The organism is Ramlibacter sp. G4-7 (assembly GCF_057784995.1).
The window spans coordinates 1-111,622 of record NZ_JBYNTT010000009.1 but is presented as its reverse complement, the minus strand read 5'-3'; the positions used below and the strand labels follow the sequence as shown (position 1 = coordinate 111,622).

Below are 111,622 nucleotides of genomic sequence, written 5' to 3'. Positions count from 1 at the left end.
GCACTGGACAAGCCCAATGCCATCCTGGAATTCTGCCGCCGGCAGAAGGCGCGCCTGGACCCGTCCTGTGGCGATGCGCAGCGTGCGCTCCTGGATCGGATCGCCGCGCGAACCGAACTCTCCATCCTCAAGAGCCTGCTGCAGCACCGGGAATTCGCCCGCCTCAAGGCGTTCAGCCGCCGGCAGGTGGGCGAGTCCCGCAGCCTGCGGGTACGCGCCTGGGCACTTCTTGGCTTGCTGCTCTCCTTCGTGCGCGTCTCTGCCGGAGACAGGCGATGAAGATCACCTTCGTCACCAAGAGTCTCCTCAACGGCGGGGCGGAAACGAACGTGTGCGATCTCTCCGAATGGTTCGCCAGGCGCGGCGCGGCCGTGGAGGTGGTCGTTCTGTCGTCCTCCTGCGAAGCCAACGTCGCGCGCGTGAAGGCACTGGGCATCCGCGTGGTGGAGCTGCAGGAGACCACACCGCTGCGCATGCTGCTGAAGTTGTGCCGGCACTTGCGGTCTTGCTCCGCCGACGTGGTGCACGCCCACATGCCCCTGGCCATCCAGGCCTGCAGGCTGCTGCGGCCCCTGCTGCGGGCGCCACTGGTGACGACGGAGCACAACGTCTGGGAGCGTGTTCACTTCCTTCATCGGCTGGTCGCGCCCGTGCTCCACCATGCCGACGCCCTCTCCCTGGCCTGCTCCACGCACGTTGCGGCAAGCTTCCCTTATGCGCTGGCGGCGAACGAGAACGGAAGGCACTTCGGCCAGTTCGACGAGGACGCCGAGGCACCCTGGCCACTCGGCGCGCATCTCCCCAAGGTCGGCAGCCTCATCTACCTCAATGTCGCGAACGTCAACGCGAAGAAGGACCACATCCACCTGCTGCGGTCCTTCCAGCTGGTGCCTCCGGTCGTCGCGGGACGCAAGACCTTCCTGCTCATCGCGGGCGCGCGGGGTGACAGCTGGGACGAGGTGCGCCGGCACATCGTCGAAAACCGCATGGAAGGGCGAGCCTTTCTGCTCGGCCCGCGCTCCGACGTCGCCGTGCTGATGCGCCATGCGGACGCCTTCGTCCTGAGTTCCCGCCATGAAGGACTGCCGCTGGCGGTCCTGGAGGCCATGTACCTCGGCTTGCCGATCGTCTGCACCGCCGTCGGAGAACTGCCGCGGCTGCTCGCGCACACCAACTGGGTCGTCCCCGACCGCTCGCCGGCCAGTTTCGCCAGCGCCATGGTGTCCATCGTGACGGATGCTTCGACCGCAGGACTGGTCGAGATGAACAAGCGCCTGGCCCGCGATGGCTACTCCATCGATCGCCAGGCCGACGAACTGGAAGGACTGTACCGCAGGCTCATTCGGTCCCGTGCGCGGGGCGCCTCCACCTTGCGTGCTGAAACGTCCCGCGACCCATCCGCATCGGTGATCGTCGTCAGCAAGCCGTACCAGGCCCTCATGGCGCTGTCCGTCCTGGAGGTCACGGGCGAACGGGCCGCTTTTTTCGTCGTGAAGCGCAGCTTCGCCTTCGCCGAGTCCTTCTTCCGCTTCATGAAGGCCATGGACGCCGGGCAAAGGATCGACAGCGTCTCGTTCGTCGATGGGTATGACGACCTGATGGCCGAAAAAGGATACATCCGCGGCCGGAAACTCTACGTCGAAGACGACCGCGTGAGCCTGTACCTGTTCTTCCGGCGCCTCGAGCCGGCGAGTCTCTGGCTGTTCGAGGAAGGTTTCGGCACCTACCATGGGAACTACGCCGACCTGCGGCCCGGCTGGAGGAACAAGGCCAGGTACCTGAAGTGGTGGTGCTACTCGCTCGTGACCGGTTGCGGGCTGCACTTCGGCGGCGGCCGGGAGACCCGTGGCATCTTCTGCACCAACCCGGCGCTCTATCGGCGGATGAATCCCTCCTGCCGGAAGCCGCTGATCCAGATCCGGAAACTGGATGCGTACAGCCAGTTCTTTCGCGGGATCGTGGAGGGCGAGCTTGGCGCCATCGGGGGGACCGGAAAAGCGGTGGTGTTCCTCGGCCCCTGGGGCGGTGGCTACGACACCCTGCAAGCGCTGCCCCGGGACGATGGCAGCGCGTTCTTCTACAAGGCGCACCCGCACAGCCCGGTACGGGAGCCGGGAAAGCTCTGCGGCTTCCAGGAGCTGAACATCCAGATTCCGGCCGAGTACCAGATCGATTACCTCGCGGAGCGCTTCGCGTCCACCCACGTCTACCATTTCAGTTCGACGGCCGCCCTGCACGAGTACGGGAAGGACAACATCGTCTTCCACGACCTCGCACGGGACAAGCGCTACGTTGCACTGGAAAACGCATTGCGGGAGTGCAAATGACCAGGATCGTGCTTGCCTTGCTGGAAACCGTGCACTCGGAGGCGTATGCCGACCAGCGCCGCGAGGTCGAGAGCGAGGGTGACGTGCAGCTGTACTCCTTGTCGCAGCACATGCCCGAATTCGACAGCCACCACCGGACCCGGTCCCTGTCGGGGCTTCAGAGGATCGACCTCGTCGAGCGGATCCCGGTCGAGGATTTCCTGGCAATGGAACGGCTGCTGGAGCGGCATCAGGTGTTTCCTCTGACCGGCGAGGACAAGCGCGGGGAGATCGTCGGCGCGATCTCCTTCTGGTGCACGAAGCTGGAGGCGGCTGGGGTCGATGCGGTGTTCCTCGCCACCTCGTCGCCGCACTGGCCGTTCAACTACGCGATCCATACGGCCGCGGGCCTGCTCGGGATTCCGGTCTTTTCGGCGTCCACGGAGTTCCTGACGAAGCGCCTCCATCTCTATGCGGGCCTGAAGTCCCGCGTGCTCCCGCGCCGTGCCGCAGGCTCGGCGGAGGCGATCGACGCATTCCTCGAAGATGCAGCCAAAAGCGTGGAGAACCCCGCGTACATCAACGCCTACCTGCAGTCCGGCACCTCCCTGGTCCGCTTTTACTGGCAGGCGGCCAAGAACATCCGGCGGGTGCTGAGGCGACTCGCGACAGGGGACGTCTGGTGCATGTTCGACGCCCGCCAGGGGGCCTGGCCGCGTCTCGGTTATGCCTGGTTCTACCTGCGCAAGGCAACGAGGTCGCTGGCGGCGATCGGGCGGTTGCGCCGTTCATATCGTCGCAACACCGGCACGGCCACGCTTGACCAGGTTCCCGAGGACGCGGTGATCTTCTACGCGAGCTACCAGCCGGAAGCGACCACTTGCCCGGACGCGGCCTTCTTCCATGACTTCCGCCTGGCGCTTAGGACGCTGGTGGACCTGGGCTACAAGGTGTACTACCGGGAACACCCGACCGTATTCCTTTACACGATCGGCCAGATGCTGAACTTCGTTGGCGTCTACAGGGATGCCGGCTTCTACGATGACCTCACGCGCATGGGCGTGAAGGTGGTCGACGTTTCGGTCAGCCACGACTTCCTTCTGTCGCGGTTCAACATCTTCGCGACCTGCACCGGGACCGTGGCGCTGCAGGCGGCCGCGCAGGGCAAGCGCGTCATCGTGCTCGGCAAGCCCTGGTACCTGACACCGCCGGCGATCCACTCCTACTTCACCGGGACCGTGCCGCCGCCCGCCGACTGCCTGGCTGGCCGCGCGCCCGATCTCCCATCGCTGCGCGCCTATTTCGCCCGGCACTTCGGTGACGGCTTCCAGAACGTCTATGGCCTGCAGGGTTACCCCCCAGAGCCCTCCGCAAGCGAGTACAAGGCCTTTCTCCTCCACCTCGTCGATGCGGCGCGGCGGGCGCGGGGAGCCCGTCGCGCCGCCGCGACGACGTCCGTCCAACAGGCATTCGCATAGCCATGTGGCCTTACTGGCTCATGTTCCTGGTGCCCGCCGCGACCGCGTTCATGCAGCCGACGCGGGGCTCGCCGACGCGCACGTCCGGCACCTTGGCGGACCTGAGGGGGTCGTGGCTGCTGGTGTTCGTGCTCATGAGCGCGTTCGTCGGCGGGCGGCACGAGGTCGGCGGAGACTGGAGCGCGTACATCCGGCACTGGGAGGCCATCAGCTTCATGTCCCTCGACGAGGCCATGGACCGGGGGGATCCCGGCTACTGGTTCCTCAACTGGCTCTCGAGCGAACTGAACGGCAGCATCTACTGGGTCAACGCGGTCTGCGGCGCCCTCTTTAGCGGCGGCGTCATCCTGTTCTGCCGGCAGCAGCCACGGCCATGGCTCTCCTTCGCGGTCGCGGTTCCGTACCTGATCATCGTGGTCGGGATGGGCTATACCCGCCAGTCCGTGGCGCTGGGCCTCTGCATGATCGGGTTGGTCGCGCTTGGCAGAAATCGCCTTCTGAGCTTCCTGCTGTGGGTATCGATCGCGGCCTTGTTCCACAAGTCCGCCGTGCTCGTGATCGGTCTCGGCATGCTTGCCGCGCCGCGTCGGCGGCGCGCGTGGAACATCTTGTGGGCGGGGGTGGCGGCCGCGGCTCTCTACGATGCCGTGCTCAGCGAGTCGGTCGACAAGATGGTCACGACCTACATCCAGGCGGAGTACCAGTCCGAAGGAGCGCTCGTGCGGGTGCTCATGAACCTCATGCCGGCCGCCCTGCTGCTGGCGCTGCGCAAGCGTTTCCGCTGGAGCGAAGCAGAACGGAACCTGTGGGTGATCATGGCCCTCCTGGCCGTCGCCAGCCTGGGCTGGCTGCTGGTCTCTCCCTCGTCCACGGCGGTCGATCGCGTGGCCCTTTACCTGATTCCGCTGCAGTTGTACGTCTTTCCACGGCTTCCCGATCTCATGGCCAGACAGCCGAGCGGCAAGCGCGCTTGGGTCGGGCTCATCCTGGCTTACTACGCATCCGTGCAGTTCGTCTGGCTGCTGTTCTCCAACAACGCCAGATCCTGGTTGCCGTACCAGGCGTACTTCTTCGGGACGGTCTCGTGAGGGTGCTGCTGTTCGCCAACACAGCCTGGTACCTGCTCAACTTTCGCCGGTCGCTGGCGATCGCACTACGGGACGCCGGTCACGAAGTCATCCTCGTTTCGCCGCCGGACACGTACGGCCAGCGATTGCAGGAAATGGGCTTCCGGTGGATCGCCGCCCCCATGTACCGTCGCAGCCTCAATCCGCTGCGCGAACTGGCCCTGGTCTGGTGGCTCACGCGTCTCATCGCGCGTGAAAGGATCGAGCTGGTGCACAGTTTCACGATCAAGTGCGCCGTCTATGGCTCGCTGGCGGCGCGTGTGGCAAGCCGGGGCACGGGCCGCCCCGGACGCATCAATGCCGTGGCCGGCATGGGCTACGTGTTCACCAGCAACGACCTGCGGGCCAGATTGCTGCGGCCCCTGGTCAGCGGCTTGATGCGGCTGGCTCTGGGCGGCGACAACGGCCGCCTCGTCCTGCAGAACCCGGACGATGTCGCATTGTTCGCGGGCAGCGGGCTCATCGACGCCACGCACGTGCGGCTGATCAGGGGTTCCGGCGTCGACTGCAGCCGGTTTCGCGCGAACGAGACCGCGGGTGCGGACACTGGCCGCATGCGTGTCTTGCTGCCCGCAAGGCTCCTGTGGGACAAGGGCTTGGCGGAGTTCGCAGAGGCCGCCCGCCTGGCACGCTCGGGCGGCCACCCGATCGATTTCCTGATCGCCGGCTCGCCCGATCCCGGAAACCCTGCCGCGGTGCCAGAGGAAAGGGTGCGGGCGTGGGTCCGGGACGGCTTGGTGGAGTGGCTCGGGCACGTCGAAGACATGCCGGCCCTCTTCCGGAGTGTGGACGTGGCCGCGCTCCCGAGTTATCGGGAAGGCTTGCCGAAGGGGCTCATCGAGGCAGCCGCATGCGGTTGTGCGCTCGTGACGACGGACGCGCCGGGGTGCCGCGAAGTCGTGCGCGATGGCATCGACGGCTTGCTGGTCCCCATCAGGGATGCCGCCGCCCTCGCGTCCGCCGTGATCAGGTTGCAGCAGGACCGCCCCATGCGGCAACGCCTTGCGCAGGCCGCGCGCGCGCGGGCGCTTGCGGAGTTCGATGAACGCATCATCGTGCAGCGCACCCTCGACGTCTACGGTGAACTGCTGGCTGCCGCTCCGCGCGAACGGCAGCGGCTTCACGAGCCTGCATCGGTGGCGAGTACATCCCTGGGCAACAGCAGTTGCGAGGGGGTCGGCGAGAAATAAGGCGGCACATTCAGCAGTGTGACTGCGCCTTCCGCGTGCCGGACCTGCCAGACCTTTCCGTCCTGTCCTTCCCCCACACCGACGGAATACGTTGCCGGCGGCCGCCCGTTCAACCAGAACAGAGGGCGCCCGACCTGGTCGAACAGTTCGCCGTGCCCGCCGGCCATGAAGCGGACCTCCTTCGTTCCTCTCGGAACGTAGAAGTACGCGCTCCAGTCGCGGTACGTCCCGTTCATGGGACGCGCTTCCGCACAGGGGACCACCACCGGCAAGTCGTCGGGAAACACCACCGCCACACGGTCGCCGCTCGAGACGGTGATGCGGTACAGGCCAGGCCGCGACGCGCGCATGGTTGCGACGAGCGTGTTTTCTTCGCGGCGAAATGCGCAGGCCTGGGCGGCACCTTCGGCGGGCTTCATGTCCGCAGGCACCAGGGACATTGCCACGCGATCCTGCCATCCGGGCAGGGCGTCGTCGGCGGGGACCAGGCGCACAGACAAGTCTGTACTTTCACGAACAAACTGCACGAGGAATAGTTGCTCACCCCTGGCCGCATCCCAGGCCAGTCGCTCGGCGGCGATCGCGCGCAGCCAGGGAGCAGGAAGCAGGACGTCGCTGAAACGCCGCGCCGGGGCGACTCCAGGGGTTCGCGTCCCGCGCTGCTCGCGCAGGAACGATTCGATCTCACCCGCGCCGAAGGGCTGCGACGACTTCCAGGCGTTCCGCCCTTCGGGCACGTTCCACTCCGCCCCCGGCGGAATCCGGACCGTGCGGTCCCGCGCGGGCAAGTCGCGGTACAGGGCCTTCGTGTGAACCATCATCGTGGTCCGCATGCGGTAGGCATGGCGTATCAGCGCCTCGAAAGCGGCCTGCCTGCGCTCGCCGCCCGCAAGCGCGTACGTGCGGTACAACGCGCAGTAGTGCGCGTACAGCGTCAGGTCGTCGAGGCGGCCGGAGACCGCCGTGTCCGTCCGCGCTGCGTCGCGCGCGGCGCGAAGCGCCTCGAACATCCGGGGCAGCGGATCCCCTCCGGCCAGGAACGGCCCCGAGGCATCGAGCACGGCATAGAAGTCGCGCATGGGCGCCTTCGCCGATGCGAAGGCGCGCGAGAGGAAATCCTCGACGATGTCGCCGACGGACGCCCTCACATCCCAGAGCAGGCGTGATGCAACGTAGTAGCCGAGGCCGTTCGGTCCCCAGTTGTCGCTGGCTTCGGAGGAGAGAAACCGCGCGCCGTAGCCGTGGAACTCGGGGATGGAATGGGCGAGATACTTCAGGTTGCCCGCGCGCGACTGCCCTGGCAGATCCCGGTCCCAGGTGTTCACCGAGTAGTACTCGCGCACTCCCAGGGTCGCGCCCTGCGCCGCCCACCCGCGCATGATGCCGTCAACGGTCAGGCCGCCACGCGTGAACGCGGTAGCCACGCTGACGATCACGGCGGGGTGCACGCGAACCGTGGGCGGCGGCGAATGAAAGTTGTACGCATAGATGCCGACCCGCTTGCCAGGGAATGCCTGATCCACGGCGGACGCGACCTGGTTTGCAAGCACCACGACACGATCGCTGATCGTGCCGAGCACCGCGCAGTCCTGGCACTCGCACCAGCCGCCGCCGTCGCTGGGGTCCATCGACACGCTGTCGATGGCCGGATCCTTGCGGAACTGGTTCACTGCGTACTGCACGACCAGGTCCCGCAAGCCCGCGTTGCCGATGCATAACTTGGCGTGCTTCGAAGGCCTGCGCTCGCCGCCAATCAGGGGGTAGTACTCAGGATGGGCGTCGAAATCCTTTTGCAACGCAGCGATGATGGCGCCGTACGCATGGCCGGTGCGCAGGCCGAACGCGCCGGGCATGCGGTTGCGTCGGCGCCAGCGCAGGTAGGGCTCGGCGGCATAGTCCCACGGACCATAGCCGTACCAGATGTGGCGCGAGGCGTAGCTCGGCGACTCATGCACGTCGAGTTCCACCGCAAGATCGGCAGCGCGGGGCACGACCTCCCAGCGCTCCCCCGGGAAGTATTGCCTGTGCCCGAGCCGATGGAGGAAGTCCCACACGGCGTTCTCGACGCCCGCTTCACCCGCCCCGATGAGGAACAGTCCGTCGGCACGGGAGGAGATCCAGTAGTCGTCCGCCCCGTCCTTTGCCGGGTCGCTGTCGCGGCGACCGGAGAACGCGGAATCGGCGGGCAATCCCACGGCGATTCCGGGGCCCGCAACACTCGTGACCGCTGGGGTCTGTCCCGTGATCCTGCCCAGGTAGCTCGCAAGCTCGGCAGCGGCCTGGCGGACACGCGGAGAGGCTGCCGGACTGACGACTATGGGGAGAACAAGCCGGCCGCCGCGAACCAGTTCGGCACGGGCAGCAAGGGAACCACCAGCGACAAGCGTCAGGAACGAGCGGCGGCGCATTTGTGCGCAATGATGACGCACCTTGCACAGCAATTGGTGGAGCTGGCGGGAATTGAACCCGCGTCCGCAAGCCTTCTCCGAGCAGTTCTACATGTTTAGCGGTCTGATTTGTTTCTCGCCGAGTCTGTCGCGCAGTCGCACGCTACCGACCCAGCCAGTGCCCTTGAGTCTCGCTCCTGCCCAAGGCACCCGGACAGAAGCCAGCCAATGTAATTACCCTTGCAGCTAGGACCTTGCGACCCTAACCCAGCCCATCGGCCAACTGTTGCAAGGCTCACCGGCAATTAAGCGGCGAGGGCGAAACGTTCGTCGTTCGCAGTTAGTTTGTTTCAGCTGGATTAACGAGGGAACTGAGCCTCGACATGCCCTGCTGCGTGTCCGAACCCACGTCGAAACCAGTGCAGCCCCAGGAGTGCGTATCTTAAGCCATCCAAAGCGTTTTCAAGACCGGACGCACGCGATCCCACGTCGTGCGGAGGCTATAGTCGGGCAATGCCCTCGTCCCCCCTTCCGATCCTGCTCACTGGCGGCGCCGGCTACATCGGCAGCCACACGGTGGTTGCCCTGCAGGAAGCGGGCTTCGCTCCCGTCATCCTGGACAATTTTGCGAACAGCCACCCGGCCGTGATCGATCGCCTGGCGCGCATCATGGGCGCGCGGCCGGCGCTCGAGGAAGGCAGCGTGATGGACCCTGCTTTCGTCGCAGCGGCCTTGCGGCGGCACCAACCAGCCGGGGTGATTCATTTCGCCGGGGAGAAGGCGGTTGGGGAGAGCGTGGCCAAGCCGCTGAAGTACTTCGACCACAACCTCGGCGGGGCGGTGAACCTCCTGAAGGCGATGGAGGCGGTGTATTTGCCCGCTCGCGCGCCGACCCTCGTGTTCTCGAGCAGCGCCACCGTGTATGGTGATCCGGCCACCGTGCCCATCACCGAAGACTTTCCGCGCAGCCACACCAATCCGTACGGCCACACCAAACTGGTCATCGAGGACATGCTGCAGGCGGTGGTACGCGCCCAGCCGGCCTGGCGCGTCGGCGTCCTGCGGTACTTCAATCCCGTCGGGGCGCACCCGAGTGGACTGATCGGGGAGGACCCCGCCGGCATCCCGAACAACCTGATGCCTTTCGTCACCCAGGTCGCAGTCGGACTGCGATCGCAGCTCAGCGTGTTCGGCCACGACTACCCGACGCCAGATGGAACCGGTGTCCGCGACTACATCCACGTGCAGGACCTGGCCGCGGGCCACGTGGCTGCCATGCGGGCGCTGCTGGCGCGGCCGGAAAGCTTCACCGTGAACCTGGGCACCGGGCGCGGGTACAGCGTGCTGGACGTTGTGAAGGCGTTCGAGGCGGCCAGCAGTCGGAAAGTCCCTTACCAGCTCGTCGACCGCAGGCCCGGGGACGTCGCGCAGTGCTATGCCGATGCGTCGCTGGCGAAAAAGCTCCTGGGGTGGGAAGCGAAGCTGTCGCTGGAGGAAATGTGTGTCGATGCGTGGCGGTGGCAGAGCATGAATCCGCGGGGTTACCAAGGATAGCCGCGGCCCCTCCCGGTCCTTGCCGGTGGGGAGGGAGGACGCGGATCAGGCCGCTACGCGAAACCGCAGCAGCGGCAGCAGCGCCAAGGGGGTCTCGATCTGCACGTCCGCCCCCCACTCCTTGACATCCGTCGTGCCCAGGTAGCCATAGGTGGCCGCGACGGTGCCCATGCCGGCCGCCTTCCCGGCCAGCATGTCCCGCAGGTCATCCCCCACGTACACGCACTCGATCGGCTTCACGTCCAGCTGCCGCGCCGCCTCCAGCAAGGGGGCCGGATGCGGCTTGGAATGCGGGGTGGAGTCTCCGCCGACCACGGCCTTCGCCGTCGTGAACAACGGCATCCCCTTCGTCAGCGGACCGGCGAAGCGCATCGACTTGTTCGTCACCACGCCCCAGCGTACGTCGCGCTCCACGAGCGAGTCGATCAGCTGCTTCACGCCATCGAACACGTAGGTCCGCTGGGTCATGCAGGTTTCGTAGTTGCGGAAGAACTCTTCCCGCATGTCCGCGAACTGGGGGTGGTCGGGACCGATCCCGAAGGCGATGCCCAGCATGCCGCGCGCACCCGCTCCGGCCATGGGGCGGTACTTCTCGTACGGCAGGGACGGCAGGCCGCGGTCCGTGCGCATCTTGTCGGCAGCCGCCCCGAGGTCGGGGGCGCTGTCGATCAGGGTGCCGTCCAGGTCGAAGAGGACGGCCTTCACGTCTTGCGCGATCATGTTTTCCGGGCCACGGCCAGGTAGTTGACGCTCGTGTCGCCGGACAGCCAGTATCGGCGGGTGAGCGGGTTGTATTCCATGCCCTGCGTCTGCAGCAGGTCCAGGCGCGCGGCACGGCACCACGATCCCAGTTCGCTGGGCTTGATGAACTTCAGGTATTCATGGGTGCCGCGCGGCAGCAGGTTCAGCACGTACTCTGCCCCGACGACCGCGAACAGGAAGGCCTTGGCGTTGCGGTTGATCGTGGAGAAGAACACCCAGCCGCCGGGCTTGACCAGCGTGGCTGCGGCCTCGACCACGGAGGCCGGCCTGGGCACGTGTTCCAGCATCTCCATGCAGGTCACCACGTCGAACTGCCCGGGCTGTTCGGCGGCCAGCCCTTCGGCGCTGATCTCGCGGTAGTCCACGTTGGGCGTGCCCGCCTCCAGCGCGTGCAGCTGCGCCACGCGCAGCGCCTTCGTCGAGAGATCGATGCCCAGTACCTTGGCGCCCTTGCGCGCCATGCTGTCGGCCAGGATGCCGCCGCCGCAGCCGATGTCGAGGACCTTCTTGCCGTTCAGGCCGGCCAGCCCGTCGATCCACGCGAGGCGCAACGGGTTGATGGCGTGCAGCGGCCCGAACTCGCTGTCCGGGTCCCACCAGCGGTGGGCCTGCTCCGAGAACTTGGCCAGCTCCAGGGGATCGGCGTTGAGGGTTTCATTCATGGCTGTGCCAGGCGATTGTGCTGCGGCTGGCCCGTGAGTAAATGAAAAAAGGGCCCGCGATGCGGGCCCTTTGTGCAGCTTTTCTCGCCTGCGTATCAGCGGTTGGCGCGGGTGCCGACCACTTCGATTTCCACGCGGCGGTTCTTCGCGCGGCCTTCGGAGGTCTTGTTGTCGGCCACGGGCTGCTTCTCGCCCTTGCCTTCCGTGTAAACGCGGTTCTTCTCGATGCCCTTGGTGACCAGGTAGGCCTTCACGGCTTCGGCGCGCTTGACGGACAGCTTCTGGTTGTACGTGTCGGTACCGACCGAGTCGGTGTGACCCACGGCGATGATCACTTCCAGGTTGATGTCCTTGATCTTGCCGACCAGGTCATCCAGCTTGGCGCGGCCTTCGGGCTTCAGGACAGCCTTGTCGAAGTCGAAGAACGCGTCGGCGGCGTAGGTCACCTTGGTCGCGGCGGGCGGCTGGGGAGCCGGGGCCGGGGCCGGGGCGGCGGGCCGCGGCGGAGGCGTCGGGACGGCGACGGGGGCCGGAGCCGGGGCAGGAGCCGCAGCGCGCACGAGGGCGCCGTCGCAGCCGACCGCAGCCGTGGCCGGGGTCCAGTTCGCATCGCGCCAGCAGAGTTCGTTGGTGCCGTTGCGCCACACGTACTCGCCGGTGCCGTTCTGCCAGTTGTCGACCTGCGTGCCACCGTTGGCGGCGGTCACTCGGCCCTGGGCACCAGCAGCCGTGGCCAGCGCAGCGGTGGCCAGCAGCAGCGCCACTTTGTTCAGTTTCTTCATAGTTCTCCTCTTGGGGAAAAGATTCGCAGCTGCGCTGCGCCAACACTACGTCCTGCGTGACCTATTCACCAGTTACGTTCGGGGCATTGTGCCATAGGGGATTACGCAATCAACGGCTCTACCGCTAGGAGTTCGTAGGACGAAGGCCCAATTTCGCCCCCGATGTTGCCTCGCGGCCACAGGCCGCAAAAACGTAAAATCTTCGGTTTCGTGCCTCCCCGACGTACCCAATGACCTCGTTCGCCAAGGAAACCCTGCCCGTCAGCCTCGAGGAGGAGATGCGGCGCAGCTACCTCGACTACGCCATGAGCGTGATCGTGGGGCGCGCGCTGCCTGACGCGCGCGACGGGCTCAAGCCGGTGCACCGGCGCGTGCTGTTCGCGATGCACGAACTCAACAACGACTGGAACCGGCCGTACAAGAAGTCCGCGCGTATCGTCGGCGACGTCATCGGCAAGTACCACCCGCACGGGGACCAGTCGGTCTACGACACCATCGTGCGGCTGGCGCAGGACTTCTCCATGCGCCACATGCTGGTGGACGGCCAGGGCAACTTCGGCTCCGTGGACGGCGACAACGCCGCGGCCATGCGGTACACGGAAATCCGCTTGGCCAAGATCGCGCACGAGATGCTGGCCGACATCGACAAGGAAACGGTGGATTTCGGGCCCAACTACGACGGCTCGGAAAAGGAACCGCTGGTCCTTCCGTCCAAGCTGCCGAACCTGCTGGTCAACGGCTCCGGCGGCATCGCGGTGGGCATGGCCACCAACATCCCGCCGCACAACCTCAACGAGATCGTCGACGCCTGCCTGCACCTGCTGCGCAACCCCGAGGCGACCATCGACGAACTGATGGAGATCGTGCCGGCGCCGGACTTCCCCACCGGGGGCATCATCTACGGCATCTCCGGCGTCAAGGAAGGCTACCGCACGGGTCGCGGCCGCGTGGTGATGCGCGCCAAGTGCCACTTCGAGGACATCGACCGCGGCCAGCGCACCGCGATCATCGTCGACGAGATCCCCTACCAGGTCAACAAGAAGACGCTGCAGGAGCGCATGGCCGAACTGGTGCACGAGAAGAAGCTCGAAGGCATCAGCCACATCCAGGACGAGAGCGACAAGTCCGGCATGCGGCTCGTCATCGAGCTCAAGCGCGGTGAAGTGCCCGAAGTCGTGCTGAACAACCTGTACAAGCAGACGCAGCTGCAGGACACCTTCGGCATGAACATGGTGGCGCTGATCGACGGCCAGCCCCGCCTGTGCAACCTCAAGGACCTGATCAGCGTCTTCCTGCAGCATCGCCGCGAGGTGGTCACGCGCAGGACGGTGTTCGCCCTGCGCAAGGCGCGCGAACGCGGCCACGTGCTCGAAGGCCTGGCCGTCGCCCTGGCCAACATCGACGAATTCATCCGCATCATCCGCGAGTCGCCCACCCCGCCGGTGGCCAAGACCGAGCTGATGAACCGCCCCTGGGACTCCAGCCTGGTGCGCGAGATGCTCACCCGCGCCCGCGCGGACGGCAGCGTGATCAACGCCGACGACTACCGCCCCGAAGGCCTGGAGCGCCAGTACGGCATGCACGCGGACGGCCTGTACCGCCTCTCCGACACCCAGGCCTCCGAAATCCTGCAGATGCGCCTGCAGCGCCTGACCGGCCTGGAGCAGGACAAGATCGTCTCCGAATACCGCGACGTGATGGCCGAGATCGACGACCTGCTGGACATCCTGGCCCGGCCCGAGCGCGTGTCGACCATCATCACCGATGAACTCGGCGCGATCCGCCACGAGTTCGGCCAGACCAAGGCGGGCGCGCGCCGCTCCACCATCGAGCACAACGCGCAGGACCTGGCCACCGAGGACCTGATCACGCCCTCCGACATGGTCGTGACGCTCTCGCACTCGGGCTACATCAAGAGCCAGCCGCTGTCCGAATACCGCGCGCAGAAGCGCGGCGGCCGCGGCAAGCAGGCCACCCAGACCAAGGAAGACGACTGGATCGACCAGCTCTTCATCGCCAACACGCACGACTACCTGCTCGCTTTCTCCAACCGCGGCCGCCTGTACTGGCTCAAGGTCTGGGAGGTGCCGGCGGGCTCGCGCGGCTCGCGCGGCCGGCCCATCGTCAACATGTTCCCGCTGCAGGACGGCGAGAAGATCACCGTGGTGCTGCCGCTCACGGGCGAATTCCGCAGCTTCCCCAAGGACCACTACGTGTTCATGGGCACGTCGATGGGCACGGTGAAGAAGACCGCGCTGGACGAATTCAACAACCCGCGCAAGGGCGGCATCATCGCCGTCAACCTCGACGACGGCGACTACCTGATCGGCGCGGCGCTCACCGACGGCAAGCACGACGTCATGCTGTTCTCCGATGGCGGCAAGGCGGTGCGCTTCGACGAGGACGATGTGCGCCCGCTGGGCCGCACCGCGCGCGGCGTGCGCGGCATGATGCTGGACGCCGGCCAGAGCGTGATCGCCATGCTGGTGGCGGAGGACGAATCGCAGAGCGTGCTGACCGCCACCGAGAACGGCTACGGCAAGCGCACGCCCATCGGCGAGTACACCCGCCACGGCCGCGGCACCAAGGGCATGATCGCCATCCAGCAGAGCGAGCGCAACGGCAAGGTCGTCGCCGCCACGCTGGTGCATGCGGACGACGAGATCATGCTGATCACCGACCGCGGCGTCCTCGTGCGCACGCGGGTGAGCGAAATCCGCGAGTTGGGCCGCGCCACGCAGGGCGTGACCCTGATCGGGCTGGACGAAGGCTCGAAGTTGAGCGGCCTGCAGCGCATCGTGGAGAATGACGCCGGCGCGCCCGAAGGTGAGGACACCAACGGCGGCGAGAACGCCACCTCCTGATGCCCAAGTCCCTCCTCGAACTCCGCACCGGCATCGACCAGGTCGACCGGGAACTCCTGGCCCTGCTGAACCAGCGCGCCGCCCTTGCCAACGAGGTCGGCGAGCTCAAGCGCGCCGAGGGTTCGCCGGTGTTCCGTCCGGAGCGCGAGGCCCAGGTCATCAACGGCCTGCAGAAGGCCAACCCGGGGCCGCTCAAGGGCGACAACATCGCCCACATCTGGCGCGAGATCATGTCCGCCTGCCGCGCGCTCGAAGCGCCGCAACGCGTGGCCTACCTCGGGCCGGCCGGCACCTTCAGCGAACAGGCCGCGGAGCTGTTCTTCGGCTCCAGCATCGACCGCGTGCCCTGCGTGAGCATCGACGAGGTCTTCCGCGCCACCGCGGCGGGCACGGCCGAATACGGCGTCGTGCCGGTGGAGAACTCCACCGAAGGCATCGTCGCCCGCTCGCTGGACCTCTTCCTCGGCTCGCCCCTGCACATCGTGGGCGAGACCAGCCTGCTGGTGCGCCAGAACCTGCTGCGCAAGGACAACGCCATGGCCGGCATCGAAGCCGTGCTGGCCCATCCGCAGTCGCTCGCGCAATGCCATGGCTGGCTCAACAACCACCTGCCGGACGTGGAGCGGCGTGCCGTCTCCAGCAACGCCGAAGGCGCCCGCCTCGCATCCACCAATCCCGCCTGGGCAGCGATCGCGGGCGAGCGCGCCGGCGCGCAGTTCGGGCTGCACACGGTAGCCCACGCGATCCAGGACGACGCCTTCAACCGCACGCGCTTCGCCGTCGTCTGCCTGCCGCAGACCCTGGCGGCGCCCGAAGCCTCGGGCAAGGACTGCGTCAGCCTGATCGTCTCCGTTCCCAACCGGCCCGGGGCAGTGCATGATCTGCTCGTGCCCCTGAAGCAGCACGGGGTGTCGATGACGCGCTTCGAGTCGCGGCCGGCGCGCTCGGGCCAGTGGGAGTACTACTTCTACATCGACCTCGAAGGCCATCCTTCCCAGCCCAACGTGTCGGCGGCGCTGAAGGACCTGCAGGGGTTGTGTGCTTTCTACAAGGTGCTGGGCACCTATCCGTTGGGCGAATGAGCGAAGAACAAGATGCCGGCCATGTTTGAACAACTCGGATTGATCGGGTGCGGCCTGATGGGCGGCTCGTTCGCCCTGGCCATGAAGCGGGCCGGCCTCGTCAAGCGGGTCGTCGGCTACAGCAAGTCGCCCTCCACCACCGAGCGCGCGCGCCAGATGGGCGTGATCGACGTCGAGGCGCCTTCGGCGCTGCTGGCGGTTTCCGGCGCCGACGTCGTGCTGCTGGCCGTGCCGGTGGCCGCGACCGAGTCCACCTTCAAGGCGATCCGCCACCTGGTCACGGCCAACATGCTGGTGATGGATGTCGGCTCCACCAAGCGCGACGTGGTCGAGGCCGCCAGCCGCGTGCTGCGCGACCACGTCGGCTCCTTCGTGCCCGCCCACCCGATCGCGGGCAAGGAGGTCTCGGGCGTGGAGCATGCGGACCCGGACCTGTACGCGGGCAAGCAGGTGATCCTGACCCCCATCGCCAAGACGCAGGCCGGGCACCTCAAGCGCGCGCAGGAGCTGTGGGAAGGCCTGGGCTGCCACGTGCAGCAGATGTCGCCGGAGTCGCACGACGCCGCCTTCGCCGCCGTCAGCCACCTGCCCCACCTGCTCGCCTTCGCCCTGATGCACGGGATCATCCACCAGCCGCAGGGCAAGGAATTCCTGGGCCTGGGCGGCCCCGGCTTCAGGGACTTCACCCGCATCGCCGGCAGCGACCCCAAGATGTGGCGCGACGTGCTGCTCGCCAACCGCCACGAGCTGGTGGAGCAGGCCAAGATCTTCCAGCGCAGCCTGCACAACATGCTGCAGCTGGCGGAGGACGGCAACGGCGAGAAGCTCGAAGAAATGCTTGCCGAGGCCAGCCTCGTGCGCACGCACTGGCGCATGGGCCAGAAGGCCAAGTAAGGGAGCGGCCCGCCGGGCCCGCAGCATGTTCGCCACCGCATTCCTGGACCTTCCGCCCCTGCAGGAGGCCGCCGGCACCGTCGTCCTGCCGGGATCCAAGAGCATCTCCAACCGGGTGCTGCTGCTGGCGGCGCTGTGCGAAGGCACCACCCTCATCCACGACCTGCTGGATTCCGATGACACGCGGGTGATGCTGGATGCACTGCGCGCGCTGGGATGCAGCGTGGTCCACAAGGGGGCCGCGCTGGAGGTGACCGGGATCGGTGGGGTTGGCCTCGCTCACCACCACCCTGCGAATACCGGCAACCCTGCGCAACCTGGGAGGCCCGTGGCGGCGGCGACCGGCGGCCGGACGGTGGGCGCAGCGAACCCCACCGGAGGCGCGAAGCGCCTCTTCCTCGGCAACGCCGGCACCGCGATGCGCCCCCTGACTGCCGCCCTCGCCCTCCTGGGTGGCGACTTCGAGGTCTCCGGCGTCGCCCGCATGCACGAGCGCCCCATCGGCGACCTGGTGGACGCCTTGCGCCAGCTCGGTTGCCGCATCGACTACCTGGGCAACGAGGGCTGCCCGCCGCTGCGCATCCACCCCGCCGGGGCGCTGAAGCTGGACGATCCCATCTCCGTGCGCGGCGACGTCTCCAGCCAGTTCCTGACCGCGCTGCTGATGGCGCTGCCCCTGGTGGCCACCCGCGACATCGTGATCGAGGTGGTGGGCGAGCTGATCTCCAAGCCCTACATCGAGATCACGCTGAACCTGCTGCAGCGCTTCGGCATCGCCGTGCGCCGCCAAGGCTGGCAGCGCTTCACGATCCCCGCCGGCAGCCGCTACCGCTCGCCCGGGGACATCCACGTCGAAGCCGACGCGTCCTCCGCCAGCTACTTCGTCGCCCTGGGCGCCCTGGCCGGCGTGGCCGCGCCAGTGCGCATCGAAGGCGTGGGTGCCAGCTCGATCCAGGGCGACATCCGCTTCATCGAGGCCGCGCAGCAGATGGGCGCCGCCGTCACGACCGGCCCCAACTGGCTGCAGGTGCAGCGTGGCGCCTGGCCCTTGCAGGCGGTGGACCTGGACTGCAACCACATCCCCGATGCGGCGATGACCCTCGCCGTGATGGCGCTCTACGCCGACGGGCCCACCACGCTGCGCAACATCGCCAGCTGGCGCGTCAAGGAAACCGACCGCCTCGCCGCCATGGCCACCGAGCTGCGCAAGCTCGGCGCCACCGTCGACGAAGGCGCGGACTTCCTGCGCATCACGCCGCCCGTGTCCTGGACGCCGGCGGCCATCCACACCTACGACGACCACCGCATGGCCATGGCCTTCGCCCTGGCCGCCTTCAATCCGGCCGGCGTCCATGTCCGCATCCTGGACCCCAAGTGCGTGGCCAAGACCTTCCCGGACTTCTTCGAGGCCCTGTTCTCGGTCGCCCGCACCGACGTCCCGCACATCCCGGTGATCTGCGTCGACGGGCCGACGGCGTCCGGCAAGGGCACCCTCGCCTCCGAGGTCGCGCGGCGCCTCGGCTACCACTACCTGGATTCCGGCGCCCTGTACCGCATCACCGGCCTGGCCGCCACCCGCGCCGGGCTGGAACTGGACGTGGCCCACGAGCACACGATCGCGAAGCTGGCGGAGGGCCTGCCCATCGTCTTCACCGACGGCCGGGTGCTGCTGCAGGGAGAAGACGTCACCGAGGCGATCCGCACGGAGCAGGCCGGCATGGACGCGTCCCGGGTGTCCGCCCTGCCCGCGGTGCGCACCGCCCTGGTCGCCCTCCAGCAAGGCTTTCGCCGGCTGCCGGGCCTGGTGGCCGACGGGCGCGACATGGGCACCGTGATCTTTCCCGACGCGCCCCTGAAGGTCTACCTCACCGCGAGCGCCGCCCAACGCGCCGACCGCCGCTATAAGCAATTGATTTCAAAAGGCATTTCGGCTACAATCGACGGTCTTCGCGCGGACCTCGAGGCCCGCGATGCACGCGACTCCGGTCGCGCCGTCGCGCCCCTGAAGCCCGCAGAAGATGCCCTCCTCCTCGATAACTCGGGCCAGACGGTCGCAGACTCGGTGGCACAGGTCTTGAGCTGGTGGGACGAAAAGCAGGCTTTCGGTCCCGGCTGAGAGCGCTGCAAAGCTGCAAGGTGGCGGCGAGCGAAACGAACCTCCACCGATTTGGCCCCCGACACTCCCTTCGCGCAGCAGCGCACCGGTGGCGGGGATCATCAACCCAACCCCCGCGGGTCAAACCGCAAACCCAATGTCTGAATCTTTTGCCGCCCTGTTCGAGGAATCGCTGCAACGCGCCGAAATGCGCGCCGGCGAGGTCATCACCGCCGAAGTCGTCCGCGTGGAGCACAACCACGTCGTCGTCAACGCCGGCCTGAAGTCCGAAGCCTACATTCCGATCGAGGAATTCAAGAACGACCAGGGCGAAGTCGAGGTGCAAGCGGGCGACTTCGTGTCCGTTGCCATCGACGCCATCGAAAACGGCTACGGCGACACCATCCTGTCGCGCGACAAGGCCAAGCGCCTCGCCTCCTGGATGTCCCTGGAGAAGGCGCTCGAGTCCGGCGAGTTCGTCACCGGCACCACCACCGGCAAGGTCAAGGGCGGCCTGACCGTCCTGGTCAACGGCATCCGTGCCTTCCTGCCCGGTTCGCTGATCGACACCCGTCCCATCAAGGACCTGTCGCCCTACGAGAACAAGACCCTCGAGTTCAAGGTCATCAAGCTGGACCGCAAGCGCAACAACGTGGTGCTGTCGCGCCGCGCGGTGGTCGAAGCCTCCATGGGCGAAGAGCGCGCCAAGCTGATGGAAACCTTGAAAGAGGGCTCGATCGTCCGCGGCGTGGTCAAGAACATCACCGAGTACGGTGCGTTCGTGGACCTGGGCGGCATCGACGGCCTGCTGCACATCACCGACATGGCCTGGCGCCGTGTCCGCCACCCGAGCGAAGTGGTCACCGCCGGCCAGGAAATCACCGCCAAGATCCTCAAGTTCGACACCGAGAAGAACCGCGTGTCCCTGGGCCTGAAGCAGATGGGCGACGATCCGTGGCTGGGCGTGTCCCGCCGCTACCCGCCGACCACCCGCATGTTCGGCAAGGTCACCAACATCGCCGACTACGGCGCGTTCGTCGAGCTCGAGCCCGGCATCGAAGGCCTGGTGCACGTCTCCGAAATGGACTGGACCAACAAGAACGTGGCCCCGGCCAAGGTCGTGTCCCTGGGCGACGAAGTCGAAGTCATGGTGCTGGAGATCGACGAGGACAAGCGCCGCATCAGCCTGGGCATGAAGCAGTGCAAGGCCAACCCCTGGCAGGAATTCGCGCAGAACACCAAGCGCGGCGACCGCGTCAAGGGCCCGATCAAGTCGATCACCGACTTCGGCGTGTTCGTCGGCCTGGCCGCCGGCATCGACGGCCTGGTGCACCTGTCCGACCTGTCCTGGAACGAGGCAGGCGAGCAGGCCGTGCGCAACTACAAGAAGGGCCAGGAAGTCGACGCGATCGTGCTGGGCGTGGACGTGGACCGCGAGCGCATCAGCCTGGGCATCAAGCAGCTCGATGGCGACCCGTTCGCCACCTTCACCTCGGTGCACGACAAGGGCGCCGTGGTGACGGGCAAGGTCAAGACCGTCGACCCCAAGGGCGCCGAGATCGACCTGGGCGAGGACATCATCGGCTACCTGCGTGCCTCCGAAATCAGCCGCGACCGCGTGGAAGACGCGCGCAACGTGCTCAAGGAAGGCGACGAAGTGTCCGCCGTCGTGGTGAACATCGACCGCAAGACCCGCAACATCCAGCTGTCCATCAAGCAGAAGGACATGGCGGACGAGCAAGGCGCGATGGCCAACCTGTCGCAGCAATCCTCCCGCGAGCAGGCCGGTACCACCAGCCTGGGCGCGCTGCTGCGTGCCAAGCTGGACAACGCCGACAAGCAATAAGTCAATGCATGCCATTGCGGGCTTCGACCCGCAATCCATGAGGCCCTCGCTCCGTGCGCAGGCCTCGTGGATCCCGGCTCGCCGGGATGGCACGCCCCACCATCCATGACTCGTTCGGACCTCGTCGAAGAACTGGCCTCCCGCTTCGGGCAGCTGACCCACCGCGACGCGGAGTACGCCGTCAAGACCATCCTGGACGCGATGAGCGATGCGCTCGTGCGCGGCCACCGCATCGAGATCCGCGGCTTCGGCAGCTTCTCGATCAACCGCCGGCCGCCCCGCATGGGCCGCAACCCCCGCTCCGGGGAGAGCGTGCACATCCCGGAAAAGCGGGTTCCCCACTTCAAGCCGGGCAAGGCCCTGCGCGAAGCCGTGGACCAGCGGACCGCGGAACTGGAGAAATCCTGACCCGTACAATTCCTCGTTGACCGAGGCGCCGAATGAAATATCTCGCATGGCTGCTCAAGGCAGCCATTTTTTTTACCCTGTTCGCCTTCGCCCTGAACAACCAGCAGGACGTGACGGTGCGTTTCTTCTTCGGCACGTCGTGGACGGCGCCGCTGGTGCTGGTCGTGCTGGCCGTCTTCGCCGCCGGCCTGGTGATCGGCGCGCTGGGCATGGTCCCGCGCTGGTGGAAGCACCGCAAGGCCGCGCGCCTGCCCGTCGCCCAGGACACCCTGGCCGCGCCCAGCACGCTGATCGGACAGGGCACCCCGCCGAATGGACTTTGACCTGACCTGGCTGCTGTGGGGCCTGCCCATCGCCTTCGGCCTGGGCTGGCTGGCCTCGCGCCTGGACCTGCGGCAGATGCGCATCGAGAACCGCCTGGCGCCCAAGGCCTACTTCCGCGGCCTGAACTTCCTGCTCAACGAACAGCAGGACCAGGCCATCGACGCCTTCATCGAGGCGGTGCAGAACGACCCCGACACCTCGGAGCTGCACTTCGCCCTGGGCAACCTGTTCCGCCGCCGCGGCGAGTACGAGCGCGCCGTGCGCGTGCACGAGCACCTGCTGTCGCGCGCGGACCTCTCGCGCGCCGACCGCCACCGCGCCCAGCACGCCCTGGCGCTGGACTTCCTCAAGGCCGGCCTGCTCGATCGCGCCGAGGAGGCGCTGCGCAAGCTGGAAGGCACGGCCTACGAGGAGCAGGCCCTGTTGGCGCTGCTGGCCATCTACGAGCGTTCGCGCGACTGGGCCCAGGCCTCGGAGATCGCGCGCAAGCTCGACGCCGGCAGCCCCGGCCAGTTCGCCGGCCGCCAGGCCCACTACCTCTGCGAGCAGGCCACCAAGGCGGCGCCCGAAGCGGCCGCACAGTTGCTGGAGCAGGCGATGAAGGCCGCGCCCCGGTCACCGCGCCCGCGCATGGAGCTCGCGGCCTTGCGCCGCCGCGCGGGCGACACGCGCGAGGCCTATGAGCTGCTGCTGGAAACCGCCCGCAGCGTGCCCACGGCCATCCCCTTGCTGGCCGCCGCCATCACCGAGGCGGCCATCGCCTGCGGCCGGCGCGACGAGGTGGCCGAGTTGCTGCGCGCCAACTACGAGCAGACCCATTCTCTGGACGTGCTGGACGGCATCACGGCACTCGAGAGCGAGCCCGAGGCGGCCCGCCAGTGGTACGTGCAGCACCTGCAGCGCGAGCCTTCGCTGGTGGCCGCGGCCAAGTGGATCGCGGGGGAGAAGCTGGAGCACGAGCAGTTCCACCCCGACGTGCAGCGTGCCCTGGAGCACGCCGTGAAACCCCTCACCCGTTACCGCTGCGCCGCCTGCGGATTCGAGTCCAAGCAGCATTTCTGGCAATGTCCGGGTTGCCAGGCCTGGGACTCGTACCCCCCTCGCCGCGTCGAAGAGCTCTGACCATGAATCCTTCCAAGCAACAACTCGCGCAATCGCACGTGCTGGTCGTCGGCGACGCCATGCTGGACCGCTACTGGCACGGCGCCGTGGAGCGGATCTCGCCCGAGGCGCCGGTGCCGGTCGTGAAGGTCTCGCGCGAGGAAGAGCGCGTCGGCGCCGCGGCGAACGTGGCGTACAACATCAGCGCGCTGGGCGCGCGGGCGAGCTTCCTGGGTGTCGTCGGCGACGACGAAGCCGGCCACAAGCTGGAGGCGCTGCTCACGCAGACCGGGGTGGAAGCGCACCTCAAGCGCGACCCCGGCCTGCGCACCACCGTCAAGCTGCGCGTCATCGGCCGCCAGCAGCAGCTGCTGCGCATGGACTTCGAGAACGAACCGGACCACGAGGTGCTCGCCCTCCAGAGCAGCAGCTTCACCGAACTGCTGCCCAAGCAGCAGGCGATCCTGTTCTCCGACTATGGCAAGGGCGGCCTCGCGCACATCCCGCGCATGATCGAGGCGGCGCGGGCGGCGAACAAGCCGGTGCTGATCGACCCCAAGGGCGACGACTACGCGCGCTACCGCGGCGCCACCGTGATCACCCCCAACCGCGCCGAACTGCAGGACGTGGTCGGCCGCTGGCACAGCGAGGAGGAGTTGCGCACCAAGGCACAGAACCTGCGCGCCTCGCTCCACCTCGACAGCCTGCTGGTCACCCGCAGCGAGGAAGGCATGACGCTGTACGACACGGCCGGCGAACTGCACGTGAAGGCGCAGGCGCGCGAGGTGTTCGACGTGACCGGCGCCGGCGACACCGTGATCGCGACGCTGGCCGCCATGGTGGCGGCCGGCATCAGCCTGCGCGACGCGGTCCCCATCGCCAACCGCGCCGGGGGCATCGTGGTGGGCAGGTTCGGCACCGCCACCGTCACCTACGAGGAGCTTTTCGCATGACCCGCGTCGTCGTCACCGGCGCAGCCGGCTTTGGTTCCCACATGAATTCCCGGAGCACGTTGGCCTCCGCCCAAGCCCGCAGGAGGAAATCATGAGAGTCGTCGTGACAGGCGGTGCGGGCTTCATCGGCAGCAACATCGTCCAGGGCCTCAACGCCCGCGGCATCGACGACATCATCGTCGTGGACGACCTCACCCACGGCGACAAGTTCCGCAACATCGCGGACCTGCGCATCGCCGACTACATCGACGCGGACGCGTTCTACTCGCTCTTCGCCGAAGGCGGCTTCGGCAAGGTCGAAGCCGTGTTTCACGAAGGCGCCTGCAGCGACACGATGGAGCAGGACGGCAAGTACATGATGGACAACAACTACGGCGTGTCCTGCTCGCTGTACGAGTCCTGCCAGCAGCACGGCACGCGGCTGCTGTACGCCTCCTCCGCCGCGGTGTACGGCGGCTCCAGCACCTTCAAGGAGACGCCGGAGTTCGAGCGGCCGCTGAACGTCTACGGCTACAGCAAGCTGCTGTTCGACCAGCGCATGCGCCGCGCATGCGGCGATTTCAAGCGCATGAAGCGCCAGGTCGCGGGCTTCCGCTACTTCAACGTCTACGGCCCGCGCGAGCAGCACAAGGGCCGCATGGCCAGCGTCGCCTTCCACCAGTTCAACCAGTTCCGCGCCGAAGGCAAGGTCAAGCTGTTCGGCGAGTACGGCGGCTACGGCCCGGGCGAGCAGACGCGCGATTTCGTCTTCATCGACGACGTGGTCGCCGTGAACCTCTGGTTCTTCGACCATCCCGACAAGTCGGGCATCTTCAACCTGGGCTCCGGGCGCGCGCAGCCGTTCAACGACGTCGCCGTCGCCGTGGTGAACACCCTGCGCGGCCAGGTGCCGAACGCGCCCGCGGCCGTGCAGCAAGGATTGCTGGAGTACATCCCTTTCCCGGACGCACTGCGGGGCAAGTACCAGTGCTTCACGCAGGCCGACCTCACCGCCCTGCGCGCGGCCGGGTGCGACCACGCGTTCGCGGATGTGGCCACCGGCGTCGGCAAGTACATGCAGGAACTGCTGAAGAGCTCGTAAGCGCCCGCGCATCCAGGCGTAACTCCGTCCCTGTCGCCCTGCGCCTACAGGGGCTCCCGCGCTGCCGCTGCCTAATGGCGGCGATGCGGCTACTGATCTTCCTCGGCCTGGCCGTCGGCCGTTCCCCGGGCAAAGGCCAAGCCATCTTCCGGAGCGGCCCGGCCAGCCCGGGCCCGGCGGGGCTGCGACGGCGCGGGCTCCATGCAGGCCAGCCGGTGCGGGAAGGAGCGCCGCCGACGTGACGCCTGCGCAGGCCGCGCTCCTGTCGGTCCTGGCGGCGCCCGCAGGCGAACCCACGGACCCCTTGCCAGCGACCATGCTGGCGGCGGCACATCCCGGCGACGAGACGGCGGGCGCGGGATCGCGCCTGCCGCGGCTCGCGTCGGCCCGCTTCGTATGCGTGACCGACGGCGCGCCGGGCAACGGCGAGGATGCGAGCCGCCATGGCTTCACGCCGGAAGAATACGCGCGCGCGCGCCGGCTGGAGTTGCAGACCGTGCTCGTGCGCTGCGGCATCGCGCCCAGCCGGCTCGCGTACCTCGATGCACCCGACCAGCAGGCGCCCCAGATGCTGGCACGGCTGGCGCGGCAGCTCGCGGGCCGCATGGTCGACGAAGGAACGCAGGTCGTGCTGACGCAACCCTACGAAGGCGGACACCCCGACCACGACGCGACGGCGTTCGTGGTGCATGCGGCGGCGGCCCTGCTGCGCGCCCGGCGCGATCGCGCGCCGGACATCGTGGAGATGGCGTCCTGGCATCGCGGCCCGGACGGCGCGCGGACCTGCGGCTTCCTTGCGCGTGCCGACGCCGGCGGCGAGAAGGTCCTGACGGTGACGCTGACGCCGCAGGAGCAGCACTTGAAGTCGGACCTCATCGCCTCCTTCGCCACGCAGCAGCAGGCGCTGCGCAGCTTTCCCCTGGACTGCGAAGCATTCCGCCCCGCGCCGCGCTACGACTTCCTCGCCCCACCGCATCCCGGCCCCCTGCACTACGAGCACTACGCCTGGGGCATGCGCGGCGAGCGCTTCCGCGCGCTGGCCGCGGACGCACTCGCGGAGCTGGGCCTGCAAGGACGGACGTGAGCCTGGCCGGGCGGTGTGGAGCGATGGACCAGCGCACGCTCACGGTTTCCTTCGTTGGGCGCGCTGACGCTCACCACCACTGCACGGGTTCAGCGACGCACTTGCGGCCGGTCACGCAGGCAAGCGCGCGTCCGGCTTCACCGACTGCAACAAAGCCATCATGTCCCCCTCGATGCGCTGCATCGCCTCGCGCGTGTGCCCTTCGAAGCGCAGCACCAGCACCGGGGTCGTGTTCGACGCACGCACCAGGCCGAAGCCGTCTTCCCAATCCACCCGCAAGCCGTCCATGGTGCAGACTTGCGCGCCGGGAAAGCGCGCGCGCCTGACCAGTTCCTCGGCGATGCGGTGCGGCTCGCCCTCGTCGCAGCGGATGTTGAGTTCGGGCGTCGAATAACTGGCGGGCAGCGACTCGAGCACCGCGCTCGCGTCCGCGTGCCGCGACAGGATCTCCAGCAGCCGGCAGCCCGCGTAGGTCCCGTCGTCAAAGCCCAGCCAGCGCTCGCGGAACACGACGTGGCCGCTCATCTCGCCCGCGAGCGGGGCGTCGAGCTCGAACATGCGCGCCTTCATCAACGGATAGCCGCTGCTGCCCATCACCGGCCTGCCGCCGGCCGCGCGGATCACCGGGCCGAGACGCTGCGTGCATTTCACGTCGAACAGGATGGGCGCGCCCGGCACGCGGGCGAGCACGTCCTGCGCGAACAGCATCAGCTGGCGGTCCGGGTAGACGACCTGTCCCGAGCGCGTGACCACGCCCAGCCGGTCGCCGTCGCCATCGAGCGCGAGGCCGACGTCCGCGCCCGTTTCCTTCACCTTCGCGACCAGGTCCTGCAGGTTCTCCGGCTTGCTCGGGTCCGGGTGGTGGTTGGGAAAGGCGCCATCGACTTCGCTGAACAGCTCCACCACGTGGCAGCCGATGGAGCGGAACACCTGCGGCGCGTAGGCACCGCCGATGCCGTTGCCCGAGTCGAGCACGATCTTCAGCGGACGCGCGAGGCGGATGTGGCCGACGATGCGGTGCAGGTACTCGCCGAACACGTCGGCCTGCCGCACGCTGCCCGGCGCGGGCGCCGCCGGCGCGCCGGCCTCCATCGCACGGCGCAGTTGCTGCAGGTCCTCGCCATGCAGCGAGCGTCCGGCCAGCATGATCTTGAAGCCGTTGTGGTCCCTGGGGTTGTGGCTGGCCGTGACCTGGATGCCCGTGCGGCACAAGGTGCTGGCGGCGAACCACAGCATGGGCGTGGTTACGCGGCCGACGTCGATCACGTCCATGCCGCCGGCCACCAGCCCCCGCACCAGCGCGGCACCGAGTGCCGCACCGCTGAGGCGGCCATCCCGGCCCACCGCCACGGTCTTTTCCCCCTCGGCCAGCGCCTGGACCGCGAACGCCCGTCCCAGGGCTTGCGCGACTTCCTCCGTCAGCGTCGTCGGGACGATGCCCCGCAGGTCATAGGCCTTGAACAGGCTCGGGCTCAGCTGCATGCGCACTCCGAGGACAGGGGGAGCAGGATTCTAGGAGCCGGCCCGCGTATCCAGGGGTATGACCTCGCTCAGGGTTCGCCCCTAGGCGCAAAGTCAACGCGCCCGGGCGCTCTGCCGTTACAGGCACACCGGCCCGTCGGGCCAACCTCTGGAGACTCAGACATGCTCAAGAAAATCCTGGCCGTGCTGGCCCTGCTGTACGCCGCCGCCTCCTTTGCCGCGGTCGACGTCAACAAGGCAACCGCCGCCGAGCTCGATGGCGTCAAAGGCATCGGCCCGACCACGTCCAAGGCCATCGTGGACGAGCGCAAGAAGCACGGCGACTTCAAGAACTGGGAAGACTTCATCTCCCGCACCAAGGGCATCGGCGAAAGCAAGGCCAGCGCCCTGTCCAAGGAAGGCCTGACGGTCGGCGGCGCCGAATACAAGAAGGCCACCGCCAAGGCGGACAAGAAGGAAGCCAAGGCCGACAAGAAGGAAGCCAAGGAAGAGAAGAAGGACACCAAGGCCGACAAGAAGGAAGAGAAGGCTGCGGCCAAGGAAGAAAAGAAGGACGACAAGACCGCGGCCGCTGCGAAGCCGGCGGCGAGCGCGAAGAAGTAATCGCTTCAACGTCCCACGAAAAAGCGCCGCACCGCGGCGCTTTTTCTCTTGCTCGCATCACTCCACCCGCCATCCATGGAGAGTTCGACGAAAGGCCTCATGGATCCCCGCCCGAGGCCGGGATGACATGGCGCGCTACGGCGCGCCGAAGCCGCCGCCGCCCGGGGTGTGCACCTCGAACACATCGCCCGGGGCCATCTCCGCCGACCCGATGTGCTCCAGTTCCTCCACGCGGCCATCGGCGCGCACGACGCGATTGATCCCGACCTGCCCCGGCCCGCCGCCGGCCATGCCGAAGGACGGCACCTTGCGGCCGTTCGACAGGATGCTGGCCGTCATGGGTTCCAGGAAGCGCACGCGCCGCACGCCGCCGTTGCCGCCATGCCAGCGCCCCGCGCCACCGGAGCCGTCCCGGATCTCGTAGCTCTCCAGCCGCACCGGAAAGCGGAACTCCAGCACCTCGGGGTCCGTCAGCCGCGAGTTGGTCATGTGCGTCTGCACCACGCTCGTGCCGTCGAAGCCGCCGCACGGAACCCCTTGCTCGTCGTACAGCGCTCCGGCCCCGCTGCCGCCCGAGATGGTCTCGTAGTACTGGTAGCGCGCATTGCCGAAGGTGAAGTTGTTCATCGTGCACTGCCCCGCCGCCATCACGCCCAGTGCGCCATACAGCGCGTTGGTGATGCAGGTGGACGTCTCGACGTTGCCCGCCACCACCGAGGCCGGCGGGTTGGGGTTGAGCATGCAACCCTCGGGCACGATCACCTCCAGCGGCTTGAGGCAGCCGGCGTTGAGCGGGATCTCGTCGCTCACCAGCGTGCGGAACACGTACAGCACCGCTGCCATGCAGACCGCCCGGGGCGCGTTGAAGTTGTTCACCTGCTGCGGCGAGGTGCCGGTGAAGTCGATCTGCGCCGAACGCGCCGCGGCATCGACGCGGATCGCCACGTGGATGCGCGCCCCGTTGTCCAGAGGCAGCGTGAACTGGCCGTCCTTCAGGCGCGTGATGACGCGCCGCACCGACTCCTCCGCGTTGTCCTGCACGTGGCGCATGTAGGCCTGCACCACGTCCAGGCCGAACTGGTCGACCATCTTGCGCAGCTCCTGCACGCCCTTCTCGTTGGCGGCGATCTGCGCCTTGAGGTCGCCCATGTTCTGCTCGGGGTTGCGCGAAGGATGCTTGGCGCCCTTGAGCAGCGCGACCATCTCCTCCTCGCGCAGCACGCCGCGGTCGACCAGCTTGAAGTTGTTGATCTCCACGCCCTCCTCCTCGATGCGCGTGGAAAACGGCGGCATCGAACCGGGCGTGATGCCGCCCACGTCCGCATGGTGACCGCGCGAACCGACGTAGAACAGCGGCTGCGCATGCCCGTGCAGGTACACCGGCGTGATCACCGTGATGTCCGGCAGGTGCGTGCCCCCGTGGTAAGGGTCGTTCAGCACGTACACGTCGCCCGGCTGCATGGTGCCGCGGTTCTCGCCGATCACCGTCTTGATGCTCTCGCCCATGCTGCCCAGGTGCACCGGCATGTGCGGCGCGTTGGCGATCAGGTTGCCGTCCGCGTCGAACAGCGCGCAGGAGAAGTCCAGCCGCTCCTTGATGTTCACCGAGTACGCCGTGTTCTGCAGCTGCAGCCCCATCTGCTCGGCGATGTTCATGAACAGGTTGTTGAAGACCTCCAGCAGCACCGGATCGACCTGCGTGCCTGCCGCGAACTTCAGCGCCCGCGGCGCGGTCCGATCCAGCACGATGTGGTCCAGGGCCGTGATGCGCGCGCGCCAGCCCGGCTCGACCACCGTCGTCGCGTTCTTCTCCGCGATGATGGCCGGACCGTCGATCACGTCGCCGGGGCGTAGGTCCTCGCGCACGCACAACGCAGCCTGGTGCCAGGCGCCGCCCGAGTACATGCGCACGGTCTCGCGCCGCGGCACCTCGCGCTGCGGATGCTCCGTCAACGTCGGTTCCGCCGGCGCATCGCCGGCGACGATCGCCTCCACCGAGACAGCCTCCACGACCATGGCCTTGCCGGGCATCAGGAACGAGAAGCGCTGGCGATAGGCCGCCTCGAAGCCGGCCACGATCTCGTCCTGCGTGCCGAAGGGCACCACCAGCGCCGAGTCGCTGCCCTGGTAGCGCACGTGCACGCGGCGGCGCACCTGCACGGCGTTGGCGCTGACCTGCTGGCGCTGCAGCTCCGCCTGCGCGGCCGCGGCCAGCTCGTCGAGCCGGCGCGCGATCGCCGGCAGTTCCGCCGGTGACAGCAAGGCCTCCACCGCGTGTTCGCGGATCACGTTCTGGTCGGCCAGCCCCATGCCGTAGGCGGACAGCACGCCCGCCAGCGGATGGATGAAGACGCGCGACATGCCGAGCGCATCGGCGACCAGGCAGGCATGCTGGCCGCCGGCGCCGCCGAAGCACTGCAGGGTATAGCGCGTCACGTCGTAACCGCGCGCCACCGAGATCTTCTTGATCGCATTGGCCATCTGCTGCACTGCGATGGCGATGAAGCCTTCGGCCACTTCTTCCGCGCTGCGCCCCGTGCGCTGCGCCAGGGCATCGAACTTGCCGGTCACGGCCTCCTGGCTCAGGGCCTCGTCCGCGCGCGGCCCGAACACCTTCGGAAAGTACCGGGGCTGGATCTTGCCGACCATGACGTTGGCATCGGTCACCGCCAGCGGTCCGCCGCGCCGGTAGCTCGCCGGCCCCGGGTTCGCGCCCGCGCTCTGCGGCCCCACGCGGAAGCGGGCGCCGTCGAACCCCAGGATCGAGCCGCCGCCGGCGGCGACCGTGTGGATGCTCATCATCGGAGCGCGCATGCGCACGCCCGCTACCTGCGTCTCGAATTCGCGCTCGAACTCGCCGGCGAAGTGCGACACGTCGGTGGAGGTCCCGCCCATGTCGAAGCCGATCACCTTGCCGTGGCCACCGAGTTGCGCGGTGCGGGCCATGCCCACGATGCCGCCCGCCGGGCCCGAGAGGATCGCGTCCTTGCCCTGGAAGCTGTGCGCGTCGGTCAGCCCGCCGGACGACTGCATGAAGAACAGCTTCACGCCCGGCATCTCCGCCGCGACCTGTTCGACGTAGCGGCGCAGGATGGGAGAAAGATATGCATCCACCACGGTCGTGTCGCCGCGGCTCACGAACTTCATCATGGGGCTGGTCTCGTGCGAGGTGCTCACCTGCGTGAAGCCCGCCTCGCGCGCGAGGTCGCGGGCGGCCTGCTCGTGCGCGGTGAAGCGGTAGCCGTGCATGAACACGATGGCCACGCTGCGCAGCCCCCGGCCGTGCGCGGCACGCAGCGCCTCGCGCAGGTGCTGCGCGTCCAGTGCCTGCTCCACCTCGCCCTGGGCGCCCACGCGCTCGCGGGCCTCGATCACTTCGGCATACAGCAGCTCGGGCAGCACGATGTGCCGGTCGAACAGGCGGGGCCGGTTCTGGTACGCGATGCGCAAGGCGTCCCGGAACCCGCGCGTGGTGACCAGCAGCGTGGGCTCGCCCTTGCGTTCCAGCAGCGCGTTGGTGGCCACCGTCGTTCCCATCTTCACGCAGTCCACCACCTCGGGGGTGATGGGCTGGCCCGGCGCCAGGCCCAGCAGGTGCCGGATGCCGGCGACGGCCGCATCGCGGTACTGCTCCGGGTTTTCCGACAGCAGCTTGTGCGTCACCAGGCTCCCGTCGGGCCGCCGGCCGACGACGTCGGTGAAGGTGCCGCCGCGGTCGATCCAGAACTGCCAGCGGGCGGGGGAGGAAGTAATGGCGGGAGAGGACATGTTGGGATCACTGTAGCGCCTCGCTCGTCATTGCGGGCCAGCCCCACAATCCGGCGCTTCATCGGCCGCCTCCTGGGTCCCGGCTCAAGGCCGGGAGGTCATGTCCACGAGCTCGGCGGCGTCGAACAGGCTGCGCACTTGCAAACCGGTGGCGGCGTGGATGCGCTGCGCATACGGCGGCATGTTGGTGCACTCCAGCACCAGCGTGCGCAGGCCGGGCGCGCGCTGCGCGAGCCGCATGGCGGCCGCCACCACCTCGTCGCCGGCGCGCTGCGGGTCCAGCGACTCCAGGTTGCCCAGGATGGAGGAGGCAAAATGGCCCGCCGGATCCATCCCCTCGACGATGACGTCCCGCAGGCGCCGCGCCGCGACGCCCGCCGCACGGAGGTGCTCGGCTGCGAGGCTCTCGGCGCTGATCGTCAGCACGCCGACAGCCTGCTCCCCCGCAAGCAGCCCGGGCAATTGAAGCAGGCTGGAGGTGACCAGCGGCACGCGCACGTGCTGCTGCAGTTGCGCCTGCAGCAGCACCAGGAAGCCGCAGCTGGTGGTGACGGCTGCGCACCCCGCTTCTTCCAGCGCACGTGCGGCCCGCACCATCGCCGGCAGCATGCCCGCGGCGCGCAAGCCCGCGGCGGTCTGCACCGCCACCCGCGGCAACAGGTTCGGTACGACTTCCTGCCGCACCGGCACCGGCCAGCTCGCCGGGTTGCCCACGTCGCCGAGAGGACGCGGGAAGCGCGTATCGAGCATCAGGATGCCCAGGCTCCGCCGCCCCGGGGGAAATTCCGGGGAGGCTGGCACCGTCCTTGCAGGTATGCTGCCCGCACTCATCCTTCGCATTCTCCCCCCGGAGCGACCATGAACTTCCGCATTGCCCTTCCCCTGCTGGCTGCCTGCGTGGCCGGCAACGCCTTCGCGCAGACCAAGTGGGACCTGCCCGCTGCCTACCCGGCCAGCAACTTCCACACGGAGAACCTGCAGGCTTTCGCGAACGACGTGGAGAAGGCCACCGGCGGCAAGCTGAAGATCCAGGTGCACGCCAACGCCTCGCTGTTCAAGGCCAACGAGATCAAGCGCGCCGTCCAGAGCGGCCAGGCCGCGATCGGCGAAGTGCTGCTGGTGAACTTCGAGAACGAGAACCCGATCTACGGCGTCGACGGCATCCCCTTCCTGGCCACCAGCTATGCGGAATCGAGGAAGCTCGCCGCCGCGCAGAAGCCGGTGCTGGACAAGCTGCTGGGCGCGCAGGGCATGAAGCTGCTGTACACGGTGGCCTGGCCGCCGCAAGGCATCTACGTGAACAAGGAGCTCACCTCGGTGGCCGACATGCGCGGCCTCAAGTGGCGTGCCTACAGCCCGGCCACCGCCAAGATCGCGGAACTGGTGGGCGCGCAGCCGGTGACGATCCAGGCGGCGGAACTGCCGCAGGCCCTGGCCACGGGCGTGGTGAACAGCTACATGAGCTCCGGCTCCACCGGCTACGACTCCAAGAGCTACGAGAGCATCAAGTACTGGTACGACACGCAGGCCTGGCTGCCCAAGAACGCCATCCTCGTGAACCAGAAGGCCTTCGACGCGCTGGACAAGCCCACGCAGGACGCGCTGCTCAAGGCCGCGGCCGAGGCGGAGAAGCGCGGCTGGGCGCTGTCCGAGGAAAAGAACGAGTGGTACAAGAAGGCGCTCACCGAGAAGGGCATGAAGATCCTCAAGCCCTCGCCCAAGCTGATGGCCGACATGAAGCAGGTGGGCCAGATCATGCTGGCCGACTGGCAGAAGAAGGCCGGTGCGGACGGCGCGGCGGTGATCAACGCCTTCAACAAGAAGTAAGGGCAGCGCCTTGCGACGGTTCCTCGACGGCCTCTACCTCGCATCTGGCGCCCTGGGCGCCATTTTCGTGCTCCTCATCGCCGTGCTGATGATCGGCCAGAGCGTGCTGCGCCAGTTCAACGTGCCCACCGGCGCGGTGAACGACGTGGTGGCCTGGTGCTGCGCGGCCGCCTCCTTCTTCGCCATGGCGCATGCGTTCAAGCACGGCGACTTCGTGCGCGTGACGCTGCTGCTGGAGCACCTTGGCGAGCGCGCCCGGCGCCGCCTCGAGATCGCCTGCCTGCTGGTCGCCGCGGTCGCCGTCGGCTACCTGGCGTTCTGGGCGAACAAGTTCACCTACGACAGCTGGGCCTTCGGCGAAGTGGCGCAGGGGCTGCTGCCGCTGCCGATCTGGATCCCGCAGGCCAGCTTCGCGATCGGTTCCATCCTGCTGCTGGTGGCGGTCGTGGACGAACTGGTGATCGTGCTGCGGGGCCGCAAGCCCTCCTACGTCGCGGCGCTCGAGGAGCGCCACGCGCGCGGCGACTTCTCCTCCGACGTCTAGGACCCGCCATGGACATCCTCCTCATCGGCGGCCTGCTGCTGCTCGTCATGATGCTGCTGCTCTCGGGCGGCGTGTGGATCGCGATGACCCTCGCGATCTGCGGCTGGGTCGGCCAGGCCTTCTTCACCAACACGCGCCCGGGCGACAACCTGTTCTCCTCCTTCTGGGAATCCAATGCCTCCTGGGAACTGGCGGCGCTGCCGCTGTTCATCTGGATGGGCGAGATCCTGTTCCGCAGCAAGCTGAGCGAGGAGATGTTCGAAGGCCTGCGGCCCTGGCTGAACCGCGTCCCCGGCCGCCTGATGCACACGACGATCCTCGGCTGCGGCATCTTCGGCTCGGTGTCGGGCTCTTCCGCCGCGACCTGCGCGACGATTTCCAAGGTGGCCCTGCCGGAATTGCTCAAGCGCGGCTACAGCGAACGCATCGCGCTGGGCTCGCTCGCCACGGCCGGCACCCTGGGGATCCTGATCCCGCCGTCGATCACGATGGTGGTGTACGCCGTCGCCGCCGACGCTTCCATCATCCGCGTCTTCCTGGCCGGTTTCCTGCCGGGCTTCCTGCTGATGGCGCTGTTCTCCGGCTACATCGTGTGGTGGAGCCTGCGCCATCCCGACCAGGTGCCCCCGGCGGACGCACCCACGAGCTTCCTGCAGAAGATCCGGCTCTCCGGCAATTTGATCCCCTGCGCCGCATTGATCATCTTCATCGTGTGGGTGCTGCTCGCGGGCTGGGCGACGGCGACCGAATGCGCCGCCTTCGGCGTGCTGGGCTCGCTCGCGCTGGCCTGGTGGAGCAAGTCGCTGACCTGGGCCACGTTCTGGGAAGGCCTCATGGGCACGACGCGCAGCAGTTGCATGATCATGTTCATCCTGGCGGGCGCGGCCTTCCTGACCAAGACCATGGCCTTCACCGGCATCCCCCGCGTGCTCGCCGAGTGGGTGACCGCGCAGCACTTCTCGCCCTATGCCCTGATCGCCGTCCTCACGGTCGTCTACCTGGTGCTGGGCACGGCGCTGGACGGCATCAGCATGATCGTGCTCACCAGCGCGGTGGTGCTGCCCATGATCCAGAAGGCGGGCTTCGACCTGGTGTGGTTCGGCATCTTCATCGTGCTGCTGGTGGAGATCGCCGAGGTGACGCCGCCGGTGGGCTTCAACCTGTTCGTGCTGCAGAACATGACAGGCAAGGACAGCAACACGATTGCGCGCGCCGCGATCCCCTTCTTCGGCTGCCTGGTCGTCGCCATCGTGCTGATCACCGTGTTCCCGCAGATCGTGACGATCCTGCCCGACCTGGTGATGGGCAAGGAGAAGTAGGAGGTGGGAGGCGCTCGCCCTCCCAGGGGAATGGGTGCTCAGGCCGTCTCGCGTTCCGGCAACTGCGCCGCCAGCCGCGCGATCGCTGTCGCGACCTGCGCCACGCCCGCAACCGGATCGTCCGCGATGGCCAGCAGGTGGTCCATGCCTTCGACCTCGAGCAGCGCCGCATCCGGCCGGCCCGCCTGCAGCATGCGCGCATGCGCCACGGGCACCTGCTGGTCGGCGCTGCCGTGCAGGATCAGCACGGGCTGCGACAGGCCGGCGAGCACCTCCGGGGGGTCGTAGCGGAACCAGGAGACCAGATACGGCTGCACCGAGGGGCGGAACAGCAGCGTGAGCGCTTCGGGCGCATCGAAGACGAACTCCTCGGCCGCCAGGGCGTCGAGCGCGGCGAGCGCCGGAATTTCCAGCGGTTCCGGCAGCTTGCCCTGCAACTGGTCGCGGATCAGCTCGGACGCCTTCTGGCCGGCGCCCGCGATGGAGACCACGGCGACCGCTTCGGGCAGTTCGCGCGCAGCCAGCGCCGCGATCAGCGCGCCTTCGCTGTGGCCGGCCAGGAGCATGGGGCCGAAGCGCGCGTCGCTCGCCAGCGGCGCGGCCAGCGCGACGGCATCCTCGACCATGTGGCGAAAGCGCAGCTCGTCTTCGACCAGCCCGGGGCAGGAGCTCGCGCCCACGCCGCGCTTGTCGTAGCGCAGCGAAGCCAGCCCGCGCTCGGCCAGCGCCTGCGCCAGGCGCTTCATGTGGCCACCGGCTGCCGGCAGCAGTGCCGTGTTGCCGTCCCGGTCGGTGGGGCCCGACCCGGCGATCAGGAGCACGACCGGCCACGGGCCCTCGCCTTCGGGCAAGGCAATCGTGCCGCTCAGCTCGCAGCCGGGCGTGCTCACCGCGAGCGGTTCTTCGCGCATGGCATCACTGTAGCAAGCCCCCTGCAAGGCCCGCGTCGGACCGGAACCCGGCGCTTGTAGGCAGGCGTTCGCTCAGCGTGTACCGGCGACCCCGCACACCAGGGCGCCCGCCTCGTTCTCCTGCACGGCCCGCAGGTTCTTCGCCTGGGCCACTTCCATGTCGCGCGGGAGCGCCACCCCGTTCTTCACCGCCAGCACTTCGGCCATGATGCTCACGGCGATCTCGGCCGGCGTCTTGCTGCCGATGTAGATCCCGATCGGGCCGCGCAGCCGCTGCAGGTCGGCGGCGGAGACCTCGAAGTGTTCCACCATGCGCTGGTGCCGCGCCTCGTTGTTGCGCCGGCTGCCGATCGCGCCCACGTAGAAGGCGTCGGTCTTGAGCGCTTCCAGCAGCGCCAGGTCGTCGAGCTTGGGATCGTGCGTCAACGCGATGACGCAGCTGCGCCGGTCCGGGCGGAACGCCAGCACCACGTCGTCGGGCATCTCGCTCACGACCTGGGCACCCGCCACGCTCCAGGCGCCGCGGTATTCCTCGCGCGGGTCGCACACCGTCACCGCGAAGCCGCTGAAGAGGGCCATGGTCGCCAGGTATTCGGTCAGCTGGCCGGCCCCGATCAGCAGCATCCGGTACTCGGGCCCGAAGGTGTTGACGAGAACGCCGCCTGCCAGGCTCAGCTCCTGCGGCGCGTCCGCTTCTTCCAGCGTGACGGCACCATCGGCCAGTTGCACCGTGCGGCGCATCAGCCGGCCCGCTTCCAGCGATTGCACCAGGCGATCCAGCGCGTCACCGTCCGGATCGTATTCCAGCAGCAGTTCCAGCGTGCCACCACAAGGCAGGCCGAAGCGGTGCGCCTCGTCGGCGGTCACGCCGTACTTGACGAAGCCCGGCGGGCCGGACGGGATCTGGTGCCCGGGCTCCGTGCCCGCGTAGGCTCGCGTGTGCCGGTAGATCAGGTCGTCCTCGATGCAGCCGCCGGAGACGGAGCCCACCACCGCGCCGTCTTCCGCCAGGGCCATGATGGAGCCGATCGGACGCGGAGAGGAGCCCCAGGTGCGCACCACGGTCGCCAGCAGCGCGCGCTTGCCGGCCAGGCGCCAGTCCCGCAGGGTGCGCAGCACCATCACGTCCAGGTTTTCCATCCTTGCTCCTTGGGCAGGCTCAGAAGGCGTACACGGCGCTGGCGCCCAGCAGCCAGGTGCGGCCCGGCGCCGGTTCGAAGTAACGCTGGTTGCCTTCGTTCACGATCACCGAGCCTATATAAGACTTGTCCGCCAGGTTGTCGAGGCGCAGGAATTCCCTGAAGGTCCAGCGGTTGACCACCTGCGTGGCCGACACGCGCAGGTTGAACACCGTCGAAGCGGCTGCGAAGTCGCTGTTGCGGTCGTCCACGGCCATCTTGCCCACGTGCCGCAGCTCCAGCGCGGTCTCCAGGCCCCAGGGCCGGTGCTTGTAGGCGAGCTCGGCGTACGCGCTGAAACGCGGGATGCCGGGGATGCGGTTGCCGGCGGCGACCTGGTTGTTCGGCGGCGGGCAGGCGGTGGAGACGCAGGTGAACCCGGTCTCGTAGCTGGCGTCCAGCCAGGTCAGCGCCGCATAGGTCGACCACGACTGCGTGAGGGCGCCGCTGGCGGCCAGCTCGAAGCCGCGGCGCAGGGTCTCGGCCGCGTTGCGGAAGGTGCTGCGGCCGCCGCTGTTGGTGGCCACCACGATCTCGTCGCTGGTCTTGGCCTGGAACAGCGCCGCATTGACCTGCCAGCCGGCGACAGGCTCGGCCTTGGCGCCGAGCTCCCACTGCCGGCTCCTGGCCGGCTGCAGGCCGAAGTTCAGCCCCGGCTGGCCGTCGGGCCGGTAGGACAGCTCGTTGAAGGTCGGCGTCTCGAAGCCCTTGCCCACCGAGGCGTACAGGTTCAGCCGGTCGCTGGCGTGGTACACGACGCCCAGCACGGGCGTCGTCGCCGAGTACTCGACCTGGCCGCTGTCGTCGCGGTTGGCGCCCACGATGAAGCGGTCGCGCGACTCGAACTTCACCTGCGAGTGGCGCAGGCCCGCGGTGAAGCTGAAGCGCTCGCCTTCCCACACACCCTGCGCGTACTGGTCGAAGCTGCGCACGCGGTTGTCCTCGTTGCGCCGCTGCACGCCCATCACGCCCAGCGTCGGGCCCACGAAGTTCTGGAAGCCCTGGCGGTGTTCCTGCAGGTCGTCGCCATACAGGCCCGCGGTGAAGGTCAGGCCGCCGCCCCAGGCGCGCGTGCGCGCGATCCACTGGCCGTCCACGCCGCGGTAGTCGCGGTCCAGCACGATCACGCCGCCGGGATGCGTGATCGGCGCCTGCACGCCCACGGGAATGGCCTGGAACTGCTCGGTGCTGCGCGTGCCACCCCAGGTGGTGAGCTTCAGGCCGTGCACCTCGTTCAGGCGGTGCTCGATGATGGCGCCCACCTGCTGCTGGTTCACCGACTTGCGGGTGTTGAATTGCAGCGCCGCGGGGCTGGCCTGCTGCGGGTCGCGTTCGAACTCGGGCCGCGTGAGGCCCAGCGGGTCCTGCACCTGCGCCATGTCCACCGCGTTGGCCACGAAGGTCACGCGCGTGTCGGGCGAGGCCTGCCAGCGCGCCTTGGCATTGAGGCCGTTGCGCCTGGCCGCGCTGTGCTCGCGAAAGCCGTCGGTCTGGAAGTGCGCCGCATCTACGTTCCAGTTCCACGCGCCCTGCTCGCCGGCGAAGCGCACGTTCTCGCGCTGCACGCCGTCGCTGCCGAAGGCGGCGCTGCCTTCGACCTGCAGGCCCGGCAGGCCGTCGGCCGTGGTCAGCGCGATCACGCCGCCGGAGGAATTGCCATAGAGCGCGGAGAAGGGCCCACGCAGCACCTCCAGCCGGCCCGCGGAGGACAGGTCGAAGTGGGAGACCTGCCCCTGGCCGTCGGGCATGGTGGCGGGGATGCCGTCCGAATACAGGCGGATGCCGCGCACCCCGAAGGTGGAGCGCGCGCCGAAGCCGCGCACCGAGATCTGCAGGTCCTGCGCATAGTTCTGGCGATTGAGCGCCAGCACGCCCGGCACGCGCACCAGCGGCTCCGACAGGTTCACCTGCAGCTGCGCGTTGCGGATCTGCTCGCCCGTGACCACGTCCACCGAGGCCGGCGTGTCGAAGGCCTGCTGCGCCACGCCCGGCGTCGGCGTGACGACGATGGGCCGCAAGGTCCCGCCGGACGGGGTGGTGGTTTGCGCTGCCGCCTGCAAGGCGGCCAGGGCCGCCAGGGCGAGGACCGACTTCTTCATGGTTCTCCTCCGATCATTGTGTGTTCAGCCGGGTCCGGGCGGCCCCCGGCGCGGGGTTCCGCGCTGCGGGTCGTAGCCCCAGAGCGCGAGCAGGAAGAAGGCGATCGCGCAGCCCGCGACGATCGCCAGGCTTTCGCCCAGCACCTGGCCATAGAGCGCGAAGCGCATCGCTTCCACGGCGTGCGTGAAAGGATTGAAGCGGGCAATGCCGTGCACGATCCACGCGCCCGATTCCTGCAGCTTCCACAAGGGATACAGCGCCGTGCTGAGGAAGAACATGGGGAAGATCACGAAGTTCATCGTGCCGGCGAAGTTCTCCAGCTGCTTCACGTACACCGAGAGCACCAGGCCCAGCGCACCGAGCATCAGCGCCGCGAGCAGGAACACCGGCAGCGCGAACAGCACGTGCGCCGGCGCCAGCTCGATGCCGAACAGCCACGCGGCGACCAGGAAGGCGAGCATCTGCGCGAGCGACAGCGTGGCGCCCCCGAGCAGCTTGCAGGCGAGGATCCACCAGCGCGGCAGCGGCGCCGTGAGCAGCAGGCGCATCACGCCCATCTCGCGGTCGTAGACCATGGCCAGCGAACTCTGCATGCCGTTGAACAGCGCCACCATCCCGAGCAGTCCGGGCACCAGGTAGACGCGGTACTCGATGTAGGTGTCGTAAGGCGGCGTGATGGCGACGCCGAACACGTTCTGGAAACCGGCGGCGAACACCAGGAACCACAGCAGCGGCCGCACGAGTGCGGACAGCAGCCGGCCCGGCTGGCGCGCGAAGCTGTTCAGCTCGCGGCCGGCCACCGCGCGCAGCGCGCGAAGGGCATGCGCGGTGCGCATCAGGAATCCTCCCCCAGGCTTGTCCGCGGCGCGGCCTGCGCCTGCCCCCGCCGCAAGCGGAGGGGGCAGGCGCCCGCAGACGACCGAACCGTGCTCATCCCGCCTTGCAGCCGCTCTCGGCGGCGTCGAAACCCAGCGTATCCAGCGTGCTGCGCGGATGCAGGAAACCTTCCAGCGGCGCGGTCTCGGCGACGCCGGTGCCGTACGCGAGCAGCAGCGGCTGGCGCAGCTGGCCGTCCCAGCCGCGGAAGGTGAGGCGCTGGCCCTTGTAGCCGTCCACGGCGACCGCACCCTGGCGCAGCGCCTGCAGCTGCTGCGCCGGCGTCGCCTTGGCGAAGGTGCCGGTCACCTCGGCGGCCGCGCGCACGGCGATCCAGCTGGCCCAGTCGTAGCTGCCCATGGGCCGGTTCGTGCGGCGCAGGAAGCGGCGGGACAGCTGCGGCGCGCCGTCACGCTCCCACAGCGCATGCCAGGCCTGCGCCGTCAGGCCGTTGCTGCCGACCACGGGGCGCGGCAACACGGTCTGGTACGGCACCTCGCGCGCGAACTCGCCCTGCGCGTCGAGGACGACGATCGCGTCGTACTCGCGTTCGGCGGTCAGCAGGCGCACGTTGCCCAGGGCACGCTCGCGCGGATCGTTCGACAGCTTGAAGGGCTTCTGTGCCACCGGCTTGACGCCGAAGCGCCGGGCCGCGCGCTGCCAGGCAGCGAGCAGCAGCGCGTCGCCGGGGGTCGGCCCGACGAGCACCAGCGGCCGCGCCCACTTGCGCGCCACCAGCAGTTGCGCGATCGCATCCATCTGCATCGCGTGGCTGGGCAAGGTGTGCAGCAGCTGCGGCGCGCACTGCGCCGCGCGCAGCGCGTCCTCGGGCGCGGCGGCGTTGTACAGGATCACGTCCTTGCCGCGGGCCGCGGCGGCCACGGCCGCGACGCCCGCGGCGGGCAGTTCCAGCACCACGTGGCCCACGCCCTGGCGCAGCAGCTGCTCGAGCAGCCCAGGCAGGCCCGCGGCGTTGGCCGCTTCCAGCGGCAGCAGGCGGCTGTCGGTGAGGCCCGCCCCCTGCAGGATGAAGGCACTGTCGTTCAGGGCGATCTGCGCGGCCGGCGCCGAGCGCCCCAGCGGCGCATCGGGAAAGCCGCGCTGCAGGACGGTGGGGTCGTAGCGCTCGTCGTCGGCCTGGGTGAGCAGGCCGACGACGAAGGTGTGGCCCGGCTGGGACCAGGCCGGCGCGGCCGCGGCGGCGAGCAGGGACGCGAGGAACGGTCGGCGGCGCATTCAGTGCTTCCAGGCGTAGCGCACGCCGATCCCGACCGTGCGCGGCGCGCCGGGGGCGATGAAGCGCGCGGCGGCGGGCTCTGCGCCCGCTTGCACGGGCTGCCCCGCGGGAAAGAGGTCGAGGTTGCCGCTGGCGGAATTAGCATAGCGGCGGTCGAAGACGTTGTTCACGCGCAGCCAGGCCTCCCAGCCGGCGGCGAACTGCCAGCTCGCGCGCACGTTCGCCAGCGCATGGCCCGCCAGCCGTCCGAGTTCGGGGCGCGTGCCGCTCTCGTTGCCACCGACGGCCTGGTCGCCGGCGACGAGCCAGTCCAGGCCGAGGCGCAGCGACGGCAGCGCGCGCCAGTCCAGGGCGAGCTTGAACAGCTGGCGCGGCAGTCCCGCGATGCGGGTGCCCGGGGAGAAGGTGTTGGGCTGCGCGTCGGTGCTCAAGGGCCCGGGCAGCACTCCGCTGGACTGGTAGGTGGCCGACAGCGCGCTGTAGCTGACCATCCAGTCGACGGCGCCCTCGCGTCCCGTGCTGGCGAGCTCCACGCCCTGGCGGCGCGTGCGGTCCACGTTGGTGAAGAAACCGGCCTGCGACACGCCGGAGCGGGCGAAGAGGATGTCGTCCCGGTTGTCCGTGCGGAACAAGGCCGCGGACCACTGGGTGCGCGCGCCCAGGCGTCCACGCAGGCCCGCTTCGATGGTGCGGCTCACCACCTGGCGCAGGAAGGGATCCGCCTGCAGCCCCGTCGGCAGCGTGCAGGGCCGGGCCGGGTCCGCGCAGCCCAGTTCCAGCGCCGTGGGCACGCGGTTGCCCTGCGACGCGCTGGCGAAGAGGGTGAGCCTGTCGCTGGCGACGTGCGTGACGCCCAGCGCGGGATTCAGCCGGTTGTAGCGAAAGCTTTCGCGGGTGGCCGGCGCCGGCTGGCCGAGGTCGTTGCGCACCTGCACCAGGTTCCAGCGCAAGGAGGGGGTCAGCTGCGTGGCCGGCGACAGCGCGAAGACATCGGAGGCGAACAGCGCGAAGCGGGTGGTGCGCCCGCGCAAGGACACCTCGTGCGTCTCGCCCGCGCCAGGCACGGGAACCGCGTTGCGGTTCGCATCGAACACCGCCGGCTCGCTGAACTGGTCGTGCTGCAGCCGGCTGGCCGCGAGCTCGGTGCCGACCACGAACTGGTGGCTGCCGCGGCGCGCGTTCCATTGCAGCGCGAGCCCGGCCTCCTGCTGGCGCGAGCGGCTGCGGTTGAAGGTTGCTGCCTCGCCGGCAAAACCCGGGTCCGAGGGATCGCTGCAGGCCGGCGTGGCCGGATCGGCGCTGCAGCCTGCCAGCCACTGCGGCCAGTCCTCGGAGACGTCCCCGGTGCTGCCGTCGCGGCCACCGCCGCGCAACCAGGCCTGGCCGGACACGCTGGTGTCCGCGTCGAAATAGCGGCTGCCCTGCACGGTGAGCAGCGCGTCGCTGTTGCGCGTGCGGTCCGGCGTGGTGTACACCGCGCGCCAGTCCACCGCCGCCAGCGATTCGTTCAGCAGGCCGTTGCCCGTGAGCTTGCTGCCCGCCACGAGCAGGCTGACACTCCAGTCGCTGTCGTCCTGGACCCGGCCGCCCTTGAGGAACACCTGGGCCAGCTTGCCGGGCGAGCGGTCCCGCCAGCCGTTCTCGTCGAAGGCCGTGGCCGCCGCGAAGAAGTGGGTGCCGTCCGCGGCGCGCGTTCCCTGCGAGAAGTCGACGCGCTTGCGCTGCCCGCTGCCGACCGAGAACTCCACGGCGCCGCCGGGATGGGTCCAGCCCGACTTCGTGGTCAGCACCAGCGCGCCGGCCAGCGTGTTCAGGCCGTACAGCGGGTTGGACCCGGGCACCAGCACCAGGTCGGCGATGGCCGCATCCGGCAGCAGGTCCCAGTTCACCACGTCGCCGAAAGGCTGGTTCATGCGCACGCCGTCCAGGTACAGCGACAGGCCTTGCGGCGTGCCGAGCGTGGGCGACAGGCGCTGGCCGCGGTAGCTGAGGTCGACCTGGAAAGGGCTGCCCTGCACGTCGCTGGTGGCCACGCCCTGCAGGCGCCGGTTCATGAACTCGGGCAGCGTGGGCGCACCCGCTTCGCGCCGCGCCGCCTCGCCGGCCTGCTGTGCGTTGCCCGGATAGAGCGCACGCGGCACGCCGAAGCCGGGCAGCGGCGCCTGCTGGATGACGTCCACCTGGGGCAGCGACTGGCCGGTGTCCACCTGCGCGTGCAGCGCCGGCGCCGCGACGGCGCCGGCCAGCGCACACGAGCTGGCGAAACCCAGCCCGCGCCTCACTCGCCCACCACCGGCATGTACGGCAGGCGCCCGACCGGGACGGTGCGTATGCCCTTGAGCGTGGCCGTGTCGACGATCGTGAGGTCGTCGGACTGGCCGTTGGTGACGTACAGGCGGCTGCCGTCGCGCGACACCGCCAGGCCCCAGGGACGCTTGCCCACCAGGACATAGGACTTGACCTGGCGCGATGCGACGTCCACCACCGCGACGTGGTTGGCGCGGCCCAGGGCCACGTACGCCGTCTTGCCGTCCGGCGACAGGGCCATCCCGACCGGGCTGACGTCCTCGCTGCGCATGCCTTGCGGCAGGAAGGCGATGCGTCCCTGCACCGTGTGGTCGCTGGTGCGGATCACGCTGACGCTGGCATCGAGCTCGTTGCTGACCCACAGCTCGCCGCCGGCGAGCAGGAAGCGCCGCGGGCGCTTGCCGACGGTGATGTTCTGCAGGACCTTGCGGCCGGCGACGTCGATCACGTGCACGAGGTTGGCCACTTCGGAGGTCACGTACACCAGCTTGCCGTCCGCGCTGGCCAGCACGCCTTCGGGTTCGGCGCCGATCTTCACCTGGAACAGCTTCCTGCGTGCGCCCAGGTCGTAGGCGGTGAGGGCCGCGTCTTCCTCGTTGGACACGTACAGGGTGCGGCCGTCCGGGCTGATGTCGAAGGCCTCGGGATCTTCGCCCACGTCGAGCCGCGCCACGACCTTGCGCGCGGCGGGGTCCCACACGGCGATCACGTGGTCGTCGCCGCAGGCCACCAGCAGCTGCTTGCGGTCGCGCGTCCACTGCATGTGGCGCGGCCGTTTGCACACCACGGGGGCCGCCACCTGCTCGCCCTTGGCCGCATCGAGGACGGTGATGGTGTTGTCCTTCTCGGACGAGACGTAGACCTGCCCCGCGGCGTGGGCAGCGCCAGCCGCCAGCACGCCCAACACGCACAGCAGGGGCCGCACGCCCCGTTCAAGCCATCGCATTCTTCTGCCCTCCGGTCATCTTGAGGAAAGCCCCTTGCAGCGTGGCCTGCCCTTGCGCCTCGCACAGTTCGCGCACGCCTCCGTCCCACAGCAGCTTGCCCTTGTGCAGCACCAGGACGCGTTGGGCCCGTTCCGCCTCGTCGACCAGGTGCGTGGCCCACAGCACGCCAAGGCCGCGCTCGCTGCGCGCCTGCAGCACTTCCTCCAGCAGCTGCGCGCGCGAGGCGGGGTCGAGCCCCACCGTGGCCTCGTCCATGAGCAGCAGCTTCGGCTCGTGCAGCAAGGCGCGCACCAGTTCCACCTTGCGGCGGTTGCCGCCGGACAGCTCGCGCGCCGGCTTGCCGGCGAGCTCCGTGAGCCCGAAGCGGCGCAGCAGCTCCTCGATACGGGGGCGAGACAGCGACGACGGCAGGCCGTGCAGGTCGGCGTGGAAGCGCAGGCTCGCGCGCACCGTGAGGTTCAGGTCCAGCGCGGGCTGCTGGAACACCACGCCCAGCTGCGCCAGGGCGCGCACGGGCTCGCGCCGCATGTCGGCACCCAGCACTTCCACGGCGCCGCTGTCGGCGACGTACAAGCCCGTGAGCAGCTGGAACAAGGTCGTCTTGCCCGCCCCGTTGGGCCCGAGCAGCGCCACCATCTCGCCCGGCGCGACGGCGAGCGTCACGGCATCGAGGGCCTGCGTGCGGCCGTAGCGCTTCGACACATCGCGGCAACGGAGCACGGCCTCCATCTTCATTCGGCCCGGATCCCGAGCCCCAGCCGCGCCAGCAGCTGCCGCTCGCGCGCGCTCACCTCGTGCACGTAGCGCCCATAGTCGGCGGGGCCCAGGTACTCCGGGTCCATGTCGTACTTGGCGAGTTCCTGCAGGTGCAGGGGATCGAACAGCGCGCTGCGGAAGGCGTCGTGCAGCTTGCGCACCACCGCCGGATCGCCGCCCGCGGGCATGCCGATCCCATAGGGCGAGGTGTAGACCGCCTCCGTGTAGCCCAGCTCGCCCATGGTGGGGACCTGCGGCCAGCGCTTGCTGCGCTGGGCGTTGAAGTTGGCCAGCAGGCGCAGCTTGCCCGTCTCCACGTAGGGGGCGAAGCCGGTGGAGTTGACGCCCACCATCAAGGTCCTGGTCGCCACGGCGAGCATCTGGTCGGCGGTGCCCTTGTACGGCACGTGGATGTAGCGCACCCCTTCGCGCGAGAGCACGTCTTCCATCGCCAGGTGCGCCGTGCTGCCGATGCCGGTGGAGCCCACCGTGAGGCGGCCGGGGTTCGCGTGCCCCCAGGCGACCAGGTCGGCGAAGGACTGGAAGGCGCTGTCCGCCGGCACCACGATGCCGAAGGTGACGCCCGAGATCTGGATGACGGGCGTGATGTCGCGCAGCGGGTCCCAGTTCACCTTGCGCTGCAGCGCGGCGCGGTACAGCGTGAGCGGCAACTGCCCCAGCACGTAGCCGTCCGGCGCCGCGTTGTGCAGGGCCGGTCCCACCAGCGTGCCCGCGGCGCCCGGCCGGTTCTCGATGATGACCGGCTGGCCCAGCGGGCGGCTCGCCAGGTCCGCCAGGATGCGCATGGTGATGTCCGTCTGCCCGCCCGCCGGCCAGGGGACGATCAGTGTGATCGGTCGCGCCGGATAACTGGCCGCTTGCGCCAGGGCGAGCGCCGGCATCGCCACGGCACCCGCGGCCGCGCCCAGCAGCGCGCGGCGGGTCCAGAGCGTGCGGGTGGCGACCGGCATGGCGTCCTCAACGGGCCAGCATCAACAGCGCCAGCAGCACGAGCACGCCGAACGCGATCCACACCCACAGCGGCATGCGCCGTGCCGGAACGGCCGCAGCGGCTCCACCGGCCGGCAGCGCCGCCTCCGCCGCCACCGCCTGCGGGTGGCGGCGCTGCATCTCCTGGTCGAAGCGGCGGAAGAAGTCCTCCGCCATCGACTTCGCCACGCCGTCCACGAGGCGCTGGCCGACCTGCGCGATCTTGCCGCCCACCTGCGCCTGCGCGGTGTAGGCCAGCTCGCAGCCGGCGCCTTCCACGGCCGGCGCGAGCTTCACCTTGGCCGTCCCCTTGCCGAAGCCGGCCGCCCCGCCCTGCCCTTCGAAGCCGAGGGTGTAGCTGTTGGGCGGCAGCACGTCCACGAGCTGGATCTTGCCGTTGAAGCGCGCCGACACCGGCCCGATCTTCACGCCCATGCCGATGGCGTACTGGTTCTCGCCGGTCGCCTCCACCTTGTCGCAGCCGGGGATGCACAGCTTGAGCACTTCCGGATCGTTCAGCGCGTCCCAGGCCTGTTGCTGGGTGACCGCGAGATGGCGGCTGCCTTGCATGTCCATATGTCGTCGTCCGTTCTAGTTGTCGAGCAGCTCGGCCAGGCTGCGTGCCAGGTCCTGCAGCTTTTCCAGGTTGTGCACCGCCAGCATGGCGTGCGCGTGCCGGTGCAGCACGGCCGCGCCCCGCGCGAGCGGAGCATAGCCTTCGAAGCGCAGCAGCGGGTTGAGCCACAACAAGCGGCGACAGCGATGCGTCAGCCAATCGAGTTCGCGCCCCAGGTCCTCGGGCTCGCCGGTGTCCAGGCCGTCGCTGATCACCAGGACCAGGGTGCGGCGGCCGACCAGCCGCCGGGCATGGCGTTCGCGCAGCGTCGCGAGCGAGGCGCCCAGGCGCGTGCCGCCGGCGAAGTCGTCGATCGCAGCGCCCGCCGCGGCCAGCATCGCATCGGTATCGGCCTGGCGGAAGGCGGGCGTGAGGTCGGTGAGGTGGGTGCCGAACGCGAACACGTCCCGGCGCCGATGCGCGCGCGTGGCGGCATGCAGGAAGGCGAGCAGCAGGCGCGCGTAGCGCTCCATGGAGCCGGACACGTCGACCAGCACCAGCAGCGGCAGCGGCGCGCGCCGGCGCTGCATGCGCCGCAGCACCAGCAGCTCGCCGCCGGTGTGGCCGGCGTGCCGCATCGTGCGCGCCCAGTGCAGCTGCGCGCCCCGGCCGCCGGGGCGCATGCGCCGTTGCTCGAACTCGGGCACCGGCAGCGCGATGTCGCGCGCGAGCTGCTCGACCAGGTGGAACTCGCTGCCGGTGAGGCCGTTGAAGTCCGCGTGCTTCAGGCGCGCCATCTCGCTGGCGGTCATCGCCGCGTCGAAGTCGACCTCGCGCTCCGGCTTGCGCTCGGCGCCGCCGAAGCGCTTTTGCGGCGCCAGCGCCTCGCCAACGCGCGGCCGCTTGGCGGGCTCCTTGCGCCCTTGCGCCGAGGGCAGCATCTGCGCGAGCAGCTTGTGCGCCACGGCGGGGTCGCGGAAGAAGGCGTCGAACAGTTCGCGGAAGACGCCGCGCTCCTGTTCGCGGCTGACCAGCACGGCCTCCATGGCCGCGCCGAGGTCGTCCTTGCGCACGACGCCCACGAGCCCCGCCGCTTCCTGCGCCAGCGCGATGCGCGCGCTGTCCACGCGCAGGCCGGCGCGGCGCAGCGCCCGGCCGAAGCCCGCGATGTTGTCGGCCAACTTGCCGCTGCGCGCATCACCGAGGGTGGCCATGGCAGGCGTTGCGGCTCAGGCCGCCTGCGGTTCGGGTTTGAGCAGCTCGCCCGCCAGCTGCGGCGTCAGCGCGGCCACGTCCTCGCGCTGCTTGAACAGGATGCCCGCGGTGTCGGCCACCACCTCCGGATCGAGGGCCAGGGTGTCGAGCGCGACCAGGGCCTTGGCCCACTCCACGCTCTCGGCGATGCCCGGGGCGCGCTGGAAGGCGTTGGCGAAAGGCTGGCTGCGCAGGCGGCCGACGAACTCCGCCACCTGCCGCGACAGGGCCTCGCTCGCCTCCGGCACGCGGGCGCGCACGATGGCGAGCTCGCGCTCGCGCTCGGGATAGTCCAGCCAGTGGTAGAGGCAGCGGCGCTTGACCGCGTCGTTCAGCTCGCGCGTGCGATTGCTGGTCAGGATGGTAACCGGCGTGGCGTGGGCGCGGATGGTGCCGATCTCGGGGATGCTGACCTGGTACTCGCCCAGGTACTCCAGCAGGAAGGCCTCGAAAGGTTCGTCGGCCCGGTCGACCTCGTCGATCAGCAGCACGGCGCCGGGCTCGGGCGCCTGCAAGGCCTGCAGCAAGGGGCGGCGAATGAGGTAGCGGTCCTGGTAGACCTCGCGCTCGACCTGGTCGGCGCTTTCCTTGCCCTCGACGGCGCGCATGTGCAGCAGCTGCGCCGCGTAGTTCCACTCGTAGAGCGCCTCGCGCAGCTCCAGTCCGTCGTAGCACTGCAGCCGCAGCAGGGTGCGCTGCAAGGCCGTGGCGAGCGACTTGGCCAGCTCCGTCTTGCCGACGCCGGGTTCGCCTTCGAGCAGCAGCGGCCGCTGCAGCTTCAGCGCGAGGAAGACCGCCGTGGCCAGGCGGCGCTCGGCGTAATAGCCGGCCGCGACGAGGGACTGCTGCAGGGCATCGATGGAGGAGAAGGGCGCGGTCATGGCTGCATTATTGGTCCGTGGCCGGCGATGGCCCCCCTCCCGCTTGCGGGAGAGGGCTGGGGTGAGGGAATGGGCCGCCTGCCCTCACCGCAGCCCTCTCCCCAGGGGGAGAGGGAGAAGCGCCGCAAGGCCACGGGCGCTAAGCCAGCGCCTTCGCGACCGCCCGCTGCGTCAGCACCGAGATCAGGTTCGCCCGGTACGCGGCGCTGGCATGCAGGTCGGCCGAAAGTTCGCTCGCGTCGACCTTGACGGCTGCCGCCGCCTCCGGCGTGAAGCTCTTCGTGAGTGCCTGCTCCAGGCCCGCGTGGCGGAACACGCCGTTGCCGCCGCCGGTGACCGCGACGCGCACGCCGGCGTCGGTCTGCGCCACGCACACGCCGATCAGGGCGAAGCGCGAGGCCGGCTGCTTGAACTTGAGGTAGGCCGCGCGCCTGGCCTGCGGGAAGCTCACCGAGGTGATCAGCTCGCCGTCCTGCAAGGCGGTGGCGAACATGCCCTGGAAGAAGTCGTCGGCCGCGATCTTGCGCTGGGTGGTGTGGATCGTCGCGTTGAGCGCCAGCGCGCCCGCCGGATAGCAGGCCGCGGGATCGTTGTTGGCGAGCGAGCCGCCGATGGTGCCCATGGCCCGCACCTGGCGGTCGCCGATGCCGCTGGCCAGCTCCGCCAGCGCCGGGATCGCCGCCTTGACCTCGGGGCTGGACGCGACGTCCGCATGCCGCGTCATGGCGCCGATCACGAGCGCGTTGCCCTCGCGCCGGACGCCGGCCAGTTCGGCGATGCCGCCCAGGTCGACCAGCGTCTCGGGCTGCGCGAGCCGCAGCTTCATCGAAGCCAGCAGGGTCTGGCCGCCGGCCAGCACCTTGGCGCCGCCGGCGCCGGCTGCACGCGTGGCGTCGGCCAGCGAGGACGGACGTTCGAAGGTGAATGCATACATGGTGGTGTCTCCTTCGTGTTCAGGGCTTGGCGGCCTGGATGGCTTCCCACACGCGCGCCGACGTGGCGGGCATGTCGAGGTCCTTGACGCCCAGCGGCCGCAGCGCGTCCAGCACGGCGTTGATGACGGCCGGCGGCGAACCGATGGCGCCCGCCTCGCCGCAGCCCTTGGTGCCCAGCGGGTTGTGCGTGCACGGGGTGCAGACGGTGTCCAGCTTGAAGGACGGCATGTCGTCCGCGCGCGGCAGTGCGTAGTCCATGAAGGAGCCGGTCAACAGCTGGCCCGTCTCCTTGTCGTACACGCAGTTCTCCAGCAGCGCCTGGCCTATGCCTTGCACCAGCCCGCCGTGCACCTGGCCCTCGACGATCATGGGGTTGATGATGGTGCCGAAGTCGTCCACCGCGGTGAAGCGGTCGATCTTCACGACACCCGTCTGCGGGTCCACCTCCACCTCGCAGATGTAGGTGCCGGCCGGGAAGGTGAAGTTGGTCGGGTCGTAGAAGGCCGTCTCGTTCAGCCCCGGCTCCAGCTTGTCCAGCGGATAGTTGTGCGGCACGTAGGCCGTCAGCGCCACCTGGCCGAAGGTGACCTTCTTGTCGGTCCCCTTGACCTTGAACTCGCCGTTGCTGAACTCGATGTCGCCCTCGCCGGTCTCCATCAGGTGCGCGGCGATCTTCTTCGCCTTGGTCTCGATCTTGTCCAGCGCCTTCATGATGGCGGCGCCGCCCACCGAGATGGAGCGCGACCCGTAGGTGCCCATGCCGAACGGCACGCGGCCCGTGTCGCCGTGCACGACGTCGACGTTTTCCACCGGGATGCCCAGGCGCGCCGCCACCACCTGCGCGAAGGTGGTCTCGTGGCCCTGGCCGTGGCTGTGCGAACCGGTGAACACCGTGACGCTGCCGGTGGGATGCACGCGCACCTCGCCGCACTCGAACAGGCCCGCCCGCGCGCCCAGCGCGCCGGCGATGTTCGACGGCGCGATGCCGCAGGCCTCGATGTAGCTGCTGTAGCCGAGGCCGCGCCTGAGGCCCTTGGCCTCGCTGGCCTTGCGCCGCTGCTCGAAGCCCTTCACGTCCGCCAGCGCGTTGGCCTTGAGCATGGCGCCGACGTAGTCGCCGGTGTCGTACTGCAGCGCCACCGGCGTCTGGTAGGGGAAGGCCGTGATCATGTTGCGCTCGCGGATCTCGTCCTGCGGGATGTTCATCTCCCAGGCGCAGCGCGACACCAGCCGCTCCAGCACGTAGGTGGCTTCGGGCCGGCCGGCACCGCGGTAGGCGTCCACGGGCGCCGTGTTGGTGAACCAGGCATCCACTTCCACGTAGATCTGCGGCGTCGTGTACTGGCCGGCCAGCAGCGTCGCGTACAGGATGGTGGGCACCGCCGTCGAGAAGGTCGACAGGTAGGCGCCCAGGTTCGCGTCCGTGTGCACGCGCAGCGCCAGGAACTTGCCCTGGCTGTCCAGCGCCATCTCGGCATGCGTGACGTGGTCGCGGCCGTGCGCGTCCGACAGGAAGGACTCGCTGCGGTCGGCCGTCCACTTGATCGCGCAGTTGAGCTGCCTGGCCGCCCAGGTCAGCGCCACGTCCTCCGCGTACAGGAAGATCTTGGAGCCGAAGCCGCCGCCCACGTCCGGGGCGATCACGCGCACCTTGTGCTCGGGCAGGCCCAGCACGAAGGCCGTCATCAGCAGGCGCTCCACGTGCGGGTTCTGGTTGGCGACGTAGAGCGTGTAGTCGTCGGTCGCACGGCTGTAGGCACCGATGGCCGCACGCGGCTCGATCGCGTTGGGGATCAGCCGGTTGTTGGTGAGGTCCAGCTTGGTCACGTGCGCCGCCTTGGCGAACACCGCGTCGACCTGGGCCTTGTCGCCGATCGCCCACTGGTAGCAGCGGTTGTCCGGCGCGGCGTCGTGCAGCGCGGTCGCCTTGGCGGCGTCGCGCACGTCGACCACGGCCGGCAGCACGCCGTAGTCCACCACCACGGCCTCGGCCGCATCGCGTGCCTGCTGCAGCGTGTCGGCCACCACCATGGCGACGTGGTCGCCGACGTAGCGCACCTTGCCCTGGGCCAGCACCGGGTGCGGCGGCTCCTTCATGGGCTGGCCGTCCGTGCTGGTGATCAGCCAGCCGCAGGGCAGGCCATTGACCTTGCCGGCCATGTCCGCGCCGGTGAACACCCGCGCGACGCCCGGCATGGAAGCGGCACGCGAGGTGTCGATCGACTGGATGGTGGCGTGCGCATGCGGCGAGCGCACGAACACGGCGTAGCGCTGGTTGGGCAGGTTGATGTCGTCGGTGTACTGGCCGCTGCCCGTCAGGAAGCGGTAGTCCTCGCGCCGGCGGTAGGACTCGCCGATGTGGGGCAGCTGGGCGAAAGTCTCGTTGGCACCCATGGCGTTCTCCTCAGGCCTTGCCGGCCATGGCCGCCTGGCCCTGCTGCACGGCCTTCACGATGTTCTGGTACCCGGTGCAGCGGCACATGTTGCCTTCGAGCTGCTCGCGGATCTGCGATTCGCTGGCGTTCGGATGGCGCTGGCACAGGTCCAGCGAGCTCATGACCATGCCGGGGGTGCAGAAGCCGCACTGCAGGCCATGGCACTCCTTGAAGGCCGCCTGCATGGGGTGCAGCGTGCCGTCGGCGGCGGCCAGGCCTTCGATGGTGGTGATCTCGGCGCCCGGATGCTGGGCGGCGAGCGTGTTGCAGGACTTGATGGCCCGTCCGTTCACGAGCACGGTGCAGGCGCCGCACTGCGCCGTGTCGCAGCCCACGTGGGTGCCGGTCAGGCGCAGGTGTTCGCGCAGCGCGGTGACCAGGAGCGTGTTGGGCGCGACGTCGACGCTCGCCGCCTTCCCGTTGACCTTGAGTGATACCAGCATGTCTTGTCTCTCCTGTGGGGGCCGGGGCAGCCATTGTTGAATTGGGACCCCACCCCTTTCCTAGGCGAAACCCTAGGTGGCAGGGGCAGTGGCGCGAAATTCTCAAAATGGAACAATGCAGCCTGCGGGCGTGCGCGACGCTGCCCGACAGGAGACAAGGACGGGGCGTGGCCATGGGCGATGCGGGGACCGGTGCGGCGCAGGACCGCCTGCTGCAGATCGAGCGGGCGCGCCGCGCCGTGATGGAGGAAGGCGCGTCCATGACCGACGTGCTCGTCCGTGGCTGGTACGAGGGCGCCTGGATCGAGCGTTCCTGGCGCCGCTGCCTCGGCAAGGGCCGCCGGCCGCAGGAGCAGATCACCTTCGACCTCGTCCCCGAGCAGCATATGCGCCGGGTCGCGGAGGCGAACCACACGCTCGTGACGGCGGCACGGCCCGTACTGGAGCAGCTCGGCCGTGCAATCGCCAGCACCCGCTACTTCGCCATCCTCACCAACCACGACGGCGTGGTGGTCGACGCGCACGGGCCGATCGACCGGCGCGACCCGCGCGCCGCCCTGATCACGCGCGTGGGCGTGGACCTGTCCGAACGCAGCGTCGGCACCACCGCCATCGGCGCCGCCCTGAGCGAGCTGCAGCCGGTGTGGCTGCACCGCGGCGAACATTTCTTCCGCGCCACCGGCTGCTACAGCTGCGCCGGCGCGCCCCTGTTCGGCGCCGACGGCGCCTGCGTCGGCATGCTGGACCTGACCGGCATCGACGCCGCCGAACGGCCGGAGCTCAAGCACCTGGTCGCCCAGTCCGCGCGCAGCATCGAGAACGCGCTGGCGCTCTCGCGCCCCCACGAGCTGGTGCTGCGCCTGAACTGGCCCGGGCGCCTGCTCGGTGACGACGACGACGGCCTGGTCTGCCTGGATGGCGAAGGGTGGGTCACGGGCAGCAACGGCGCCGCGCGCCAGATGGTCGCCGCGCTGGCCGGCACGCAGGCACCGGTGCATTGCAGCGAGCTGTTCGCGCAGGCCTGGGAGCCGCTGTTCGACCACGCCCGCCAGGGCGAGCAGGCGCCGGTGGAAGTGCCCCTGTGGTCGGGGCTGCGCCTGGCGTGCCTGCCGCAGCTGGCGGGGGCGGCGCCCACCGGCGCCAACCCGCGCCTGCCGCTGCGCGACGTGGAGATCGCCCTGATCCGCAAGGCAGTGCGCGAGGCGCGCGGCAACGTGATGGAGGCGGCGCGCGCGCTGGGGATCAGCCGGGCGACCGTGTACCGCAAGCTGGCGCAGCGGAAGTAGCGCACGCGCGTCGGCCGGACGGCGCGCGGTGCGCCTTCCTTCCTATACTCGCGCCCATGCCGCGCCGCCTCGCCGTGCTCCTGACGCTGTTGACGCCGCTCGTGGCGTGCGCGGGCGAGGTCCAGGTGGCCGCCGCTGCCAACCTGGCCGCGGCGATCCAGAAGATCGCCGCCGCCTTCCACCGCGACACCGGGCACGAAGCCATCGTCTCGCTGGGCTCCACCGGCAAGCTCTACGCGCAGATCCGCAACGGCGCGCCGTTCGAGGTGCTGCTCGCGGCGGACGAGGAGACGCTGCGCCGGCTGGAAGCCGAAGGCCTGGCCCGGCCCGGCACCCGTTTCACCTATGCCTTCGGCCAGCTGGTGCTGTGGAGCGCGCGCAGCGGCGGCGTGGATCCGCGCGGGGAGACGCTGCGCCACCCGCATGGCAGGCTGGCGATCGCCGACCCGCGCGTCGCACCCTACGGCGCGGCCGCCGTGGAGGCGCTCAATAGCCTGGGCGTCTACAGCGAATGGCAGCCGCTGCTGGTGCAGGGCGAGAGCATCGCGCAGGCTTACCAGTTCGTCGCCACCGGCAACGCCTCGCTCGGGTTCGTCGCGCTGGCGCAGGTGGCGGAAGACGGCCGCATCGCACGCGGATCCGGCTGGATCGTGCCCGCGCACCTCTACCCGCCCCTGCAGCAGGACGCGGTGCTGCTGCAGGCCGGCGCCGACAACCCCGTGGCCGCCTTGTTCCTGGGCTACCTGCGCGGCAACGCCGCGCGCGCCGTGCTGCGCGCCGCCGGCTACAAGTTCTGACGCCCGCATGGCACTCGGCACGGGCGACCTGCAGGCGATCTGGCTCACCTTCAAGCTCGCGCTGGCGACCACCCTGGCGCTCCTGGTCCTGGCCACGCCGCTGGCCTGGTGGCTCGCGCGCACGCCTTCACGCTGGCGTGCCCCGATCGCCGCCGTCGTCGCCCTGCCGCTGGTGTTGCCGCCCACCGTGCTGGGCTTCTACCTGCTGGTGGTCTTCGGGCCGCACGGCTGGGGCGGGCAGTTCACGCAGGCGCTGGGCATCGGCCTGCTGCCCTTCACCTTCGCCGGCCTGCTGCTCGGCTCCATCGTCTATTCCCTGCCGTTCGCGGTGCAGCCGCTGCAGGGCGCCTTCGAAGCGGTGGGGCGGCGGCCGCTGGAAGCGGCGGCCACCTTGCGGGCGTCTCCGCTGGATGCCTTCTTCCACGTGGTGCTGCCGCTGGCCCGCCCCGGCATCGTGCAGGCCGCGGTCCTGAGCTTCGCCCACACCGTCGGCGAATTCGGCGTGGTCCTGATGATCGGCGGCAACATCCCGCAGAAGACCCGGGTGGTCTCCACGCAGATCTACGGCCACGTCGAGGCGCTGGAGTACGCGCAGGCGCACTGGCTGTCCGCGGCCATGGTGCTGTTCTCCTTCCTCGTGCTGTTCGCGCTGGCGCGGCTGAACCGGCGCAGCACGCGGGTGGTGGGATGAACGGCATCGAGATTGTCCTGCGCCTGCCGCGGCCGGAGTTCGTCCTGGACGTGGACCTGCGCCTGCCGGCCAGCGGCATCACGGCCGTCTTCGGCCCTTCCGGTTCCGGCAAGACCACCTTGTTGCGCGCCGTGGCCGGCCTGGAGCGGCCGACGCAGGCCCGCGTGATCGTCGGCGGCGAGACCTGGGAGGACAGCGCGGCCGGCGTGTGCCTGCCCACGCACCGCCGCCCGCTCGGGTACGTCTTCCAGGAAGCGAGCCTGTTCGACCACCTGGACGTCGCCGGCAACCTGCGCTTCGCGCACAAGCGCGCCGGCGCCGCCGTGCCGCTGGAGCCCCTGCTCGCTCTCCTGGGCATCGCTGCGCTGCTGCACCGCCGGCCGCACGAACTCTCGGGCGGCGAACGCCAGCGTGTCGCCATCGCCCGCGCGCTGGCCACGCAGCCGCGCCTGCTGCTGCTGGACGAGCCGCTCGCCGGCGTGGACCTGGCGCGCCGGCGCGAGATCCTGCCCTGGCTGGAGCGCCTGCGCGACGAGCTGAACATCCCGATGCTGTACGTCACGCATTCGGGGGACGAGGTCGCGCGCCTCGCGGACCACCTCGTGCTGCTGGAGGCAGGACGCGTGCGGGCCTCCGGGCCTCTGGCGCAGACCCTGGCGCGCGTGGATCTCGCCGCGGTGCCGGGCGAAGAGGCCGGCGCGCTGCTGCATGGCACGCTGGTGCAGCGCGACGCGCGCTGGCAACTGGCGCAGGTGCAGTTCGCCGGCGGCACGCTGTGGATCGCCGACCCCGGCCTGCCGCTGGGACAGGCCGTGCGCGTGCGCGTGCTGGCGCGCGACGTCAGCCTCGCCCTGCTGCCGCCCGCCGCCAGCAGCATCCAGAACGTGCTGGCGTGCACGGTGCGCGCCATCGCCCCCGGTGCCCATGCTTCGCAGGCACTCGTGCAACTGGCCTGCGGCGAGTCGCTGCTGCTCGCACGGATCACGGCGCGCGCCGTGGACGCGCTGCGGCTGGTCGAGGGCGCGTCCGTGCTGGCCCAGGTGAAGTCCGCCGCCCTGGTCGCCTGAAGCGGGCCGGGGAGCCGCGGCGTTGCCCCTGCCCCGGATGGCGGCGGTCCGGTGGCGATGCCACGATGGCCGGCCCGCGGGCGCGGCCGCCCCGCGACCAAGGAAAGCGAGGCATGGTGCGAACGAGCCTGCGGGTCCTCCTCGGCTGGCTGCTGCTGGCGCTGGCGCTGGCGGCGCAGGCGCAGATCGGCGGCCGCTCCAGCACACCGGCGCCGGCGGCCTCGGCGCCGGTCGTGCGCGATCCGCTGGACCGTGGCACGCCGCGCCGCGCCATCGCCGCCTTCGCGCGCGCAGCGCAGCGCGGCGACCTGCCGTTGGCCGCGCGCTACGTGCAGGCAGGCGGCCGGAGCGCGACGCGCAACGAAGCGCTGGTCGCCGAGCTCGCGCAGCTGATGGACCGGCATTTCCACCAGCCGGTGTCCACGATCAGCGATGCGGCGGAAGGCACGGTCGACGACGGCCTGCCGCCGGACCGCGAACGCGTCGGGCCGCTGCGCCTGGCGGGGCACCGCCCTTACATCGAGCTGGTGCGCGTGGCGGATCCGCAGGCCGGCCCGGTGTGGCTGATCTCCGCCGAAACCATGACGCGCATCGCCGCCCTGCGCGAGGAGGAAGGCACGAGCTGGGCGGAGCGCATGCTGCCCACCGCGCTGTTCGCCCCGGCGCTGTTCGGCTTCACCTTCGCGGACCTGGCGGTCTGGCTCGCCTCGCTGCTCGCACCGCTGCTGCTGCTGCCACCGTTGCTCCGGCTCGCGCGGGTGCTGCTGCGCCGGCTGCTGCCTTCCCGCGCGGAAGGGCTCGACGCCTGGTACCACGCCACCCGCTGGCCCGTGGTGGCCCTGTTCACGCTGGCCGTGCACGCCGCGGCCCTGCCCACGTTCGGCCCGACGCTGTCCTTCCGCATCGCCTACTCGCGCGTGCTGGCCGTGCTGCTCGTGGTGGTGCTGGCCTGGGGACTGCAGCGGACCTTCGCCGTCTTCTTCGGCCGCACCGGCGCGCAGCTGCAGGACCGCGGCCGCACCGGGGTCCGGTCGGTGCTGCTGCTCGGCCAGCGGCTGCTCAACGTCCTGATCGTCCTGCTGGCGGTGCTCGTCGTGCTGGCGGTCGTCGGCTTCGACATGAAGACCGTGCTGGCCGGCCTGGGCATCATCGGCGTCGCCCTGGCGCTGGGCGCACAGAAGACGATAGAGAACATCCTCGGCGGCATGATGCTGCTGGCCGACGAAGCGCTGGCCGTGGGCGACACCTGCCGCATCAACAACCGGCAAGGGACGGTCGAGGACATCACCCTGCGCTCGGTGCGCTTCCGCACCCTGGAGCACACCCTGCTGTCCATTCCCGCCGGCGTGCTGGCGCAGGCGGAGCTGGAGAACTTCGCCACGCGCGACAAGATGCTGGTGCAGCACCGGCTGCGGCTGGCCTACGGCACGTCGTCGCAGCAGCTGCGCGGCGTGCGCGACGCCATCGCCGCGCTCGTCGACGCGCACCCGCAGCTGGAACATCCGCTTTCGCGCGCGCGCCTCGTGGAGTTCGGGCCGCAGGGCATGGAGCTGGAGCTCTTCGCCTACGTGCTCACGCACGACCTGCAGCAGTTCCTGGAAGTCCGCGAAGAGCTGTTGCTGGCGGCGGTCGCGTGCGTCGAGGCGGCCGGCGTCCGCTTCGCCGAGCCGGCGGCCTGGGCCGCCCCGCCGCCGCCCGCCGCGGGTCCGTCCCGCTGAATTGCGTTATGGTCGCGGGCATGCCCGAGACCGAAGGCCCGCCCGCAGCGCCCGCCATCTACCTGATCGCCGCGCATCCCAACTGGACCGAGTCCCGCGTGAACCGCCGGCTCCTCGAAGCGGCCCGCGCGCTGCCCCACGTGCGGGTGCAGGACCTGTACGGGACCTACCCCGATTTCGACATCGACGTGGCCGCGGAGCAGGCCAATGCCCAGGCCGCGGACCTGCTGGTGCTGCTGCACCCGATCCAGTGGTACGCGATGCCCGCCCTCATGAAGCTCTGGTGCGACGAGGTCCTGGGCTACGGGTGGGCCTACGGTCCGGGCGGCACCGCGCTGGCCGGCAAGGACCTGTGGCTGGTGGCGAGCACCGGCGGGCCCGAGGCCTCCTACCACCCCCAGGGCTACAACCGCTATTTCTTCGACGCCTTCCTGCCGCCCTACGAGCAGACCGCCACCCTGTGCGGCATGCGCTTCCTGCCGCCCCTGCTGCTGCACGGTGCGCGGCGGGCGGATGCGCGGGAGGTCGAGGACCACGTGAGCGTCTTCGGCGAGCGGCTCGCGGGCTACCCCGCGTGGCCGGAACTCGAGGAACTGGGCGCCTGCCCCATCGTCGACGTGCCGACGACCGACCGGCCCATGGCCGACCCGAACGCGGGAGCCTGAAGCCCACCATGGAGCACGTCCCCGGCTGGCTGTCCAACAGCCTCATCTATCTCAGCGCCGCGGTCATCGCGGTGCCGCTGTCGCGCGCCGTCGGCCTCGGTTCCATCCTCGGCTACCTGGCCGCGGGCATTGCCATCGGCCCCTTCGGCTTCGGGCTGGTGCGCAACGTGGAAGACATCCTGCACTTCGCCGAGTTCGGCGTCGTGCTGATGCTGTTCCTGGTCGGCCTCGAACTGGAGCCGCGGCGGCTGTGGAGCCTGCGCCGGCCCATCTTCGGCTGGGGCAGCGTGCAGGTGCTCGGTTGCGCCGCCCTGCTGTTCGTCGTGGGTGTGCTCGCCGGTGCATCGTGGCGCGTCGCGCTGGTCGGCGGGCTGGGCCTGGCACTGTCGTCCACGGCGATCGCGCTGCAGGTGCTGGGCGAGCGCAACCTGCTGCCCACCAGCAGCGGGCAGGCGGGCTTTTCCATCCTGCTGTTCCAGGACGTCGCGGCCATCCCCATCCTGGCGCTGCTGCCGCTGCTCGCCGGCGCGGCACACGACGCGAGCGGTGACCAGCCGCTCTGGATCGCGGCGGCGCGCATCGTCGGCGTGATCGCCGCCGTCGTGCTGGGCGGCCGCCTGCTGCTGCGGCCCATCCTGCGCACGATCGCGCGCAGCCGCACGCCGGAGATCTTCACGGCGGCGGCCCTGCTCCTGGTGGTGGCCATCGCCGCGCTCATGCAACAGGTCGGCATGTCCATGGCCCTGGGCGCCTTCCTCGCCGGCGTGCTGCTGGCGGAGAGCGAATACCGGCGCGAGCTGGAGACCGACATCGAGCCGTTCAAGGGACTCCTGCTGGGCCTGTTCTTCATGGCGGTGGGCATGAGCGTCGACTTCCAGGCGCTGGCGCGGTCGCCGGTGGCCATGGCGCTGATCGTGCTCGCGCTCCTGGTGCTCAAGGGGATCGTGGTCTGGCTAATTGCCAGGCCCATGGGCATCCCGCTGCAGGAGCGGCCGGTGTTCACCGTGCTGCTGGCGCAGGGCGGCGAGTTCGCCTTCGTGGTGTTCCAGGCCGCGCGCACGGAAGGCGTGCTGGAAGCGGAGACCGCGTCGCTGCTGGTCGGCGCCGTCGCGGTGTCGATGCTGCTCGGTCCGCTGCTGCTGGTGGCCGCCGACCGCTGGCTGATGCCGCGCCTGGACGACGTGGCGCGCAAGACCCTGCCCGAGATCAGCGAGCCCCAGCATGCGCCGGTGATCATCGCGGGCTTCGGCCGCTACGGGCAGATGGTGGGGCGGCTGCTCAACGCCCAGGGCTTCGGCGCGACGGTGCTGGACCACGATGCGGACATGATCGAGGCGGCCCGCGCCTTCGGCTACAAGGTCTTCTATGGCGACGCCACCCGGCTGGACCTGCTGCGCACCGCCGGCGCGCACGACGCCCGGGTCTTCGTCGTGGCGGTGGACGACCGCGAGCAGTCGCTGCGCATCGTCGACCTGGTGCGCGAACACTTTCCCGAACTGCAGCTGGTCGCCCGGGCGCGCGACGTCACGCACTGGAACGAGCTGCGCGACCGCGGCGTCGAGCGGGTGGACCGCGAGGTGTTCGAGTCCAGCCTGCGCACCGGCCGGCGCGTGCTGGAGCTGCTAGGACAGCCGCCGGCGGAAGCACGCCGCCAGGCCATGCGTTTTCGCCGGCACAACTTCGAGCTGTTCGAGAAGATGTACCCGCATCACCGCGACCGCGCCAAGATGATCGCGGTGGTGAAGGCGGGCCGCCAGCAGCTCGAAGCGCAGATGGCGCGCGAGCGGGCGGATGCGGCGGACCGGCGCAAGGGGGGCGACGACCGCCTGCCCGGGTGGGACGCGCACAACGACGACTAGCAGCGCAGCATGCGGACCGCACGGTGCTTGTTCCTCGTCCTGGCCTGGCTGCTGTGCGCGGCGGCGGGCGCGGCCGAGCCGCTGGTGGTGGGCTCCAAGCGCTTCACCGAGAGCTACATCCTCGGGGCCCTCGTGCGCCAGGCCTTGCAGGATGCGGGCGTGGCCGCCACGCACCGCCAGGGCCTGGGAAACACCGCCGTGATGGAGCAGGCGCTGGCCACCGGCGGCATCGACCTCTATCCGGAGTACACCGGCACCATCGTGCGCGAGCTGCTCAAGCGCGACGAGGCGGCGCCGACGCTGGCGCAGGTCAACGCCTGGCTGAAGCCGCGCGGCCTCAAGGCGGCCGTGCCCCTGGGCTTCAACAACAGCTACGCGCTGGCCATGCGCGAGGACGACGCGGCCCGCCTGGGCATCGCCACGATCTCCGACCTCGCCCGCAGCCGCGCGCCGCTGCGCATGGGGATGTCGCACGAGTTCCTGGCACGCGCCGACGGCTGGCCGGCACTCAAGCGCGCGTACGCGCTCGCCTTCGATCCCGGCAAGGGGCTGGACCACGGCCTGGCCTACCAGGCGCTCGCCGCGAAGCAGGTGGACGTGGTGGACGCGTACACCACCGACGCGCAGATCGCGCGGCTGAAGCTGCGCGTGCTGCGCGACGACCGCAACTTCTTTCCCCGCTACGACGCCTTGCTGCTGATGCGCGACGGCGTGGACGAGCGCCCGCTCGCCGCCCTGGCCGGCCGCATCGACGACGACGCGATGCGCGCCATGAACGGCGCCGTGGAGATCGACGGCCGCTCCTTCGACGAGGTCGCCCGCGAGTTCCTGGCGCGCGGCAAGGGAGCCGCGGCGCCGCCGCCGGCCGCCAGCGCTCCCGCGCCGCGGGCCGGCTTCCTGGAGCGCCTGTTCGCGCCCGACCTGCCGCGGCTGCTGCGCGAACACCTCGTGCTGGTGTTCGCGTCGCTGGCGATGGCGGTGGCGATCGGCATCCCGGTGGGCGTGCTGGCCTGGCGTCGTCCCCGCCTGGCCGGCGTGCTGATGGGCGCGGTGGGCGTGGCGCAGACGGTGCCTTCGCTGGCGCTGCTCGCCTTCCTCATCGCCCTGGTGGGCAGCATCGGCTTCGTGCCCGCGCTGCTGGCGCTGGCGGTCTACGGGCTGCTGCCGGTGGTGCGCAACACCCATGCCGGCCTGGCATCCGTGCCGGTAGGCGTGCGCCAGTCGGCGCTGGCGCTGGGCCTGAGCGAAGGCCAGGTCCTGCGCAGCATCGAACTGCCGCTCGCCCTGCCCACCATCCTGGCCGGCATCAAGACGGCGGCCGTGTGGAACGTCGGGATGGCGACCGTGGCCACCTTCATAGGCGCGGGCGGGCTGGGCGAGCGCATCGTGGCCGGCCTCGCGGTCAACGACACGGCGACCATGCTGGCGGGCGCCGTGCCGGCAGCGGTGCTCGCGCTGCTGGTGCAGTGGCTGTTCGATGGGCTGGAGCGCTGGAGCGTGCGCGGACGCCCGCCGGCCGAATGAGGTTCAGGTGCGTGGATGCGCTTCCTCGCGCACCCAGGCAGCCGCGATCGCCGCACTCGCCACGGCCAGCGCCGCGCTGGCCAGCATGATCCAGCGGTAGCCGGCGACGAAGGCGTGCTGCACCGCCTCGCGCGCGGGCGCCGCGGCGGCGGGAAGCTGGATCGCCGCGAGCCGGTCGCGCTGCTGCCAGAGCGCGTCGGCGACGTCCGCCGGCAGCCCCGCCATCGCCTCGCGCAGGCGGCCCTGGAACACGCCGGCCATCAAGGCACCGAAGACGGCGATCGCGAGCACGCCCGCGACCCGCGACAGCGCGTTGTTGACGCCCGAGGCGGTCCCCGCATGCTCTTGCGGCACCGCGTTCATCACCGTCGCCGTGAGCGGCGCGACGACCACGGCCATGCCCAGCCCCAGCACCACGATGCCGGGCAGGAAGCCGGTCCAGTAACTGGCCTGCGTGCCCGGGACGGCCAGCAGCGCGAAGCCGCCCGCGGCGATGAGCGAGCCGATCACCAGCGCGCGTCGCGCCCCGCCGCGGTCGGCCAGGCCGCCCGCCCAGCGCGAGAGCGCGGACAGGATCGCCACGAAGGGCAGCAGTGCCGCGCCGGCCGCCGTGGCCGACAGGCCTTGCACCTGGATCAGGTTCAGCGGCAGGAAGAACAGCCCGCCGCCCAGCCCCGCGTAGAGAAGCAGCGTGAACAGGTTGGCACCCGCGAAGGTGCGCTGGCGCAGCCAGTCCAGGGGCAGCATGGGCGCCGCCTGCCGCCGCTCCACCAGGACGAATCCGGCCAGCGCGGCGAGCCCGAGGACCAGCGCGAGGAGCACGGGCGTCGCGCCCCAGCCTTGCACCGGGGCCTCGATGAAGAAGAAGACCACCCCGCCCAGTCCCAGCGTGGCGAGCGCGGCACCGGGCACGTCGAGCCGGGTGGCCGGGCCGCCGGGACGGCTCTCCGGAACGCGCAGCCAGGTCGCTGCGATCACGGCGGCCGCGAGCGGCACGTTCACGGCGAAGGCCCAGGCCCAGGAGAAGTGGTCGATCAGCCAGCCCCCCAGCAGCGGCCCCAGCGCGGACGTCACGCCGCTGAAGGCCGCCCAGGTGCCGAAGGCGCGGCCGCGCTCCTGCTCGGGGAAGAAGGCGCTGATCAGCGCGAGGCTGCCGGGCACCAGCATGGCCGCGCCCACGCCTTGCAGCGCCCGCCACGCGACCAGGTGGTGCACGTCCGGCGACAGCGCGCAGGCGAGCGAGGCGGCCGCGAAGAGCATCACGCCGAGGAGGAACACGCGCCGGCGTCCGAAGCGGTCGCCGAGCGCCCCACCGGCCAGCAGCAGCGCGGCGAGCAGCAAGGCATAGGACTCCACCACCCACTGCACCTGCGCCACGGTGGCGTGCAGGTCGCGCTGGAGCGCCGGCAGCGCCACGTTCACGACCGTGCCGTCCACGAACGCCAGGCTGGAGCCGAGGATGGAGGCGACCAGCACCCAGCGCTTCTGGAGCGCGGTGCAGTCGGCGGGCGTGCGGTATTCGCGCATCGGACGGCCCATCGTACGGAGGCTGGCGCGCCTGCGGGGCAGCGGGCGCGACGCCGGACCCGCGGCCTTGCTCATCCGTTGGCAACTGTTGCTGCGCGACTTTCCTTCCCCTGCGTCCGCCGGCCGGCGGGCAGGACGTCCACCCGTTCAGCGCACGGGGTCCGGCCGTCCGCCCCTCACACGCTGGCGCCGTTCCACTCCCGCAGCGCCCGGGCGACGCGGCGCGGGCCGCCCTCCACGTGCTCGGCCAGGTTCAGGCGGCCGTAGCGGAAGGCGTCCAGCACTTCCATCATGTCGTCGCCGACCGACTGCTCCAGTCCGCGCAGGGTGACCAGGGGCAGCGGCTTGTTGTTCCAGACGGCGGCGACGAAGGCCAGGATGTCGCGCCGGTGGCGCACGTCGCGCTCCTCGGCGCGGCGCAGCAGCCGGTCGAAGGCGGCCAGACCGAGTTCGGTCGCCTCGTGGGAGCTGATCTCCTCCTCCAGCATCCGGGCCCGTTCCAGCAGCGTGCCCTCGTGGTCGACGCGCATGCGGTCGCCGCTGCCGCAGACGAGCTGCACGCGGTTGATCCGGTCCAGGTTGGCTTGGTGCCGACGCTCGCGATCCGTCTTGCCCATGGCGATCCCCTTGCGTGCGGGCGCCGCGCCGCGGCGGCGTCTCCACGCTGTTGTACTGCATGAGCAGCCCGGCGTTAAGGGGAACTTCCCCTTGCACCGATGCCTTCGCTTCAGACGACGTGGTCGGGCGCCAACGCGCAAGCCTTGCCCGTGTTCGCCACCTCGATCTGCAAGGTGGCGTGGTGGATGCGGAAACGCTGCTCCAGCTCCCCGCAGGCGCCGCGCAGGAAGTCGTCACCGGGATGGCCCGCGGGCATCACCAGATGGACGGTGAGCGCGTTCTCGGAGGTGCTCATCGCCCAGATGTGCAGGTCGTGCACCTCCGCCACCCCCGGCAGGCGGGAGAGCAGCTCCCGCACCTCGCCGGTCTGGATGCCGGCCGGCACGGCCTGCAGCGCCAGGCCCAGCGACTGGCGCAGGAGGTCCCAGGAACCCCAGAGGATGACGGCGGAAACGGCCAGGGTCAGCGCCGGGTCCAGCCAGGTCCAGCCGGTGAAGAGGACGGCGACGCCGGCCAGCGCCACGGCCAGCGACACCGCCGCATCCGCGGCCATGTGCAGGTAGACGCCGCGCAGGTTCAGGTCGGTCTTGCCGCCGCGCATGAACAGCCAGGCGGTGAAGCCGTTGACCGCGACGCCGGCCAGCGCCACGGCGATCACCGTGCCGCCTGCCACCGGCCCGGGATCCGGCAGCCGCCGCAGTGCTTCCCAGCCCAGCCCGCCGGTCACGACCAGCAGCGCACCGGCGTTCAGCAGCGCCGCGAGAATCGAGCTGCCGCGCAGGCCATAGGTGAAGCGCTCGCTGGGGGGACGCCGGGCGAGCCCCGTCGCCAGCCACGCGAGCAGCAGGGCCAGCACGTCGCCAAGGTTGTGCACCGCGTCGGCCATGAGCGCCAGCGAGTTCGCCATCGCGCCGAACACCCACTCCGCGACGACGAAGCCGATGTTGAGCACGCAGCCGATGGCAAAGGCCTTGCCGAAGGAGGCGGGAGCGTGCACGTGGCCGTGGGCGGCGTGGCCGTGAGCGGCGTGGTCGTGCGCGTGGGGCGCGTGGGGCGCGTGGTCGTGGTCGTGGTCGTGGTGCGGGTGGTCGTGTCCGTGATCGCCGTGGTGGGCATGCGGGGGATGCCCGTGCGCGTCGTGTCCTGCTTTCATGCCCCGTATTGGAAACCCTCCAGCGGCGGAAAGGTCAAGGGGGATGGGTAAAACCGTGGCGCGTCGCTCAGTTCGCCGTGCCCGCATTGGGGAAGAACAACTGCTCGCCGCCGATCCTGTAGCTCGCGATCACCTGCTGGCCGGCCGGCGAGGTCACCCAGTCGATGAATTTCTGCGCCTGCGCCGCCTTCACGTGCGGGAACTTCTGCGGGCTGACGATCATGACGCCGTACTGGTTGAACAGGCGCCGGTCGCCCTCCACCAGCACCACCAGGTCGCCGCGGTTCCTGAAACCGAGCCAGGTGCCGCGGTCGGTGAGCACGTAGGCGTTGCTCGATGCGGCCATGTTCAGCGCGGGACCCATGCCGCACCCGCATTCCTGGTAGCCGCTGCCGCGGCTGGCCCGGCCTGCCTGCGTCCAGTAGCGCTTTTCCGCTGCGTCGGTGCCGCTCTTGTCTCCACGCGAGACGAAGGGCGCGTTGGCGGCGGCCACCTTCATCAGCGCCTCGACGATGTCCCGGCCCTTCGCGCCGGCGGGATCCGCCCGGGGCCCGACCAGGACGAAGTCGTTGTACATGACGGGATGGCGGCGCGGCGCGAAGCCCTCGGCCACGTACTTCTCCTCCGCGGCGCGGTCGTGCACGAAGAGCACGTCGGCGTCGCCGCGGCGGGCCATGTCGATGGCCTGGCCCGTGCCGACGGCCACCACCTTCACGGTGATGCCCGTGGCCCGGGCGAACGCCGGCAACAGGTGGTGGAACAGGCCCGATTGCTCGGTCGACGTGGTGGACGCCATCACCATGGTGGAGCCCTCGGCCGACGCGCCCGACGCGCCCGTCGCGGCGAACGCCAGGGCGGCGATGCAGGCGATGCGGCGGCTGAACTTCATCCCAGTTCTCCCTTCACGAACAGCTCGGCTTCGCGCGACGTCTGTCCCAGCGGGCCGTTGAAGAAGGCTTGCACGGGCAGGTCCGCGAGCACGCGGCCCTGCTCCATGTAGACGACGCGCGTGGCCAGGCGTTTCACCTGGCCCAGGTTGTGGCTGGCGAAGACCAGGGTCATGCCGGCGGCGGCGAAATCGGCCATGAGCGCCTCGACTTCGCGCTTGGCGTGCGGGTCGAGGCTGGCCGTGGGCTCGTCGAGCAGGAGCACCTGCGGCTGCAGCGCCCAGGCGCGCGCCAGCGCGAGCCGCTGCAGCTGGCCGCCCGAGAGCGTGCGCGCATTACGCAGCGCCTGCGCGCCGAGACCGACGCGGGCCAGCGCCTGCAAGGCCTGCTCCTTGGCCGCGCGCCAGCGCATGCCGCGCAGCCACAGCGCCAGGGCCACGTTGCTCAGGGCCGTCATGCGCAGCGCGAAGGGACGCTGGAACACCATGGCCTGGCGCATGGCGCCGTCGCGCAGCACCGAGCCGGCGCCGGGCCTGAGCAGCCCGTGCAGCACGCGCAGCAGCGTGCTCTTGCCGCTGCCGTTGGCGCCGATCAGGGCCACGCGCTCCCCGGCGGCGATGCGCAGGTCGATGCCTTGCAGGGCCGGCACGGCGCCGTAGTGCAGGTCGACGCCCTTGAGTTGCACCCAGCCGCTCACGCCGGCGCTCCGGTGAGCACCACGCCTTCGGCATGGGCGCCGCGCCAGCGGGTGAACAGCGCGATCAGCGCATTGAGCGCCAGCACCACGGCGAGCAGCACCAGCCCCAGGGCCAGCGCCAGCGGCAGGTCGCCCTTGCTGGTTTCCAGCGCGATGGCGGTGGTCATCACGCGCGTGAAGCCGTCGATGTTGCCGCCGACGATCATCACCGCGCCCACTTCCGAGATCGCGCGGCCGAAGCAGGCCAGCAGCACGGTGAGCAGCGCATAGCGTTCGTCGAAGGCCAGCAGCAGGCTGCGCAGCGCATTGCCGGCGCCCAGCGACTGCAGCTGTTCGCCGTTGGCGCGTTCGGCGTCCTCGACGGCCTGGCGGGTGAGCGCGGTGCACACCGGCACGACCAGCAGCACCTGGGCGAGCACCATCGCCTTGAAGGTGAAGAGCCAGCCGAGGAACCCGAGCGGCCCCGAGCGCGAGAGCAGCAGGTACACGACGAGGCCGACCACCACCGAAGGGACGGCCAGGAAGGTGTTGAGGAGCGTGACGACGGCCCCGCGTGCCGGGAAGCGCGCCACCCCGAGCCAGGCGCCGAGCGCGATGCCGAGGACGCAGCCGATGGCACAGGCGCTCGCGCTGACGGCTAGCGAGCGGGCGACGATGGAGACGAGGGCGGGATCCGCGCCCGCCACCAGCTCCAGTGCGCGCGCCAGGCTGTCCTGGAACGTGTTCATGGTGGGCGATGCTAAGGGCGCGCGCGTCGTCGCGCCCTCGGGTCTTGCGAGTTATGAACCCACCTGCATAGCGGCTCAGGACCCGCGCGGCATACTCGCTGCATGCGCAAAGTGGAACTCTCGTATGACTTCGGCCAGCGCCGGCAGGACGGCTGGGTGCGCAACGCACTCATCGACCTGCTGCATGCCGTGCAGGAAGAAGGTTCCATCTCCGCCGCGGCCAAGGTGCTGGGCTTGTCGTACCGGCACGTCTGGGGCGAGCTCAGGCGCTGGGAGCAGCAACTGGGCCATCCCCTGCTGCTGTGGGAAAAAGGCCAGCGCGCGCGGCTCGCGCCCTTCGGCGAGAAACTGCTGTGGGCGGAACGGCAGGCGCAGGCGCGGCTCGCACCGCAGATCGAGGCGCTGCATGCCGAACTCGAACGTGCGTTCGCCGTGGCGTTCGACGACACGGCCCAGGTGCTGACGCTGTTCGCCAGCCACGACGACGGGCTGTCGCTGCTGCGCGGCTACGCGGTGGAGGCGGCGCAACTGCACCTGGACGTGCGCTTCCTGGGCAGCGTGGACGCGATCGCCGCGCTGAACGCGGGACGCTGCACGCTCGCGGGCTTCCACAGCTCGGGGCAGCCCGGGCTGGGCAGCATCACCCAGCGCACCTACCAGCCGCTGCTGCAGCCCGGGCGGCACAAGCTGATCGGCTTTGCCGGACGCAGCCAGGGCCTGATGGTGGCGCCGGGCAATCCGCTGCGCCTGCAGTCCATGGGCGACGTCGCCCGCTGGCGCGCACGCTACGTGAACCGGCCCGCCGGCAGCGGGACGCGGCTGCTGTGCGACGAACTGCTGGCGCGCGATGCGATCGCGCCGAGCGACATCAGCGGCCATGGACGCGAGGAGCCTTCGCATGCCGCCGTCGCGCAGGCGGTGGCATCGGGCAGCGCCGACGCGGGCCTGGGGATCGAGGCCGCCGCGCGTTCGCGTGGCCTGGACTTCGTGCCGCTGCTGCAGGAGCGCTACTACCTGGTGTGCCTGAAGGAAGCGCTGGACGAGCCGCCGATCGCGGCCTTGCGCAAGCTGCTGCAGGGAAAGGCCTGGCAGCAGCAGCTGGCGGGGCTGGCGGGCTATGCGCCCTGGCGCAGCGGCGAGGTGTTGAGCCTGAAGGCGCAGCTGCCGTGGTGGGACCTGCCGCCGAAGAAGAAGGCCTGAGCCGCGGCGCGGGCGGTGGGGTGCGCGATGCTACCGTGCGCGGCGGGTGCCGCCCCACCTACATTGACAACCCCCGCACGCCGCCCTAGATGGCGCAGGTCCGGAACCCGACGAAGCCTTCGTCCCGCTCCGGCAAGGCCCAGGCCCGCGCCTTGGCCTGCCGCATGCGCGGGCGCGTGGCGAAGGATGCGCCGCGCAGCACGCGGGCGGCGCCGAACACGGTCTCCGCGTCCAGCTCCGCCTGCGGCGCCCACGCATCCCGGCGGAAACCGGCGAAGGGGCGCAGCGTGCCGGCGGTCCACTCGCGCACGTCGCCCCAGCGGAAGCCGCGACGCGATGCCTGCAGCGCGGCGATCTCCCACTCCGCTTCGGTGGGCAGGCGCCGGCCCGCCCAGCGCGCCCAGGCTTCGGCTTCCCACCAGCTCGCATGCATCGCGACCTGGCTCGCGCCCATGCGCGTGGGCTTGCCGAAGATGGTCTGCATGACCGCGCCGCTGGCCACGCCGATCTGCTCCACGTGGCGCGGACCGCGCCGGCCCTCGCCGGCCGCCTCGCGCTGCAGCCAGGTCCAGCCGCGCGGGTGCCACAGCTCCTCGCGGTCGTAGCCGCCGTCGGCGATGAACTCCACATACTGGGCCCAGCTCACCGGCTGGGCGTCGATGTCGAACTCGGGCACGTCGACCAGCTCGTGGCCGCGCTCGATGTCCAGCGCGAAGCCGCGGTCGTCGTCCCAGCCCAGCGGCCAGCGGGTCGCCGGCAACAGCAAGGGCGCGCGTGCCGCCGCACCGGCGGGCAGGTCCAGCCCGAGCGGCACGCCCAGGGTCTGGGCGATCGTCACCAGCTCCTCGCCGCGCAGGTCCTCGTGGAACAAGGCCATGCGGAAGAAATAGAGCGCGTCGTCCTCGTCGGGCGTGTGCTCCAGCAGTTCCAGCGTCGTCTCCACCGTGTCCAGCAGGTAGGCCTTGATCGCCTCGACGCCGGGCAGGCGCAGCTGCCAGCGCTCCTCGTGCGCCACCAGGCGCGGGTCGAACCATTCGTCCGCCTGCGGCTCGATCGAGGCGAGCCGCACGCCGTCGGCCGGACAGCGCGGCCCCAGAGAACGCTGCGGATTGCGCGCGATCCAGTATTCGGCAAGCCACGCGACATGGCCCGCGAGCCACAAGGGCGGCACGGTGTCCACCGAGACCGGCACGCGCAGGGACTCACCGAGCGCCTGCTCCAGGCGCCCCAGCAGTTGCAAGGTATAGTTCCGCGCGTCGAGCAGGGCAAGCGACAACATCTCCCGGCTGGCGCGCCGCCAGTCCTGTGCCACCTGCCCGCTCGCGGTGTTCCTTCCGCTCAATCGCATCTCCTGTCGTCCGCCCCCTGCGCGGCCGTCCGGTTCAGGGTAAACCCGAGGCGCTTTCGTCAGGGACGATTCAGCGCCTCAGGACTAGTATTAACGTTTCAAGGGGCCGTTGCAGGCCCCTGTTCGCATCCAGCCTCACGGAGAGTCACCCGGTGTCCGCACTCCTCAAGTTCGCCCTCGCCGTCGACTGGGTCAGCAAGCGTCTGGGCTGGGCCGCCTCGGTGGCCGTCCTGCTCACCGCGCTGATCTCCGCCGGCAACGCCTTCGTGCGCTACCTCCTGGACATCAGCTCCAACGGCTGGCTCGAGATCCAGTGGTACCTGTTCGCGGGCATCGTGATGCTGGGCGCCCCCATTGTGCTGGCACTCAACGAGCACGTGCGCGTGGACCTGTTCTATGGCCGCCTGAAGAACCGCGGGCCGGTCTACATCGACCTGTTCGGGCTGGTGTTCTTCCTGCTGCCGGTGATGGGCCTGCTCACCTACCTGTCCTGGCCGCTGCTGGTGAAGATGTACCTGACGCACGAGATGTCCAACAACGCGGGCGGCCTGGTGCGCTGGCCGGCGATGCTGATGCTGCCGCTCGGCTTCGGCCTCATGTTCCTGCAGGGCTTCTCCGAGATCATCAAGCGGCTGGCCTACCTCAAGGGCATCCACCAGATGGACACCCACTACGAGAAGCCGGTGCAGTAAGCCTGCGGACCGGACAGACAAAGACAACGACAGACGGAAACTCGCCATGCAAATGGAAAACTTCGCGCCGGTGATGTTCGCGGCGCTCGTGTTCGTCATGCTGATCGGCTTTCCGGTCGCCTTCTCGCTGGCCGCGCTGGGCCTGGTCAGCGGCTTCTACGCGATCGAGATGGGGTGGTTTCCCGCCAGCTTCATGGCGAACCTGCCGCTCAACGTGTTCGGCATCCTGTCCAACGACCTGCTGCTGGCGATCCCCTTCTTCACCTTCATGGGCGCGATCCTGGAGAAGTGCGGCCTGGCGGAGGACATGCTGGACTCGATGGGCCAGCTGTTCGGCCCGGTGCGCGGCGGCCTCGGCTACTCGGTGATCATCGTGGGCTTCATCCTCGGCGCGATCACCGGCACGGTCGCGGGCCAGGTGATCGCGATGGCGCTGATCTCCATGCCGGTGATGATCCGCTACGGCTACAACATGCGCTACACGACCGGCGTGCTGGCGGCCTCGGGCACCATCACGCAGCTGGTGCCGCCCTCGCTGGTGCTGATCGTCATGGCCGACCAGCTGGGCCGCTCGGTCGGCGACATGTACAAGGGCGCCTGGGGCCCGTCCATCCTGCAGGTGCTGATCTTCGCGCTGTACACCTTCCTGCTGGGGGTGATCAAGCCGCAGGACGTGCCCGGCGTGCCCAAGACGGCGCGCACGCTGCACGGCTGGACGCTGTGGGCCAAGTGCCTGCGCGGCATCATTCCCTCCGCCATCCTGATCTTCGCCGTGCTCGGCTCCATGGGCGGGCTGCCGTTCATGAGCACCGCGGTGGCCACGCCGACCGAAGCGGGCGCCATGGGCTGCGTCGGCGCGCTGGTGCTGGCCGCGATGCACAGGCGCCTGACCCGCGACCTCATCTGGCAGGCCATGGAAGGCACGATGCGCCTGACGGCGATGGTGGTGTTCATCCTGATCGGCTCGCGCGTGTTCTCCATGGTATTCCAGGGCGTGGACGGCGCCAAGTGGGTGGAGCACATGCTGTCCGGCCTGCCGGGGGGCGCGGTCGGCTTCCTGCTGGTCGTCAACGCCTTCGTCTTCTTCCTGGCGTTCTTCCTCGACTTCTTCGAGATCGCCTTCATCATCCTGCCGATGCTGGCGCCGGTGGCGGAGAAGATCCTGGCGCCGCTGTTCCTGGAGGCCTCGGGCGGCAACCCGCAGGCCGCCGCCACCTACGGCATGGTCTGGTTCGGGGTGATGCTGTGCGTGAACATGCAGACCTCGTTCATGCACCCGCCCTTCGGCTTCGCGCTGTTCTACCTGCGCGGCATCGCCGACACGCTGTTCAAGGAAAAGCGCATCGACAAGCCGGTGCTCTCCAACGACATCTACCTGGGTGCGATCCCCTGGGTGGTCATGCAGCTGCTGCTGGTCGCCATCGTCATCTTCGTGCCGCAGTCGGTCACCGTGTTCCTGGACCGGGAAGAGAAGGTGGACCTCGACAAGGTGAAGATCGAGGCGCCCACCGAAATCGCGCCCGATGCCGGCAACAGCCCGCTGCAGCCCTCGACCGATCCGGACAGTGCGAAGAAGGCGGAAGAGGACGAGCAGAAGAAGCTCGACGAGCTGTTCAACAAGAAGTAGTGGACACGCCCATGGCCGGGCCGCTCGGCCCGCCGCCCTTTCGCTTCACGCCCTCGCAAGGGCCCCTCGCCCGCAGCCCCGCCTATTCGCTGCCGTTCCGGGCGATCGCCACCGTGCTCGTCTTCGGCGCCGCGGGCTGGATGGCCTTGCTGTGGCACGCGGGCAAGTTGGGAAGCGGCTCGGGTCTCGCGACCTGGTTCGGGGCCGCGCTCGCGCTCATGCTCTACACCTGGTGGTGCATCGTGCGCAGCGTCACCACGCTCGGTGAGGGCGAGCTCAGGCAGACCTGGATCTGGACCAAGCGCATGGACCTGGGCGAACTGGGCTACGCGCGGGTGATCCGCCTGCGCGGGCTCGAATGGCTGGTCGCCCCGCGCCTGTACGTGCGCACGCTGCCGGGCAAGTTCGCCGTGTTCTATGCGGCCGACCCCGGGATGCTCGCGGAGTTCGAACGCCTCGCGGCGGAGCTCACCGCCTTCCGTGCGCGGGCCCCCGAATGAACATCGAAGCCGTCGCCGCGGTTCTCTTCGCCGTCGCGCTGCTCCACACCTTTGCCGCGCGCCAGCTGATTCGCCTGGCGCACCGCTTTCCCGCGCACGAGGGCCTGTTCCACCTGCTGGGCGAAGTCGAGGTGGTGTTCGGCTTCTGGTCGCTGGTGCTGGTGCTGGCGATGGCCGCCCTCGGCGGCTGGCCGGACGCCGTCGCCTACGTGGAAGGGCGCAAATACACCGAGCCCTTCTTCGTGTTCGTGATCATGGTGATCGCCGCCTCCCATCCGGTGCTGCAGACCTTGCGCGGCGCGGTGGGCGCCCTCGCCCGCCTGCTGCCCGTGCCGCGCCCGCTGGCCGTGAGCTGGCTGTGCCTGGCGGTGCTGCCGCTGCTCGGCTCGCTGGTGACGGAGCCCGCCGCCATGACCATCTCGGCGCTGCTGCTCGCGCCGGTCGTGTTCCGCCCGGGCATGCCCGAGTGGCGCAAGTACTTCGCGCTCGGCGTGCTCTTCGTCAACGTCTCCATCGGCGGCACGCTCACCTCCTACGCGGCGCCGCCGGTGCTGATGGTGGCTTCCACCTGGAACTGGGACTCGCTGTTCATGGCTGCGAACTTCGGCTGGAAGGCGGCGCTGGCCGTGCTGGTGAACGCGACCGCGGCGTGCATGCTGCTGCGTGCGCCCCTGGGCGAGCTGCCGCCGGCGGATGCGCAAGCGCCGGAGCCTCTCGTGCCCACGAGCGTGCGCCTGGTGCACCTGGGCTTCCTCGCGGGCGTGGTGCTCACCGCGCACCATGCGGTGGTGTTCTTCGGGCTGTTCCTGTTCTTCCTGGGCTTCACGACGGCGTATGCGCGCTTCCAGCGGCCGCTGCTGATCAAGGAAGCGCTGCTGGTCGCCTTCTTCCTCGCCGGCCTCGTGGTGCTGGGCGGCATGCAGCAGTGGTGGCTGCAGCCGCTGGTGTCGGGCATGGATGCGCAGCTGCTGTTCTGGGGCGCGCTGGGGCTGACCGCGGTCACGGACAACGCGGCCCTCACCTACCTCGGTTCACTGATCGAAGGACTGTCGGATGCGGCCAAGTACACGCTGATGGCCGGTGCCGTCGTCGGCGGGGGCCTCACGGTGATCGCCAATGCGCCCAACCCCGCGGGCGTCGCCTTGCTGCGCGATGGCTTCGAGGACGGGACGATCGGGGCGGGTGCGCTGCTCCTGGGCGCGCTGGGGCCGACGGCGGTGGCAGCGGCAGCGTTCCTGTTGCTGTGAGGGCTGGGCCAGCGCTCACAACCCCCGCATCCCCCCGAACTCCGGCAGCGCCCCACTGGCAAACCCGGGCGTGTCCAGCGACCCCAGCGCAATCTCCCCGTCCCGGATGCGCAGCCGCACGGCCCCATGGCTGTGCTCGTACACGTCCGGGTGCGCGCGCAGGAAGGCCTGCTGCTCCGCTTGCGGCAGCGCCGCCATCCCGTTGACGTAGTGGTGCCCGTTGCGCTCCACGTGCGTGATCCCCAGCAGGTTCACCAGCGCCAGGTCCTGCTGCACCGACAAGCCCGCCTGGGTCGTGAGATCCTCGGCGGACAGGAAGTAGCGCGGGCCACCCTCCTCGCTGTTCCAGCGCGCGCAGCGCGCCGCGTTCAGCAGGGACTTGTAGAAGCCCTTGCAGGTCTTGGACGAGATGCCGGCATAGCCGCGCGCGCGCGCCTGCACGAAGGTGTCCAGCTCGCCATCCGACTCGTCGACGATCACGGGCTTGCCGAGGTTGGCGGCACGCAGGTCCACATCCAGCGCGAGCTTGCGCGCGATCGGCTGTTCGATGAACAGGATGGACTCCCACAGCCGCCGCAAGGCGGGATGGCCCTGGATGCCGCGCACCAGCGCCTGCACGCCTTCGGCGCTCTCGTACTGCTCGTTGCCGTCCAGGGAGGCGAAGTAGGCCTGCGGCGAGCGGTCCAGCACGGCGGCGATCGCCTGCAGCCGTTCCAGGTCCGCCTCCACCTTGCCCGCCACCTTCAGCTTGAAGTAGCGGTGCCCATAGGCTTGCACCACCTCCTGCAGCGTCTCGGGCAGGCCATCGCCGACGCGACCTCCCTCCCCCCCTGGGGGAGGGTTGGGGTGGGGGCTGTCCGCTGCCGTGATCGCATCCACCAGCCCCACCGTGTGGCGGGCGTGGATGCGATCGGCGGGACGCAGGCCGCGCAGGAAGGCGTCCCAGGCAAAGCCCGCGAACTGCGGATGCGCGTCGCCGATGCCGGCCAGGTTGCCCTGCATCGCGGCGTAGAAGGACACGCCGGCGGCGCGGCACAGCGCGTCGAGGACGGCGCGGTCCACCAGGGCGGGGCCGTAGCTCGCGAGCAGCGGGTTGAAGCCCTGTGCCGCCGCCGCGCGCTGGTGGGCGTCGTGGTGGCGCGCGAAGTGGCCGAAGGCCGTCGCCGGCGCCGCGTCCGACAGGTACGCGTCGCGCGCCAGCCGCGTCACGGCGCGCAGCTGCTCGAAGTTGTCCTCGTTGGACAAGGCCAGGTTCTTGTCGAACCACTTGGGCGCCATCAGCTCCGCGGCCGCTCCCCAGGCGGTGCGGCCATCCGGCAGCGAGACCTGCACGCGGGCGAAGGCTTGCGGCGCCTCGCGCAGCGTCACGACGCCGAAGCGGAACGGCATGCGCAAGGTGACCGGCCGCTCGTACAGCTCGATCGCGCGGATGGCAACGGGCGGGGCTTCAGCCATGGGCATCCAGTCCTTGCAGCACGCCGCGCAGGTAGCCGATCGAGCGTGCCGCGCAGCCCGGCCCATCGGGCACGTAGTCGAAGGGTTCGACGCCGACGATGCCGGGGAACAGGCCTTGCTCCTCCATCGCCCGCAGCACCTGCAGGATGGGACCGAAGTCCATCGCGCCCTGGCCGGGTCCGCGCCGGTTGGGGTCGTTCACCTGCACGTGGCCGATCACGCCGCGCGGCATCCATTGCTCCATCAGTTCGTGCACCGGCAGCGGCTCCGCCTGCCCGGCGGCACTGCAATCCACCATCGTGCGCAGCGCGTCCTGGCCGATCTCGTCGACCATCCGCGCCGCTTCCTCCACCGTGTTGAACAGGTCGGTCTCGCGGGGGGACAGCGGTTCCAGGCAGTAGGTGACGCCGCAGCGCGCCGCGGCCGCGGCGGCACCGGAGAGGCAATCGCGGGCGCGCTCCCACGCCTGCTCGCGCGTGCTGCCGGCGGGCACGCTGCGCTGTTTCGGCGAACCGTGCACGAGGTAGCTGCCGCCCAGGGCGGCGCACATCTCGACCAGGCGGACCATCACCTGCTTGGTCCGCTGCCGCAGGGCCGCATCGTCGGCCACGATGGACAGGCCCGCGGGGGCCACCAGCAACCAGTGCAGGCCGAAGATCTTCAGGCCGTGGTCTTCCGCGGTGCCGCGCAAGGAGGCGAGCTCCGCCTCGGTGAGCGCCATGGGATCGGCGGCGAGCGTGAACGGCGCGACCTCCAGGCCGTCGTAGCCCAGGGCCGCCGCCAGCGCGCACTGCTGCGCGAACGGCAGGGGCTGCAGCACCTCGTTGCAGAGAGCGAACTTCATGGCGGCAGCTTACGCGCGGCGCGCGAACAGCATGCGCAAGCCACCGAAGAGCGCAGCCTTCACGCGGTTGACCGCGGCCTTGACCGGCTTGATGTACAGCAGGATGGTGAAGATCGTGACGAAGGCGAACGCCATGGCGATCGGCCGGGTGAAGAAGGGCACGATGCTGCCATCGGACAGCACCAGGCCGCGGCGCAGGCTCTTGTCCAGCAGCGGGCCGAGCACCAGGCCCAGCACCAGCGGCGCCATCTCGTAGCCGCGCCGGCGCAGGAAGAAGGCGCCGATGCCGATCGCCAGCATCATCCAGATGTCGAACAGGCGCGAAGCGGTGGCGAAGGCGCCCACCGTGCACAGCAGGAACACGATCGGCATGAGGATGCTGCGCGGCACCTTCAGCACGTGCAGCAGCGGCCGCACGCCGAACAGCCCGAACAGCAGGATCGCGATGGAGGCCAGCGTCGTCATCGCCACCACGTGGTAGATGAAGTGCGGGTGCTGGATCATCAGCATGGGGCCCGGCTGCACGCCGTGGATGATCATGGCCGCCATCAGCACGGCCGAGGGCGCGGAGCCCGGGATGCCGAGTGCGAGACAAGGAATGATGTGGCCCGGGATCGAGGACATGTCGCCCGTCTCGGCCGCCATCAGGCCATCGATGGAGCCCTTGCCGAATTTCTCCGGCTCCTTGCTGGCCGCCTTGGCAGCGGCATACGACATCCAGGCGCCTGCGTCCTCGCCCACGCCGGGCAGCAGTCCCGTGAGCACGCCGATGACGCCGGAGCGCAGCACTGTCCACTTGTACTGGATCACTTCCTTCCAGCGGGGCAGCACGGAGTCCTTCAGGTCCGCGATCTTGCGTTCGACCGGATCGGCCAGCGTCGTCAACACTTCCGCCAGGCCGAAGGCGCCCACCAGCGCCGGGATCAGCCCGATGCCGCCGGACAACTCGTCCCAGCCCAGGGTGAACCGGTCGTAGGCGTACAGGGTCTCCTGGCCGATCTGCGCCAGGAACAGGCCCAGCAGGCCCATCAGCCAGCCCTTGAGGGGGTCGCCGCCGACGATGCTGCCCGACAGGGTCACGCCGAACAGCGCCAGCCAGAAGAACTCGAAGGCGCCGAACTGCAGTGCAACTTCCGCCAGCAGCGGCGTGAAGAGCGCCAGGCAGATCACGCCGATCAAGGTGCTCACGAAGGCGCCCGAGGTGGCGATGCCGATGGCGCGCCCGGCCTGCCCCTGCATCGCCAGCGCGTAGCCGTCGGCGCAGGATGCGGCATTGGCCGCCGTGCCCGGGATGTTCAGCAGGATCGCCGTGCGCGATCCGCCGTACAGGGCGCCCACGTACGAGCAGATCAGCACCAGGATCGCGTCGTTGGCCTGGAGCTTGATGGTCAGCGTGGTGAGCAGCGCGATGGCGAGCGTCGCCGACAGCCCCGGCAGGATGCCCATGATGATGCCCACGAACGCGCCGCCCAGCCCGTAGGCCAGGGTGAGCGGGTTCATGAAGCTCATCCAGGCCGAGCCGAGGTCTTGGATTCCTTGCAGCATGGGAAGTCGATGCGGGAGAGAGAGCTTGCCGGCTCAGGGGAGCCGGACGAGGAACAGCCGCTCGAACACCAGCCAGGTGACGACGGAAGCGCAGGCGCCGATGACCAGGGCCTGCAGCCAGGCCTTGGCGCCGAGACGGCGTTCGGCCGGGTCGCGGCTCAGGCGCCGGAACACCACGATGCAGGCGGTGACGTAGACCGTGGAAGCGAGCCAGAAGGGAATGCCGTGGCCCACCAGCACGACGCCGTAGCCGGTGCACAGGGCGATGGCGATCCAGACGCGCCGGTTGGCCTCGCGCGTGTCGGCGGCAGCCGGCGGCGTGCGCTGCGACAGCGCGCCGCGCCGCAGGCTGCGCACGCCCAGGGTGCCGCCCAGCAGGATCATCGCGATCCCGAGCAGGCCGGGCAGCAGCCCCGGCACGGTCACCGGGTTGATGTTCTGGTGCTCCAGCCGGTCCATGGTGATGGAGCCGACCAGGACCGCGATGCCGAACGCGATCCAGCCGACCGCGTCCTTGAGGTCGGAGCGCGGCGGCGCGAGCTCCTCCTCCACGCCGGCGGCGACCGAGTGCTCGGGAACGAGGGCGGGATCCGTCATGCCGCGGACTCAGGGCTTGGGGATGCCCACCGTGTCCGGCGCGACCTTGGTCTTGCCGCTGGCATGCAGGTTCCACGCGTTCACCTGCACGGCGGGCCACACGGCCTTCTGGGCTTCCTCGCCATAGAGCGGGTTGAACAGCGCGCCGCGGCTGGTGGCGTACTTCTTCAGCGCCTCGCTCTTGCCCATGTTGGCCCAGATGCGCTCCACGGTCTTGACCACGTCGTCCGGCACGCCCTTGGGGATGAAGATGCCGAAGTAGTTGGCCGGCGCGCTGAAGCCGGGGATGGTGGCCGACAGCGCCGGGATGGTGCCGTAGCCTTCGAGCTCCAGCGGCTTGTCGCTGACCGTCGCCAGCGGGCGCAGGCGCTTGCCGCGGATCATGTCGGCCTGCTCCACCGCGAGCTGCGTGGTCAGGTCCGCTTCGCCGGAGACCGTGGCGATGACCGCCGGGTTGCCGCCGTCGTAGGAGACTTCCTTGTACTTCACGCCGGTGGCCTTGACGATCTGGTCCATGGCCGCATGCGCGGCCGAGGTCACGCCGGCGGTGGCCACGCTGATCTGGCCGGGGCGCTTCTTCATGTCGTCGATCAGTTCCTTGGCGTTCTGCCAGGGGCGCTGCGGGTTGACGCCGATCACCTGGATGTTCGCCACGTTGAGGAACAGGTGCCAGTCCTTGATGCTGGTGTTGACCGAGCCGAGCGCCTGGTAGGCGCCCAGGTCCTGCGCGGCGCCGGCCGTCCAGGTGTAGCCGTCCTTGGGCGCGTCGAGCGCGCTCTTGGTGCCGATGGCGCCGGAAGCGCCGGGCTGGTTCACGATCACGATCGTCTGGCCCAGCGCCTTTTCCATTTCGGCCGCGGCCACGCGCGTGACCTGGTCGGTGGAGCCGCCGGCGGCCCACGGCACGATCAGGTTGATCGGGCGGCTGGGTTTCCAGTTCTGCGCCGACGCGGGCATCGCGGCGGCCAGCACCGCGGTGGCGGCGATCGCATGGAGGAAGAAGCGCTTCTGCATGGAGGTCTCCGGTTTAATTCTCTAAACGGTTAATTAGAGGGATGTGGTGCGGGGCTGTCAACGTGGCTTGTCCCACGCTCGGGTCACGCCAGCCAGCGCTCCCGATGCTCGGCGACGAAGGCGTCGTCGGTGAGGTGCGGGTAGTCGCGCTGCACGCGCGACAGGGCCTCGGCCTGGCCGGGGCTGAGCCCTTCCTGCGGGTCCAGGCACCAGGTGCCTTGCAGCAGGCCCTGGCGGCGCAGGATCTCGTGGCAGCCGGCGATGCAGCCGTGAAAGTCGTGCGCGACGTCGAAGAGGGCCGCGTTGCAGTCGGTCACCTGGCTGTCCAGGGCCAGCAGGTCCAGCGGCGCCTGGCCCGCCGCGACGGCCGCGTGGATGCGATCGAGCAGCTGCACGGCGGCGCGCGTCCACACGCTCCAGTGCCCGAGCAAACCGCCCTGGATGCGCACCGTCACCGGGGCGCCGTCGCGCATGAAGCGGAACGGCGCCAGCAGGTCCAGCACGATGTGGTCGTCGTTGCCGGTGTAGAGGGTGACGCGCTCCTCGGCGCGGGCTGCCACCACGCCGCGGATCACGTCGAGCGTGCGGTAGCGGTGGAAGGGGGCCATCTTGATCGCCACCACGTTGTCGATTTCGGCGAAGCGCTGCCAGAAGGACATCGGCAGGTGGATGCCGCCCACGGCCGGCTGCAGGTAGAAGCCCACCAGCGGGAATTCGCCGGCGACGGCGCGGCAATGCGCGACCAGTTCGTCCTCGCCCGCCCCCTTCATGGCAGCCAGGCTCAGGAGACCGGCGTGGTAGCCCAGGTCGCGGGCGATGCGCGCCTCGCGCACGGCCTGCTGCGTGCCGCCCGCGAGGCCGGCGACCATGAACAGGGGCCGGCGTCCGCCCAGCGGCTCCCACTCGCGCGCGACCTGCATCGCGAGCTCCAGCACGGGCTGGTACAGGCCCACGTCCCGGATCGCGAACTGGGTGGAGTGCACGCCGACGGCCACGCCGCCCGCGCCCGCATCGAGGTAGTAGCGCGTCATGGCACGCTGGCGCCGCACATCCAGCTTGCGATCCGCGTCCAGCGCCAGCAGGTGCGCCGGGATCGCGGCACCACGGCGCAGGACGCCCAGGCTGTCACGCGGCAGGTCGGACCAGTGCATCAGTACTTCCCGTCGCGCGCTTCGTAGTGGGTCGGCTTGTTGAGGGTGGCGCCGCCGCGCTGCACCCAGTCGGCCGTCCAGTCCAGCATGCGCGCCAGCCCCACCTGCGGCTCGCCGAACAGGCGGAAGGCTTCGCTGCAGTCCACCAGCCAGCACGTTTCCGCCTCGTAGCCGGTGAAGCGCGGCGCCTTGTTCAGGCGCAGGCTGAACTCGCAGGCGAGCTCGCGGATGCTCACGCGCGGGCCGCTGAGGTTCAGCGCGCTGGTCGGCGTCGTGCAGTGCGCGAGCGAGCGCAGCGCCCAGTCGTTGGCCTCGCCCTGCCAGATGATGTTGGCGTGGCCCATGGACAGGTCGATGGGTTCGCCGCGCAGGACCTTCTGCGCCACGTCGTGCAGCACGCCGTAGCGCATGTCGATCGCGTAGGACAGGCGCAGCAGCCGGCCCGGCGTGCCGTGCAGGTGCGAGAAGTGCTGGAACAGGCGTTCGCGCGCAACGCAGGAGTTGGCGTATTCGCCCGAAGGGGCCGTGGGCGGCTGCGACTCGGGCGCGCCCGGGCCTTCCTTGGCCACGAAGGGGTACACGCAGGCGGTGGAGAAGGCCACGATGCGCGAACGCGGGAAGCGCTCGGCGACCAGGCCGGGCACGTAGGCATTCATCGCCCACGTGAGCCACTCGCTGCCGGCGGAGCCGAACTTGCGGCCGGCCATGAACACGATGTTGGGCGCATCGGGCAGCCGCGCCAGCGCCTCGCGCGACTGCAGGTCGGCGGCGATGCACTCCACGCCGGCGGCCTGCAGTTCCTCGCGCAGACCGGGCTCGGAAAAGCGTGCCACGCCGATCACCCGGCGCGCGGGCCCGGCGCGCTTGGCCATGCGCGCCAGCGTGGGGCCCATCTTGCCGCCGACGCCCAGGACCATCAGGTCCCCGTCCACGTTGGCCAGCGCGTGCACCAGTTCCGGCGAAGGCCGGCTCATCAATTCCTCGAGCGCCGCCACGTCCGCGATGCGGGCAGGCAAATCCTTGGCGGTATCCGTCATCCCGTGACTATTCACCAATTGGTGAATTAAGGAAAGTCGGGGGGAACCCTAACACCCTACCCCCGCTCATGGCGCGAAGCCGGCGCAGAGGAAGACAGAGGTTCGCATCACTGCATTTCCTCTGCGGCCCCGTGCGGGCCCTGCGCCGGTGCATGCCTGCGTGTTCCTCAGGCCCTGCAGCGCTCCAGCACGTAGTGGCTCATCGCCAGGGCCAGCTCGTGCTCGCCGACGAAGACGCGGCCGTCCAGTTCGTGCTCCAGCCGGCGCGCCTCTTCCTCGTTGTGCGAGCGCACGACGATCTCGATGTGCGGATTCAGCTGGCGGGCATACGCGGCCATCTGCCGCACGCCGATCGTGTCCGGGATGGCGATCACCAGCAGGCGGGCGCGCGCGATGTGCGCCTGCACCAGCACCTCCGGCCGGCTCGCGTCGCCGCTCACCGAGGGGATGCCTTCGGCGCGCAGCTGCTCCACCAGCTCCCGGTTCTGCTCGGCGACGACGAAGGGCACGCCGGCGCTCCGGAGGGCCCCGGCCACCTTGCGCCCCACCCGCCCGTAGCCCACCAGCACGACCTGGCGCGAGAGGTACTTGGGGTCGGTGCTCGTGGGCAGCTCCGCGAGCGGATCGTCCCGCGCGGCGAGCTCGCGCGCGAGCTGCGAGCGCGCCAGCAGCCACTCCTGCAGCGGCCGGATGGCCTTGAACACCAGGGGATTGATGGCGATGGAGATCAGCGCGCCGGCGACGATCAGGCTGGCGCCCTCGCGCGGCAGCAGGCCCAGCGAGCTGCCGAGGCTGCCCAGGATGAAGGAGAACTCGCCGATCTGCGCCAGGCTGGCCGACACGGTGAGCGCGGTGTGCAAGGGATACCGCAGCAGCAGCACGAGCACGGCCGCCGCGATCGACTTGCCGAACACGATCACGCCCACCACCGCGAGCACGCGCAAGGGCTGCTCCAGCAGCACCTGCGGGTCGAACAGCATGCCCACCGACACGAAGAACAGCACGGCGAAGGCGTCGCGCAGCGGCAGCGTTTCTTCCGCGGCGCGGTGGCTGAACTGCGATTCGCGCAGCACCATGCCGGCGAAGAAGGCTCCCAGGGCGAAGGACACGCCGAAGACCAGCGTGGCGCCGTAGGCGATGCTCACCGCGGCCGCCACGACGCACAGCGTGAACAGCTCGCGCGAGCCCACCTTCTGCACCTGCCACAGCACCCACGGGAACAGGCGCCGGCCCACGATCAGCATCAGCGCGACGAACAGGCCGACGGACAGCAGCGTGCGCGCGAGGCTGCGCCAGATCACCTCCGGGTCGGCCGCGCCGCCGCTCAGCACGCCCGCGAGCGGGGGCAGCAGCACCAGCACCAGCACCATCGCGAGGTCCTCCACCACCAGCCAACCCACCGCCACCCGCCCGTTGAAGCTGTCCAGGAGTCCCAGGGATTCCAGGGCGCGCAGCAGCACGACCGTGCTCGCGACGGACAAGGCGATGCCGAACACCAGCGCGCCGGCGAAGCTCCAGCCCCACCACATCGCCAGCGCCGTGCCCATGGCGGAGGCGGCGACGATCTGCACGATCGCGCCGGGCACCGCGATGCGGCGCACCGCCAGCAGGTCCGCGAAGGAAAAGTGCAGGCCCACGCCAAACATCAGCAGCATCACGCCGATCTCGGCCAGCTGCGCGGCCAGGTTGCTGTCGGCGACGAAGCCGGGCGTGAAGGGCCCGATCACGATGCCCGCCAACAGGTAGCCCACCAGCGCCGGCAGCCGCAGCCGCGCGGCGGCGAAGCCCAGGATGAGCGCGAGGCCCAGGCCGGCGGCGATGGTGGTGATCAGGGGGAGGTTGTGTTCCATGCAGGCCCCATGATGCATGACGAAATGACGAAGGCCCGTCGAAACGGGCCTTCCATGACTTCAATGGCGAGTCACTCCGTCATCGCGGCGGCGCCGCCGCGCGGTCATGCCGTCCTCAGCCCTTCACGGTCGTCATGTAGCTGGAGTAGCGGTACTCGGAGAAGCGCTCCCACAGCAGCTGGTCGCGCTGGAAGGCGCGCATGTCCTGGTGGATCTTCTTGAATTCCGCGGACTTGGCCTCGTGCTCGGCGAACACTTCCATGGACGCCTTGTAGCCGGCGTCCATGATCTCCTTGGAGAAGGGCTTGAGCTGCGTCTTGGCCGCGACCAGGCGCTTGAGCGCGGTGGGGTTCACCGCGTCGTACTTGGAGGTCATGTCGCGGGCCGCCACGTTGCAGGCCGCTTCCAGGATCGCCTTGTTCTCGGCCGACAGCGCGTCGTAGGCCTTGGTGTTGACGAAGAACTCCAGCTCGGCGCCGCCTTCCCACCAGCCGGGGTAGTAGTAGAAGGGGGCGACCTTGTTGAAGCCCAGCTTCTCGTCGTCGTAGGGGCCGACGAACTCGGTGGCGTCCAGCGTGCCCTTCTCCAGCGCGGAGTAGACGTCGCCGGCCGGCATGTTCTGCGGCACCACGCCCAGCTTGGCCATCGCCTCGCCGAACAGGCCGCCGCCCATGCGCATCTTCAGGCCCTTGAGGTCGGCGACGGTCTTGATCTCCTTGCGGTACCAGCCGCCCATCTGGGTGCCGGTGTTGCCCGCGGAGAAGGAGCGCATGTTGTACTTGGCATAGAACGCGTCCATCAGCTTGCGCCCGTTGCCGTGTTCCATCCAGGAGTCCATCTGGCGCGCGGTCAGGCCGAAAGGCACGGCGCAGCCGAAGGCGAAGATGGAGTCCTTGCCGGTGAAGTAGTAGGGCGCGGTCTGGCCCATCTCCAGCGAACCCTGCTGCAGCGCGTCGACGTTGCCGAAGGCGGGCATCAGCTCGCCGCCCGCGTGCACGGAGATCTCGAACTTGCCGCCCGACAGGGCCTTGACGGTTTCGGACATCTTGACGGCGCTGCCGAAGATGGTGTCCAGCGACTTGGGGAAGCTGGAAGAGAGGCGCCAGCGCACGGCGGCTTGCGCGTGCACGGCGGGGGCGATGCCCGATGCGAGCACGCCGGCGATGCCGGCGCGCTTCAGGGCGGAGCGACGGTCCATGTAGAGGGTCTCCTGGTGTTCGGACGAGTTTCCGGTTGTGCGGCCGATGATGGTACCGAACGGCGCACCAAGCTTGCAGAAGGCTGGCACCAGCATGGGGCGGCGTGTGGGCAGCGGCGCCGTCCTTAAGAAAAAAGCCGCACTGTGTGCGGCTTTGTGCATGAGGAGAAGTGCGCCCCTAGAGCTTTTGCGACTGCATGAAGCGGTCGAAGGTCGCCTCGGTGAAGCGGAACCACAGGTTCTGCTCGGCGCGGAACCTGGCGAAGTCCGTGTACACCTTCTTCCAGTTCTCGTTCCTGGCCGACAGCTCGCCGTAGAGGTCCATCGAGGACTTGTAGGCGGCGGCCATCACGTCGGCCGGGAAGGGCCGCAGCTTCGCACCCGCGCCCACCAGCTGCTTGAGCGCGGTCGGGTTGCGCGCGTCATACTTGGCCTGCATGTCCACGTGCGCGTAGGTTGCGGCGGCTTCCACGATCGCCTTGTTCTCGGGCGAGAGCGCGTCGTAGGCCTTCTGGTTCACGTACAGGTCCAGCTGCAGGGCGCCTTCCCACCAGCCGGGATAGTAGTAGAAGGGAGCGACCTTGTGCAGGCCCAGCTTCTGGTCGTCGTACGGGCCGATCCACTCGGCCGCGTCGATGGTGCCCTTCTCCAGCGCGGGATAGATGTCGCCGCCGGGAATGTTCTGCGGCACGCCGCCCAGCCGCTCGAGCACGCGGCCGGCGAAGCCGCCGATGCGGAACTTCAGGCCCTTGAGGTCGGCGACGCTCTTGATCTCCTTGCGCACCCAGCCGCCCATCTGCGCGCCGGTGTTGCCGCAGGCGAAGCTGATGATGTTGTACTTGGCGTAGAACTCGCGCATCAGCTTCAGGCCGTTGCCCTCGAAGGTCCAGGCGCTCATCTGCCGGCTGTTCAGGCCGAAGGGAATGGCGCCGCCGATCGCGAAGGTCTCGTCCTTGCCGAAGAAGTAGTACGGGGCGGTGTGCGCGGCTTCGATGGAGCCCTGCTGCACGCTGTCGACCACCCCGAAGGCGGGCATGAGCTCGCCGGCCGCATGCACCGAGACCTCGAACTTGCCGCCCGAGAGCTGGCGCACCTTCTGGGCGAACACCTCGGCACCGCCGTAGATGGTGTCCAGCGACTTGGGGAAGCTGGAGGCCAGGCGCCAGCGGACGGCGGCCTGCGCATGCACGGCGGGGGCGGCGCCCGCGGCCAGGACACCGGCGATGCCGGCGGACTTGATGAGGGAACGGCGGTCCATGGAGTGGTCTCTCGTGGGTGGGACGCGCCCATGATCGACCCACACGCCGGGGCAAGCCTTGCACCTCGCTGGCGGGGGGACCCCGGGTTTGCCCGCATGCGGCACGCGAACCAATGGATGCCGTTCCCGGGCGGGGGACCGCAGGGCTTTCCCAAAAAGAAAAAGCGCCGCGGTTGCGGCGCCTTTCCCCGGATCCCCGGCTGCGCGGGGGCGACGGCGATTACAGCTTCTGCGACTGCATGAAGCGGTCGAAGGTCGCTTCGGTGAAGCGGAACCACAGGTTCTGCTCCGCGCGGAACCTGGCGTAGTCCGCGTAGATCTTCTTCCAGTCCTCGTTCTTGGCATTGAGCTCGTCGTACACCGCCATCGACTGCTTGAAGGCCTCGGACAGGATCTCGTTGGAGAACGGACGCAGCTTGGAGCCTGCCGCCACCAGCTGCTTGAGGGCCGCGGGGTTGCGCGCGTCGTAGCGCGCCTGCATGGCGATGTGCGCTTCGGCCGCGGCCGCTTCCACGATCGCCTTGTTCTCGGAGGACAGGGCGTCGAAGGCCTTCTGGTTGATGAAGAAGTCCAGCTGCGGGCCGCCTTCCCACCAGCCCGGGTAGTAGTAGTAGGGCGCGACCTTGTTGAAGCCCAGTTTCAGGTCGTCGTACGGACCCACCCACTCGGCGGCGTCGATCGTGCCCTTTTCCAGCGCGGGATAGATCTCGCCGCCCGGGATGTTCTGCGGCACGCCGCCCATGCGCTCCAGCACCTTGCCGGCGAAGCCGCCGATGCGCATCTTCAGGCCCTTGATGTCCTTGACGGTCTTGATCTCCTTGCGGTACCAGCCGCCCATCTGCGAGCCGGTGTTGCCGCCCGGGAAGTTGAGGAAGCCGAACTTGGCATAGAACTCGCGCATCAGCTTCAGGCCGTTGCCCTCGTACATCCACGCCGTCATCTGCCGGCTGTTCAGGCCGAAGGGGATGGCGCAACCGAGCGCGAAGCACTCGTTCTTGCCGAAGAAGTAGTAAGGCGCGGTGTGGGCCGCCTCGATCGAGCCCTGCTGCACGCCGTCGACCACGCCGAAGGCCGGCATCAGTTCGCCGGCCGCATGCACGGACACCTCGAACTTGCCGCCGGACATGGCCTTGACCTTGGCCGCGAACACTTCGGCGGCGCCGAAGATCGTCTCCAGCGACTTGGGAAAGGACGAAGCCAGGCGCCAGCGGATGGCGGTCTGCGCATGCACCGCCGGCGCGATGCCGGTGGCCAGCACTCCCGCGATGCCGGCCTGCTGCAGAAGGGAACGACGGTCCATGGAATGAAACTCCTCTCGGGTCAGACGTTATGTTTGCTTTTCCCCTCGCGCCCCAACTTTCGTGTCGGTTTTCGAGGGTCGCTCATTCTAGAAATGACAGGTTTGTGTCAGCCCGGGGTTTTCCCTTGCGAAACAACAACGCCCGCGGTGCGCGTGCACCGCGGGCGTGCGTTGCAGGCAATGCGTGCGCGTCGCCTAGAGCTTCTGCGTCTGCATGAAGCGGTCGAAGGTCATCTCTGTGAAGCGGAACCAGAGGTTCGCTTCGCTGCGGAAGCGCGCGTAGTCCGCGAAGATCTTCTTCCAGTCCTCGTTCTTCGCGCCGATCTCCTCGTACAGGGCGGTCGACTCCTTGAAGGCGAGGTTCATCACGTCGTTGCTGAAGGGACGCAGCTTGGTGCCGGCGGCCACCAGCTGCTTCAACGCGGTGGGGTTGCGTGCGTCGTAGCGCGCCTGCACGAAGATGTGCGCGTCGGAGGCGGCCGATTCGACGATCGCCTTGTTCTCCGCCGACAGCGCGTTGAAGGCCTTGTCGTTGACGAAGACGTCCAGCTCGGGCCCGCCTTCCCACCAGCCCGGGTAGTAGTAGTAGGGCGCGACCTTGTTGAAGCCCAGTTTCAGGTCGTCGTACGGCCCCACCCACTCGGCGGCGTCGATGGTGCCCTTTTCCAGCGCCGGATAGATCTCGCCGCCGGGGATGTTCTGCGGCACCCCGCCCATGCGCTCCACCACCTTGCCGGCAAAGCCGCCGACCCGGAACTTCAGGCCCTTGAAGTCCGCGACGCTCTTGATCTCCTTGCGGTACCAGCCGCCCATCTGCGCGCCGGTGTTGCCCGCCGGGAAGCTGATGATGTTGTACTTGGCGTAGAACTCGCGCATCAGCTTCAGGCCGTTGCCCTCGTGCATCCACGCCGTCATCTGCCGGCTGTTCAGTCCGAAGGGAATGGCGCAGCCCAGGGCGAACACTTCGCTCTTGCCGAAGAAGTAGTAGGGCGCGGTGTGCGCCGCTTCCACCGAGCCTTGCTGCACGCCGTCGACCACGCCGAAGGCCGGCATGATCTCGCCGGCGGCATGGGTGGAGATCTCGAACTTGCCGCCCGACATGGCCTTCACGCGCGCGGCGAAGACCTCGGCACCGCCATAGAGCGTGTCGAGCGACTTCGGGAAGCTGGAGGCCAGCCGCCATCGGATCGCCGGCTGCGCGTGCACGGCGGGCGCGATGCCGCTCGCGAGCACCCCCGCGAGTCCTGCGTTGCGGATCAGGGAACGACGGTCCATGGCGGTCTCCTAGTTGAGGCGACCATTCTGGATTTGACAGCTTTCTGTCAAGAACGGGTTTTCCCGGGAGGGGTGGCCTCCGTGGGGGGATCGGCGGGGTTCGCCTGGCGGCTCACCTGCCGGCGGCGCGCCGCCGCCGCCCTACGAGGCGGGCATCCGGGGCGGGACTGAATCCCGCCGATCGGCGTCCGCTCAGCCCACCACCTTCAGGCTCGGCCCCGGCCGCTCCAGCAGCGCCCCGAAGCGCGCCTGGATCGCCGCCTCGATCCCTGCCGCATCCAGCCCCTGCATCGCCAGCAGCCTGGCCGGATCGCCGTGCGGCGCGTACTCGTCGCGCAGGCCCAGTTGCAGCACGGGCTTGAGGATCCCGGCCGCATTGAGCGCCTCGGTGACGGCGCTGCCCGCGCCGCCCATGACGGCGCCCTCTTCCACCGTGACCAGCGCGTCGTGCGACGCTGCCAGCTGCAGCAGCAGTTCCTGGTCCAGCGGCTTGGCCCAGCGCATGTTGGCCACGCTCAGGTCCAGCTTCTCCGCCGCCTGCAGCGCCGGATACAGCAGGGTGCCGAAGGCGAGCACGGCGACGCGGCGGCCCTGGCGGCGCAGTTCGCCCTTGCCGAAAGGCAGCGGCTGCAGGCCCGGTTCCACCGCCACGCCGGCACCCGCGCCGCGCGGATAGCGAACGGCCACCGGATGGTCCTGCTGGTAGGCGGTCGTGAGCAGCTTGCGCGTCTCGTTCTCGTCGGCCGGGCAGGCGATGCTCATGTTCGGAATGCAGCGCAGGTAGGCGATGTCGTAGGCGCCCGCGTGGGTGGGGCCGTCGGCACCGACCAGGCCGGCACGGTCCAGCGCGAACACCACCGGCAGGTTCTGCAGCGCCACGTCGTGGATCAGCTGGTCGTAGGCGCGCTGCAGGAAGGTCGAATAGATCGCGACCACCGGCTTGAGGCCTTCGCAGGCCAGGCCCGCGGCGAAGGTCACCGCATGCTGTTCGGCGATGCCGACGTCGTGGTAGCGGTGCGGGAACAGCTTGTGGAACTCCACCATGCCGGAGCCTTCGCGCATCGCGGGCGTGATGCCCACGAGCCGCTGGTCCTGCGCGGCCATGTCGCACAGCCACTGGCCGAACACCTGGGTGAAGGTCGGCTTGGCCGTCGCGGCGGGCTTGACCAGGCCGACGGCGGGATCGAACTTGCCCGGCCCGTGGTAGGCCACCGGGTCGGCTTCGGCCAGCTTGTAGCCCTGCCCCTTTTTCGTCACGACGTGCAGGAACTGCGGACCCTTGAGCTGGCGGATGTTCTCCAGCGTGGGGACCAGCGACTCCAGGTCGTGGCCGTCGATGGGGCCGATGTAGTTGAAGCCGAACTTCTCGAACAGGGTGGCGGGCACCACCATGCCCTTGGCATGCTCCTCGAAGCGCTTGGCCAGCTCGAACAGGGGCGGCGCGACGTGCAGCACCTTCTTGCCGATGTCCTTGGCCGCCGTGTAGAAGCGCCCGCTCATGAGCTGCGCGAGGTAGCGGTTCAAGGCGCCCACCGGCGGGCTGATCGACATGTCGTTGTCGTTCAGGATCACCAGCACGTCGGTGTCCAGGACCCCGCCGTTGTTCAGGGCCTCGAACGCCATGCCCGCGCTCATCGCACCGTCGCCGATCACGGCGATGCAGCTGCGTTGCTCGCCCTTCTGCTTGGCCGCCACCGCCATGCCCAGCGCCGCGGAGATGCTGGTGGACGAATGCGCCGTGCCGAAGGTGTCGTATTCGCTCTCGGCGCGCTGCGGGAAGCCGGCGAGCCCACCGAGCTGGCGCAGCGTCGCCATGCGGTCGCGCCGGCCCGTGAGGATCTTGTGCGGATAGGTCTGGTGGCCCACGTCCCAGACGATGCGGTCCCAGGGCGTGTTGAAGACGTAATGCAGCGCGATGGTGAGTTCCACCGTTCCCAGGTTGGAACTGAGGTGGCCGCCCGTGCGCGCCACCGATTCGAGCACATAGGCCCGCAGCTCGTCGGCCAGCAGCGGCAGTTGCGCGCGCGGCAGGCGCCGCAGGTCGGCGGGGTCGTTGATCGTTTCCAGCAGCGTTGCCATCTAGTTGTCCCTGTGCACCACCATCTCGGCCAGTGCCAGCAGCGCCTGCGTGTCGGCGAGGCCGGTGGTGGCGAGCGCGGTGCGGGCCTGCGCCAGCAATTCGCGGGCGTAGCCGCGCGCGCGCTCCAGGCCGAGCAAGGACACGTAGGTGGGCTTGTCGTGCAGCGCGTCCTTGCCGGCCGTCTTGCCAAGGGTAGCGGAATCCGCCGTCACATCGAGGATGTCGTCCACGACCTGGAACGCCAGGCCCATGGCGCGGCCATATTCCTCCAATCCGCGCTGCGCCTGTGGCGCGGCCTCGCCACAGGCGGCGCCCATCATCACGCTGGCCTGCAGCAGGGCGCCGGTCTTGAGGCGGTGCATCTGGCGCAATTCGTCCTCGCTGAGCGACTTGCCCACCGCCGCCAGGTCGATCGCCTGGCCGCCCGCCATGCCCGCGTGGCCCGCGGCCTGCGCGAGCAGGCGGCACAGGCGCGCCTGGGTCCGGTCCGGGATGCCCACGCCTTCGGGCGCGAGCAGCTCGAAGGCCAGGGCCTGCAGCGCATCGCCCGCGAGCAGCGCCGTGGCCTGGCCGTAGGCGACGTGCACGGTGGGCTTGCCCCGGCGCAGCACGTCGTTGTCCATGCACGGCATGTCGTCGTGCACCAGCGAGTAGGCGTGGATCAGCTCCACCGCGCAGGCGGCGCGCAAGGCGGCCTCGAGGTTGCCGCCCACGGCCTCCGCCGCACCCAGCACCAGCAGCGGCCGCAGCCGCTTGCCGCCATCGAGCACGGCGTAGCGCATGGCTTCGCCCAGCTGCGCCGGCGCCTTGAAAGGCACCCAAGCCGACAGCGCCTGCTCCACGCGATCGAGTCGTTGCGCCGACCAGTCCTTGAGGGAAAACGCAGCAGCCTCCCCCGGGCCCGGACGCTGCGTGTCACTCCCGTCCCCCCTGCGCAGGTGGAGGGGGCCCGCGCCTTCGGGCGGCCGTGCGGCGCGGGTCACTCGCTGGCCCAGGGCTTGAGCACGCCGGCGTCGAGCACCTTGATCTGCTCTTCGACGGCCTGCAGCTTCTCGCGGCAGAACTTGAGCAGTTCCGCGCCGCGTTCGTAGCCGGCGAGCAATTGCTCCAGCGGCAACTGGCCGGATTCGATCAATCCGGTGAGCTGGTCGAGCTCTTCCATGGCCGCTTCATAGCTGGCAGGGGGTTTGAAGGGCGGCTTGGTCATCGATGGCGTTCAGATCAACAGTGGATTTTAGGCGAGGCCACCCCATCTGAAGGCGGGGGGTAGAATCCCCCTCCCTTTCTGTCGCGCTCCCCAGCGTGGCCCTGCCCCTTCATAGGGGGAGTCTTCAGGTCAGGTGAAATGTCTGATTTAAGTCTTCAGCTCCAGCAGGCCGCAAGCCAACTTCCCGTTACCAGTTACTTCGATCCGGCACTCTTCGCGCGGGAGCAGGAGCTCATCTTCCAGCACGGTCCCCGGTACGTGGGGCATGCGCTGGCCGTCCCGGAACTGGGCAGCTACCACGCGCTGCCGCACGAAGGCGAAGGCCGCGTGCTGCTGCGCACGCGCAACGGCATCGAGCTGATCTCCAACGTCTGCCGGCACCGGCAGGCGGTGATCCTGCGCGGCCGCGGCTTCGTCAACGAGCAGGCGTCCTCGGGAGGGAACATCGTGTGCCCTCTACACCGTTGGACCTACAGCGGCGGCACCGGCGGCAAGGCCGGCACGCTGCTGGGCGCGCCGCACTTCGCGACCGATCCCTGCCTGAACCTGAACAACTACCGCCTGCAGGAGTGGAACGGCCTGGTGTTCGAAGCCGGTAACGGCTTCGACGTGAACCGCGCCCTGGGCCAGCTCGGGCCCCGGGGCGACCTGGACTTCTCCGGCTACGTGTACGACCGCACCGAACTGCACGAGGTCGACTACAACTGGAAGACCTTCATCGAGGTCTACCTGGAGGACTACCACGTCGGTCCCTTCCACCCGGGCCTGGGCAACTTCGTGACCTGCGAGGACCTGCGCTGGGAGTTCGGCAAGAACTATTCGGTGCAGACCGTGGGCGTGGCGGGCAAGCTCGGCAAGCCCGGCTCCGCCATCTACCGCGAGTGGCACGAGCAGGTGCTGCGCTACCAGGACGGCAGGATGCCCAAGCACGGCGCGGTGTGGCTGACGCTGTACCCCAACGTCATGGTGGAGTGGTACCCCAACGTGCTGGTGGTCTCCACGCTCGTTCCCAAGGGCCCGCAGAAGACGCTCAACGTGGTGGAGTTCTTCTACCCCGAGGAGATCCAGGCCTTCGAGCGCGACTTCGTCGAAGCCCAGCAGGCGGCCTACATGGAGACCTGCGTCGAGGACGACGAGATCGCCCTGCGCATGGATGCCGGGCGCAAGGCCCTGTACGAGCGCGGCGACAACGAGGTCGGCCCTTACCAGAGCCCCATGGAAGACGGCATGCAGCACTTCCACGAGTGGTACCGCGACGCGATGGGCCCGCAGCCTTCGCTGCCCTGAGTGCCCTCCTTCCCCGGCGGCCGGCACGGGGGCACGGTGGTGCCCCTGGACCGGCCCAACGTCGACACGGACGCGATCTTTCCCAAGCAGTACGGCCGCTCGACCGCCAGCAGCGGCTACGGGCCCGTGCTGTTCGACAACTGGCGCTACCTGGACCCCGGCGACCTGGACAGCGACCATGCGCGGCGCCGGCCCGATCCCGCCTTCGTGCTCAACGCGCCGGCGCTGCAGGGCGCCACCGTGCTGCTCGCGGGCGAGAACTTCGGCTGCGGTTCCAGCCGCGAGCATGCCGTGTGGGCGCTGCGTGACTACGGCTTTCGCGCGGTGCTCGCGCCCAGCTTCGGCGACATCTTCCGCCAGAACTGCGCGCTCAACGGCGTTGCGCCCATCGTGCTCGCAAGCGATGCCGTGCGGCGCCTGTTCACGCTGGCGCAGGCGGGCGTGCTCCAGGTCACGATCGACGTGATCGCCGGCACCGTGGCCGCAGGACCCGAGCTGTTCCCCTTCGAACTCACCCCGCGCCAGCGCCTGCTGCTCACGCAGGACCTGGACTGGATAGGCGCGACGCTCGCGCAGCGTGAGCGCATCGCCGCGTTCGAGGCGCTGCGGCTCGCGCGGCAGCCCTGGCTGGACAAGTTCTTCCCGGAGTCCTGATGCAGGCTTTGTGGATGCTGGCCGCGTCTCTCTTCTTCGCGACCATGGCGGTCTGCATCAAGATCGCCTCGGCCTGGTTCAATCCCTCGGAGCTGGTGTTCTGGCGGGGACTGATCGGCATGGTGCTGATGGCCGCGTGGGCGCGTTCGCGCGGCACGTCGCTGGGCACGGACTATCCCTTCATGCATGCGTGGCGCAGCCTCGTGGGCGTGCTGTCGCTGGGCGCCTGGTTCTACGCCATCGCCGGCCTGCCGCTGGCCACCGCCATGACGCTCAACTACATGAGCAGCGTGTGGATCGCGGCCTTTCTCGTGGGCGGTGCGCTGGTCGCATGGAATCCGCGCACGGATGGCGGCCTGCCCGCGCGGCAGGGTCCCCTGGCGCTGACGGTGCTGGCCGGTTTCGCCGGCGTGGTGCTGATGCTGCGACCCACCATCGAGCAGCACCAGGTGTTCGCGGGACTGGTGGGCCTGCTGTCAGGCCTGCTCTCCGCCTTTGCCTACCTGCAGGTCATGGCGCTCGGCCGCATCGGCGAGCCCGAGGTCCGCACGGTCTTCTACTTCGCCGCCGGCTCCATGGTCGCCGGCGCCCTGGGCATGCTGGTCACGGGCGTGTCCCCCTGGGACTGGCGCCACGCGGCCTGGCTGCCGCCCATGGCGCTGCTCGCCTCGCTGGGACAGTGGTGCATGACGCGCGCCTACAGCCACGGGGCGACGCTGCTGGTGGCCAACCTGCAGTACTCCGGCATCGTCTTCGGCGCGCTGTACAGCCTGGTGCTGTTCGGCGACAGCATTCCGCTGGCCGGCTGGCTGGGCATGGGGCTGATCTGCGCCAGCGGCATCGCCGGGACCGTGCTGCGGGTGCGCGCGGCGCCGGATGCGCTGGGCGAAGAGCACTAGCGACCACGTCCCGGGCGCGGGAGGCCGCGCGGCGGGCGGAAAGTCGTGACAAACTCTCCGACGCGAAACGCCCCACCCAACGCCGAATCCATGTACACCACGCTCATCTCCGTCCGCCAGCTGATGGACCTGCAGGCCGCGAAGGCCCGCCTCATGGTCTTCGACTGCAGCTTCGACCTCATGGACACGACGATCGGGGAGAAGCAGTACCTGCAGGCGCACATCCCCGGCGCCGTCCACGCCCACCTGGACACGGCGCTCAGCGACAAGGGATCGCTGGACGCCAGCGGCGAGGCCGGGCCGCACGCAGGCGCCGCCTCGGGGGGCCGGCATCCGCTGCCGCGGCGCGAGAAGTTCGCGATGTGGCTGTCCAGCGTGGGCTTCGCCAACGACATGCAGGCGGTCGTGTACGACCGCAACGGCGCCAACTACTGCGGGCGCCTGTGGTGGATGCTCAAGTGGGCCGGCCACGACGGCGTGGCCATCCTCGACGGCGGCCTGCAGGCCTGGCAGGCGGAGGGCGGCGAAGTGCGACCGGGCCTGGAGCCTTCGCACTTCCAGAGCAACTTCGAGCTGGGCCCGCCCTTGCGCCGCCTGGTGACGATCGACGAAGTGCGCGCGCAGCTCGGGCAGCGCACGCAGACCCTGGTCGACGCACGCGCGGCGCAGCGCTATCGCGGCGAGGTGGAACCGCTGGATCCGGTGGCAGGGCACATCCCGGGCGCGCTGAACCGGCCGTTCGCGCAGAACATCGGCGCGGACGGACGTTTCAAGAACGCACAGCAGCTGCGCGCCGAATTCGACGCGCTGCTGGCCGGCCGCGATCCGCAGACCGTGGTCCACCAGTGCGGCAGCGGCGTGAGCGCCGTGCCCAACCTGGTCGCGATGGAGATCGCCGGCTACGGGCCGACCGGCCTGTACGCGGGCAGCTTCAGCGAATGGAGCCGCACGCCGGGGCTGCCGGTCGACAAGGGCTGAACAGGAGCGCCCATGAAAAATGCCGGGACGCGCCCGGCATGTTCCACGCTGTGCGCAGGCGCCTCAAGGGCGCGTGCCGACCGCGTTGGCTGGCGAGGTGTTGGCGCTGCCGCTGCTCACCGCCGGCGCGTTGGAGCCCGAGGCTCCCATCGCCGTGCCGCTGCCCAGCCCGCCATTGAGGCCGGTGCCGGGCTGCGTCTGGCTGCGAGCGCTCGCGTCCGTGCTTCCGCTGCCGCTGGTGCCCGGCACCGCATCGCCGCCGGACGAGCCGGTGTGCGCTGCGGAGCCCGCGACGCCAGAGGGGCCGTCCGGCGCGGCCGGCCGCACCACTTGCGCGGTGTTGCCGGTGGCGGGACTGCCCGGAGCGTTCGCGTTCGTGTCCACCCGCTTGCTGCACGCCCCGAGGGCGAGCGCGCACGCGGCCACGCTCGCGACGAGCCAGGACGCGCGCGCCGACATCACTTGGACGTGCCGGTCGTACCGGGGGTCGTGCCGGTTGGGCTGCCGGTCGAGGCTGCGGCCGTGCCGCCCGGGGTCGTGCCGGTGGTGCTGCCGGTCGTCGAGCCCGGGGTGGCGCCGGCGGCGGCGCCGGAGCTCATGTCGGCGCTGGTGCCCGGCGTGGTGGCCGAGCCGGACGCGCCCATGGACGTGCCGCTGCCGGTCGACGGGGTGGTGCCCATGGAACCGCCGGCGGCGGTGCTGCTGGTGCTGCTGGAATCGCTAGGCGGCGTCGTCGTCGTCGTCGACGGCACGGTGCTGGACGTCGTGGAGGAGGTGGAGTCGGTCGACGAGGTCGGGGTCTCGTTCTTCTTGCCGCACGCGCTCAGGGACAGGGCGGCCATCAGGGCCAGAGCCGCGCATTGCGCGATGGGGGACTTGATCATCAGGAACTCCTTGATTTGGTTCGGTGCATCGAGGGACGGCAGCAGGTCGCGCTGCCTGCGGCTCACTTTAGTGGTGCTCCCCTGCCGCCTTGTCGTCTCGGACTGTCGAAGCCTGTAGGACAAGGCACGGCAGGAAAGTTCCACCCTCAGGCCAGGGCCGAGGCGAGCGCATCTTCCCTGAGCGCCTCGGAAACAGAGCGCAACTCCTCCTTGCGAATGGTGAGCGAACGTGCGAGCGACTGCAGGTCCAGGCGCGATGCCAGCGCCCGGTTGAAGACCTGCTCGCGCTCCTGCCGCACATGCCGCGCGACGTATTCCGCCAGCACCGCGACGCGCGCGTCGTAGAGCGCGTCCTCGGGCGCGGTCGACAGGATCTGCGCGACGAACTCGCGCTGGCTGCCGTGCTGCTCCTCGGCCTCGTCCACCAGTTCCTCGTCGTTCAGCGCCTCGCGCACCGCAGGGTAGAACAGCTCCTCCTCCAGCCGCGCATGGATCGTCAGCTCCATGCAGATCTCCTCGGCCAGTGCGCGGCGCTTGAGCGCGGGCGCGTGCGTGCGCACGAGTTCCCGGTACGCGTCGAACATCGCATGCACGGCCAGGTGGTCGGCATCCAGCAGGTCGATGGCATCGGGCGCTTGTTTGTTCATGGGGTGCATGGCGTCTCCGGAGATGCTTCAACGGCCGTTGCGCTCGGCCTTGGTCTTGACGAACTGTTGCATCACGGGCGCCGCCGGCGAACCGCGGTTGGCGCCCGTGGGTGCCGGCTGCAGTTCCTTCTGGCGCTCCGCGCTCGCGCGTTCCTTGCGCGCAGCCTGGGGCGTGGGGGTCTTGGAGGTGGAAGTCATGGCTCTTTCTCGGTCTTACCACTCTAGAGATGCGCGCGTCCGGCGTTGTCAGTCCGAGGACGGCGCTGCTGTAGGAAAGGCCCGCTCACGCTTCCCGGCGCTTGCGGCGCACCGTGCGCTCGTACGCGGCCATCAGCGGCGTCACGGAAACGCCGTGCACCACGATGGAGGCGACGACCACGGACAGCGTCAGTGACACCAGCGGATCCGCCAGCTGCGGCGGCAGTCCGTGGTTCAGCGCGTACATCAGGTAGTACAGCGAACCGACCCCGCGGATGCCGAACCAGCCGATCAGCCAACGCTGGCCGGGCGAGACCCGGGACCGGCCGAGGCCCAGCCGCACGGACAGGGGACGGATCACGCACAGCAGCAGCGGCACGAACCACCAGGCCGCGTCGTTCCAGGGCACCGCCCACAGCAGCGCGCCGATGGTGATCACCGCGGCCACCTCGCCGATGCGCTCCGCCTGCTCGTTGAACGCGAGCACCGCACGGGCCATGAAGGCCGGGGCATGGCGCGGGTCGACCGCCACGTTCTCCGCGAGGCTGCGGTCGGGGTCCACCAGCGCCTCCTCGATCGCGGGCAGGCTGTCCTCGCCGGCGGAGCTGCGCTGCTGCAGCCGCCGCAAGGCCACGCCAGCGGCGAACACGGCGAGGAAACCGTAGGCATGCAGCAGCAGCGCGCAGCCATAGGACAGCGCGATGAGGCCGAGGGCCAGGAAGTCGTCCAGGCCCACCGCCTCCTTGTGTTCGCGGCGCATGTACAGGACCAGCCGGCCGACCGCGATGCCCAGCAGCCAGCCGCAGCCCAGGCCCGCAGCGGTTGCCCACACCACGTCGACGGCGAGCCAGCGCCAACCTCCGGTTCCGAGCTCGTGCAAGCCCAGGAGGCCCAGCCCCAGCATCACGAAGGGGAAGGCACTGCCATCGTTCAGACCGCCTTCGCCGGTGAGGGCGAAACGCAGCTTGTCCTGGTCGCCCGGTTCCTGCAGCTGCACTTCCGAGGCGAGCACGGGATCGGTCGGCGCCAGGATGGCGCCCAGCAGGATGCAGGCGCCCAGTGGCAGGCCGAGGAAAAAGTACGCCACCAGCGCGATGAGGACGACGGTGACCAGCATGGCATTGAGCGCGAGTCGCACCGGCAGCAGCCAGCGCCGGTCCCGCAGCCCGGCGCTCAGCTTGAGCCCCGCGGTGAACAGCGACAGCAGCACCACCCCTTCGGCGATCTTCTCGAGCACCGGCGCGTGCAGGCGGGGAACCGGCGCGACCAGGTGCAGCAGCAGCGGGCTCACGGCGAGGCCGACCAGCAGGTACAGCATGGCGGTGGACAGGGGCAGGCGCTTGAGCACGCTGCCGGCCAGCGCCATGAGCACCAGCAGCACGCCGACGATGAGCGACCAGAGGGCGGTTTCCATTCAGGGCACGACAAAGCGCCCGCGGGAGCGGGCGCCGTGGTCCATGGCTTGGCGGATCAGAGCCGGCCGAGCGCCGACAGCAGCGCCTTGCGGACCGTGGGGAAACGGTGCACGTCGCTGTGGCCGGCGCCGTCCACGCGCAGCAGCTGCGCCGAGCGCATCGCTCCGCACAGCTTCTCGCTGTGGTGGATGGGGATGAGCTCGTCCTTCTCGCCGTGGATCAGCATCACCGGGCCCAGCAGCTTGGCGGCATGTTCCAGCGTCTGCAGCGGATAGCGCAGCACCTGGGTCGGCACCCAGGGATAGAGCTCCGCGGCGAGCGCCTTCATGCTGCTGTAGGGGGACACCAGCAGCGTGAGGTCCGGGGCCTGCCCGTGCGATCCGAGGTTGGCCGCCAGGCTGGCGGCCAGGCCCGTGCCCAGCGACTGGCCGGAGATGACCACCCGCTTGCCTTCGTACAGGGGCGCGAAGTGCTGCCAGACGGCGGCCACGTCCGCGTGCAGCTGCTCTTCGCTCTCGATCTGGCCGCTGCTCTTGCCGAAGCCCCGGTAGTCGAACATCACCACGTCGAAGTTGGCCTGCCGGAACGCATCGAGCTCCACGAACCACTTCTTCAGGTTGCCGGAGTTGCCGTGCAGGAAGAAGAAGACGCCGCGCGGCTCGGGCCGCTTCATCTGCGCGACCGACAGGCGCGCGCCGGGCACTTCCACGAAGAACTCGCGGGTGTCCGGGTCGTCGCAGATCGGCTCGTCCTGCGGCAGGGGGTCCGGTTCGAACAGCAGGCGTTCCTGGCGGAAGTACAGCCATCCGACGGCACCGGCGTAGATCGCGCCGATGGCCAGCAGGACCGAGGCGGAGAAGATTGCGTAAACCATGTTGCCTCCTCCCCGCACCGCCTTAGCGACCGCGTTTGGCATCGGGGTCGCTCGGACCGTTGCGATCGGACAGGCCCGGGTTCGGCGTCCCCAGCTTGCCGCTGTCGCTGGCGCCCTTCTCGTTCCAGGTGCCGCCGGTGCCGGTGACCTTGCCGCGCGGATGGATCGCGTCGGTGCCGTCGTCGAAGTTCAGCGCGCCCCCGGCCGCGGGGCCGTCCTCGGCCGCACCCTGGTTGCGCTCGTTGACGCCGGACGGGGCCACGAGGTCCGGTTGCTGGTCGCTGGTGATGCCCACCTTCGCCGGGCCGTCGCCACGGTAATCCTGGGCGGAAGGCGATTCGCTGCTGGTGCCGCGGGCGGAAGCCTGGCCGTCGCCGGCCTTGTTCACGTCCGGCGAAGGCCGGTCTGCGTCCTTGCGCGGCATCCCGTCACGGGATTGTTCCTGGTTGGGCATCGCGGACTCCTTTTGAACGACTTGTACGGCAGCCTTTGAAGCTGCCCTGTCACGGAGTGTTCGCCCGCCGCAATGGCAGACCTGTCGGCTCGGCCCGGGGACTTGCGTAGGAAGCGGGCGCGGGGCCCAGCAGGAAGACTACGTTCGCGACCGGCTGTCCGGGTCCGTGTAAAGCTGGCGCAGCGCCTGGCGCTCCGCGTCCCCCAGCCCCAGGCCTTCCCGGTAATAGGTTTCCAGCGAGCCGTAGGCCGCATCGACCTCGTCGAAGGCCGCTTGCAGGAAGGACGGCTGCACCCGCCACAGGACTTCCATGGCCTCGCGCGGCAGTCCCATGCGCGAGGCCTCGGGCAGCTGCAGGCGGTCGTTCGTGAGCAGGTAGTCGCGGACCACCTCCTCTTGCGGCACGCCCACCGCCTTGAGCAGCAGCGCCGCGGCGAAGCCCGTGCGGTCCTTGCCCGCGGTGCAATGGAACACGGTGGGCTCGTCGGAGGCGAGCAGGTGCTGGAAGAACTCGGCGAAGCGCGGCGTGTTGTGGCGCACGAAGCCGCGGTAGGTGTCCTGCATGTGGAAGGCCATGTCGGCGGCCGTGAGGCGCTGGCCGGCCGCCAGCAACTCGGTCAGCGTCTGCACGATCGTCGGTTCGATCGGCAGCGAGTGCACCGTGACGTCGGGCAGCCGGCAGGCCGCGCTGGTGCGCTCGTTCACGCCGCGGAAATCCAGCACGCGCCTGATGCCGAGCGCGCGGATCTGCGCCGCGTCGGCCTGGTCGAGGGCACCGAGATGGTCGGAGCGATAGAGATTGCGCAGGGGCAGACCCGGCGCCGGGCCGGTGCCTACGCGGCGGAAGTTGGAGGAACTCGCAAAGCGCATCCCTCCATTGTGGCGGACCCGCTACCTCGAGCGGCTGCTGTCGCTGGCCACCCCGCCGCCGCCCTGCGCGTCGTCCTTGCGCAGGTCGGGGGTGCCCTGGGCGGGCGGGCGCTGCTGCGCCGGGCCGTCCGGGTTGCCGGATTGCGCGCCGCTGTTGGCCTGTCCGCGGCTGCCGCGAGCGCCCTCGTTGCCGGGGCTTGTCGTGCCGGGGAGGACGGCGCCGTCGTTGGCCGCGCCTTGGTTCTTGCTGGGGGACTGCATGGGATTTCCTTTGGAAACGAAAAAGCCTGGCGGCGAGAGCGGCCAGGCATCGGGAGGTGCGATGGGGGAAGGGACCTGCGGGCCCCGCCCCCTCATTCGCGCGGCGTTACTTGCTCGGGCTCTTCGAAGAGCGGCTGCTGGAGCTCTTGCTGCCCTTGGCGCTGGCGCGCTCGCTCTGGGCACGGCTGTTCTGCGTGCTGGCCTTGCCGCCCTTGCTCGCGGCCTGGGCGCGGCTGGACTTCGACGAGGACGACGAAGAGGGCTTGGAAGAAGAGGAACTGGAAGAACTGCGCGATGCCATGGTTTGCTCCTTGGTGGTTGGGAACGGCCGCTTGTTCCTGCTGCGGCCATGGACCCAATCTAGGCTTGCCGGTCGCGCAGGCTGTCGGTTCGCACAGGGGCTGCGGGTAGGAATCGCCCTGCCCTTGCCGGCCCGGCGCATCGGCTGAACTCTGCCCGCGAGAGCGGGGTCAGCGCCAGGCCGCGCGAGCGCGGGCGCGCACCTGCATCACGGGCGCCTGCGGCTGCGCGCCCGGCGCTCCCTGCGCGGGGTCGGCCTGCGGCCAGGTGAGCTGCTCGAACTGCGCCAGCATGGCTTCGCTGATGAAGCGCGTGCGCCCGGCGTAGATGTGGCGGTCGCCGCCGCCGGACTGCTGCGAGACATAGAAGCGTTGCGGCACCAGCAGGTGCAGGTGCTCCCTGGCGCGCGTCATGGCCACGTACAGCAGCCGACGCTCCTCCTCCAGCTCCTCGCTCGTGCCCGTCGCCATGTCGCTCGGGATGCAGCCGTCCACCACGTTGAGCACGTGCACGGCCTTCCACTCCTGGCCCTTGGCGCTGTGGATCGTGGACAGGATCAGGTAGTCCTCGTCGCGCAAGGGCGGCCCGCTGTGGTCGCTGGTGACTTCCGGCGGGTCCAGGGTGAGCTCGGTGATGAAGCGTTCGCGGCTCGCATAGCCGGCCGCCAGGCGCGCGAGCTGCTCGACGTCGAGCTTGCGCACCTGCGCGTCGTCGTGCATGCGCTCCAGCAGCGGCAGGTACCAGGTCTTGGCCAGTTCCATGTCGGCCGGCCAGGCGAGGCCCGGTGCCTGCAGCTGCGCCAGCAGCGCCGCCAGCCGGGTCCACTCCTCCTTCGCCGCCGCCGGTGGCTCGAAGGACTGCAGCGCCTCGTGCGGCGCGCTCGCTTCCGCCATCGCGTCGAGCAAGCGCGTTGCGGTGGCGGCGCCGATACCCGGCACCAGTTGCACGACACGGAAGCCCGCCATGCGGCCGCGCGGGTTGTGCGCGAAGCGCAGCACGCCCATCACGTCCTTGATGTGCGCGGCCTCCAGGAACTTGAGGCCGCCGAACTTCACGAAGGGGATGTTGCGCCGGGCCAGTTCCAGCTCCAGCGCGGCGCTGTGGTGGCTGGTGCGGAACAGCACGGACTGCGACTTCAGCGTGCTGCCCGCCTCGCGCTGCCGCAGGACCTGGTCGGCGACCCAGCGTGCCTGCTGCGCCTCGTCGGGCACGAGCACCAGCTGCGCGCGCTGGCTGGACGCCTTGTCGGTGAACAGGTTCTTCGCATGGCGCTCACGGGCGGCGGAGATCACCGCATTGCTCGCGTCGAGGATGGGCTGGATGCTGCGGTAGTTGCGCTCCAGGGCGACCACGCGCGCCTCCTGCGTGAACTGGCGCGGGAAATCCAGGATGTTGCGCACGGTGGCGCCGCGGAAGGCGTAGATGCTCTGCGCGTCGTCGCCCACCACCGTGACGCCCTGCCCGGTGGGCTTCATGGCGAGGATGATGTCCGCCTGCAGCTTGTTGGTGTCCTGGTATTCGTCGACCAGGACGTGGTCGAAGCGCGCGCCGATTTCCTGCGCGAGGGCGGGCTCGGCGACCATGTCCGCCCAGAACGCGAGCAGGTCGTCGTAGTCCAGCACGTTCTGCTGCTGCTTGGCCTCCACATAGGCCCCGAACAGCTTCCTGAGCTCGTCCTCCCACTGCGTGCACCAGGGGTAGATGGACTGCAGCACCAGCCCCAGCGGGTCGCGCGTGTTCATCACGCGCGAGTAGATCCCGAGGCAGGTGCCCTTGAGCGGGAAGCGCTTCTTCGTGTCCGACAAGCCGATCTCGTGGCGCACGAGCCCCATCAGGTCCTCGGCGTCGCCGCGGTCGTGGATGGTGAAGTTCTCCTCCAGCCCGATGCGCGGGGCGTACTCGCGCAGCAGCCGCGCGCCTATGCCGTGGAAGGTGCCGCTCCACGGCAGGCCGGGCACGGCCTGCGTGGCGGCCAGCCCCAGGGCCTTGTGCAGCACGCTGCCGGCGCGCCGCTCCATCTCCTGCGCGGCGCGCCGGCTGAAGGTGAGCAGCATCATGCGCTGCGGATCCGCGCCGTGGCGGATCAGGTTCGCGACGCGATGCGCGAGCGTGTTCGTCTTGCCCGAGCCCGCGCCCGCGATGACCAGCAGCGGCCGCGTGTCGCCGGCCGTGTCGCCGGTGCCATGCGCGGCGGCCTCCCGCTGCTGCGGGTTGAGGGATTCGAGCGGGTCCGGGTGCTGCATGACCCTGTATATTAATCCAGTGACTTCCGAGATCCTCGTCGGCTCCGCTTCCTGGACCGACAAGACCCTGATCGCCTGCGGCCGCTTCTATCCGCCGGCCTGCCGCACGGCCGAACAGCGCCTGCGCTTCTACGCGCAGCAGTTCCCGCTGGTGGAAGTCGACGCGAGCTACTACGCGATGCCCTTGCCGCAGACGGCGCAGCTGTGGGCCGAGCGCACCCCCGCGGACTTCACGTTCAACGTCAAGGCGTTCCGCCTCTTCACCGGCCACCAGGCACAGCCCTCCGCGCTGGACCGCGACCTGCAAAGGGCGCTGGGCCCCGCGCTGCCGGCCACCCTGTACTACGAGAAGCTGCCCGGCGAGATCCGCGCCGAGCTGTGGCGGCGCTTCCGCGCCGCGCTCGCGCCGCTGCAGGCCGCGGGCAAGCTGGGCGCGGTGCACTTCCAGTTCGCGCCCTGGCTGCTGCGCAACCGCGCGAGCATGGCGCACGTGGAGCATTGCGCCGAGCAGATGCAGGGCCACCTCGTGGCGGCGGAGTTCCGCCAAGAGACCTGGTTCTTAGACGAGCACCTGGAGCGCACGCTGGAATGGGAGCGACGCCTGGGCCTGGTGCACACGGTGGTCGATTCGCCGCAGGGCTTCGCCAATTGCGTGCCTTGCGTGTGGGACGTGACCAACCCGCGCCTGGCCATCGTGCGCCTGCACGGGCGCAACAAGGACACCTGGAACAGGAAGGGCCTGGCGGCCTCTTCCGCGCGCTTCGACTATCAGTACAGCGCCGACGAGCTGGCGGCCATGGTGCCGGAGCTCGAGCACCTGTCCACGCTGGCACGGAAGGTGCACGTCGTCTTCAACACCAACCACGAGGACCAGGGCCAGGTCGGCGCGGCCATGCTGCGGCAGCTGCTGCGGGTAAAAGGGCGGTAAAGGGATGTACAGCGGCGGGACGGGGGACCGCAGCGGCTAGACTTTGCCCCCTGTCTCCTGGAGTACGAAAGAATGAACAAGCGTGTGCGCCTTGGCCTGCTGGCCGCCGGCCTCGTCGTCGCGGCCGCCGCCCAGGCGCAGCTCAAGCCGCCGGCGGCAAGCGCCCCTGCAGCCACGGCCGCATCGGCGGCGCCGGCGGCGCCGGCGGTGGGAGCCAACGGCATCATCAGCAATCCCGAATTCGAGAAGGCCGGCCAGAACGCCGCCCATGCCTGGCTGCTGCTCCTGGACCGCAAGGACTGGGGCACGGCCTGGGACGCGTCCAGCGGCGTCTTCCGCCAGAGCGTGCCGCTGGGCACGTGGATGGACAACGTGCCCAAGGTGCGCGAACCCTGGGGCGCCCTGGTCGAGCGCACGCCCGGCATCGCCGTGTACAAGAAGACGCTGCCCGGCCGCCCCGACGGCGACTACGTGACGGTGGTGTTCGTCACCAAGTTCGCCACCAAGGAAGTCGAGGAGACGGTCACGACCGTGCGCGAGAGCGACGGCCGCTGGCGCGTGACGGGCTACAGCCCGAAGTGACATTCCGCGCGCGGCTCGCCGCGCGACGCAACGCCATCGCCATCAGACCGCGCGTTGCCCGCGCAGTGACGCGCTGGGCAATGCCTTGCCGGCCTTCGCGTAGTGGAAGCGCAGGGTGGGCAGCTGGCGGTCGATCCAGGCCTTGAGCACCGGGTCTTCGGCCTGCGCGGCCACCTTCTCGTAGTTGGCGATGTCGGCCTGGTAGGAGCGCATGACCACCTCGTCGACATAGAGCCGGTCGAACTTGGCGCCACTGAGCTTGGCGAGCTGCTTGAGGATCTTTCCGTGCTCGTTGGTGGGCATGGGCGGCGCCATGCCGCGCACGTGCAGCAGGCGCAGCAGCTCGGGCTGCGCGGTCTGCTGGCGCGAGAGCAGCGTGTTCGCCAGGTCCTTGACGGCCGGGTTGTTGGTGCGCACCTGCGCCAGCCGCGAGGCTTCGGACTGGAAGCGCAGGTTGGCGGCGGCGATCTGCAGGAAGCGGCGCTCCAGGCGCTGCGCGGGCGGCAGCGGTTTCGCCTCGGCGGCGGCGGCGGCGGCATAGCCACCCGGGGACGCGGCGGCGAAGAGCGGCCAGGCCGCCAGTGCGGCGGTGGCAAACAAGACGTACTTTGTCCAGCGCATCGCGCAACTCCTGTTCACGCTCCCCGCCTCGTTTCGCTATTTCTTGTTGGCCCCCATTGTCGCGGCATTCTTGCCCGATTGCGGCAGTTTCTCTGCCGCGGCGAGGTGGTCGCGCAGGACCGGCAGGGTCTTGTTCGCGAAGGCCTTGAGTTCGGGATCCCGGGCGTCCTTGCCGGCCTTCTCGAACAGCTTGATGTCCTTCTTGTGCGCCTCGATGCCCACCTGGCGCACGAACTCGCGGTCGAATTCCTCGCCGTTCTTCTTCTTGCCGAGCTTCTCGATGTCGCGGCGCAGCGAGTGCTTGGGCGCCGCGGGCAGTTCGACGCCGCGTCCGTTGGCGATCTTCACCAGCTCGTTGTTGGCGGCCGTGTGGTGGTCGACCAGCATGCTCGCGAAGCTCTTGACCGCGGGGTCGGTCGCCTTGCTGGCGGCGAGCTGGGCGACTTGCACCTCGAACATGCCGCTGCCGGCAGCCGCCTCGATGAACTTGCGGTCGCCGCGGGCGACGTCGTCCTTCTTGGCCGGCGTGTTGCGCGTGCCCGCTCCGGGCTGCGCGGCCGGCGAGGACTGGCCGCCGGTGGCGGAAGTGCCGGCGCCGGTGGTCTGCGCCTGGACGGCGCCGAAGGACAAGGCCAGCCCGAGCACTGCGGGCAGGAGGACGGGGCGTGCTTTCATGAGGATCTCCCTGGTTTTTGTTGCAGACAAAAAAACGGCGCCGCTCGCACGGCGCCGCATCAACTTCAATGGCCTATTTCTTCGTGCTGCTGCCCGAGCTGCTGCCCGACCCGCTGCTGCCGGTGGTGCCGGAGGAGCCGCTGCTGCTGCCGGAACCGACGCTCGAGGGGTTGGCCGTGCCGCCGCTCATGGAGGTGCCGGCGCTGCCCATGCCACTGGAGCCGCCCAGGCTGCTGGAGCCGCTCTGGCCCGTGGAGCCGTAGCTGCCCGAGGACCCGGACCCGCCCGCCGAACCCGAACTGCCGGACATGCCGGAGCTGCCGGACATCCCCGCGTTGCCGGAGGAGCCGGAGCCCGACGAACCCGGGCTTCCCATGCCGCTGCTGCCGCCCGACCCCTGGCCATGGCTGGAAGAGCCGGAAGAGCCCGAGGACCCGGACATGTCGTTCTGCCCCTGGCCGCCGCTGCGGCTGTTGCGCCAGTTGGTGAACTCGTCGCTGAACTTGCGATAGCGTTCCTGCCGCCAGGAGTGGTAGTCGTTGTCCAGGTTGCGGATCTGCTCTTCGCGCCACTGGTGGTACTCGGGGTCGTGGTGGCCCTGGCTCTGGCTGCCGCCATACGATTGGCCGCCCGTGCCGCCGCCCTGCTGCCAGCTGGGACCCTGGCTGCCGTAGCCGCCGCCCTGGCCCCAGTCGCTCTGGCCGTAGCCGCCGCCGGACCGGCCGCCCTGCCCCTGGCTGCCGCCGTACCCGCCCTGGCTGCCCTGGCCGTAGCTGCCCTGGCTGCTGCCGTAGCCGCCACCCTGGCTGCCGCCATAGCCCTGGCTGGCCTGCGAGCCGCCGTAGCCTTGGCCGCCGCTGTAGTTGCCCTGGCCCATGCTCCCCATGCCGCCGCCGTAGCTGCCGTAGCCGCTGCCGCCGCTGCCTTGGCCCTGGCCGCCTTGACCGTAACCCTGGCTCGGACCGCCCTGGGTGCTGCCATAGCCGCCGCCGCTCTGGCCGTAGCCGCCACCCGGGTAGCCGCCGCTGCCTTGCCCATAGGTGCCGCCGCCCATCTGGCCGTAGCCGCCGCTGCCGCCCTGGCCGTAGCTGCTGCTGCCGCCCTGGCCGCTGCTGCCCATCTGCCCGTAGCTGCTGCCGCCCTGGCCGCTGCCCTGGCCGTAGCTGCCATGCATGCCGCCGCCCTGGCCGCCACCCCAGCTGCCTTGCTGGCCGCCGTAGCGGTTCCAGTCGCTCTGGCCCGACTGGCCACCGTAGCTGCCGCTGCCGCCCTGGCCGCCGTAGCCGCCCTGCCCGCCGTAACCGCCCTGCCCCTGGCCGCCGCCACTCTGGCCGTAGCTGCCGCCGCTCTGGCCGTAGCCGCCGCCGCTTTGCCCATAGCCGCCGCCGTACTCGGAACCCGGGGAGCCGCGGCCGTAGCCGTGGTCCTGGCCGCCGTAACCGCCATAGCCGGAGGACTGCTGGGAACCGAATTCCGATCCCGAGCGGCCCCAGCCGCCCTGTGAACCCTGCGAACCCTGTCCACCCTGGGAAGCCTGCGAGCCCTGCGAACCGTAGCCGCCCTGGCCACCCGAGCCGCCACGGGACTCGCCGCCACCGTACCCCTGGCCGCGACCCTGTTGCTGGTCGCTGCCACTGCTGCCCCAGCGGCCTTGCCGGTCGCGGTCTTCGTCATCACGAGACGCCATGTGTTTCTCTCCTTCGCGATTGGATGTGGTCCGATGCGCGACGACGCCGGTCGCGCTCGGCACAGTCAGCGTAGGACGCACGTCAGGCGCAGCCTGTCGGACAACATCCGTTGGCATGTAGGACTGCTGTTCCGTTCACCTGCCGTTTGCACGGCGGTGCAATGCGCTTCACAAGCAGCACGCACCATGCGCTCACCAACACGGGAGACTCGCATGAAGAAGACAAGCTGGATGACTCTGCTGGGCGGCGTCGCGCTCGCTGCCGCGTTCGCCGCCCCGGCCGCGCATGCCCGCACGTCGGTGCAGGTGCAGATCGGCGCCCCCTACTACCCCGTCTACACGCAGCCGGGCTACATCGTGACCGGCCCGCAGTACTACGGTGCGCCCCAGCCCCATCGCCATGGGCACTCCTACCAGCGACACCACCGCCGCGACCAGGACCGCGACGGCATTCCGAATCGCTGGGACCGCGACCGTGACGGTGACGGCGTGCCGAACCGCTGGGATCGCCGCCCCGACAACGGCTACCGCTACTGAGCCTCAGTCGTGATGGGCCAGCGCGCTGACCGCCACCACCAGCGCGATGCCCACCAGCAGCCAGGCGATCTGGGCGAGCGTCTCGCGAGCGCCCAGGCGTTTCTGCAGCTGCGGAATCAGGTCCGCGAGCGCGACGTAGATGAAGCTGCTGCTCGCCACGACCAGGAAGTAAGGCAGGTAGGCCGCGAGCTGGTCCACCAGCCACCAGCCCACCAGGCCGCCCAGCGGCGTGATCGCACCGGCGAGCGTCAGCTTGACGAGCGCGGCCCGCCGGCTGCCGCTGGTCTGGCGCAGCACCGCAAGGTCGCCGATGTGGTGCGGCACTTCGTGGGCGAGCACCGCGATCGCCGCGACGGCGCCCAGCTTCGGGTTGGCCACGAAGGCCGACGCGATGAGGATGCCGTCGCCGAAGCAGTGCACGCTGTCGCCCGCCAGCACCGTCCAGCCGCCGGCGCGCGCTTCGCCGTGCCGCGGTGCATGGACATTTGCATGCCCATGCCCATGCGCCTGCGTCGGCGCGTGAACGTGCGCGTGCGGGCCGTGAACGTGCCCTTGCGCCGCTTCGCCGCCATGGTGGTGCTCGTGGCCGTGGTGCCAGAGTTCGGCCTTGTCCAGGAGGAAGAAGAACACCAGGCCCACCAGCAGCGTCGCGAACAGCGGCTGCACGTTGCGGCCGCTCTCCATCGCCTCCGGCAGCAGGTGCATGAACGCGGTGGACAGCAAGGCGCCGGCGGCGAGGCTCAGGAGATGCTGTTCCGGCAGCCCGCGCCCCGCCGCGCCCGCGCCGGGGTCCTGCCAGCCCAGGCGCATGAGGGCCGCGGCGAGCCACACGCTGCCGATGCCGGCGGCCAGTGTCGCGAGAAGGATGGTGATCAGGGTCAAGGACGGGAGCGGCCGCGGGCAGCCGCATGCAAGGTCGTTGTCGTTGTGCGGCCCCGGCGAGCCGTCACGGCGGCAGGCGGGCCGGCGCGCATCTTAGCAACCGCGCCGCCGGAACACGGCAGACTACGCTCTTTGCCCAGGAGAACGCCCATGCCCACCATCCGCGTCGACCTGTTCGAGGGACGCACGCCCGAACAGAAGAGAAACCTCGTCAAGGCGATCACGCAGGCCTGCGTGGACACCCTGGGCAGCAAGCCCGAGTCGGTCGACATCCTGCTGTTCGACATCAAGCCCTCCGACTGGGCCACCGGCGGCGAGCTGTGGTCCGAGAAGAAGAAGGGGTGAGCGCGATGCGCCGGCCCATCGCTGCGGCCTGCGCGCTGCTGCTCGCCGCGTGCGCGCAGCAGCCCCAGGCCCCCTTCGCCGCGCCGCCACCGCCGCCGCCGGGCGCGAGCTGCCACGCCGATGCCGCCCAGTACGCCATCGGCCGCGCGCAGACGGCGCCCCTCGTCGAGGAGATCCGCCAGCGCAGCGGCGCGCACATCGCGCGCATCCTGCGGCCGAACCAGGCCGTGACGCTGGAGTTCCTGGCCGAGCGCGTCAACGTGGTGGTCGACGCGGACAACAAGATCACCGCCGTGCGCTGCGGCTAGGTGTGGAGTGTCAAGAGGTTCTTTCGAGGAATCGAAAGACGAGACACGGGAGGCATCAGGCTGATGCCGTGGTGGGGCCGGTGCCAGTTGTAGAAGTGAGTCCAGGCGGGCAAGGCCTGGCG

General features: G+C 69.7%; 104 protein-coding genes, 1 other RNA gene and 1 pseudogene (1 of these 106 cut by a window edge). 45 read left to right on the top strand and 61 right to left on the bottom strand.

Translation table 11 applies throughout. The annotated features are described in order from the left end of the window. The 3 genes in view from AC3EGR_RS14110 to AC3EGR_RS14100 are tightly spaced (each overlapping or abutting the next) and all read left to right on the top strand, a layout consistent with a single transcriptional unit that may run on beyond the window. A protein-coding gene (locus AC3EGR_RS14110) for a glycosyltransferase family 2 protein (protein WP_488547122.1) crosses the window boundary here: on the top strand, positions 1-279 show its final stretch. Its footprint begins 693 nt before the window's first position; the window shows 279 of its 972 coding nt (coding positions 694-972); the start codon falls outside the window, past its left edge; the stop codon is at positions 277-279. Beyond that, a complete protein-coding gene (locus AC3EGR_RS14105; RefSeq protein WP_488547121.1) occupies positions 276-2,327 on the top strand; it encodes a glycosyltransferase in 2,052 nt (683 codons plus the stop codon). Before AC3EGR_RS14110 ends, AC3EGR_RS14105 begins: the two co-directional genes overlap by 4 nt. Beyond that, on the top strand, positions 2,324-3,784 hold the full coding sequence (locus AC3EGR_RS14100) for a hypothetical protein (RefSeq protein ID WP_488547120.1): 1,461 nt from the start codon (positions 2,324-2,326) through the stop codon (positions 3,782-3,784). The genes AC3EGR_RS14105 and AC3EGR_RS14100 overlap by 4 nt, the downstream gene beginning before the upstream one ends. A 10-nt stretch (positions 3,785-3,794) precedes the next feature. Here the strand turns inward: AC3EGR_RS14100 and AC3EGR_RS14095 are convergent, their stop codons facing one another. Further along, positions 3,795-3,920, bottom strand: a complete 126-nt coding sequence (locus AC3EGR_RS14095) for a hypothetical protein (protein WP_488547119.1) — start codon at positions 3,918-3,920, stop codon at positions 3,795-3,797. Between AC3EGR_RS14095 and AC3EGR_RS14090 the strand changes: the two genes are divergently transcribed. Together AC3EGR_RS14090 and AC3EGR_RS14085 are read left to right on the top strand one after the other, a co-directional pair. After that, positions 3,919-4,872: an EpsG family protein gene (locus AC3EGR_RS14090; RefSeq protein ID WP_488547118.1), complete on the top strand. Its 954-nt coding sequence runs from the start codon at positions 3,919-3,921 to the stop codon at positions 4,870-4,872. The two genes, AC3EGR_RS14095 and AC3EGR_RS14090, sit on opposite strands and share 2 nt — an antisense overlap. After that, positions 4,869-6,101, top strand: a complete 1,233-nt coding sequence (locus tag AC3EGR_RS14085) for a glycosyltransferase family 4 protein (RefSeq protein WP_488547117.1) — start codon at positions 4,869-4,871, stop codon at positions 6,099-6,101. The genes AC3EGR_RS14090 and AC3EGR_RS14085 overlap by 4 nt, the downstream gene beginning before the upstream one ends. Here the strand turns inward: AC3EGR_RS14085 and AC3EGR_RS14080 are convergent. Together AC3EGR_RS14080 and ssrA are read right to left on the bottom strand one after the other, a co-directional pair. Continuing rightward, the gene (locus AC3EGR_RS14080) at positions 6,032-8,296 is read right to left on the bottom strand and encodes a DUF4838 domain-containing protein (protein WP_488547116.1); all 2,265 of its coding nucleotides are present in this window, start codon (positions 8,294-8,296) and stop codon (positions 6,032-6,034) included. The genes AC3EGR_RS14085 and AC3EGR_RS14080 overlap by 70 nt on opposite strands. 247 nt (positions 8,297-8,543) lie before the next feature. After that, positions 8,544-8,917, bottom strand: a transfer-messenger RNA (tmRNA) gene (gene ssrA, locus AC3EGR_RS14075). A gap of 84 nt (positions 8,918-9,001) precedes the next feature. Here ssrA and galE point away from each other — a divergent pair. Next, positions 9,002-10,042: a UDP-glucose 4-epimerase GalE gene (gene galE, locus AC3EGR_RS14070; RefSeq protein ID WP_488547115.1), complete on the top strand. Its 1,041-nt coding sequence runs from the start codon at positions 9,002-9,004 to the stop codon at positions 10,040-10,042. A 45-nt stretch (positions 10,043-10,087) separates the two neighbouring features. On the opposite strand, the gene AC3EGR_RS14065 is transcribed toward galE, so the two are convergent. From AC3EGR_RS14065 to ompA, 3 genes are all read right to left on the bottom strand, one after another. Then, positions 10,088-10,762, bottom strand: a complete 675-nt coding sequence (locus tag AC3EGR_RS14065; RefSeq protein WP_488547114.1) for an HAD-IA family hydrolase — start codon at positions 10,760-10,762, stop codon at positions 10,088-10,090. Then, a complete protein-coding gene (gene ubiG, locus AC3EGR_RS14060; RefSeq protein WP_488547113.1) occupies positions 10,759-11,466 on the bottom strand; it encodes a bifunctional 2-polyprenyl-6-hydroxyphenol methylase/3-demethylubiquinol 3-O-methyltransferase UbiG in 708 nt (235 codons plus the stop codon). The genes AC3EGR_RS14065 and ubiG overlap by 4 nt, the downstream gene beginning before the upstream one ends. Before the next feature lie 95 nt (positions 11,467-11,561). Continuing rightward, a complete protein-coding gene (gene ompA, locus AC3EGR_RS14055; protein ID WP_488547112.1) occupies positions 11,562-12,248 on the bottom strand; it encodes an outer membrane protein OmpA in 687 nt (228 codons plus the stop codon). Positions 12,249-12,478: 230 nt separating this feature from the next. Here ompA and gyrA point away from each other — a divergent pair, with 230 nt between their 5' ends. The 11 genes from gyrA to AC3EGR_RS14000 all read left to right on the top strand — a co-directional run bounded on the left by gyrA (position 12,479) and on the right by AC3EGR_RS14000 (position 25,980). Continuing rightward, on the top strand, positions 12,479-15,112 hold the full coding sequence (gene gyrA, locus AC3EGR_RS14050; RefSeq protein WP_488547111.1) for a DNA gyrase subunit A: 2,634 nt from the start codon (positions 12,479-12,481) through the stop codon (positions 15,110-15,112). Beyond that, on the top strand, positions 15,112-16,194 hold the full coding sequence (gene pheA / locus AC3EGR_RS14045; RefSeq protein WP_488547110.1) for a prephenate dehydratase: 1,083 nt from the start codon (positions 15,112-15,114) through the stop codon (positions 16,192-16,194). The genes gyrA and pheA overlap by 1 nt, the downstream gene beginning before the upstream one ends. A gap of 21 nt (positions 16,195-16,215) precedes the next feature. Continuing rightward, the gene (locus AC3EGR_RS14040; protein WP_488547109.1) at positions 16,216-17,088 is read left to right on the top strand and encodes a prephenate dehydrogenase; all 873 of its coding nucleotides are present in this window, start codon (positions 16,216-16,218) and stop codon (positions 17,086-17,088) included. A gap of 25 nt (positions 17,089-17,113) precedes the next feature. Further along, entirely contained in the window at positions 17,114-19,204 is a 2,091-nt protein-coding gene (locus AC3EGR_RS14035) for a bifunctional 3-phosphoshikimate 1-carboxyvinyltransferase/cytidylate kinase (protein WP_488547108.1), read from the top strand. 136 nt (positions 19,205-19,340) lie between these two features. After that, the gene (rpsA, locus tag AC3EGR_RS14030) at positions 19,341-21,029 is read left to right on the top strand and encodes a 30S ribosomal protein S1 (RefSeq protein ID WP_488547107.1); all 1,689 of its coding nucleotides are present in this window, start codon (positions 19,341-19,343) and stop codon (positions 21,027-21,029) included. A gap of 105 nt (positions 21,030-21,134) precedes the next feature. Further along, on the top strand, positions 21,135-21,437 hold the full coding sequence (locus tag AC3EGR_RS14025) for an integration host factor subunit beta (RefSeq protein WP_488547106.1): 303 nt from the start codon (positions 21,135-21,137) through the stop codon (positions 21,435-21,437). Positions 21,438-21,469: 32 nt separating this feature from the next. Beyond that, complete coding sequence (locus tag AC3EGR_RS14020) at positions 21,470-21,760, top strand: LapA family protein (RefSeq protein WP_488547105.1); 291 nt, start codon at positions 21,470-21,472, stop codon at positions 21,758-21,760. Beyond that, entirely contained in the window at positions 21,750-22,883 is a 1,134-nt protein-coding gene (lapB, locus tag AC3EGR_RS14015; RefSeq protein WP_488547104.1) for a lipopolysaccharide assembly protein LapB, read from the top strand. The genes AC3EGR_RS14020 and lapB overlap by 11 nt, the downstream gene beginning before the upstream one ends. Positions 22,884-22,885: 2 nt before the next feature. Continuing rightward, complete coding sequence (gene rfaE1, locus AC3EGR_RS14010; RefSeq protein ID WP_488547103.1) at positions 22,886-23,815, top strand: D-glycero-beta-D-manno-heptose-7-phosphate kinase; 930 nt, start codon at positions 22,886-22,888, stop codon at positions 23,813-23,815. A gap of 91 nt (positions 23,816-23,906) precedes the next feature. Continuing rightward, entirely contained in the window at positions 23,907-24,896 is a 990-nt protein-coding gene (gene rfaD / locus AC3EGR_RS14005; protein WP_488547102.1) for an ADP-glyceromanno-heptose 6-epimerase, read from the top strand. 238 nt (positions 24,897-25,134) lie between these two features. Continuing rightward, positions 25,135-25,980 (top strand): PIG-L deacetylase family protein, encoded by an 846-nt coding sequence (locus AC3EGR_RS14000; RefSeq protein ID WP_488547101.1) that lies wholly within the window; start codon positions 25,135-25,137, stop codon positions 25,978-25,980. A gap of 111 nt (positions 25,981-26,091) precedes the next feature. Here AC3EGR_RS14000 and AC3EGR_RS13995 read toward each other — a convergent pair whose 3' ends face one another. After that, the gene (locus AC3EGR_RS13995; RefSeq protein WP_488547100.1) at positions 26,092-27,462 is read right to left on the bottom strand and encodes a phosphomannomutase/phosphoglucomutase; all 1,371 of its coding nucleotides are present in this window, start codon (positions 27,460-27,462) and stop codon (positions 26,092-26,094) included. Positions 27,463-27,624: 162 nt separating this feature from the next. On the opposite strand from AC3EGR_RS13995, the gene AC3EGR_RS13990 reads away from it, so the two are divergent. Then, entirely contained in the window at positions 27,625-28,065 is a 441-nt protein-coding gene (locus AC3EGR_RS13990; protein WP_488547099.1) for a ComEA family DNA-binding protein, read from the top strand. A gap of 135 nt (positions 28,066-28,200) precedes the next feature. Here the strand turns inward: AC3EGR_RS13990 and AC3EGR_RS13985 are convergent, their stop codons facing one another. Both AC3EGR_RS13985 and AC3EGR_RS13980 read right to left on the bottom strand, forming a co-directional pair. Next, positions 28,201-31,833, bottom strand: a complete 3,633-nt coding sequence (locus tag AC3EGR_RS13985; protein WP_488547098.1) for a hydantoinase B/oxoprolinase family protein — start codon at positions 31,831-31,833, stop codon at positions 28,201-28,203. 84 nt (positions 31,834-31,917) lie between these two features. Next, positions 31,918-32,583, bottom strand: a complete 666-nt coding sequence (locus AC3EGR_RS13980; protein WP_488547097.1) for an aspartate/glutamate racemase family protein — start codon at positions 32,581-32,583, stop codon at positions 31,918-31,920. Positions 32,584-32,691: 108 nt separating this feature from the next. Between AC3EGR_RS13980 and AC3EGR_RS13975 the strand changes: the two genes are divergently transcribed. From AC3EGR_RS13975 to AC3EGR_RS13965, 3 genes are read left to right on the top strand one after another with little or no spacing between them, the layout of a single operon-like run. Further along, positions 32,692-33,660 carry a TRAP transporter substrate-binding protein gene (locus AC3EGR_RS13975; protein ID WP_488547096.1) on the top strand — a complete coding sequence of 323 codons (969 nt, stop codon included), beginning with the start codon at positions 32,692-32,694 and terminating at the stop codon, positions 33,658-33,660. Positions 33,661-33,670: 10 nt separating this feature from the next. Then, the gene (locus AC3EGR_RS13970; RefSeq protein ID WP_488547095.1) at positions 33,671-34,204 is read left to right on the top strand and encodes a TRAP transporter small permease; all 534 of its coding nucleotides are present in this window, start codon (positions 33,671-33,673) and stop codon (positions 34,202-34,204) included. Positions 34,205-34,212: 8 nt separating this feature from the next. Further along, positions 34,213-35,523, top strand: coding sequence for a TRAP transporter large permease (locus AC3EGR_RS13965; protein WP_488547094.1), 1,311 nt, complete (start codon positions 34,213-34,215; stop codon positions 35,521-35,523). A gap of 38 nt (positions 35,524-35,561) precedes the next feature. On the opposite strand, the gene AC3EGR_RS13960 is transcribed toward AC3EGR_RS13965, so the two are convergent. From AC3EGR_RS13960 to AC3EGR_RS13890, 15 genes are all read right to left on the bottom strand, one after another. Beyond that, positions 35,562-36,434, bottom strand: a complete 873-nt coding sequence (locus tag AC3EGR_RS13960; RefSeq protein ID WP_488547093.1) for an alpha/beta hydrolase family protein — start codon at positions 36,432-36,434, stop codon at positions 35,562-35,564. 72 nt (positions 36,435-36,506) lie between these two features. Next, complete coding sequence (locus AC3EGR_RS13955) at positions 36,507-37,574, bottom strand: XdhC family protein (RefSeq protein WP_488547092.1); 1,068 nt, start codon at positions 37,572-37,574, stop codon at positions 36,507-36,509. 19 nt (positions 37,575-37,593) lie between these two features. Then, positions 37,594-39,711 carry a TonB-dependent receptor family protein gene (locus AC3EGR_RS13950; protein ID WP_488547091.1) on the bottom strand — a complete coding sequence of 706 codons (2,118 nt, stop codon included), beginning with the start codon at positions 39,709-39,711 and terminating at the stop codon, positions 37,594-37,596. A gap of 24 nt (positions 39,712-39,735) precedes the next feature. Then, positions 39,736-40,548, bottom strand: coding sequence for an ABC transporter permease (locus tag AC3EGR_RS13945; protein ID WP_488547090.1), 813 nt, complete (start codon positions 40,546-40,548; stop codon positions 39,736-39,738). 94 nt (positions 40,549-40,642) lie between these two features. After that, complete coding sequence (locus AC3EGR_RS13940; RefSeq protein ID WP_488547089.1) at positions 40,643-41,824, bottom strand: type 1 periplasmic-binding domain-containing protein; 1,182 nt, start codon at positions 41,822-41,824, stop codon at positions 40,643-40,645. Then, entirely contained in the window at positions 41,825-44,107 is a 2,283-nt protein-coding gene (locus AC3EGR_RS13935) for a TonB-dependent receptor (protein WP_488547088.1), read from the bottom strand. Further along, the gene (locus AC3EGR_RS13930; RefSeq protein ID WP_488547087.1) at positions 44,104-45,078 is read right to left on the bottom strand and encodes a PQQ-dependent catabolism-associated beta-propeller protein; all 975 of its coding nucleotides are present in this window, start codon (positions 45,076-45,078) and stop codon (positions 44,104-44,106) included. Before AC3EGR_RS13930 ends, AC3EGR_RS13935 begins: the two co-directional genes overlap by 4 nt. Further along, positions 45,065-45,814, bottom strand: coding sequence for an ABC transporter ATP-binding protein (locus tag AC3EGR_RS13925; RefSeq protein ID WP_488547086.1), 750 nt, complete (start codon positions 45,812-45,814; stop codon positions 45,065-45,067). Before AC3EGR_RS13925 ends, AC3EGR_RS13930 begins: the two co-directional genes overlap by 14 nt. Continuing rightward, on the bottom strand, positions 45,811-46,806 hold the full coding sequence (locus AC3EGR_RS13920; RefSeq protein ID WP_488547085.1) for a tripartite tricarboxylate transporter substrate binding protein: 996 nt from the start codon (positions 46,804-46,806) through the stop codon (positions 45,811-45,813). The genes AC3EGR_RS13925 and AC3EGR_RS13920 overlap by 4 nt, the downstream gene beginning before the upstream one ends. A 7-nt stretch (positions 46,807-46,813) precedes the next feature. After that, positions 46,814-47,401 carry an SRPBCC family protein gene (locus AC3EGR_RS13915; protein WP_488547084.1) on the bottom strand — a complete coding sequence of 196 codons (588 nt, stop codon included), beginning with the start codon at positions 47,399-47,401 and terminating at the stop codon, positions 46,814-46,816. Between the two features lie 15 nt (positions 47,402-47,416). After that, a complete protein-coding gene (locus AC3EGR_RS13910) occupies positions 47,417-48,595 on the bottom strand; it encodes a vWA domain-containing protein (protein WP_488547083.1) in 1,179 nt (392 codons plus the stop codon). A gap of 15 nt (positions 48,596-48,610) precedes the next feature. After that, the gene (locus AC3EGR_RS13905; protein ID WP_488547082.1) at positions 48,611-49,516 is read right to left on the bottom strand and encodes an AAA family ATPase; all 906 of its coding nucleotides are present in this window, start codon (positions 49,514-49,516) and stop codon (positions 48,611-48,613) included. A gap of 139 nt (positions 49,517-49,655) precedes the next feature. Next, a complete protein-coding gene (locus AC3EGR_RS13900) occupies positions 49,656-50,450 on the bottom strand; it encodes an FAD binding domain-containing protein (RefSeq protein ID WP_488547081.1) in 795 nt (264 codons plus the stop codon). Between the two features lie 19 nt (positions 50,451-50,469). Then, complete coding sequence (locus tag AC3EGR_RS13895; protein ID WP_488547080.1) at positions 50,470-52,845, bottom strand: xanthine dehydrogenase family protein molybdopterin-binding subunit; 2,376 nt, start codon at positions 52,843-52,845, stop codon at positions 50,470-50,472. 10 nt (positions 52,846-52,855) lie between these two features. Further along, positions 52,856-53,329 (bottom strand): (2Fe-2S)-binding protein, encoded by a 474-nt coding sequence (locus AC3EGR_RS13890; RefSeq protein WP_488547079.1) that lies wholly within the window; start codon positions 53,327-53,329, stop codon positions 52,856-52,858. A 173-nt stretch (positions 53,330-53,502) separates the two neighbouring features. Here AC3EGR_RS13890 and AC3EGR_RS13885 point away from each other — a divergent pair, with 173 nt between their 5' ends. The 8 genes from AC3EGR_RS13885 to AC3EGR_RS13850 all read left to right on the top strand — a co-directional run bounded on the left by AC3EGR_RS13885 (position 53,503) and on the right by AC3EGR_RS13850 (position 62,936). Continuing rightward, the gene (locus tag AC3EGR_RS13885; protein WP_488547251.1) at positions 53,503-54,615 is read left to right on the top strand and encodes a helix-turn-helix domain-containing protein; all 1,113 of its coding nucleotides are present in this window, start codon (positions 53,503-53,505) and stop codon (positions 54,613-54,615) included. 56 nt (positions 54,616-54,671) lie between these two features. Continuing rightward, the gene (gene modA / locus AC3EGR_RS13880; RefSeq protein ID WP_488547078.1) at positions 54,672-55,412 is read left to right on the top strand and encodes a molybdate ABC transporter substrate-binding protein; all 741 of its coding nucleotides are present in this window, start codon (positions 54,672-54,674) and stop codon (positions 55,410-55,412) included. Positions 55,413-55,419: 7 nt separating this feature from the next. Next, positions 55,420-56,103 carry a molybdate ABC transporter permease subunit gene (gene modB, locus AC3EGR_RS13875; protein ID WP_488547077.1) on the top strand — a complete coding sequence of 228 codons (684 nt, stop codon included), beginning with the start codon at positions 55,420-55,422 and terminating at the stop codon, positions 56,101-56,103. Further along, positions 56,100-57,170 carry a molybdenum ABC transporter ATP-binding protein gene (modC, locus tag AC3EGR_RS13870; protein ID WP_488547076.1) on the top strand — a complete coding sequence of 357 codons (1,071 nt, stop codon included), beginning with the start codon at positions 56,100-56,102 and terminating at the stop codon, positions 57,168-57,170. Before modB ends, modC begins: the two co-directional genes overlap by 4 nt. Positions 57,171-57,283: 113 nt before the next feature. Then, positions 57,284-58,888 (top strand): mechanosensitive ion channel family protein, encoded by a 1,605-nt coding sequence (locus AC3EGR_RS13865; RefSeq protein WP_488547075.1) that lies wholly within the window; start codon positions 57,284-57,286, stop codon positions 58,886-58,888. Positions 58,889-58,908: 20 nt separating this feature from the next. Continuing rightward, positions 58,909-59,553: a glutathione-regulated potassium-efflux system oxidoreductase KefF gene (gene kefF, locus AC3EGR_RS13860; protein WP_488547074.1), complete on the top strand. Its 645-nt coding sequence runs from the start codon at positions 58,909-58,911 to the stop codon at positions 59,551-59,553. Between the two features lie 8 nt (positions 59,554-59,561). Next, complete coding sequence (gene kefC, locus AC3EGR_RS13855; RefSeq protein ID WP_488547073.1) at positions 59,562-61,412, top strand: glutathione-regulated potassium-efflux system protein KefC; 1,851 nt, start codon at positions 59,562-59,564, stop codon at positions 61,410-61,412. Between the two features lie 9 nt (positions 61,413-61,421). Next, entirely contained in the window at positions 61,422-62,936 is a 1,515-nt protein-coding gene (locus AC3EGR_RS13850; protein WP_488547072.1) for an ABC transporter permease/substrate-binding protein, read from the top strand. 3 nt (positions 62,937-62,939) lie between these two features. On the opposite strand, the gene AC3EGR_RS13845 is transcribed toward AC3EGR_RS13850, so the two are convergent. From AC3EGR_RS13845 to AC3EGR_RS13835, 3 genes are all read right to left on the bottom strand, one after another. Next, positions 62,940-64,463 (bottom strand): MFS transporter, encoded by a 1,524-nt coding sequence (locus tag AC3EGR_RS13845; RefSeq protein ID WP_488547071.1) that lies wholly within the window; start codon positions 64,461-64,463, stop codon positions 62,940-62,942. Between the two features lie 176 nt (positions 64,464-64,639). Beyond that, the gene (locus tag AC3EGR_RS13840; protein WP_488547070.1) at positions 64,640-65,080 is read right to left on the bottom strand and encodes a DUF7673 family protein; all 441 of its coding nucleotides are present in this window, start codon (positions 65,078-65,080) and stop codon (positions 64,640-64,642) included. Between the two features lie 110 nt (positions 65,081-65,190). Next, complete coding sequence (locus tag AC3EGR_RS13835) at positions 65,191-66,078, bottom strand: cation diffusion facilitator family transporter (RefSeq protein ID WP_488547069.1); 888 nt, start codon at positions 66,076-66,078, stop codon at positions 65,191-65,193. Here AC3EGR_RS13835 and AC3EGR_RS13830 point away from each other — a divergent pair. Beyond that, positions 66,073-66,285, top strand: coding sequence for a hypothetical protein (locus AC3EGR_RS13830; RefSeq protein ID WP_488547068.1), 213 nt, complete (start codon positions 66,073-66,075; stop codon positions 66,283-66,285). The genes AC3EGR_RS13835 and AC3EGR_RS13830 overlap by 6 nt on opposite strands. A 16-nt stretch (positions 66,286-66,301) precedes the next feature. Here the strand turns inward: AC3EGR_RS13830 and AC3EGR_RS13825 are convergent, their stop codons facing one another. From AC3EGR_RS13825 to AC3EGR_RS13815, 3 genes are read right to left on the bottom strand one after another with little or no spacing between them, the layout of a single operon-like run. Further along, entirely contained in the window at positions 66,302-67,123 is an 822-nt protein-coding gene (locus AC3EGR_RS13825) for an ABC transporter substrate-binding protein (RefSeq protein ID WP_488547067.1), read from the bottom strand. Next, positions 67,120-67,818 (bottom strand): ATP-binding cassette domain-containing protein, encoded by a 699-nt coding sequence (locus AC3EGR_RS13820; RefSeq protein WP_488547066.1) that lies wholly within the window; start codon positions 67,816-67,818, stop codon positions 67,120-67,122. The genes AC3EGR_RS13825 and AC3EGR_RS13820 overlap by 4 nt, the downstream gene beginning before the upstream one ends. Beyond that, positions 67,815-68,546, bottom strand: a complete 732-nt coding sequence (locus AC3EGR_RS13815) for an ABC transporter permease (protein ID WP_488547065.1) — start codon at positions 68,544-68,546, stop codon at positions 67,815-67,817. The genes AC3EGR_RS13820 and AC3EGR_RS13815 overlap by 4 nt, the downstream gene beginning before the upstream one ends. Before the next feature lie 102 nt (positions 68,547-68,648). Here AC3EGR_RS13815 and AC3EGR_RS13810 point away from each other — a divergent pair, with 102 nt between their 5' ends. After that, positions 68,649-69,746 (top strand): substrate-binding domain-containing protein, encoded by a 1,098-nt coding sequence (locus tag AC3EGR_RS13810; protein ID WP_488547064.1) that lies wholly within the window; start codon positions 68,649-68,651, stop codon positions 69,744-69,746. 85 nt (positions 69,747-69,831) lie between these two features. Here AC3EGR_RS13810 and AC3EGR_RS13805 read toward each other — a convergent pair whose 3' ends face one another. Beyond that, on the bottom strand, positions 69,832-71,094 hold the full coding sequence (locus AC3EGR_RS13805) for an SUMF1/EgtB/PvdO family nonheme iron enzyme (protein ID WP_488547063.1): 1,263 nt from the start codon (positions 71,092-71,094) through the stop codon (positions 69,832-69,834). Positions 71,095-71,246: 152 nt separating this feature from the next. Here AC3EGR_RS13805 and AC3EGR_RS13800 point away from each other — a divergent pair, with 152 nt between their 5' ends. The 4 genes from AC3EGR_RS13800 to AC3EGR_RS13785 are packed head-to-tail and all read left to right on the top strand — an operon-like array spanning position 71,247 to position 75,160. After that, positions 71,247-71,786 (top strand): TRAP transporter small permease subunit, encoded by a 540-nt coding sequence (locus AC3EGR_RS13800; protein ID WP_488547062.1) that lies wholly within the window; start codon positions 71,247-71,249, stop codon positions 71,784-71,786. 46 nt (positions 71,787-71,832) lie between these two features. Continuing rightward, on the top strand, positions 71,833-73,413 hold the full coding sequence (locus AC3EGR_RS13795; protein ID WP_488547061.1) for a TRAP transporter large permease: 1,581 nt from the start codon (positions 71,833-71,835) through the stop codon (positions 73,411-73,413). After that, positions 73,413-73,913, top strand: coding sequence for a hypothetical protein (locus AC3EGR_RS13790; RefSeq protein ID WP_488547060.1), 501 nt, complete (start codon positions 73,413-73,415; stop codon positions 73,911-73,913). The genes AC3EGR_RS13795 and AC3EGR_RS13790 overlap by 1 nt, the downstream gene beginning before the upstream one ends. Further along, complete coding sequence (locus AC3EGR_RS13785; RefSeq protein ID WP_488547059.1) at positions 73,910-75,160, top strand: putative Na+/H+ antiporter; 1,251 nt, start codon at positions 73,910-73,912, stop codon at positions 75,158-75,160. The genes AC3EGR_RS13790 and AC3EGR_RS13785 overlap by 4 nt, the downstream gene beginning before the upstream one ends. A gap of 15 nt (positions 75,161-75,175) precedes the next feature. Here AC3EGR_RS13785 and AC3EGR_RS13780 read toward each other — a convergent pair whose 3' ends face one another. From AC3EGR_RS13780 to xseB, 15 genes are all read right to left on the bottom strand, one after another. Beyond that, positions 75,176-76,615 (bottom strand): enolase C-terminal domain-like protein, encoded by a 1,440-nt coding sequence (locus AC3EGR_RS13780; protein WP_488547058.1) that lies wholly within the window; start codon positions 76,613-76,615, stop codon positions 75,176-75,178. Then, positions 76,608-77,459 carry a sugar phosphate isomerase/epimerase family protein gene (locus AC3EGR_RS13775; RefSeq protein WP_488547057.1) on the bottom strand — a complete coding sequence of 284 codons (852 nt, stop codon included), beginning with the start codon at positions 77,457-77,459 and terminating at the stop codon, positions 76,608-76,610. Before AC3EGR_RS13775 ends, AC3EGR_RS13780 begins: the two co-directional genes overlap by 8 nt. 9 nt (positions 77,460-77,468) lie before the next feature. After that, on the bottom strand, positions 77,469-79,004 hold the full coding sequence (locus AC3EGR_RS13770) for a tripartite tricarboxylate transporter permease (RefSeq protein ID WP_488547056.1): 1,536 nt from the start codon (positions 79,002-79,004) through the stop codon (positions 77,469-77,471). A 33-nt stretch (positions 79,005-79,037) separates the two neighbouring features. Then, a complete protein-coding gene (locus AC3EGR_RS13765; protein WP_488547055.1) occupies positions 79,038-79,601 on the bottom strand; it encodes a tripartite tricarboxylate transporter TctB family protein in 564 nt (187 codons plus the stop codon). 9 nt (positions 79,602-79,610) lie between these two features. Next, on the bottom strand, positions 79,611-80,615 hold the full coding sequence (locus AC3EGR_RS13760; RefSeq protein WP_488547054.1) for a Bug family tripartite tricarboxylate transporter substrate binding protein: 1,005 nt from the start codon (positions 80,613-80,615) through the stop codon (positions 79,611-79,613). 83 nt (positions 80,616-80,698) lie between these two features. Beyond that, entirely contained in the window at positions 80,699-81,766 is a 1,068-nt protein-coding gene (locus tag AC3EGR_RS13755) for a dihydrodipicolinate synthase family protein (protein ID WP_488547053.1), read from the bottom strand. Then, entirely contained in the window at positions 81,766-82,803 is a 1,038-nt protein-coding gene (locus AC3EGR_RS13750; protein WP_488547052.1) for an NAD-dependent epimerase/dehydratase family protein, read from the bottom strand. Before AC3EGR_RS13750 ends, AC3EGR_RS13755 begins: the two co-directional genes overlap by 1 nt. 167 nt (positions 82,804-82,970) lie before the next feature. Further along, a complete protein-coding gene (locus AC3EGR_RS13745) occupies positions 82,971-84,653 on the bottom strand; it encodes a cation:proton antiporter domain-containing protein (RefSeq protein WP_488547051.1) in 1,683 nt (560 codons plus the stop codon). Between the two features lie 115 nt (positions 84,654-84,768). After that, the gene (locus AC3EGR_RS13740; protein WP_488547050.1) at positions 84,769-85,851 is read right to left on the bottom strand and encodes a TRAP transporter substrate-binding protein; all 1,083 of its coding nucleotides are present in this window, start codon (positions 85,849-85,851) and stop codon (positions 84,769-84,771) included. Between the two features lie 178 nt (positions 85,852-86,029). Continuing rightward, complete coding sequence (locus tag AC3EGR_RS13735) at positions 86,030-87,109, bottom strand: TRAP transporter substrate-binding protein (protein WP_488547049.1); 1,080 nt, start codon at positions 87,107-87,109, stop codon at positions 86,030-86,032. A 220-nt stretch (positions 87,110-87,329) separates the two neighbouring features. Further along, entirely contained in the window at positions 87,330-88,409 is a 1,080-nt protein-coding gene (locus AC3EGR_RS13730; protein ID WP_488547048.1) for a TRAP transporter substrate-binding protein, read from the bottom strand. A 195-nt stretch (positions 88,410-88,604) separates the two neighbouring features. Beyond that, a complete protein-coding gene (locus AC3EGR_RS13725) occupies positions 88,605-89,684 on the bottom strand; it encodes a TRAP transporter substrate-binding protein (protein ID WP_488547047.1) in 1,080 nt (359 codons plus the stop codon). Positions 89,685-89,876: 192 nt separating this feature from the next. After that, entirely contained in the window at positions 89,877-91,763 is a 1,887-nt protein-coding gene (gene dxs / locus AC3EGR_RS13720) for a 1-deoxy-D-xylulose-5-phosphate synthase (RefSeq protein WP_488547046.1), read from the bottom strand. Further along, positions 91,764-92,606 (bottom strand): polyprenyl synthetase family protein, encoded by an 843-nt coding sequence (locus AC3EGR_RS13715; RefSeq protein ID WP_488547045.1) that lies wholly within the window; start codon positions 92,604-92,606, stop codon positions 91,764-91,766. It abuts the gene before it with no gap. Positions 92,607-92,743: 137 nt separating this feature from the next. Beyond that, entirely contained in the window at positions 92,744-92,971 is a 228-nt protein-coding gene (gene xseB / locus AC3EGR_RS13710; RefSeq protein WP_488547044.1) for an exodeoxyribonuclease VII small subunit, read from the bottom strand. Between the two features lie 138 nt (positions 92,972-93,109). Here xseB and AC3EGR_RS13705 point away from each other — a divergent pair, with 138 nt between their 5' ends. The 4 genes from AC3EGR_RS13705 (at position 93,110) to AC3EGR_RS13690 (ending at position 96,789) form a co-directional block, all read left to right on the top strand. Next, positions 93,110-94,258 carry an aromatic ring-hydroxylating oxygenase subunit alpha gene (locus AC3EGR_RS13705; protein ID WP_488547043.1) on the top strand — a complete coding sequence of 383 codons (1,149 nt, stop codon included), beginning with the start codon at positions 93,110-93,112 and terminating at the stop codon, positions 94,256-94,258. Next, on the top strand, positions 94,259-94,912 hold the full coding sequence (gene leuD / locus AC3EGR_RS13700; protein WP_488547042.1) for a 3-isopropylmalate dehydratase small subunit: 654 nt from the start codon (positions 94,259-94,261) through the stop codon (positions 94,910-94,912). After that, complete coding sequence (locus tag AC3EGR_RS13695) at positions 94,912-95,811, top strand: DMT family transporter (RefSeq protein WP_488547041.1); 900 nt, start codon at positions 94,912-94,914, stop codon at positions 95,809-95,811. The genes leuD and AC3EGR_RS13695 overlap by 1 nt, the downstream gene beginning before the upstream one ends. A gap of 90 nt (positions 95,812-95,901) precedes the next feature. After that, on the top strand, positions 95,902-96,789 hold the full coding sequence (locus AC3EGR_RS13690; RefSeq protein WP_488547040.1) for a sulfurtransferase: 888 nt from the start codon (positions 95,902-95,904) through the stop codon (positions 96,787-96,789). Positions 96,790-96,852: 63 nt separating this feature from the next. On the opposite strand, the gene AC3EGR_RS13685 is transcribed toward AC3EGR_RS13690, so the two are convergent. The 9 genes from AC3EGR_RS13685 to AC3EGR_RS13645 form a co-directional block, all read right to left on the bottom strand. Next, entirely contained in the window at positions 96,853-97,248 is a 396-nt protein-coding gene (locus AC3EGR_RS13685) for a hypothetical protein (protein WP_488547039.1), read from the bottom strand. After that, positions 97,248-97,673, bottom strand: a complete 426-nt coding sequence (locus tag AC3EGR_RS13680) for a hypothetical protein (protein WP_488547038.1) — start codon at positions 97,671-97,673, stop codon at positions 97,248-97,250. Before AC3EGR_RS13680 ends, AC3EGR_RS13685 begins: the two co-directional genes overlap by 1 nt. A 146-nt stretch (positions 97,674-97,819) precedes the next feature. Further along, on the bottom strand, positions 97,820-98,320 hold the full coding sequence (locus tag AC3EGR_RS13675) for a hemerythrin domain-containing protein (protein WP_488547037.1): 501 nt from the start codon (positions 98,318-98,320) through the stop codon (positions 97,820-97,822). 27 nt (positions 98,321-98,347) lie between these two features. Next, the gene (locus AC3EGR_RS13670; protein WP_488547036.1) at positions 98,348-98,518 is read right to left on the bottom strand and encodes a hypothetical protein; all 171 of its coding nucleotides are present in this window, start codon (positions 98,516-98,518) and stop codon (positions 98,348-98,350) included. An 85-nt stretch (positions 98,519-98,603) separates the two neighbouring features. Next, complete coding sequence (locus AC3EGR_RS13665; RefSeq protein ID WP_488547035.1) at positions 98,604-99,932, bottom strand: cation:proton antiporter; 1,329 nt, start codon at positions 99,930-99,932, stop codon at positions 98,604-98,606. A gap of 56 nt (positions 99,933-99,988) precedes the next feature. After that, positions 99,989-100,807 carry an alpha/beta hydrolase gene (locus AC3EGR_RS13660; protein ID WP_488547034.1) on the bottom strand — a complete coding sequence of 273 codons (819 nt, stop codon included), beginning with the start codon at positions 100,805-100,807 and terminating at the stop codon, positions 99,989-99,991. A 22-nt stretch (positions 100,808-100,829) separates the two neighbouring features. Then, positions 100,830-101,261 (bottom strand): serine/threonine protein kinase, encoded by a 432-nt coding sequence (locus tag AC3EGR_RS13655; protein ID WP_488547033.1) that lies wholly within the window; start codon positions 101,259-101,261, stop codon positions 100,830-100,832. Positions 101,262-101,399: 138 nt separating this feature from the next. Further along, positions 101,400-102,131, bottom strand: coding sequence for a tyrosine-protein phosphatase (locus AC3EGR_RS13650; RefSeq protein ID WP_488547032.1), 732 nt, complete (start codon positions 102,129-102,131; stop codon positions 101,400-101,402). A 21-nt stretch (positions 102,132-102,152) separates the two neighbouring features. Beyond that, complete coding sequence (locus AC3EGR_RS13645) at positions 102,153-102,392, bottom strand: hypothetical protein (protein WP_488547031.1); 240 nt, start codon at positions 102,390-102,392, stop codon at positions 102,153-102,155. Positions 102,393-102,502: 110 nt separating this feature from the next. On the opposite strand from AC3EGR_RS13645, the gene AC3EGR_RS13640 reads away from it, so the two are divergent. Next, positions 102,503-102,841 carry a hypothetical protein gene (locus tag AC3EGR_RS13640; RefSeq protein WP_488547030.1) on the top strand — a complete coding sequence of 113 codons (339 nt, stop codon included), beginning with the start codon at positions 102,503-102,505 and terminating at the stop codon, positions 102,839-102,841. Positions 102,842-102,862: 21 nt separating this feature from the next. On the opposite strand, the gene AC3EGR_RS13635 is transcribed toward AC3EGR_RS13640, so the two are convergent. Continuing rightward, on the bottom strand, positions 102,863-104,935 hold the full coding sequence (locus tag AC3EGR_RS13635) for an ATP-dependent helicase (protein ID WP_488547029.1): 2,073 nt from the start codon (positions 104,933-104,935) through the stop codon (positions 102,863-102,865). A 19-nt stretch (positions 104,936-104,954) separates the two neighbouring features. On the opposite strand from AC3EGR_RS13635, the gene AC3EGR_RS13630 reads away from it, so the two are divergent. Together AC3EGR_RS13630 and AC3EGR_RS13625 are read left to right on the top strand one after the other, a co-directional pair. Continuing rightward, entirely contained in the window at positions 104,955-105,863 is a 909-nt protein-coding gene (locus tag AC3EGR_RS13630) for a DUF72 domain-containing protein (protein ID WP_488547028.1), read from the top strand. Between the two features lie 72 nt (positions 105,864-105,935). Then, positions 105,936-106,445: a DUF4019 domain-containing protein gene (locus AC3EGR_RS13625; RefSeq protein WP_488547027.1), complete on the top strand. Its 510-nt coding sequence runs from the start codon at positions 105,936-105,938 to the stop codon at positions 106,443-106,445. Positions 106,446-106,487: 42 nt separating this feature from the next. On the opposite strand, the gene AC3EGR_RS13620 is transcribed toward AC3EGR_RS13625, so the two are convergent. The 3 genes from AC3EGR_RS13620 to AC3EGR_RS13610 form a co-directional block, all read right to left on the bottom strand. Further along, on the bottom strand, positions 106,488-107,066 hold the full coding sequence (locus AC3EGR_RS13620) for a DUF4142 domain-containing protein (protein WP_488547026.1): 579 nt from the start codon (positions 107,064-107,066) through the stop codon (positions 106,488-106,490). Positions 107,067-107,102: 36 nt separating this feature from the next. Continuing rightward, the gene (locus tag AC3EGR_RS13615; protein WP_488547025.1) at positions 107,103-107,741 is read right to left on the bottom strand and encodes a DUF4142 domain-containing protein; all 639 of its coding nucleotides are present in this window, start codon (positions 107,739-107,741) and stop codon (positions 107,103-107,105) included. A gap of 73 nt (positions 107,742-107,814) precedes the next feature. Further along, positions 107,815-109,428 carry a hypothetical protein gene (locus AC3EGR_RS13610; RefSeq protein WP_488547024.1) on the bottom strand — a complete coding sequence of 538 codons (1,614 nt, stop codon included), beginning with the start codon at positions 109,426-109,428 and terminating at the stop codon, positions 107,815-107,817. A gap of 213 nt (positions 109,429-109,641) precedes the next feature. Here AC3EGR_RS13610 and AC3EGR_RS13605 point away from each other — a divergent pair, with 213 nt between their 5' ends. Further along, complete coding sequence (locus AC3EGR_RS13605; protein ID WP_488547023.1) at positions 109,642-109,965, top strand: thrombospondin type 3 repeat-containing protein; 324 nt, start codon at positions 109,642-109,644, stop codon at positions 109,963-109,965. Between the two features lie 3 nt (positions 109,966-109,968). Here the strand turns inward: AC3EGR_RS13605 and AC3EGR_RS13600 are convergent, their stop codons facing one another. After that, the gene (locus AC3EGR_RS13600) at positions 109,969-110,847 is read right to left on the bottom strand and encodes a ZIP family metal transporter (protein ID WP_488547022.1); all 879 of its coding nucleotides are present in this window, start codon (positions 110,845-110,847) and stop codon (positions 109,969-109,971) included. A gap of 45 nt (positions 110,848-110,892) precedes the next feature. Here AC3EGR_RS13600 and AC3EGR_RS13595 point away from each other — a divergent pair, with 45 nt between their 5' ends. After that, entirely contained in the window at positions 110,893-111,192 is a 300-nt protein-coding gene (locus AC3EGR_RS13595; protein WP_488547021.1) for a 4-oxalocrotonate tautomerase, read from the top strand. 5 nt (positions 111,193-111,197) lie between these two features. Further along, entirely contained in the window at positions 111,198-111,500 is a 303-nt protein-coding gene (locus AC3EGR_RS13590) for an I78 family peptidase inhibitor (RefSeq protein WP_488547250.1), read from the top strand. Here AC3EGR_RS13590 and AC3EGR_RS13585 read toward each other — a convergent pair. After that, positions 111,497-111,622 (bottom strand): annotated as a pseudogene (locus AC3EGR_RS13585) (IS481 family transposase); the annotation flags it as partial. The gene AC3EGR_RS13590 and the pseudogene AC3EGR_RS13585 overlap by 4 nt on opposite strands.

Bases quoted from the DNA above. Each gene is read 5' to 3' on its own strand.
- AC3EGR_RS13865 (WP_488547075.1), top strand. From the start codon at position 57,284: ATGGTGCGAACGAGCCTGCGGGTCCTCCTCGGCTGGCTGCTGCTGGCG.
- xseB (WP_488547044.1), bottom strand. From the start codon at position 92,971: ATGACCAAGCCGCCCTTCAAACCCCCTGCCAGCTATGAAGCGGCCATG.
- AC3EGR_RS13685 (WP_488547039.1), bottom strand. From the start codon at position 97,248: ATGTCGGCGCGCGCGTCCTGGCTCGTCGCGAGCGTGGCCGCGTGCGCG.
- lapB (WP_488547104.1), top strand. From the start codon at position 21,750: ATGGACTTTGACCTGACCTGGCTGCTGTGGGGCCTGCCCATCGCCTTC.
- AC3EGR_RS13645 (WP_488547031.1), bottom strand. From the start codon at position 102,392: ATGCAGTCCCCCAGCAAGAACCAAGGCGCGGCCAACGACGGCGCCGTC.
- AC3EGR_RS13990 (WP_488547099.1), top strand. From the start codon at position 27,625: ATGCTCAAGAAAATCCTGGCCGTGCTGGCCCTGCTGTACGCCGCCGCC.
- AC3EGR_RS13890 (WP_488547079.1), bottom strand. From the start codon at position 53,329: ATGCTGGTATCACTCAAGGTCAACGGGAAGGCGGCGAGCGTCGACGTC.
- AC3EGR_RS13655 (WP_488547033.1), bottom strand. From the start codon at position 101,261: ATGCCCAACCAGGAACAATCCCGTGACGGGATGCCGCGCAAGGACGCA.
- AC3EGR_RS13690 (WP_488547040.1), top strand. From the start codon at position 95,902: ATGTACACCACGCTCATCTCCGTCCGCCAGCTGATGGACCTGCAGGCC.
- gyrA (WP_488547111.1), top strand. From the start codon at position 12,479: ATGACCTCGTTCGCCAAGGAAACCCTGCCCGTCAGCCTCGAGGAGGAG.
- AC3EGR_RS13840 (WP_488547070.1), bottom strand. From the start codon at position 65,080: ATGGGCAAGACGGATCGCGAGCGTCGGCACCAAGCCAACCTGGACCGG.
- AC3EGR_RS13925 (WP_488547086.1), bottom strand. From the start codon at position 45,814: ATGAAGATGGAGGCCGTGCTCCGTTGCCGCGATGTGTCGAAGCGCTAC.
- AC3EGR_RS13755 (WP_488547053.1), bottom strand. From the start codon at position 81,766: ATGCACTGGTCCGACCTGCCGCGTGACAGCCTGGGCGTCCTGCGCCGT.
- AC3EGR_RS13770 (WP_488547056.1), bottom strand. From the start codon at position 79,004: ATGCTGCAAGGAATCCAAGACCTCGGCTCGGCCTGGATGAGCTTCATG.
- pheA (WP_488547110.1), top strand. From the start codon at position 15,112: ATGCCCAAGTCCCTCCTCGAACTCCGCACCGGCATCGACCAGGTCGAC.
- AC3EGR_RS13735 (WP_488547049.1), bottom strand. From the start codon at position 87,109: ATGGACCGCCGTTCCCTCATCAAGTCCGCCGGCATCGCCGGTGTCCTG.
- AC3EGR_RS13920 (WP_488547085.1), bottom strand. From the start codon at position 46,806: ATGCCGGTCGCCACCCGCACGCTCTGGACCCGCCGCGCGCTGCTGGGC.
- modB (WP_488547077.1), top strand. From the start codon at position 55,420: ATGGCACTCGGCACGGGCGACCTGCAGGCGATCTGGCTCACCTTCAAG.
- AC3EGR_RS13780 (WP_488547058.1), bottom strand. From the start codon at position 76,615: ATGGCTGAAGCCCCGCCCGTTGCCATCCGCGCGATCGAGCTGTACGAG.
- AC3EGR_RS13950 (WP_488547091.1), bottom strand. From the start codon at position 39,711: ATGAAGAAGTCGGTCCTCGCCCTGGCGGCCCTGGCCGCCTTGCAGGCG.
- AC3EGR_RS14100 (WP_488547120.1), top strand. From the start codon at position 2,324: ATGACCAGGATCGTGCTTGCCTTGCTGGAAACCGTGCACTCGGAGGCG.
- AC3EGR_RS13610 (WP_488547024.1), bottom strand. From the start codon at position 109,428: ATGGCGTCTCGTGATGACGAAGACCGCGACCGGCAAGGCCGCTGGGGC.
- AC3EGR_RS14040 (WP_488547109.1), top strand. From the start codon at position 16,216: ATGTTTGAACAACTCGGATTGATCGGGTGCGGCCTGATGGGCGGCTCG.
- AC3EGR_RS13975 (WP_488547096.1), top strand. From the start codon at position 32,692: ATGAACTTCCGCATTGCCCTTCCCCTGCTGGCTGCCTGCGTGGCCGGC.
- AC3EGR_RS13980 (WP_488547097.1), bottom strand. From the start codon at position 32,583: ATGCTCGATACGCGCTTCCCGCGTCCTCTCGGCGACGTGGGCAACCCG.
- AC3EGR_RS13905 (WP_488547082.1), bottom strand. From the start codon at position 49,516: ATGACCGCGCCCTTCTCCTCCATCGATGCCCTGCAGCAGTCCCTCGTC.
- AC3EGR_RS13945 (WP_488547090.1), bottom strand. From the start codon at position 40,548: ATGCGCACCGCGCATGCCCTTCGCGCGCTGCGCGCGGTGGCCGGCCGC.
- AC3EGR_RS13590 (WP_488547250.1), top strand. From the start codon at position 111,198: ATGCGCCGGCCCATCGCTGCGGCCTGCGCGCTGCTGCTCGCCGCGTGC.
- AC3EGR_RS14095 (WP_488547119.1), bottom strand. From the start codon at position 3,920: ATGAGCACGAACACCAGCAGCCACGACCCCCTCAGGTCCGCCAAGGTG.
- AC3EGR_RS13930 (WP_488547087.1), bottom strand. From the start codon at position 45,078: ATGCGATGGCTTGAACGGGGCGTGCGGCCCCTGCTGTGCGTGTTGGGC.
- AC3EGR_RS13760 (WP_488547054.1), bottom strand. From the start codon at position 80,615: ATGCAGAAGCGCTTCTTCCTCCATGCGATCGCCGCCACCGCGGTGCTG.
- AC3EGR_RS13740 (WP_488547050.1), bottom strand. From the start codon at position 85,851: ATGGACCGTCGCTCCGCCCTGAAGCGCGCCGGCATCGCCGGCGTGCTC.
- AC3EGR_RS13650 (WP_488547032.1), bottom strand. From the start codon at position 102,131: ATGCGCTTTGCGAGTTCCTCCAACTTCCGCCGCGTAGGCACCGGCCCG.
- AC3EGR_RS13915 (WP_488547084.1), bottom strand. From the start codon at position 47,401: ATGGACATGCAAGGCAGCCGCCATCTCGCGGTCACCCAGCAACAGGCC.
- AC3EGR_RS14065 (WP_488547114.1), bottom strand. From the start codon at position 10,762: ATGATCGCGCAAGACGTGAAGGCCGTCCTCTTCGACCTGGACGGCACC.
- rfaD (WP_488547102.1), top strand. From the start codon at position 23,907: ATGAGAGTCGTCGTGACAGGCGGTGCGGGCTTCATCGGCAGCAACATC.
- AC3EGR_RS13910 (WP_488547083.1), bottom strand. From the start codon at position 48,595: ATGGCCACCCTCGGTGATGCGCGCAGCGGCAAGTTGGCCGACAACATC.
- AC3EGR_RS13845 (WP_488547071.1), bottom strand. From the start codon at position 64,463: ATGCGCGAATACCGCACGCCCGCCGACTGCACCGCGCTCCAGAAGCGC.
- modA (WP_488547078.1), top strand. From the start codon at position 54,672: ATGCCGCGCCGCCTCGCCGTGCTCCTGACGCTGTTGACGCCGCTCGTG.
- AC3EGR_RS13955 (WP_488547092.1), bottom strand. From the start codon at position 37,574: ATGGAAAACCTGGACGTGATGGTGCTGCGCACCCTGCGGGACTGGCGC.
- rfaE1 (WP_488547103.1), top strand. From the start codon at position 22,886: ATGAATCCTTCCAAGCAACAACTCGCGCAATCGCACGTGCTGGTCGTC.
- AC3EGR_RS13810 (WP_488547064.1), top strand. From the start codon at position 68,649: ATGCGCAAAGTGGAACTCTCGTATGACTTCGGCCAGCGCCGGCAGGAC.
- modC (WP_488547076.1), top strand. From the start codon at position 56,100: ATGAACGGCATCGAGATTGTCCTGCGCCTGCCGCGGCCGGAGTTCGTC.
- AC3EGR_RS13885 (WP_488547251.1), top strand. From the start codon at position 53,503: ATGGGCGATGCGGGGACCGGTGCGGCGCAGGACCGCCTGCTGCAGATC.
- AC3EGR_RS13985 (WP_488547098.1), bottom strand. From the start codon at position 31,833: ATGTCCTCTCCCGCCATTACTTCCTCCCCCGCCCGCTGGCAGTTCTGG.
- AC3EGR_RS14035 (WP_488547108.1), top strand. From the start codon at position 17,114: ATGTTCGCCACCGCATTCCTGGACCTTCCGCCCCTGCAGGAGGCCGCC.
- AC3EGR_RS14105 (WP_488547121.1), top strand. From the start codon at position 276: ATGAAGATCACCTTCGTCACCAAGAGTCTCCTCAACGGCGGGGCGGAA.
- AC3EGR_RS13965 (WP_488547094.1), top strand. From the start codon at position 34,213: ATGGACATCCTCCTCATCGGCGGCCTGCTGCTGCTCGTCATGATGCTG.
- AC3EGR_RS13795 (WP_488547061.1), top strand. From the start codon at position 71,833: ATGCAAATGGAAAACTTCGCGCCGGTGATGTTCGCGGCGCTCGTGTTC.
- AC3EGR_RS13635 (WP_488547029.1), bottom strand. From the start codon at position 104,935: ATGCAGCACCCGGACCCGCTCGAATCCCTCAACCCGCAGCAGCGGGAG.
- AC3EGR_RS13680 (WP_488547038.1), bottom strand. From the start codon at position 97,673: ATGATCAAGTCCCCCATCGCGCAATGCGCGGCTCTGGCCCTGATGGCC.
- ompA (WP_488547112.1), bottom strand. From the start codon at position 12,248: ATGAAGAAACTGAACAAAGTGGCGCTGCTGCTGGCCACCGCTGCGCTG.
- AC3EGR_RS13730 (WP_488547048.1), bottom strand. From the start codon at position 88,409: ATGGACCGTCGTTCCCTTCTGCAGCAGGCCGGCATCGCGGGAGTGCTG.
- ubiG (WP_488547113.1), bottom strand. From the start codon at position 11,466: ATGAATGAAACCCTCAACGCCGATCCCCTGGAGCTGGCCAAGTTCTCG.
- AC3EGR_RS14025 (WP_488547106.1), top strand. From the start codon at position 21,135: ATGACTCGTTCGGACCTCGTCGAAGAACTGGCCTCCCGCTTCGGGCAG.
- AC3EGR_RS13620 (WP_488547026.1), bottom strand. From the start codon at position 107,066: ATGCGCTGGACAAAGTACGTCTTGTTTGCCACCGCCGCACTGGCGGCC.
- AC3EGR_RS13825 (WP_488547067.1), bottom strand. From the start codon at position 67,123: ATGAAGTTCAGCCGCCGCATCGCCTGCATCGCCGCCCTGGCGTTCGCC.
- AC3EGR_RS13765 (WP_488547055.1), bottom strand. From the start codon at position 79,601: ATGACGGATCCCGCCCTCGTTCCCGAGCACTCGGTCGCCGCCGGCGTG.
- AC3EGR_RS13670 (WP_488547036.1), bottom strand. From the start codon at position 98,518: ATGACTTCCACCTCCAAGACCCCCACGCCCCAGGCTGCGCGCAAGGAA.
- AC3EGR_RS13725 (WP_488547047.1), bottom strand. From the start codon at position 89,684: ATGGACCGTCGTTCCCTGATCCGCAACGCAGGACTCGCGGGGGTGCTC.
- AC3EGR_RS13665 (WP_488547035.1), bottom strand. From the start codon at position 99,932: ATGGAAACCGCCCTCTGGTCGCTCATCGTCGGCGTGCTGCTGGTGCTC.
- AC3EGR_RS13895 (WP_488547080.1), bottom strand. From the start codon at position 52,845: ATGGGTGCCAACGAGACTTTCGCCCAGCTGCCCCACATCGGCGAGTCC.
- AC3EGR_RS13705 (WP_488547043.1), top strand. From the start codon at position 93,110: ATGTCTGATTTAAGTCTTCAGCTCCAGCAGGCCGCAAGCCAACTTCCC.
- AC3EGR_RS13775 (WP_488547057.1), bottom strand. From the start codon at position 77,459: ATGAAGTTCGCTCTCTGCAACGAGGTGCTGCAGCCCCTGCCGTTCGCG.
- AC3EGR_RS13675 (WP_488547037.1), bottom strand. From the start codon at position 98,320: ATGAACAAACAAGCGCCCGATGCCATCGACCTGCTGGATGCCGACCAC.
- AC3EGR_RS13695 (WP_488547041.1), top strand. From the start codon at position 94,912: ATGCAGGCTTTGTGGATGCTGGCCGCGTCTCTCTTCTTCGCGACCATG.
- AC3EGR_RS13900 (WP_488547081.1), bottom strand. From the start codon at position 50,450: ATGTATGCATTCACCTTCGAACGTCCGTCCTCGCTGGCCGACGCCACG.
- AC3EGR_RS14020 (WP_488547105.1), top strand. From the start codon at position 21,470: ATGAAATATCTCGCATGGCTGCTCAAGGCAGCCATTTTTTTTACCCTG.
- AC3EGR_RS13625 (WP_488547027.1), top strand. From the start codon at position 105,936: ATGAACAAGCGTGTGCGCCTTGGCCTGCTGGCCGCCGGCCTCGTCGTC.
- AC3EGR_RS13960 (WP_488547093.1), bottom strand. From the start codon at position 36,434: ATGCGCGAAGAACCGCTCGCGGTGAGCACGCCCGGCTGCGAGCTGAGC.
- kefC (WP_488547073.1), top strand. From the start codon at position 59,562: ATGGAGCACGTCCCCGGCTGGCTGTCCAACAGCCTCATCTATCTCAGC.
- dxs (WP_488547046.1), bottom strand. From the start codon at position 91,763: ATGGCAACGCTGCTGGAAACGATCAACGACCCCGCCGACCTGCGGCGC.
- AC3EGR_RS13615 (WP_488547025.1), bottom strand. From the start codon at position 107,741: ATGAAAGCACGCCCCGTCCTCCTGCCCGCAGTGCTCGGGCTGGCCTTG.
- AC3EGR_RS13750 (WP_488547052.1), bottom strand. From the start codon at position 82,803: ATGACGGATACCGCCAAGGATTTGCCTGCCCGCATCGCGGACGTGGCG.
- AC3EGR_RS13745 (WP_488547051.1), bottom strand. From the start codon at position 84,653: ATGGAACACAACCTCCCCCTGATCACCACCATCGCCGCCGGCCTGGGC.
- galE (WP_488547115.1), top strand. From the start codon at position 9,002: ATGCCCTCGTCCCCCCTTCCGATCCTGCTCACTGGCGGCGCCGGCTAC.
- kefF (WP_488547074.1), top strand. From the start codon at position 58,909: ATGCCCGAGACCGAAGGCCCGCCCGCAGCGCCCGCCATCTACCTGATC.
- AC3EGR_RS14090 (WP_488547118.1), top strand. From the start codon at position 3,919: ATGAGCGCGTTCGTCGGCGGGCGGCACGAGGTCGGCGGAGACTGGAGC.
- AC3EGR_RS13605 (WP_488547023.1), top strand. From the start codon at position 109,642: ATGAAGAAGACAAGCTGGATGACTCTGCTGGGCGGCGTCGCGCTCGCT.
- AC3EGR_RS13940 (WP_488547089.1), bottom strand. From the start codon at position 41,824: ATGCGCCGCCGACCGTTCCTCGCGTCCCTGCTCGCCGCCGCGGCCGCG.
- AC3EGR_RS13660 (WP_488547034.1), bottom strand. From the start codon at position 100,807: ATGGTTTACGCAATCTTCTCCGCCTCGGTCCTGCTGGCCATCGGCGCG.
- rpsA (WP_488547107.1), top strand. From the start codon at position 19,341: ATGTCTGAATCTTTTGCCGCCCTGTTCGAGGAATCGCTGCAACGCGCC.
- AC3EGR_RS13850 (WP_488547072.1), top strand. From the start codon at position 61,422: ATGCGGACCGCACGGTGCTTGTTCCTCGTCCTGGCCTGGCTGCTGTGC.
- AC3EGR_RS13805 (WP_488547063.1), bottom strand. From the start codon at position 71,094: ATGCGATTGAGCGGAAGGAACACCGCGAGCGGGCAGGTGGCACAGGAC.
- AC3EGR_RS13995 (WP_488547100.1), bottom strand. From the start codon at position 27,462: ATGCAGCTGAGCCCGAGCCTGTTCAAGGCCTATGACCTGCGGGGCATC.
- AC3EGR_RS13785 (WP_488547059.1), top strand. From the start codon at position 73,910: ATGAACATCGAAGCCGTCGCCGCGGTTCTCTTCGCCGTCGCGCTGCTC.
- AC3EGR_RS13815 (WP_488547065.1), bottom strand. From the start codon at position 68,546: ATGAACACGTTCCAGGACAGCCTGGCGCGCGCACTGGAGCTGGTGGCG.